Source organism: Haloglomus salinum (assembly GCF_024298825.1).
GTDB lineage: Archaea > Halobacteriota > Halobacteria > Halobacteriales > Haloarculaceae > Haloglomus > Haloglomus salinum.
On sequence record NZ_CP101153.1, the window covers coordinates 1 to 115343 of the forward strand.

The window sequence follows — 115343 nt, forward strand, 5'->3', positions numbered from 1 at the left end:
TCACCGAGGCGCTGCCCAGGACGGTGTCGTGGCGGGGGTTTCCGGGTGTGCTGACCCGAAACCTCTTATGAGTACACCCCCCTACTTGCAATCAATGACCGACGCCGTGGACGATGTCGAAATGCCGTACGACGAGAACGCCTCCCAGCAGGAGAAGGTGGAGGCACTCCGTGAGCGGTTAGAGGTGCTAGAGGGGCAGAACGAGGAGATGCGGGACAAGCTCCTCGACGCCAGCGCGGAGAACAACAAGTACCAGCAGAAGTTAGAGCGGCTCACCCACGAGAACAAGAAGCTCAAGCAGTCGCCGCTGTTCGTCGCGACGGTACAGGAGCTGACGGGCGAGGGAGTCGTCATCAAGCAGCACGGGAACAACCAGGAGGCGCTCACCGAGGTCACCGACGAGCTGCGGGACCGCCTCGAGCCCGACGACCGCGTGGCGGTGAACAACTCCCTCTCCATCGTGAAGGTACTGGACGACGAGACGGACGTCCGGGCCCGCGTGATGCAGGTCGAGCACAAGCCGGATGTCGGCTACGACGACATCGGCGGCATCGACGAGCAGCTGGAGGAGGTCCGTGAGACGGTCGAGCTCCCGCTCAAGAGCCCGGAGATGTTCGACGATGTCGGCATCGACCCGCCGAGCGGCGTCCTCCTGTACGGCCCGCCGGGCACCGGGAAGACGATGCTCGCCAAGGCGGTCGCCAACCAGACCGACGCGACGTTCATCAAGATGGCCGGGTCCGAACTCGTCCACAAGTTCATCGGCGAGGGTGCGAAGCTGGTCCGGGACCTGTTCGAGCTCGCCCGACAGAACCAGCCAGCCGTCATCTTCATCGACGAGATCGACGCCATCGCCGCCAAGCGGACCGAGTCGAAGACCTCGGGCGACGCCGAGGTCCAGCGGACGATGATGCAGCTGCTCTCCGAGATGGACGGCTTCGACGAGCGCGGTGACATCTCCATCATCGCCGCGACCAACCGCTTCGACATGCTCGACCGCGCCATCCTCCGGCCGGGCCGCTTCGACCGCCTCATCGAGGTCCCCAAGCCCGACGCCGAGGGCCGCGAGATCATCTTCCAGATCCACACCCGCAGCATGAACGTCGCCGACGACGTCGACTACGAGAACCTCGCCGAGGTAGCCGACGGCGCCTCCGGGGCCGACATCAAGGCGGTCTGTACGGAGGCCGGTATGTTCGCCATCCGCGACGACCGCACGGAGGTCCGGCTGAAGGACTTCGAGCAGGCCTGGGAGAAGATCCAGCAGGAGGACGAGGAGGACGAGGACGAGATCTCGAAGACGTTCGCGTAAGCTCGTTGTTTTCGCCATAATCGTCATATTCCCGATTTATCGCAGATAAATCGGCATTTCGACGTGATCTTGGACACAGCAGTGGTGCCGTCGATGCCGCCACGTCGGCGCAGGCCGACGTGACGCGGGGGCCCACGAACACGAGTCGCCCGACGCGTGACCGGACCGGTAGGAGGCGGAGCGGCGGCTCCGACGCTCAGTCCTCGTCGGGGTCCTCGCCGCGTGCCCGCTTGAACATCGCGAGCGCCTGCTCGCGGCGTTCGGCGTGGTCGACGATGGGAGCCGGGTAGTCCGGAGCCAACCGCTCGCGCTCGTCGTCGGAGCGTTCGTGCCACGAGTGGATATCGTCGGCGTTCACGCCCGCCAGTTCCGGGATGTACTGCTTGATGTACTCCGCGGCAGGGTCGTAGCGCTCGCCCTGGGTCATGGGGTTGAAGATGCGGAAGTAGGGCTGCGCGTCGGTGCCGGTGGAGGCGGCCCACTGCCAGCCGCCGTTGTCGTTGGCGGTGTCGTGGTCGACCAGCCGCTCCCGGAAGTGGGCGTAGCCGTGGCGCCAGTCCAAGAGGAGGTCCTTCGTGAGGAAGGATGCGACGATCATCCGGACGCGGTTGTGCATGTACGCCTCCTCACGGAGCTGGCGCATCCCCGCGTCCACGATGGGGTAGCCCGTCTCGCCGCGCTTCCACGCCCCGAGTTCCTCGCCGGGGTCGTTCCAGTCGATGGGCTCCTCGTACTGCTTGTAGTTCTCCGTGACGACCTCGGGGTTGAAGTTGAGGACGTGATGGTAGAACTCGCGCCACGCCAGCTGGCTCCGGAACTCGTCCACCGAGTCGCGAGCCGACTCGTCGGGTGCGTCGGTCCGCGCCGCGGCGACCGCATCCGACACCTCGCGCACGCCGATGGTTCCGTAGTGGAGATGCGCGGAGAGACGCGAGGTGCAGCGGTCCGCCGGGTAGTCCCGGCGGTCGTCGTACTCGTAGACATCGCTCGCGAGGAACTCGTCGAGTCGCTCGCGGGCGGCCTCGTAGCCGGCGGGCGGCACGTCGGCCTCCGGCGCGTCGAACCCGAGGTCCGCGAGGGTCGGGAGGTTACCGGGGTCGGCGGGTGTAGCGAGGCGGTCCGCGTCCGGGGTGGGGTACGGGTGGGCCTTCTCGCGGTCGCGCCACTTCTTCCAGAAGTAGGTGTAGACGGAGTAGGGCTCGCCGGCGTTGGTGGTGATGGACCCTGGTTCGTGGTGGAGCGCGTCGTGGTACGCCGCGACCCGGACGTCCGCGTCGTCGAGCGCCGCACGGACGGCATCATCACGCTCGCGGGCGAGACCGGAGTAGTCTCGGTTCCAGACGACACCGGTGGCGTCGAACTCGTCAGCGACCGCGGGGAGGACCGTGGTCGGGTCGCCCCGGCGGAGGAGCAGGTCGCCGCCACGGTCACGATACGCGGCGCGGAGCGAATCCAGCGCGTCGAGCAGGAACGCGACCCGAGGTGGCGATGCGTGGTCGAGCACGGCATCGTCGAAGACGAACAGGCCCAGTGCGGGCCCCTCGCCGGGCGCCGGGTCGCCCCCCTCGACGCCGGCCGCGGCCGCCAGCCCCCGGTTGTCCGTGACCCGCAGGTCCGCCCGGTGCCAGTGAAGACGCATACCCGAACGGAGGCGCGGGCGGCGCATACAGGTTCGGGTCCTCCACGGCCTCGGCCGATTCCGACCCGTCCCGGCCGGTGGCTCCCAGATGGCCGTGGCCCGGGCGATTTACGGGCCGGGGCGTCCAGCAGTTCGTATGAGCGACGAGACGGACACCGAAACGGCTGACGGCGGCGAGTCGGCGGACGACGCGACCGCGAGCGTCCTCGAGGACGACCACAAGAACGTCCTCGTACCCATCGATGGCTCGACGCAGTCCGACACCGCCCTCCAGCACGCGCTGGATTCGTTCGACGGCGCGACGCTGACCCTGCTCCACGTCATCAATCCGGCGCGGGCGGGCTACGGCGCCCAGGCCGGCATTCCGACCTCCTCGGAGGAGTGGCTCGAGGAAGCCGAAGACGAGGCGGACGCGCTGTTCGCGGGCGCCAGGGAGCGAGCGCACAGCTACGATGTCGACATCGAGACGGTGACGGAGATCGGGAACCCCTCGCGGGTCATCGTCGAGTTCACCGAGGACGAGGAGCACGATGTCGACCACGTCGTGATGGGGTCACACGGCCGGGCCGGTCTGTCGCGGGTACTGCTCGGCAGTGTCGCGGAGAACGTGGTCCGGCGCTCGACCGTCCCCGTGACGGTCGTCCGCTGACCTGCCCGGTGGCACAGCCGACCGGCGCCGCCGCCGGACTTATGAGTCGGTAGTCGAAGGGCCGAACGTGGGCGAGACGAGTTCCGACCTCGGCCGGGAGACCGTGCTCGACCTCCTGAGCGCCAGCCGGCGGCTCGCGGCCGTGGTCGCTGTCGAGGAGGCGGACGAACCGGTCTCCAGCGGCGAGCTCGCGACGATGACCGTCGCAGCCGAGCACGGCCGCTCGCCCGGACGGCTGGGCGGGCGGAGTGCCAGCGCCGTCAAGTCCGACCTGGAGAGCGACCACCTGCCACAGCTGGTCGCACACGACGTGCTACGCGACGCCGAGGGGGGATACGAGGCGGGTTCGAACCTCGATAGCCTCCTGTCGGTTGTCGACGTAACGATGGATGGGAGAGGCGGCACCCCCCCGCTCAGGACGAACGAGCGCCAACCCGGCGATACCGGCAGTCCTGCAGTCGGCGGGAGCGGGCGCGACACGGATATTTAACCCTGGGGGTCCGTAGGGGACGCATGGACCGCATCCCGTTCGGTATCCGGCGGCTGGACACGACCATCGACGGGGGCGCCCCCGCCGGGAGCGTCGTACTCCTCGCCGGAGAGGTGGGGGCCGGGGCCCGGGAGTTCATGTACACCTGCACGGTGATGAACGGGCTGATGCAATCCGACCCCGACCTGTTCGACCTCTACTACGGCGACCTCGCGAAGGGCGCCACCGCGCCCGAGGAAGTACATTACCTCTCCTTTACCTCCGGCGAGCGGAAGGTCCGCCGGGAGATGGAGCTAGCGATGGACGAGGAACTGGTCGCCTCCAGTAACCCCTCCATCACGTTCCACGACCTCTCCTCGGAGTTCTTCCAGCTCTCGCCCGTCCCCCGGGAGTGGTACTCGGACCACACGACATCGCTCTCGGACCTGAACACCTCGAACGAGCGCCAGTCCGTCCCCTCGGCGCTGGGCGACAAGCTCACCGACAACGCCGCGGGCAACGTCGTCGTCGTCGACTCGTTGACCGACCTCGTGTCGGCGGCCGGCGACGACCTCTCGTGGGACGACATCCCGGTCCTGCTGAAGGGCATCGCCCGGGCGGCGTTCGACTGGCAGGGGCTCATCCTCGTCCACGTCAACAAGGAGAGCCTCTCGGACCTGGAGCACGGGCAGTTGATGGACGCCGCCGACGGGACGCTCCTGTTCGAGTGGGAGGCCGGCGGCTCCACCCGCGCCCGGACGCTCGTCGTCAAGCAGTTCCGTGGGGTCCTCTCCCGTATCGAGGAGGAGAACATCGTCCGGTTCGAGACGGAGATCGGCGACGCCGGCTTCGACATCAGCGACGTCCGGAAGATCAGATAGCGGCGCCGGAATCCTGGATCTTCCGGCGGCAGTTCGACAGGCGCCGGACATCACCGGAGGAACGCTTTAATGAGCCCACTTGCAAAGGAGGGTATGGAAAACGAGTCAACCGAGGGCCGGACCCTGTCGCTGGAGTTGCCGGCGGCCCTCGATGAGTGGCTCACCGAACGCGCGTCGGAGCTCGACGTGGACCGTTCGGAACTCATCAGACAGCTTATCGGCGGGTATCAGGTCGCTGCGGACGCGGCGGACGAGGAGTCCGTCGAGGCACTCGAAGGAGCCATCGAGACCGGAACACTGGATGTCGAGGCGACCGTCCGGAGTACCGTCGACGACGCCGTCTCGTCGGCTGCTCCGGACGAGGCCGCCATCGCCGCCCGGGTCACCGACCAGGTCGACGACCGCATCGACGCCCTGGAGGCGGAGATGGACGAGAATCTGGACGACATCCGTCGGCGTGTCGTACAGGTCAAACAGGAGGCTGACGCGAAGGCCCCGGCCGACCACACCCACCCCGAACTGGAAGGCGTCGAGCAGGTGGCCAGCGAGGTCGAGCGGCTCCGCGAGCAGGTCGCCGAGCTGGAGGGGCAGACCGGTCGGAGCGACGAACTCGCCGCAGAACTCGAGGACGTACAGGAGAAGCTCACGCGGCTGGCCCGGGCGGTCGTCAGCATGCGCGAGGACGAGAGTGGCGGCCGGGACGAGACGCTCGACGACATCAGGCGGAAGGCAGCACGAGAGGGGTACGAACAGGCGACCTGCGGGGCCTGCGGGGAGTCCGTCCGCGTCGGCCTGCTCCCCGAGGCGGCGTGCCCGCACTGCGATAGCCCGTTCGGCGACATCGTCGACCGCTCGGGCAGCCTGTTCGGGTCGTCCCCGCGGCTGGTGGGCACCCACGACGGTGGCGAGGACGAGCGGCTGGCCGACGGCGCAGCCGGGGACGAGCCGACCGGGACGGATACCGCGTCAGGCATCACGCCGGAGACCACCCGGGGCGACGGGTCGACCTCACCCGACGAGGCGGACGAGGACTCGGAGAAGCCGACCACCGGCGACGATGGGGAGGCCGTGAGTACCGACGGAGGAAGCGATGACTGAGGACGACACCGAGGAGTTCGAGCCCTCGGCGAACGACGGTGGCGGGGACGGCGAAGGGGACAGTGACGGGACTCCGGACCCGTTCGCCGACAGCGAGGGCGGCGAGGCGCCGGACGACCCGTTCGCGGAACTCGGGGACGATGATGGTGAGTCGGATCCGTTCGCCGACATCGAGGGCGTCGAGGTCGAGGACGACCCGTTCACCGACCTCAGCGTCGGTGACGGCGACCCCTCGACCGACTTCGGACCCTCGGACAACACCCTGTTCACGGACGAGGAGGGGGCCGCCCTCGACGATGAGGCCGTCTGGGAGCAGATCGACGGCAACGCCGACGAGGCAGCGACGGTTCCCGACCTCGACGAGGACCTGGGAGAGTCGGCCGACGGAGCGGTCGAGACAGGCGAGACCGTGGTGAAGAAACGGAGCTACTGCGAGCGGTGTGAGCACTTCTCGCAGCCACCAGAGGTCTCCTGCGGGTATCCGAACTCGGAGATCGTCGAGCTCGTCGACACTGGCCGGTTCCGGGTCCGGAACTGCCCCATCGTCGAACGGCGCCAGAGCCGTGACATCAGCAGTATCGCCGACGGGGGCGGGGCGACCGACCCCGAACTGGCGGCCGGCGACGACGCCGACACCACCGGCACCACCGACACCGCCGACTCGAGCACCGACGACTGACCCGGGCGGAACCGGGACCGACTTCTCCGTCGACCCACGACACCCGCCATGGTCGAGTTCTGCGACGACTGCGGCTCGCTGATGCACGCCGACGACGACGAGATGGTCTGCTCGTCCTGTGGCGCCCGGCAGGGCCGGGACGCCGAGCGCGAGGCGGAGTTCGTCTCCACGGAGGAGCAGTCCGACGACGACGTCATCGAGACCGAGGAGGGCGCTGAGTTCGAGGGCAAGCCCACCGACGACAGCGTCCACTGTGACGAATGCGGACACGGCGTCGCCTGGTACACCATCAAACAGACCGGTTCAGCCGACGAGCCGCCGACACGTTTCTTCAAATGCAAGGAGTGTGGCCACCGCTGGCGGGATTACAGCTGAGCCGTCGACTCGCCACTCAGGGCCCTCTGGTGGGTGCTCCCGGAACCGGGAAACCGTTAACTATCTGATCGATCACCTGATTCTATGGCTCTGGTCTGTGGTAACTGCGGCGGTGACATCGCGGTACCGGTGGTGTACGAGGATGCGCAAGGCCCTCTCACCGACCCCTGTTGTGTAGATTGTGGAAAGAAGGTGAAGCTCTGGGACGAGGGGTCCCGTAGTACGATTTGAGCGGATACCACCCCGACCGATGCTCCCACCGAGTGTCAGACCCGGGGAGAGTGTTCGCGGGAAGGCGCGAGCGGGGCGAACCGCCAGCAGCCATAGATACTTCTGGCGGCATCGCGGTCAGGCGCGCAAACGCCCGCGTCAGTCGATATCGAACCGATTCGACTGGATGTTGCCCTGCGTATCGACGTAGCCGCCGGTCGCCGACTCCTTGGCGATGCCGCCGAGGACGGCCTCGCAGTCCGGACACGTCACCAGCCCGTTGAGCAACACCAGTTCGTCGTCGGTCTCGAACGTGGGCAGGAAGTCGTCACGGTTCCCGTCGTAGTCGCAGTGTGGACATCGCGGCATGTCGAGTGGGGCTAGACGGCGTGGCGCCCCTCACTCTGTCGGCGCTACTCCGCCGGTTCCGGAACCGGCTCTACTTTCCGGTGCGCCGGCAGCACGGTAGACGTCCAGCCACTGCCCGGCCACCGCGTCCTCGTCGAACGCCTCGAGGCTCTCGTCGACCGTCCACTCCGGGAACTCGCCGGCCTCGACGATGGCCCCCTCGATGTCCTCGGGCGTCGAGACGCGGAACCCCCGTGTCCGGCGCTCGACGAGCTCGTGCGCGGCGGAATCGGCCTGGTACTCCACGACGCCGACACAGCCACAGGCGAGCGCCCACAGGAGTTCGATGGCGAACACCTCGTCTCGGGCGGTCTGGCAGAAGACGTGTGCGGCCCGGTAGTGGGCAAGCCGCTCGTCGCGCGGGAGGTCGCCGGCGAACGTCACGCGGTCGTCGATGGAGAGGTCCGCGGCCTGCCGTTCGTACTGCTCGCGGGCGGGTCCGTCGCCGATGATAGTCGCCGACCAGTCCCGGTTCCGGAGTTCCGCCAGGCCGAGCAGCACGCTCTCCAGGTTCGCGTCCGCGTCGAGACGGGTAGCAGCCACCACGTCCGGCGGGTCCGCGACTGGCTCGACCGCGCGGACGCGCTCGAAATCGATGGCTTCCGGGACGACCCGGGCCCGGTTCTCGGGGACGCCACGCTCGCGGACACGGGTCCGGACGAGTTCCGAGGGCGCGACCACACGGTCCGCGACCCGGAGCGCCGGGCCGACCAGCGGGTCCCCGGGTGGGCCCTCGCCGAACCAGTCGACCACGAGCGGCGCGCGAGCGAGCGTGGCGCCGGTGCGCGCGGCCAGCACCGCCGAAGGGTCGTCGATGGCGTGGACGGCGTCGGGACGCGCGGTCGCGAGCAGGGCCGGAATCCGGGCGTGATACGAGGTCGTCGCGGGCGAGACCGTCACCGCGCGATAGGTGACGCCGTCGCGCTCGCGGGTCTCGGTGTAGTCCAGCCGGTCGCTCCACCAGCCAGTGCAGTAGACCGTCACGTCGTGGCCCCGGGCGGCCAGGCTGCGCGCCGTCCGCTCGACGCGGGCGACGGCGCGGTCGTCGGCGTCCGCCAGCGGTGTCGTCTCGGGCGCGACCACGGCGACCTGCATTACCGGAGTCACCGGCCAGTCGCGGCAAAAAGCCGACGGGTCACGCGGACCGGCAGTTCGGCGGCACAGCGCTCCCCGCCACAGCACCACGGTATCCGCGGTATCCACGGTAGTGTGGCTGCTCGGCAGATGGGTGTGATGCCACCGAACTGCTGACCGAACGGAGCCCCGCGGCCCCGACACGAAACGCTATCCGGCGCCCGGCCGTCACTCGAGGTATGCACGAGTACGACCTCGAGCGGTACCTCAACGTCAGGAGCGCGTACGGGGCCTCGCTCTCCCCGACCGGGCGCCTGGCCTTCCTGATGGACACGACGGGGACGGCCCAGGTGTGGACACTCGACGACCCCCGGGGCTGGCCCCAGCAGCGGACCTTCTACGAGGAGCCGGTGTCGTTCGCCACGTGGTCGCCCGAGCGCCCGGAACTCGTCTTCGGGATGGACGAGGGCGGCAACGAGCGGCTGCAGTTCCACCGGCTCGACGCCGAGAAGAACGTCGTGACCGACCTCACGCGCCACCCCGAGGCGAAACACCAGTGGGGTGGCTGGAGTCACGACGGCGACCGCCTCGCGTTCACCTCGAACCGGCGCGACGAGGCCGTCTTCGACGTGTACACGCAGGGTCGCGACGAGACCGGGGCCGACGCCACGCGCCACCACGAGGGCGAGGGGTGGCTCTCGGTCGGCGGCTGGTCGCCGAGCGACGACCGCCTGCTCGTCTACGAGAGCCACTCCAACTTCGACCAGGACCTCTACACGCTCGACCTCGAAACCGACGAGTTGCGCCACCTGACGCCTCACGAGGGCGACGTGCGCTACGGGAGCGCGAACTTCGGGCCAGACGGAGAGGCACTCTACCTGGTCACCGACGACGACCACGACACGCTCTACCTCGCGCGGCTGGACCTGGAGACCCTCGAGGTCGAGCGGCTGGTCGTCGACGAGGACTGGAACGTCGACGGGGTCGCGCTGGACGACGAGACGGGACGACTGGTCTACTCGCGGAACGTCGACGGCTACACGAACCTCACCGTGGCCGACCTCGTCGGGCCGACCGAACTCGAGGAACTGGCGACGCCCGACCTGCCACAGGCGGTGGCGGGGGGCGTGAGCTTCTCCGAGGACGCGGACCGGTTCGCAGTCACCGTCACGGGGACGGCCACGAACACGAACGTCCACGTCGTCGACGCCGAGTCTGGTGCCGCCGAGCGCTGGACCGACGCCAGCACGGCCGGCATCCCCCGTGAGAGCTTCCGTGACCGCGACCTGGTCCGGTTCGAGAGCTTCGATGGGCTGGAGGTCCCGGGCTATCTCACCCTGCCCGCGGACGCCGACGAGCGCGCCGGCGAGGTGCCCGTCGTCGTCGACATCCACGGCGGCCCCGAGAGCCAGCGCCGGCCCTCGTTCTACGCGCTCGGGCAGTACTTCGTCTCCCGCGGCTACGCCGTCTTCGAGCCGAACGTGCGCGGCTCGACCGGCTACGGGAAGGCCTACACCCGGGCCGACGACGTCCGCAACCGGATGGACTCCGTGAAGGACCTCCGGGCGGGCGTCGAGTGGCTCCACGACCATCCCGCGGTCGACCCGGACCGCATCGCGGCGCTCGGTGGCTCCTACGGCGGCTTCATGGTGCTGGCGGCGCTCACCGAGTATCCCGACCTGTGGGCCGCCGGCGTCGACGTGGTCGGCATCGCGAACTTCGTCACGTTCCTCGAGAACACGGGCGTGTGGCGGCGCGAACTCCGCGAGGCCGAGTACGGCTCGCTCGCCGAGGACCGGGAGTTCCTGGAGTCCATCAGCCCCATCAACAACGTCGACGCCATCCGGGCGCCGCTGTTCGTCCTGCACGGCGCGAACGACCCGCGTGTGCCGCTGGGCGAGGCCGAGCAGATCGCCGAGCAAGCCAGCGAGCACGTCCCCGTCGAGAAGCTCGTCTTCGAGGACGAGGGGCACGGCATCTCGAAGCTGGAGAACCGCATCGAGGCCTACACCCGCGTCGTCGAGTTCCTCGACGAGCACGTCTGAAGCGCGGCCGACGCCACCGTCGGCCGCTCTCGCTCACCCGGACGCGAGCCACTCCAGCGCGTCGGCCCGTGCGTCCAGCAGCGTCCCGAGGTGGTCGGCGTCGAGTACCGTCAGCTCCCCGTCAGCGGCCGTCACGAACGCCCGGACTGGCTCCAGCGGGACGTTCTCGTCGTGCCGCCCGTGCCACGCCCGGAGCGGCGCGTCGACCGCATCGGCGTCGACTATCGCCGCGTCGTCCCGGCGGAACTCGCGCGCGGTCGCCCGGGCACCCTGTCGGAGCCCCTCGTGGAAGTCCGCAGCGACCAGTTCGGCCACGCGCTCCGGGACATCGCGGTCGGTGTACTGTCCCACGACCGCCTGCGGGCCACGCAGCCGCGCGATGGCGCCCGAGACGCGGAACAGCGCCCGGAGCGCGAACGGGACCCGCGCCAGCGAGTCGAGAGGGGTCCCGGCGTCGGGGACGGCACCGGCGACGAGCGCGACGCGGGCGACCCGGTCGTCCCGGGCAGCCGCGAGCGCGGCCGTCCCGCCCCCCGAGAACGCGAAGACGGGCGCAGAATCGACCGACTCCGCGTCGAGCAGCGGCCCCAGCATCGCCCCGGACCGGTAGTCGGGCGACGGCGGGTCCGCGCCACCGAATCCGGGGCGGTCGGGGGCGAGGAGCCGGACGCCACGCTCGCGGGCCGGCTCGGCCAGCAGAGCGGCGAACAGCCTCGAACCCGGCGTCCCGTGGTGGGCGACGACCGGTGTCCCATCGGGGTCGCCGGCGACGGCGTAGGTCAGCGTCCGTCCGTCCGGACGGACACAACGATTCGTCTCGACCGCCGCGTGCGTGGTGGAGGGCACGACGCGTCGTACTTCGGGGGGTGGGGACAGGAAGCCACCGGTTCCCACCGAAGGTTGACAACCGCAGCGGCGCTACGGCACCCCGTGCGTTCGCTCGTCACCGCCGCGGCCGGGCACACCCTGCTCGCTGTGGGGTGGGCCGCGATGGCACACTCGGTCGCCCGGCGCGACGCGTTCGCTCGGGTCCCCCTCAGGCGGCCGGCCCTGGTGGCTGTAGCCGGACTCACCGCGGCGCTGTGGGCGGTCACCGCTGGCCTGACCGGGGCGCTGGAAGCGTGGCTGGCGACGCTGGGGCTGGGTCCGGACTGGCCGGAGACGCTGGCCACGGCCGCGACGTTCGTGGGCCCGGTCGCGGCCACGGCGCTCGGGGCCCACGTCGCCGGCGGCGGGCACCCGCGCCGGTTCGCGCTGGGCTACGGCGTGCTGGTGGGGCCCGCGCTCGCGCTCACCCTCCTCGCACCGCTGCTCCCGACGGGCTGGTGGCTCGTCGCCGGCGTCGCTCTGCTCGGTCTCGGGATGGCCGCGCTCCCGCCCGTTCTGGTGCCCCGGTTCGTCCCCACGCGGTCGCTTCGTCCGGACGAGCGTGCCTCGCTGGCGCCGGTCCTCGCGTCGGCCGAGGCCGGGGCCGGAACCGACCCGACGACGCCCGACGGTATCCGCGTCCGGGTACTCGCACTCGGTCCGGACGGCCCGGCGACAGCCGTTGCGGCCGGCGTCCTGCCGATTCGGGGTGGGCGCACCGTGTTCGTCACCGAGCGGGTCCTCTCGCGGCTCGGTCCGGCCGAGGCCGCGGCCGTCGTCGCACACGAACTCGGCCACCATCGCCGCCGCCACGTGCCGCTCCGTCTGGGTGCCGCGGCCGCGTTCCTGCTCCCGTGGCTCGGTGCGACGGCCGCCGAGGTTCCGGGGGCCTTCCTCGTCGGCCTGGGACTGGTGATGCCGGCCGTGCTGTCACTGCTGTGGCTCGTCCGCTGGACCGAGTTCGACGCCGACCGGCAAGCCGCGGCCGCGGTCGGAGCGGAGCCGATGGCGCGGGCACTGGAGCGACTCGGCGCGGCCGGCGCACTCGGCGATGGCGGTGGCCCGCTCTCGCTGCATCCCGCCGTTGGCGACCGGATTCGCCGTCTTCGCGGGGTGGCATCCGGAACCGGGACCACCGACCGGCTACCGGGCGCCGGTGATGACTGACCCGCGCGGACGACGGGAACCTTCCTCGCACAGCCACCTGTGTCGGACGCACGACCGCCATCTGTCGGCGGGCCGGGCCGCCGTGTTGTGGTTCGACATATATGTTGCCCGGAAGCCTTATCCCGTGGTACACGTTCTCATTCGACACAGGATGTTCGAACCGTTCTCGAGCGGCTACTACCTGGGTCGGCTGTACGTCCAGCCCCACGGCGGCGACCGCCCAGCGATGCACCGCGAGCAGCACGAACACGTCTCCGAGCAGCTGTACGGCGACGAGTCGGAGAGGAACGAGGACGTGGACCCGGCGGACGGCACCACGACACCCACCGACTCGGCCGAGCCGACCTACACGCTCGGTATCCCGGCCGAGGAGCGGCCGGGCGATGGCAGCGGCGAGGACGACGACGACGATCGACCGCTGGTGATGAAGATCGGCGGCGCCCACATTCCCGTTCACGGTGCCCCGGGCGTCCCCGAGCAGACGGTCGCGCTACCGGCGGACTGGCTGGCCGCGACCCGGGTCGAGAACCCGCCGACGCTGACCGAGGTGTTGCTGGCGAAGCGCGAGCGGGTGGACCAGCTCCTCAAGGTGGCCGAGGACACGTCGTCGGGCCGGACCTGAGTGGCGTGGCGTTCCGCCGGTGTCCCAGCATCCCCTGACGGCGCGGGATTTACGTCACGGGCGCCGTTCCTCCCGCCATGCTCGACGATCTCCTCGGGAAGACGGAACTGAAAGAACGGATCGCGAAGCTGGAGGACGAGAAGGAGCGCCTGGAGAGCCAGCTCGAGGCAGAGCAGGAGCGTCGGGCGGACGCTTCGACGGCCAAGCAGGCTGCCGAGGAGCGAATCAACCGGCTGGAGGACCGCATCGCGGACCTGGAGGGGCAACTCGAGCAGGCAGAGAGCGACGACGACCTCACGTTCCGCTACCGTGAGGACGTGGCCGGCGACCGTCGGGACGCCGTCCTCGCCCGATTGCGCTCGTTCGAGACCGACCCGGAGGGCGTCTTGACGGCGTATCTCGACGATTCGGACGACCTGCCCGACCCCGTCGAGGAGGCGCTCGGCGACCGGACGCCACTCGCTCGTCAGGCGGCGCCGTGTCTCCTCGTCGCGGACGATGCCGGCCTGCTGGCGACCGCCCTCGACCCGCCCGTCCCGCCGGGAGCGTTCTGCGAGTGGGACGACACGGTCGCCGTCGAGCCCGCGTGGTTCGTGCCGCAGGGGCGCTACGCGCTCGCGCTCGTCCGGGCGGACCTGTTCGCGGTCGGCGTCTACGAGGGAAGCGAGCGCGTGGACTTCTCGGGCTTCGAGAGCGACGTGAAATCCAAGCACTCGAAGGGCGGCTACTCGCAGGCTCGCTTCGACCGGCTCCGCGACGAGCAGGTACAGGACCACCTCGACGACTGTGCGATGGTCATCCGGACCCTCCGGAGCGACGTGGACCGGCTGTTCCTCGTCGGGGACGCGAAGGCCATCGAGGAACTGGACGAGGCGGCCGACGCCACCGCCGCCGTCGACGCCACGGGTAAACCCGAGGAGGCGCTCGGCGACGCATACCACGACTTCTGGACGACGCGCGTCTACGGGCTCTGACGGCGCCGTACGAGTCCAGCAGTCAGGGCGAGGAGCGCGGCCAGTGCGGCGGGCACGCCGAAGCCGGGGGCACCGGCGTCCGAGGTACCGTCCGAGGTACCGTCGTCACCGGCCGCCACCGTTCCGTCGGCGGCGGTCGCCGTGTCCCCGCCGGTGTCGGCTGTCGGCGTCCCGTCCGTGGCCGAGGTCGGCGTGGGCGACGATGTCGGCGACGCTGTGCCGGGACCAGGCGTCTCGAAGGGTGACGTGGGGGTTGCCGTCGTGGTGTTCACGACCCGGACGGGCGCGGGGAGTGGGCCGGTACGCAGCGTCGTGGCCAGCCGCCGGGCCGTCGACCGGTTCGCCGCGGTCACGACGAACCGCGGGTCCTCGACGAACTCGCCGTCGCGCATGATGTCCGCGAGGCCCGGCGAGAGCGACGCGGCGTAGACGACCTCGCCGTCGACGACCGTGAACAGGCAGTAGCCCGGCTCGGTCGGTGCCTCGTCGTACCGACAGCTCGAGGTGTTCGCCTCGTCGGTGAACCCGTTGTCGACGAGGGTGCTGCTGAAGTTCCGGGCCGCGGCGTCGGTCAGCGTCACCGGGACGTACGGCGCGCCGCCGGGGCGGACCTGGACGGCCCCGACGGTGGCGAGGCCGTCTGCGTCGACGAGTTCGACCCGTCGGGGGGCGTCGCTTCCCGGGAAGCCGCCGACGATGGCCACGTCACCGCGGACGGTTACGGCGGACAGAACTGTCGAGGGGGCGGTCGTCCGAATCCGGAGTCGGGAGTCGCCGGCGACCGCGACCGAGGTGTTCGCTTCCAGTCCCGCGGCGGCGATGCGGTCCCGGAGCGCCGCGGCGACGGCATCACGGGTCCCGTTCGAGACGCCGCGGCGAACCGCCACGTCCTCGGTGTCGATGTCGGCCTCACGCAGCGCGGCGAGGATGGCCGCGTCGGAGCGGTTCGCCAGCACCTCGACCGTATCGCTGGTCCGGTCGACCCTGATACGGGCCGCGCCGAGGTCGAGTTCGTTCGCGATGGTGCCGGTGACGTTCACCATCGGCTCGGCAGCGGCCCCGAACGCCGTCCGCCCGACGACGGTCACGTTCAGGACCGTCACGTTGGCCTGGGCGGTTCGGACCGACTGGGTCGGGGGCGCACGGTCGGACGCTTCGTCGGCGGCGGTGGGCGCTGCGGCGGAAGCGGTGCCGGCCGGAGCGACCGGGACGAGCACGAGCAGTATCGCTAGCAGGACGGCGCAACGGGGAGGACTCAGTGACATCGTTCGGGGAACGACACCGGCGCCGTATCAATCATGCCCCGCGCGTTTATGCGGCACGGGGTCGGAGCCGTGGCCATGACCGACACACGCGAGACGACCGCCCTCGGGTTCGACCCTGGGCGGGTCGCCCTGCTGGCACACGAGGGGTTCCCGGACCGGGCGAAGACCGCCCTCGGCGTTCTGCGCTACGCCGACTACGAGGTCGTGGCCGTCCTCGACCGGGAGATCGCGGGCGAGGGACACGGCTGGCAGACGGACTACACGGTCTCCGACTTCGTCGACGACGACCGGGTGCAGGACGCCCCCATCGTCGGCCGGGCGGACGAGGCCCCCGGGTTCGACACGCTCGTCATCGGCGTCGCCCCCATCGGCGGCGGCTTCGACGCCTCCTGGCGCGAGGACGTCGAGCGCGCGCTGAAGTCGGGCGCGGACGTGGTGGCGGGGCTCCACTACCGCCTGAACGAGGACGAGGAGTTCGTCGGCCTCGCGGAGGAACACGGCGCGCGCCTGTTCGACATCCGCGAGCCACCGGCCGACCTGAGCGTCAGCGAGGGTCACGCCCGCGACGTGGACGCCACCGTCGTCGGGACGGTGGGCACGGACTGCTCGACAGGGAAGATGACGACGACGTGCGAACTCGTGAACGCGGCGCGCGAGCGCGGCATCGACGCGGCGATGGTGCCGACGGGACAGACGGGCATCCTCGTCGCCGGGTGGGGAATCGCCGTCGACCGCGCGATCAGCGACTTCGCCGCCGGCGCCACGGAGCGGATGGTCCTCGCGGCGGCCGCGGACCACGACCTCATCGTGGTCGAGGGACAGGGCTCGCTCGTCCACCCCGCGTACTCGGGGGTCACGACGAGCATCCTCCACGGCGCGATGCCGGACGCCCTCGTCATGTGTCACGTCGCGGGCCGCGAGGCGGTCCACGGCTACGAGTCGTTCCCCATCCCGCCCGTCCGCGAGGTGGCGGACCTGTACGAGTCTCTCGGCGGGGCGGTCGCACCGACCGAGGTCGTCGCGGGCGCGCTCGACACGCACGAACTCGACGCCGACAGCGGCGAGCAGGCCGTCGCCGCGTACAGCGACGAACTGGGCGTTCCAGCTGCCGACCCCGTGCGCGACGGCGCGGAGGCCATCGTCGACGCCATCGTCGCGTCGACCGACCTCGACGCATGACGGCCGACGACGACCGCGCCGAGCCCACCCCCATCGCGGACTGGTCCGTCGAGACGGTCGCCATGGAGCTGGACACCCCCTTCGGTATCTCGCGGGGCACCACGACCACGGCCGAATCCGTCGTGGTCCGGCTCACCGACGAGCACGGGACCGAGGGCGTCGGTGCGGGCTGCCCGGACGCATACTACGGGGAGACGGTCGGGACCGTCGAATCAATCGTCCCCGACCTGCTGACCGCCGTCGACGGCGAGTTGCCGAGCGCCCACCAGCGCCGGCACGCCGCGTTCGAGCATGTCGTCCGCGAGAACCCGGCGGCGAAGGCGGCGGTCGACGTGGCGTGTTACGACCTCCACGCCCGCCAGCTGGGCGAACCGCTCCACGCCCTGCTGGGCACGGACCCGGAACGCGCGCCGGGGACCTGCTTCAGCGTCGGCCTCGCCGAACCCGACGAGATGCGCGACCGCGCGGCGGCCGCCGTCGAGGCGGGCTTCGAGCACCTGAAGGTGAAACTCGGGACCGAACGCGACCGCGAGCGGGTGGCAGCGGTTCGCGAAGGCGCGCCCGACGTGGGGCTCCGCGTGGATGCGAACGAGGCCTGGACGCCCGCCGAAGCCGTCCGGAAGAGCCACTGGCTCGCCGACCACGGCGTGGCGTTCGTCGAGCAACCGGTTCCGGCCAGCGACCGCGAGGGCCTGCGCTTCGTCTACGAACACTCCTCGTTACCCGTCGGGGTCGACGAATCGTGTGTGACGGCCAGCGACGTGCCGGACGTGGCCGACCGGGCGGACGTGGCCGTCGTGAAGCTCGACAAGAGCGGCGGCGTGTGGCCCTCCCTCCAGCAGATTCACGCCGCGCGGGCCCACGACCTGGAAGTCATGGTCGGCTGCATGGTCGAGACGAACGCCTCGCTGGCGGCCGGCGCGGCGCTCGCACCGCTGTGTGACTACGCCGACCTCGACGGCTCGCTGCTGCTCGCGGACGGAGCGGACCCGTTCGCGTTCGATGGGATTCGAGCGGACGGGACCATCGCGCTGGACGAAGTGGGCACTGGCATCGGCGTGAAGGCCGACGGTTGAGGATGGGATGCACTTATAGTCGAATAATACCGGATATCACCAGCCAAGTCCGGGGACAAAGCAAAAACCGTCGTCCAGGTCCTACTCGTCGCCGGTCCGGAACGACAGGTCCAGGCTGTTGGCCGAGTGCGTGAGCGACCCCATCGAGATGACATCCACGCCGGTCGCGGCGTAGGCCGGCACGTCGTCGACCCGGATGCCGCCCGAGGCCTCGGCCAGCACGCCCTCGGGGAGCAACTCGACCGCGTCCTCGGTCGTCTCGGGGTCCATGTTGTCCAGCAGGACGATATCGGCGCCAGCCTCGGCCGCGCGGGGCACCTGCTCGGGCTTCTCGACCTCGGCCTCGACCTTGGTCGCGAAGGAGGCCCGCTCGCGGAAGTGCTCGATGGCACCCTCCAGTCCCATCTCCGCGACGTGGTTGTCCTTCACCATCACCATGTGCGAGAGGTCGAGCCGGTGGGTGTCGCCGCCGCCGGCGACGACGGCGCGCTTCTCGACGCCGCGGAGCCCGGGCGTCGTCTTCCGCGTGCCGGCGACTCGAACGTCCTCGGTCACCTCGTGGGCCGCGTCGACCGCGCGCCGCGTCCGGGTCGCGATGCCGGAGGCGTGGCCGCTGATGTTGACGGCGACCCGTTCGGCGCGCAGCGTCGCCTTCGCGGGCCCCTCGGTGCGAAGCACCACGTCGCCGGAGTGGATGTCTGTGCCGTCGTCCAGCCGCTCGGTCACCCCGACATCGAGATGGTCGAAGACGGCTTCCGCGGCATCGAGCCCGGCGACGACGCCGGGCTCCTTGGCGACGAGTCGGCCCGTCGTCTCGCCGGGGACGTGGTTGGTCACGTCGTGGTGGCCGAGGTCCTCGCGGAGCCAGCGCCCGACCTGTTCGGGGTCGAGCATCGTCAGTCCCCGTCGGCGGTCTCGGCCCCGGCCTCGGCGGCTGTCGCGGGCGGTTCGAGGTAGTGACACCCCTTCGACTCGGGGTTCTCGCTGGCGGCACGGGAGACGAGCAGCGCGACCACCGTCGCCGAGCGGAGCTCGTAGAGCCCCCGGCTCGTCCGGGTGCGGGTATAGGCGTCGACCTCGCCCTTCAGCCGCCGGAGGACGGCCTGGGCGCGGTTGAGGTCGTCCGTGTTGCGCGAGAGCCCCACGAACTCGCCCATCACGCGGCGCAGGCGGACGAACTTGTCGCGGGCGAAGTTGTCCGCGAGCGGCGGGTCGCTGTCCAGCAGGTCCGGCGCCTCGACGACCTCCGGGTCGCCCGCTCCAGCGGCGGTCTCGCCGGCGCGCAGGCCCCAGACCAGCCCCTCCAGCAGCGACGTGGACGCGAGGCGGTTGGCGCCGTGGACGCCCGTGCGCGAGCACTCGCCGACGGCGAACAGGCGGTCGAGCGAGGCGCGGCCGCGGTCGTCGACGGCGACACCGCCACAGAGGAAGTGCTCGGCAGGCGCGACCGGGATGCCGTCGGACCAGTCGACGCCGTACTCCTCGCACTTGTGCGCGAGGTCGGGGAACTCGTCGGCGAAGTCGAGCGGCGAGACATCGAGCGTGACCTCGCCGGTCTCGTCGATCTGCTCCTGCACGGCCCGCGCGACCACGTCGCGCGGTGCGAGTTCGGCGTCCTCGTGGTAGTCGGGCATGAACCGCTCGCCCTCGGCGTTGCGCAGCAGGGCGCCCTCGCCGCGGACGGCCTCGCTGAGGAGGAAGGTGTCGCCCGATTCGTCGCCAGCGTACGCCGTCGGATGGAACTGGACGTACTCCATGTCCTCGACGTCCGCACCCGCGAGCGCGGCCATCGCGATGCCGTCGCCGGTCGCGCCCTCCGGGTTCGTGGTGCGCGGGTAGAGCGCACCGATACCGCCGGTCGCGAGGACGGTCGCGCCGGCGAAACAGGGCGCGAACTCCCCGTCTCGTTCGAGGATGGCCCCGTGGACCAGCCCTTCGTGGGTGACGAGTTCCAGCGCGGCGGTGTCCTGCTCGATGGTGACGTTGTCGAGTCCCTGCAGATGCTCCAGCAGCGGCGGCAGGATGTACCGGCCGGTGGAGGCGTTGACGTGGAGGATGCGTGGCTCGTCGTGGGCGGCCTCCTGAGCGTAGGCGAACCCGCGCTCGTCGGCGCCGGCGGCCTTCGCGGACTCGTCGGTGGTGTCGAACTCGATGCCGAGCGTCTCCAGCAGCACGTCCTCGACGGCCTCGTTGGCGTTCCCGACGAGCGTCTCCACCGCGCCGGGGTCGGCCTCGTCGTCGCTGGCCGTGATGATGTCCTCGCGGAACGCGTCGGGGTGCTCGCGGGAGACGGCAATGCCGCCCTGGGCCCACCAGGAGGAGGCGTCCTCCGGTTCGGTCGCCTTCGTCGCGAGCGTCACCTCGGCGCCGTCGCGGGCGGCGGCGAGCGCGGCGGCACAGCCGGCGATACCCGAGCCGACGACGAGTACGTCCGTCGTAGTCCGTTGCATGGTATCGGTCACGTCAGATTTCGAGCATCCGGTCGAGCGCGAGCCGTGCGAGTTCCTTCTCGCCCGGCGCGACCTCGATGACGTTGCGCTCGCGCCCCTCGACCAGTTCCTCCAGCACCCACGTCAGGTAGTTCGGGTCGATCTGGCGCATCGCGTTGCAGTCCATACAGGCGTCACCGCACAGCGGCAGCACCTCGACCTCGGGGTGCCAGCGCGAGAGGTGATTGGCGAGGTGGATCTCGGTGCCGATGGCCCACTTCTCGCCGGGGTCGGCCTCCGCGACGGTCTGGCAGATGGTCGAGGTGGAGCCGACCACGTCGGCGGCCTCGACGACCTCGCGGCGGCACTCGGGGTGGACGACCACGTTCACGTCCGGGTGCTCCTCGCGGATGTCCTCGATGTGGTGTTCACGGAAGCGCTCGTGGACCTGACAGTAGCCGTCCCAGAGGATGATGTCGGCCTCGGCGGCCTCCTCGGCGCTGGCACCCTCGGGGTCCCACGGGTCCCACTCGACGATGGAGTCCTCCATGCCGAGCCGGTGGGCCGTGTTCTCGCCGAGGTGCTTGTCCGGCAGGAACAGCACCTTGTCCCCCTGCTCGAAGCCGTACTCGAACGCCTTGTGCGCGTTCGAGGAGGTACAGACCAGCCCGCCCTGCTCGGCACAGAACGCCTTCAGGTCGGCGTAGCTGTTCATGTACGTGATGGGGATGATGTTCGAATCGGGCGCGGCCTCCGTGATTTCGGCCCACGCGGCATCGACCTGGAGGGCCTCGGCCATCCCCGCCATGGGGCAGGACGCCTCCATCGACGGGAGGATGACGGACTGGTCGTCGTCCGTGATGATGTCGGCGGACTCGGCCATGAAGGTCACCCCGCCGAAGATGACGTAGTCGGCGTCGGCGTCGGCGGCCTCCTTGCTCAGCTGGTAGGAGTCACCGATGAAGTCGGCGTGCTCGACGATCTCGCGTCGCTGGTAGTTGTGGCCGAGGATGACGACGTCGTCCCCGAGTTCGTCCAGTGCGGCCTCGATACGCTCGGTACGCTCCGCCTCGTCCAGCTCCCGATACGCGGGCGGGAGCTGTTCGAGGTTGTCGTACTTGAAGAGGCTCAGGTCCGTCTCGATATCCGCTGTTTCCATCTTCGGCACGGTGAGACACCTTGGAAGTACCTGACGTAGTGGAGCCATCTATGAAAAGATTTTCTCTACAAAGACGCTCCGTGGAGAGGAATCCGACGTTGATGCCCCTCATCGGCGGAAATCAGTCCGTCACAGCCGTGCGGGCCGTCCGGGGACGACCAGCCCCGGACGGCCCGCATACGCCCGCTCTCTGCTCATTCCGCCCGGTACGTCGGGTCGCCACCGACGAACGTCGCCGTCACGTCGATGTCGGCGATGGCGTCGGGCGCGACGGCCCACGGCGACTCGGCGAGCACGACGAGGTCCGCGCGCTTGCCCGGCTGGATGGTTCCGAACCGGTCCTCCTCGCGCAGCGCGTACGCCGCGCCGTGGGTGTACGCCCGCACCGCCTCGGTCACATCGAGCCGCTGGGCCGGAGCCGGCGCCGTCACGGCCTGCTGGACCCCGAACAGCGGACCGAGCGGCATCGTATCGCTCCCGAACGCGAGCGGGACGCCGGCGTCGGCGAGCGCCGCGTACCGGTTCGACGCACGGGTCCGCTCGTGGCCGAGTCGTGACTCGTAGAGGCCGCCCTCGCGCGCCCACTTCAGGAAGTTCGGCTGGACGGAGGCGACGGCGCCCACCTCGGCGAACCGCTCGACGAGGTCGTCGGTCAGCACCTCGGCGTGCTCGACGCGGTGGCGCGTATTGGCTGCGTCCGTGTCCGCGAAGGCGTCGAGCGTCGCCGCGATGGCCTCGTCGCCGATGGCGTGGGCACAGAACTGGAGTCCCAGCGCGTCCGCGCGCTCGACGTGCTCCCGCAACTCGTCGGGCGTCACGACCCACTGCCCGCGTGGGTCCTCGCCCTCGTCGTCGCCACCCGAGGCGTCCGCATCGGTGTACGGCTCCGAGAGCCGGGCGGTCCGGGCGCCCAGCGAGCCGTCCGTGTACGACTTGACGGCGCCGACCCGCACCAGCTCGTCGCCGTCGCCGGTCGTCAGGCCCGCCTCAGCCAGCGCGTCGAGGAAGTCCGTCCAGTAGTTCAGTCGCACTCGCAGGCCGAGGTCGCCGTCGCGCGCGAGGTCGCGGTAGGCCCGCGGGACGCGTCGGTCCCGGATCATGTCGCCGACGGCCGTGATACCGAGTTCGGCGGCCCGGTCGGTCGCCGCGTGCAGGAGGTCCCGCTCCGGGTAGTCGCCACGAGTCGCGTCGAGGACGGTCCCGGCGGCACCCTCGACGGCGACGCCGGTCGGCTCTCCCCCCGCCTGCCGCAGGTGCTCGTCGGCGATGTCGTCGGCCACCCGGTCCAGCGCCACCCCGTTAAGGGAGACACTGTGCATGTCCTCGCGGAACGCCGCGACAGGGCGCTCCTCGCTCACAGCATCGAGGTCCTCGCGCGTGAGATACCGGGCCTCGTCCCACGCCGACTCGTCGTAGCCGAAGCCGAGTATCCACTCGCCCTCGTCAGAGGGGTGTCCCCCCTCACGTAACCGGGCGACGGCGTCGTCCGGGCTCGTCGTGTCACCGAGCGCGGCGTGGCGGAGATACCGCCCGACCATGTCGAGATGCGTGTGCGTGTCGACGAAGCCGGGCAGGACGACCTGGCCCTTGCAGTCCTCGACGGTCGTCTCGACGCCTCGGAGGAAGGCGACCTCGTACGTCGAGCCGACGTGGGCGACACGCCCGTCACGGATGGCAACGGCCTCGTGGACCGTGTCACCATCGGACCGCGGGTCCGAGGGACCGAGCGTATGGACCTCGGCGTTGGTCAGGATGCGGTCGGCGGGTGCGGTCATGCCCGTGCCGTCTCGCGGATGGCGGATGAACGTTCGGACGTGCCGCTCGGGCTATCCTGCACTCGGGGGAGCCGCCGGTGGAAGACGACCTCGGTGTCCGGGTCGGCCGAACGATGCTCCGGGGGCGGCCCCGAGTGGTGTTCACTATATCTCGTATTTTCGGAATATTCTGCACACGTCCGATTTATCCGTTTTGGCCCCGTCAGCTCGGCCGATGAGTGACCACGACGACGGCTCCGGGGACAGGGGCTCGGACGACGTACGGGCGGCCGAGGAGACGGTCATCGAGGCGTTCGCGCGGTCGGCCGAGGTGTACGGTGCGAGCCGCAGCCTCGGGCGGCTCTACGGGGAACTGTTCTTCGCCGACGAGCCGCTGTCGCTGGACGACCTCGTTGAGCGCAGCGGCTACGCCAAATCCACGGTGAGCACCGCGATGAGCACGCTGGAGCGGTTCCACCTCGTCCAGCGACGGTCCCTGCCGAACGAGGGCAAGCGTGCCTTCTTCGAGGCCGAACGCGACTTCTGGTACGTCGCCCGGGAGTTCCTCCAGAGCGAGGTCCGGCGCGAGGTGACGGTGATGGCCCGGGCGCTGGACGAGGCCGCCGAGCAGCTCGACGACGCGGAAGGTGAGCGGGCCGAACGCGACCTCGAACGGGTCGAACAGCTCCGCTCCGTGTACGAACGCTCCGAGCGGTATCTGGACCTGCTCGCCAGCACGCCTGTCGACCGGCTCTTCTCGCTCCTCGATAGGGGGCTCGGCCGCAGTGATGAGGGGTCAGCTACCCACGACTGAAGTCGTGGGCTTCCGGCCTTGCATCACCTGTGAGCGGCCGGCGCGGCCCCCGGCCGGCCCCGCTCAGTCCGACGTGCCGGGGGCGGCGACCGCCGTCTGCATCGCGTCGCTGTTGTACGCCTCACCGACGCCGCCCGCGTTGTCGAGGACGATGATGCCGGCCTCGCTTCCGGTCGCGTCGGCGAGTTCCTCGACCGCGAGGTCGGCGGCATCCTGTGCGTCACGCCCCATCTCCAGATGCGCGACCGCGCGGCGGGCCATCGTCACCCGCGCGATGTCTTCGCCCGCACCCGTCGCGGACGCGCCGCCCGCCCGCGAGCAGTAGAACCCGCAGCCGACCTGCGGCACGTCGCCCACCCGCCCGGCGAGTGCGGCCCACCGACCACCCGTCGAGGTGACGGCCGCGAAGCGGTCGTGGTCGCGCGCGACGGCCCCGACGGTGTCGTGGTCGCCGTGGTGGTCGTCCACACCGCCGTCGCGACGGTCGGCGTCCGGGACTGCGGTCCCGGCCTCGCTCCGTCCGAACCGCTCGCGAACCCACGCGAGGTGGTCCTGCGCGGGCGCTTTGGCCGGGGGTGCGGCCTCGTCCATCCCGTTCCAGCGCTCGCGGGTCGCGTCGGTCCGGAGGTCCACCGACGTGTCGATGCCGAAATCGTCCGCGAGGTCGACGGCGTGGACGCCCGCGACCTGCACGTGCGGGGTCTCCTCGGCCACGAGTCGTGCGACCGCGGCGGCGTCGCGGACCCCGGGCATCGCACACGCGGCGCCGACCTCGCGGTCGTCGGTCATCAGTCCCGCATCGGTCCGGGGGATGCCGTCGGACTGGACCGCCGAGCCGACCCCCGCGTTGAACCGCTCGTCGCGTTCGAGGACGTTGACGGCGGCGACGACGGCGTCCGTGGGCGTGGCCGCCTCACTCCCGGTCGTGGCCGCCTCGTCGAGCACCTGCTGGCGGTCGTCGGGTTCGTCGGCTGGACTCCCGGCCCCGCCGTGGACGATGACCTGCATAGCGGCAGTTCTCGCGGGCCGGAGTTAGGCGTGGGGGAGTTAGCAGGGGAGTGTGAGAATGGAGAGTACATCCATTCCACAGCATGTTGGAGAACTATTCGGATAGTCTGCAAGCTATCCCCGATATTCTGTGTGAAATCCTCGAGTAATCAGAGTAAGTCCGATGTCCGCACGGCCGTCGTGTCCAGTAGCGTTCGTGCTCAGGCGGCGAGGCCCATCGCTTCTATCTGCTCCTGGTACCGATTGCGGATGGTTACCTCGGTCACCTGCGCCACGTCCGCCACCTCGCGCTGGGTCTTCTTCTCGTTGCAGAGCAGCGAGGCGGCGTAGATGGCCGCGGCAGCGTAGCCCGTCGGGGATTTCCCCGACAGTAGGCCCTGCTCGGCGGTCTCGGTGATTATCTCCTCGGCCTTGCTCTTGACCTCCTCGGAGAGCTCGAGCTCCGAACAGAAGCGCGGGACGTACTGTTTGGGGTCGACCGGCTCCATCTCGAGACCGAGTTCCTGCGAGACGTAGCGGTAGGTCCGGCCGATCTCCTTTCGCTCGACGCGGGAGACATCGCTTATCTCCTCGAGCGAGCGGGGGATACCCTCCTGCCGGCAGGCGGCGTACAGGACGGCCGTGGCGACGCCCTCGATGGAGCGCCCGCGGATGAGGTCCTCGTCGAGACAGCGCCGATAGGTGACCGAGGCGACCTCGCGGACCGAGCGCGGGACGCCCAGCGCCGAAGCCATCCGGTCGACCTCGCTCAGCGCGAACTGGAGGTTGCGCTCGCCGGCGTCCTTGGTGCGGATGCGCTCCTGCCACTTGCGCAGCCGGTTCATCTGGGAGCGCTTCTCCGAGGAGATGGAGCGCCCATAGGCGTCCTTGTTCTTCCAGTCGATCTGGGTCGTCAGCCCCTTGTCGTGCATCGTCTGGGTCGTCGGGGCTCCGACGCGGGATTTCTGCTGGCGCTCGGAGTGGTTGAACGCGCGCCACTCCGGGCCGGGGTCGATCTGGTCCTCCTCGATGACCAGCCCGCAGTCCTCACAGATGAGTTCCCCCCGGTCGGCGCTCTTGACGACGCTCTCGGACGAACACTCCGGACAGGTCCGCGTACCCTCGGTCTGCTCCTCGGTCTGCTCCTCCGCCTCCCCCTCGTCGGCGCGGCTGCGCTCGCGCTGCCGTGTGGGCCGTGACATCGCGGTTAATCTTTGGCGCAGGGATACCACATAAATCCCGCGGCTATTCCCGGTTCTCGTAACTGAAATCGCTAGCCGTCGGGGACGCTACGGTCGCCTCACCGGAACCGATAAGTACGACGTTCGGGCACCTCCCGGCATGCCCGTTGTCGAGTGCGACCCGGCGGAGGCCCGCGAACGTCTCGAAGCTGCCGGTGTCGCCGTCGCGTCCGGGAACACCGACCACGAACTGTGGCGGGCCGAACACGGTGGCGCGACCGCCGTCGCCTACGAGGGGAAGGTCGTCGTGCAGGGTGGCTCGCCGGAGCGACTGGTCGGCCTCCTGCGGGGGGGTGGTGGCCGCGCCCACGTCTACTTCGACGGCGCCTGTCGCGGGAACCCCGGCCCCGCGGCCGCGGGCTACGCCATCGTGACCGGCAACGGCATCGCGGCCGAGGGCGGCGAGACCATCGGCCGGGCGACGAACAACCAGGCCGAGTACCACGCACTCATCACGGCACTGGAGGTCGCGGCCGATTTCGGCTTCGACGAGGTCCACGTCCGCGGAGATTCGGAACTCATCGTGAAGCAGGTGAAGGGCGCGTGGGACACGAACGACCCCGAACTGCGCGAGCTTCGGGTGCGAGCCCGGGAACTGCTCGACCGGTTCGACGAGTGGACCCTGGAACACGTTCCGCGGGAGATAAACGAGCGTGCCGACAAGTTGGCGAACGAAGCACTCGATGACGCCTGAGGACATCCACCCCGGCGAGACGGAGCACGAGGAGGACGCCGACGAGGGCACCGATGCCGACACGGCCGACACGGCCGACAGGGCGCCGGAGACCCTGCCGCGCGAGGTCGCCGACGAGGCCGAGCGTTTGACCCGGCTCGCCCGCGACGCCATCGACGAGAACGAGGCGGCCGCGTACCGCGAGCGCCGTGCCGACCTCCTGGCCGACCACGAGTACACGTCGCGTATCCGCGGCGAGAACACCGAGGAGACGCTCGTCCTGCACCCGTCGGAGTGGGTCGTGGACGGGAGTGTCCACCCCGACCGTATCGAGGATATCGACCGGGGTATCGAGGTTCCGCTGGAGGGCGCGGGGGACACCGAGGACTGGGACGCCGTCGACGAGCACAACGCGGCGGTGGCCCAGCAGGTGGCCGACGAGCACGGCGAGGTCCACGGCGCGAACGCGCGGGCGTTCGCGACCTTCATGAGCAACCACTACGCGCGCCCGGTCGAGGAGGCGACCGAGCGGATGCGCGAGGAGTTCCTGTCCGAGTACTTTCCCCGGAACGCGTGGCCCTCGGCGGACCAGCAGGCGGTCGTCGAGGCATCGCTGGAACTGGTCACCGAGGCGGCCGTGGAGTGAGAGCCGCAGTGCAGGTCGTTCCCGGCGCCGTGGAATCGGGTGCCGGCACCGAAAACAGAAACACCTTATGACACCGCTCCGGAAGCCGGCGCATGGCGAACCTCTGGGAAGACCTGGAAACCGGCCCGAATCCGCCGGAGGAGATATACGCAGTCGTGGAGTGCCTGAAGGGCGAGCGTAACAAGTACGAGTACGACAAGGACATCCCCGGCGTCGTTCTCGACCGTGTCCTCCACTCCAACGTCCACTACCCCTCCGACTACGGCTTCATCCCGCAGTCGTACTACGACGACGAGGACCCCTTCGACGTGCTCGTCCTCGTCGAGGACCAGACGTTCCCGGGCTGTGTCATCGAGGCCCGCCCGGTCGCGCTCATGAAGATGGACGACGACGGCGAACAGGACGACAAGGTCATCGCCGTCCCCTCCGAGGACCCGCGCTACGACCACATCGAGGACCTCGAGGACATCACCCAACAGCAACTCGACGAGATCGACGAGTTCTTCGCGACCTACAAGAACCTCGAGGAGGGCAAGGAGGTCGAGACGCTGGGCTGGGAGGACCGGCAGGCCGCCTACGACGCCATCGAGCACGCCCAGGACCTCTACGACGAGAAGTTCGACTGAGCGACGCGGAGCTATTGCGATATCTCGACGAGCGACTCCCCAGCAGCGTCGCGTCCGCCCTCAGCGGATTACCCTCGGCGGGGGCCGAGTCGCTCGATACCCGAGCCGCCGGATGCGGGCCGAGTTCCGGGGGAATCCACTCTCCGATATCTACACTCGCCACTCACACCAGCGGGAGCCAACCCAGGGAGCGGCAACGGTTGCCGCCAGTACAACTGGCAGTAATCTGCCGCCAGGACGTAATAACTTATACCCATGGGTAATTATTTGCGTGTCGAGACCGGAGTGTCGGATATGGCCACTCGAGAATCAGGCGGCGTCGGGATCGACCATCTCACCGTCGTTCCCGAGGGCACGACGCCCGAGCCGGCGGCCGACGAGGAGCCGGATGAGCCGAACGACGTAGCGACCGGGGACGACTCCGCAGCCAACTGACCGCCGGTCGGCGTCGTCGACCCGGGGAGCGTTGCCGCTACCCTGGAGACGGCCCGTTCGGCGGCGAAACGAAGCTTCTTGTAGCCCGACCCCGGTCGTGCGGGTATGGGTCTGTTCGACCGGCTGCGCGGAGGCGACGGGCCGCGCGTGGCCTTCTTCGGTATCGATGGGGTGCCATACAGCCTCATCGCGGACAACCCCGACACCTTCCCCAACCTGACGGAACTCGCGTCGGAGGGGAGTGCCGGGGCCATCGACAGTATCGTTCCGCCGGAATCCAGTGCCTGCTGGCCCGCCCTCACGACGGGCGTCAACCCGGGCGAGACCGGCGTGTACGGGTTCCAGGACCGAGAGAACGGGTCGTACGACACGTACGTCCCGATGGGTCGTGACGTGCGTGCGACGCGCATCTGGGACCGCGTCGAGAACGCCGACCGGCGAGCCTCCGTGATGAACGTGCCCGTCACGTTCCCGCCCCAGCGCGACGTCCAGCGGATGGTGAGCGGCTTCCTCTCGCCCGGCGTCGAGAAGGCCGCCTACCCGGACGACCTCCGGGAGCACCTGGAGAACAACGACTACCGCATCGACGTGAACGCCAAACTCGGCCACAGGGACGACAAGGCCGACTTCATGGAGGACGCCCACCGGACCATCGACGCCCGGTTCGAGAACTTCAAACACTACATCCAGGAGGACGACTGGGACCTGTTCTTCGGCGTCTTCATGACGACCGACCGGGTCAACCACTTCCTCTTCGGCGACTACGAGACCGGCGAGGAGGCCTCCCCCGAGGACTACGAGTACTTCATGGAGTTCTACGAGAAGGTCGACCGCTACCTCGGCGAGCTCCGTGGGATGCTCGACGACGACACGACCATGATGGTCGCCTCCGACCACGGGTTCACGACGCTTGACTACGAGGTCCACTGCAACGCCTGGCTCGAACGGGAGGGCTGGCTCGAGTACGACACCGACGACCACGACGAACTCGGCGATATCTCCGAGGAGGCCCGTGCCTACTCGCTCATCCCGGGTCGCTTCTATCTCAATCTGGAGGGCCGCGAGCCCAACGGCGGCGTCCCGCAGGACGAGTACGAGGAGACCCGCGCCGAACTGAAGGAGGCCCTCGAGAATCTGACGGGGCCCAACGGCGACCCGGTCGCCGACCGCGTCGTCACGAGGGAGGAGGCGTACCGCGGTGCCCACGACGACATCGCGCCCGACCTGACGGTCGTCCCGAACCACGGCTTCGACCTCAAGTCCGGCTTCAAGGGCCACGAGGACGTGTTCGACACCGGGCCACGCAACGGGATGCACTCGTTCGACAACGCCTGCCTGTTCGTCGACGACCCGGACTGTCCCGTCGAGGACGCCGACCTGTTCGATATCGGCCCGACGGTGCTGGACCTGATGGATATCGACTACGACCGGCCGGAGTTCGACGGCGGCAGCCTCGTCAAGCAGTAGCGACCCGCGGCGTCGAGCAACAACGACCGCGGCGTCGAGCAACAACGACCGCGGCGTCGAGCAACAACGACCGCGGCGTCACGTTCTCCTGCCCGCGGGCTACCTGTGGGCGAAATTCAAGTACCATCCCGGGAGCAACGGCCCTATGCCGAACCCGGACACCGAGACGCTGGCCGCCCGTCTCCGTGCGGTCGAGCGTGCGCTGACCGACGAGGACATCGTTCCCGACCCACCAATGACTCCCTCCGCCGACACGCCGGCCGGGACCGGGGACGCCTCGCCCCGCGGCGAGCACCGGGACGAACCAGCCCCGGCTGTCGACCGCCGACTCTGCCGGCTCGAGGCCGCCGTCCAGGCGCTCCGGGCCGCGCTCGACGACGAACCGGACGCGACGCCGTCCGATGCGCCGGCGACCGGGGAACCGCCGTTCGGGGTGCCGAGAGACGAGGAACTGCCATCCGAGGTGCCGAGAGGCGAGGAACCGAGGGCCGAGACGGCCGGGTCACGAGACACGGCACGAGAGGACTCCGGAACGGCCGAGCGCCTGGACCCCCCTCGGCGCGTCCCGGACAGCGGCCACTGGCCGGACGACCTCGCCACCGAATGAGCGGTCCGCTCCGGACCACTCTGGCGGTCCTGCTCGCGGGGGCACTCCTGACCGCCGGGCTCGCGGCTGCCGACCAGGCTCGCGAGACACGAACAGCGACGCGTCTCGACGAAACCGCGACACAGTTGCTCGACGCGGCCGACCGGCTCGCGGCGCGGAGCGACCCGACCCGTTCGGGCGTCGCCCGGCGGACCGTGACCGTCCACGTCCCGGCGGGCGGCACCCTCAGCATCGAACGCGGCGTCATCCGGTGGCGAGTCGACCGCGGACCATGGCACCGCCGGCAGCCATCGATGGCGCTCGAGACGGGAGCGACGACCCTCGACCTCGCAGCTGGACGCCACCGGCTCCGCCTCGCGCTCCGGCTTCGGGCCGGGTCGCCCGTCGTCAGCGTGTCCCGCATCCCGGAAGTTGAAACCGGAAGCCGGGACCAGCGACCCCATGTTCGACGGACTTGACACGCTGCTGGGGACCGAGGAGAAACGCGAGCAAGCGGCGTGTGCGTGCGACCCAGGCCCCGCCGAGGCCGGCGAGACCTTCCACGTCGACGCGTCGGACTGCCCCGGCGCCGGCCGCATCGCTTCCGAGCCGGCCTGTCGCGAGACCACCGTAGCGGCGGTCGGCGGGCAGGACGTTCGAGCCATCCGAACGGAGCACGGGGGCGTCGAACGGTGGTACGAGGGGCTGGCGGTCGCGCTGCTGGTCGCGGCCGGTCGCTTCGCCGACACGGCTCGTGTCCACGACCCGGCACTTGCACGGCGGGCACGGCGCGAACCGCTGGTCGCGGCGGCCCGGGCGGCAGGGCGGTCGGATGCCGTGTCTCACGCGGCCGCCGAGAGCGGGCTGCTAGCCGTCGCCGAAGCTGCGGCCGACGAAGCGGCCGCCGCCGAGGACAACTGTCTCGCGCCACTCGTCGGGCCCGCACTCACCCACTCGCTGGTCGAACGGGCACCCCCGCCAGACGGGGTCCTCGCCGACCGATACGAGCTCGACACCGGAGCGGTGGTTCGGCTCTACGACCGGCCCGACGCGGAGGCGCCGCGCCGGTACCACATCGAGCCGCCGGTCGTCCGGTTCTCCGCCGCCGCGCTCGCGACGCTCGCGGCCGCCCGCCGGGCGCTCGCCGACGGCGCCGACGATCCGACCGCAGCGGTCGAGGCTGCACTGGCCGAACCCGGCGATACCGAGGCCGTCGAACCCGACGTGGTCGCACTCGCTGCCGCCCTCGCGAAACACACCCGCGGTGCAGGGGTTCTCTCGGACCTGTTCGCCGACGACGCGGTCTCGGACGTCTTCGCCACCGCGCCGGTCGCCGAGACGCCGCTCCGGGTCCGCCGCGACGACGAGTCGATGACCACGAACGTCCGGCTGGCTCGCGAGGGAGCCTCGGTACTGGCTGGACGGTTCCGCCGAGCCTCGGGACGGGCGTTCGCTCGCTCCTCGCCCACACTGGCCGCGACGACGGAGGTCGCGGGGCGCCGCGTCCGTGTCTCGGGGGTCACGGGGCCGGTCAGCGACGGACACGCCTTCGCGCTCCGGGCCCACGACCGGGAGGCATGGCGCCTCTGTGACCTCGTCGCGAACGGGACCCTCACTCCCGAGGTCGCTGGACTGCTGTCGCTGGCGGTCGAGCGCGGCGTGGCCTGTCTCGTGACGGGCGAGCGCGGGGCCGGGAAGACGACGCTGCTCGGCGCGCTCCTCTGGGAACTCCCGGCCGGGAGCCGGACCGTCCTCGTCGAGGACACGCCGGAGCTGCCGGCGGCAGCGCTCCGGGAGGCCGGTCGCGACGTGCAGGCGCTCCGGGTCGGAACCGGCGACGGTGCCGAGCTGTCCCCGGCCGAGGCGCTCCGGACGGCGCTCCGCCTCGGGGAGAGCGCGCTCGTCGTCGGTGAGGTCCGCGGCGAGGAGGCGGCGGTCCTCTACGAGGCGATGCGTGTCGGCGCCGGCGGCTCGGCCGTCCTCGGCACCGTCCACGGGGACGGGGCCGCGACCGTCCGCGAACGGATGGTGACGGACCTCGGCGTTCCGGAGTCGTCGTTCGCCGACACGGACCTGCTGGTGACCGTCGGTGCCCGGGAGACGACCCGGGGCCGGGAGCGACGGGTCCGCCGCGTGGAGGAGGTTGTCAGGACCGACGACGGAGGTGCGGCGTTCGCCCCACTCTACGAGGCCGAGGACGGCTCGCTCGTCGCGGCGGAACGGCTCGGCGGCGGCGCGAGCGCGGTTGTCGCCGACCTGTGCGAGCCGGGGGAGTCGTACGCCGAGACACTCGCCGCCGCGAAAGCGCGTGGCGAGACGCTGACGACAGAGGCGGGGGCGGACGCGTGACCGACGGACCGCCGTGGAACCGGCTCGTGCAGTGGTTCGCCCACCGCTCCGGAGTGGCAGCCCAGCTCCGGTCGGCTCGAGCCGTCGGGGCCGTCCCCCGGCTGGTCGGGCGGATGGCGCTCCGGGTACACATCGAGCCGACACCCGAGGCGGCCGCGGCTGCCGGGTGTGATGGCGACGACCCGCTGGCCGACCGGCTCGCCGCACACGTCCAGCGGGCGCGTGGGCGCGACAGCGCCGGTCTGGAGGCGTTCGCTGCCGCCAGCGCGGCCGACCACCCCGAACTCGCACGGGCAGTGCGACAGGTCGTGGCGGCCACAATGGCCCCGGCTGACGAGCGCGAGCGACGACTCGACCGTGCGACCGAGGCCGCAGCCGAGAGCGTCCGCGAGCGGGCCACGTCCGCGGCGGCGTCGCTCCACGGCCCGGTGACCGCGGTGTACGCGTTCGGCGTGTTGCTGCCGCTCGCGCTCGTCGGCATCCTCCCGGGCGTGGTCGCAGCCGGCGTTCCCGCGGAACTCCTGCTCGCCGCGGTGGTGGGCTGCTACGACCTGCTGCTTCCGGTGACACTACTGGGAGCCGCCACGTGGCTCCTCGCCCGGCGGCCGGTCGCCTTCCCCCGCGACCCCGTCCCGGAATCGCATCCGGCACGTCCCGACGAACCGTGGCTGGCGGTCGCGGTCGGACTGGGGGCCGCGACGGTGACCGGTGCGGTCGTCGCACTGCTGCCGCCGGTTCCGGGGTGGGCGGCGCCGGTCGCGGCAGTCGGGGCCGCCGGGAGTGGGCTCGCGGTGCATCATCGGCCGACGGTCGCGGTCCGCGAACGGACGGTGGCGGTGGAACGAGGGCTCCCAGACGCGCTGGTCGCGGTCGGGCACGAGGTAGCGGCCGGCGTCGCCGTCGAGCGGGCAATCGCGGACGCGACGGCATCGCTCGGGGGGCCCGTCGAGGAGGCGTTCGCGACCGCGAGCGAGCGTGGGCGTCGGCTCGGGTGCGACATCGAGACCGCGTTCCTCGGTCCGGGCGGACCGGCCGGGGACCTGCCGAGTCCACGCGTCGAGCGCGCCGTGACCGCGCTCGCTCGGGCAGGACGCGTGGGGCCGCCCGCCGGCGACCTGCTCGTCGCGACCGGCGAACATCTCGCGGAGTTGCGGCAGGTGACCCGGCGAACGCGTCGCGAGACCGCCCGGCTGACGGCCACGCTGGCGAACACGGCCACCGTGTTCGGACCACTCGTTGGGGGCACGACGGTCGCACTCGCCGCCGGGACGGCCGGCCGTGCCGACACCGTGGGGGTGGGGGTAGGGCGTGGCGCGGCCACGGACTTCGGTGCCGCCCTGCCGGTCGGTCATCTCGGCCTCGCCGTCGGGCTGTACGTGCTGGCACTGACCGCAATCCTGACCGCGCTCGCGACGGGGCTCCGGTACGGTCGGGACCGGGCCCGGGTCGGCTACCGCGTCGGAGTGGCGTTGCCGCTGGCTGCGACGGTGTTCTGTCTCGCACTCGTCGTGGGCAGGGCGGTGGTCTGAGGCCCGTTTAGGCCTGGCCTATCCACAAGCGCCTTACACGGTGGCGCCGGACCCGGATTCATGATAGGCATCGTCGGTGGCGGTATCGCCGGACTCGCCGCCGCCCACCGGCTGCAGAAGCGCGGCCACGACGTGACTGTCTTCGAGGCCAGTGACGACCTCGGCGGCCTGGCCGCCACCTACGAGACGGGGGGCGACCCCATCGAGAAGTTCTACCACCACCTCTCGAAGTCCGAGGAGACCATCGTCGAACTCGCCGAGGACCTCGGCCTCGGCGACGCAGTCGAGTGGCGTGTCGGGCAGAACGCCTACTACGTCGACGGGACCGTCCACCCGCTGGACACGCCCGGCGAGATTCTGGCGTACCCACACCTCTCGCTCTACGACAAGTTCCGGCTCGGGATGCTCACGCTGGAGGTCGACGTACGTGGCGGCATCCCCTCGTTCGACACGTACGACGACCTCGCGGACTTCGAGGACGTCCCCATCCGCGAGTTCCTGCTGGAGCACACGACCCGAGGCGTGTACGAGTTCTTCTTCGAGCCGCTGCTGGACGCGAAGTTCGGCTCCCGGAAGGAGGACGTGAGCGCGGCGTGGCTGCTCGGCCGCATCAAGTTCCGCGGCGAGCGCGACCTCCGACGCGGGGAGATACTCGGCTATCTCGACGGGGGCTTCGCCCAGTTGCTCGACGCACTCGTCGAGGACGTGGGCCACGACAACATCGAGACAGGGGCCCGCGTCACGGGCATCCAGCACAGCGACAGCGTCGAGTCCGTGACCGTCGAAACCGACGGCGGCACGACCGACCACGAGGTGGACGCGCTCGTGGTGGCGACGATGCCCCATCTCCTCGAACACTGGGTCGGCTACGAGTGCGACATCGACTTCCAGGGCTCGGTCTGTGCGGTCCTCGGGATGGACGAGCAGCTGATGGACACCTACTGGCTCAACATCGCCGACGACGCACCCTTCGGCGCGCTCATCGAACACACCAACTTCGTCCCCGAGGAGCGCTACGGCGGTGAACACCTGCTCTACGCCGCCAGCTACGTGCAGGACATGGACGAGGAACTCTGGCAGATGGACGACGCCGAGGTGCGTGAACACTGGCTCGCGGGCATCGAGGACCTGTTCCCCGACTTCGACCGCTCGACGGTCGAGTGGATGGAGGTCGGACGGAACCCGCGCACGGCGCCGGTGTACGAGCGCGGCTACCTGGAGAAGGTGGTCCCCTACGACCTCGGCGACGACGTGGCCGATGGGCTCTACTACGCGGGGATGGCCTCGCGAGCACAGTACCCCGAGCGGTCGCTGAACGGCGCGGTCGTGGCCGGCTACGAGTGCGCCGACCGCATCGACGGGCTCTGAGCGACGGCGCACCGATAGCGCTCGGACGGATAGCCGAGAGCCAGATTGTTCCTGTATTCGACATATTATCCCTTAATATTCGACATAGCAGACCTGCCTAGGCAATAAAATCCCAATCGAGTGCTTCTATCCCGTCTCAGATCTCCCGTGACTGGTCACGCTCCGTGCCGCGTCGGAGCGAGGGCGCCCCGGACTCGCCGCCGGAGGACTGGATGATGTCGAGCGCCGTCATCAGGTCCGTCCGCGAGATGATGCCGGTGAACGCCCCCTCCTCGTGCCCACTATCTTCGCGGACGACGACGAGGCGACCGACGCCGTGCTCCTGCATCCGGGAGAACGCCTCCATCGCGTCCTCACCGGGGTCGATGGTGTGGAGGTCGCGCGACATTATCTCCTCGACACGGTAGGCGTCGCGCTCGACCTCGTCGACCTTCCGGGCGTCCTCCAGCGTGACCATCCCGACGAGCCGGTCGTTCTGGACCACGGGGAAGCCGGTGTGGCGGGTGCGGAACATCCGGTCGACCAGGGCCGCGACCGATGTCTCCGCGTCGACGGTGTCGACGTCTTCGACGGGCGTCATCACGTCTCCGACGGAGACGCCCTCGAACGCCGCGCGTAGCATCGTCTGCTGGGCCTCCGAGGAGGCACCCATGTAGATGAAGAAGGCGATGGCGACGAGGTAGAGGTTGATGCCGGCCCCACCGAACAGGGCGAAGAAGCCCAGGAGGAAGGCGAAGGCCTTGCCGACCGCCGCGGCACGACGGGTCGCCACGGCGTACGGCTGGTTGCGGGCCCACAGCGCGCGGAGGACGCGTCCCCCGTCCATCGGGAAGCCGGGGAGCATGTTGAACGCCGCTAACGCGACGTTGGTGAGCGCGAGATAGCCCAGCGTGAAGGAGATGGCAGCGGCCGCGACGCCACCGGAGCCGGGGAAGACGCGGAACGCGAGGAAGAAGGCGCCCCCGAGCAGGACGCTCACGATGGGACCGGCGATGGCGATGTACAGTTCCTGCCGCCAGTCGTCCGGGAAGCGCGAGAGCTGGGCGACGCCACCGAACAGCCAGAGTTTGATGGAGGTGATCTCCACGTCGTAGCGCATCGCCACGACACTGTGCCCGAGCTCGTGGAGCAGCACGCTGGCGAACAGCGCGATGGCGGCGGCGGTGCCGATGCCGAACGCAATCGCTGGCTCGCCCGTCAGCGGCGCTACGGCGATAGCCGTGCCGAACACGTCGTTCAGGATGCCGACCCACTCTCCGACCTGCGACCCGATGACGTACGCGAACACCGGGAGGATGAGGAGGAAGGTCAGGTCCAGCTCGATCGGGATGCCGAGGATGCTCCCGATCCGATAGCTTGGCATACCGGCGCTAGGCCGCCGAGGGGCTTGAAGCCACGGCCATCGTGATGCAGGGTTGCAACCAGCTCACCCGTCGTCACTCGTGCCGGACCGGGTGTTCTCCCCGACCTGGGTGTCCGCGTCCGGCTCGACCAGTTTGACCTCGTCGCGGAGCCAGGTGGTCGCCTCGTCCAGTTTCTCGGGGTCGTCGCTCCGGAGTTTCAGCCGATTGTGACCGGCCTCCCGGTCCGGGTAACAGCCCACCTGCACGCCGAACCGGTTCCGGACGCCGTCGAGTCGCTCGATGAGGTTGGCCTCCGGTTCGGTCGTGTACAGCACCCGCGACTCCACGTCCCCCGCGAACTCCTCGGCGACGCCCTCGAACATGCGCTGCATCTCACCGGGAATGCCGGGGAGGACGTAGACGTTCTCGACGACGGCGCCCGGCGAGAGGCCGGCGTCGTTGATGAGCGGGCGTGCACCCGCCGGGATGGCGGCCTCGGCTTCGATATCCACGTTCAGGTCCGGGTACGAGTCCGTGATGGCTTTCAGTGTCCGTTCGAGGTCGGCGCGCGCGAGGTCGTTCTCCTCGAGCGGTCGGTCGAAGGCCGCGGCGACAGCGTCCATCGTCAGGTCGTCCGGTGTCCCGCCGAGCCCACCCGTCACGATGACGGCATCGTAGCGGTCGGCGTACTCCTGGACGGCGTCGGCGATGGCGGCCTCCACGTCCGGCACGGTGAGGACCCGCCGGACATCGACCCCTCGTTCGGTCAGCTCGCGGGCCAGCCACGTCGCATTCGTGTTCTCCGTATCGCCTGCGAGGAGTTCGTCGCCAACGGTGACCAGCGCTGCGTCCATACCACTGGCGAGGCGGGGCGTCGGGATAAGTCGGGCGGGACGGCTGTCGGTCTCGCCTGTACCCGCCCTCGCACCGTAGCTACTTGCCCCGGCCGTCCGTACTGTTGCTGTGGCGAATCCCGCAACGTCAGGACTGGCAAGCCAGTACGAGGAAGTGTCTGCCGACCTCGCGGTCGCGGGGACGCTCCCCGGCTGGCTGGAGGGGACCTACCTCGTCAACGGCCCCGGCACCTTCGAGGCCGGCGACACGGACCTCCGCCACTGGTTCGACCCGTTCGGGATGCTCCGACGGCTCGATATCGGCGACGGCGAGGTCCGCTACCGCAACCGGCACGTCGACAGTCGCGACCGGCGCTACGCCGACGCCGGCAAGGGGGTCCGGACCCCGTTCCCCGGGACACCGCCGGACCGCTGGCTCCCCCGACGCGTCTACCAGACGGTCGCAGGTGTGTTCCCGGACAACCCGGTCATCGGCGTCGCTCGTGTCGCCGGGACCGACCTCGCGGTCACGGAGTCGCGCTGGGCGCAGGCCGTCGACGAGGGCGGCGAGTGGCTCGGCCGAGTGGACGAGACCGCGGGCCTGGACTGCGACCTCACGCTCGGCCACCGACACTGGGTCCCGGAGCAGGACGGCGGGCCAGCGTTCCTCGAACTCGGGGTCACCTACGGTCGCAACGTCGAATACACGCTGTTCCGGCGGCCCGACGACCCGGATGCACCGACCGTGACGGGCGGCGGCGACGTTCCCATCCCGGCGCCCGAACCGCTCGCGACGCTCGCGTTCGAGAACCTCCCGTACGTCCACGCGTTCGCACTCACCGAGCGGTACGTCGTCGTTCCGGAACTCCCGTTCGGCCTCGACGCCTCGGTGCTGCTGCGGAGCGCCCTCACCCGCGAGACCTTCCTCGATGGCTTCACCAGCTTCGACCGCGACGCCCGGTTCCACGTCCTCACGCGCGAGGGCGAGCGCGTGGCGACGGTCCCGGCGGACCCGTTATTCGTCTACCACGTCGCCAACGCGTACGAGGTGGGCGGCGACACGGACGAACTCGTCATCGACCTCGTCGCCTTCGCGGACGAACGGGCCGTGACCGGTCTCACGCTCGAGAACCTGCGGAGCGACGATGTCGACCTGCCGGCCGGCGACCTCGTGCGCTATCGACTCCCGCTGGACGGCGGCGAATCGGCTCGCGCCACCCGCGCACTGCTCCTGTCGGGCCCCGTGGAGTTCCCCACCATCGACTACCGGCGGAACGGCCGCGAACACCGCTACGTCTACTGCGCCGAGACCCGGCGCGACGGCCCGCTTCCCTCGCACCTCGCGAAGGTGGATACCGAGCGGGGCCCGGGCTACGCCGACCGCTGGAGCGAACCGGGCTGCTACCCCGGCGAGCCGGTGTTCGTGCCGGCAGCCCGCGAGGGCCAGGAAAAAGACGGCGTCGTCCTCTCGCTGGTGCTGGACACCGACGCCGACCGGACGTTCCTGCTGGTGCTGGATGCCGGGTCGTTCCGCGAACTCGCGCGGGCTCGGCTCCCGCACCGACTCCCGTTCGCGTTCCACGGAGAGTTCTACGGACCGACGACTCCCGGGCGGAGTGTGCAGTAGCCCCGAGCGCAGAGACCGACCTCGAACCACCGTATCTTCATAATTTTCGTTATTAATGACGTGTATCAGATGTTGTTCTTGAACTGCCCGAAATGCTAGCGAGCTCACGGAGTCTATCACGGGCGATGTTCCCGAACTCCGCCCGCCGGTGACAGGACGGACAGAGACAGACGACGTTATCGAGTCGGTGGGCATCCTCGCGTTCACGGTCCGGTGCTTCCGCGTACGCCCGCATGGGAACGATGTGATGGACATCGGGGTTCCGTCCGAGTTCCTCCACATCCGTCCCGCAGACGACGCAGGTCCGGTCGTCGCGCTCGAGCGCCTGCCGCCTGACCTCGCGCCAGTCGCCCCGGTAGTTGGGCATCCCACCACCCAGCCAGTTGGGGTGGCCCTCGCCGGTGAACGCCTCGGAGAGCCAGTCGTACTGGCAGTCGCGAGAGCAGAAGACGTGTTCGCCCTTGATATCGCCCGGCTTCCGCTCGGTCGTGCTGCCACAGGTATCACACTCGAGCTCCCGGACGCCGCCGGTCCAGCGACCGTGGTTCGAGCCGGACGTATCCGGCCTGTATCGCCAGTCCTCGGATTCTACGCAGTCCGGACAGTAGCTCCCCGGTTTCTCGGAGGGGTAATAGGAGAACGCGTCACCGCAGATATCACAGGTCGTCTCCGCCTTTCCGCCCTTCCAGTTGGGATTGTTCTCCCCCTCGAACGAGACTGCCCCGTCCCTGCAACTCTCGGAGCAGTACTTCCGCTCGTGTTCGCTGTGGAAGGCAGCTCCGCAGGCTGCACACGTCCGATTCGGTAGCAGCTCGTCGTGGACGGCGCTATGATGCACCCCCAGCCCCCGCGTCGACTCGAAGGTCTCGCCACAGGTCGGACACCGCTCGGTCATAGCAGGTCGTGCTTCGTCACGCCTGAAAAGGTTCGAGCGACGGGATGGAAGCCTCCATGGGAACGTAATTCAGATGGTGAATTTATAAATCACCAAAGCTGTCACTAATTGGTTAGTTCTCCAGATAGAATATCAGTCCGGGCGCGGAAATCGAATCCGCTTCCCAAGCACCACAAGCTTGGAGGATACCAATACCCCAGCCCGGACACGCACTTGTAGCAAGGATTGCACGGTCAATATACGTTACGCCTTCCCCGCCTCCCCGCCACACTCACACACACCGGACACCGCGTCGCTTTAGCCGCTCGGCACACAAGGGCGCCCAAGCGTGGCCATCACGGACAAGATATACGTCAAGAACCACCGACAGCTGGCCTCGCAGCTGGAGACGAGCTTCCCGAAGGGGGCGTTCTCCGGCGCGACACTGGACATCCTGTTCCAGGGGGAGGGGCTGTCGAATCTGGACGAGGCGACCCAGGAGCGCGTGCTCGACTTCGCCGAGGACTTCCTCGACTGTGACTGTCAGTCCAACCCCTACTGTGGCCACCCCGAGGAGAAGTTCATCGGTTACCTGCTGGACCTCCGGGCGCAGGGCATGGGCCCGGAGGCCATCGTGGACGTGATGAGCGACGACTACCTCGTCTACGCGTACCCGGGTGACATCCTGAGCTTCCTCGACGACGGCATCCGAACGCTGGAGGCGGCCGAACAGCTGGCGGACGTGGACGGACAGCCCGAGCAGGCCGACCGAATCCGGCACCGGCGGAAGGACCTGAGCGGGTAGCGAGCGCGCAGAAGGCGTCTCTCCGGGACGCCGTCGGAGTGACCCCGTGTTCAGACGTAGGTGAACCAGTCGTCGTAGTCGTCGGTCCGGCGCTCGACGATATCGAAGAAGCGCTGCTGGATCTCCTCGGTCACGGGGCCACGCGTCCCGGCACCGATCTCGTTGTCGTCGACGGTGCGGATTGGCGTGACCTCCGCCGCCGTCCCCGTGAAGAACAGCTCGTCGGCGGTGTAGAGCTGTCCGCGGGCGATTTTCGCTTCCTCGTGGACCTCGTAGCCCAGGTCCGTCGCGATGTCGATGACGGTCTGTCGGGTGATACCGTCGAGGATGGACTCGGCGAGCCCGGGCGTGTAGATCTCCCCGTCGTTGACCATGAAGATGTTCTCGCCGGGGCCCTCGGCCACGTCGCCCTCCTTGTTGAGGACGATGGCCTCGACGTAGCCGTTGCCGCGGGCCTCCTCGCCCGCCAGCATCGAGTTGATGTAGGCGCCGGTGGCCTTCACGTTGGTCGGAATCTGCGAGGAGTGGTGCTTGCGCCACGAGGAGACCATCACGTCGACCCCCTCCTCGAGGGCCTCCTCGCCGAGGTAGGCACCCCAGGGCCAGCAGGCGATCATCGTGTCGGTCGGGCACTCGCTGGGGCTCACACCGAGGGAGTTGTAGCCGTAGTAGACCAGCGGCCGGATGTAGCACGACTCCAGGTCCTGCCGGCGGATGAGCTCCAGCGTGGCCTCGGTCAGTTCCTCGCGCGTGTGCTCGATGTCGTGGTCGAGCGCGGCGGCCGACTCGTAGAGCCGGTCCAGGTGCTCGTCCCAGCGGAAGATAGCGGGCCCTTCCTCCGTGTCGTAGCAGCGGACGCCCTCGAAGACGGCCGTTCCGTAGTGGAGGCTATGCGTCAGCACGTGAACCTGGGCGTCCTCCCAATCGGTGAACTCACCGTCCATCCAGATGGTGTCGACGTCCATCTCCTCGAATCCCATACCCCGACGGTCGTATCGGGGGCTAATGAGTGTTGACGGTCCGTGCGGGTGGCTGGCGCGGCCCGGTGGCCCGCTGGTGTGGCACGCTCCATCACCCGGCGACCCGCGCGATGTCAACGGCCTCCCGGTAGTTCGATACCGCGAGCAGCAGGTAGCTCGCGGCCAGGAGCGCCCACTCTCGGCGGGTCAGCGACCAGTCCCGTGGCGAGCCCACACGTTCGAACTCCTCGCGCCAGCGTGGTCCGGACTTCTGGTGCCACAGTATCACCCCACGCGTGGCGACCACGACCGCGACGGCCGCCGTGACCTCCATCGGACCGCTCCGGTCGACCAGTACCGCGAGCGAGGGGGATATTCGTGCGCCGGTTCCGACCCCCAGCGACCCGGTCCCCCACACGGCACCGTACTGGATGGTCTGCACCACGAGAACGAGGTAGCCCAGCGGGGTGTTCACCGAGCGGAACGTGTTCGCACCGATGGCGACCAGCGAGACGCCGACGTTCCACGCGAACAGTGTCAGGAACTCCCGGGGCACGCTCCCCGCGTAGTCGGCGGTCGCCGCCGGGTTGGCGCCCCGGAGTAGCCCCTGTGGAAGCAGGTGGTAGCTCCCGACCCATGAGGCAGTGAACACGGCCGCGACCACGAGCCAGAACGCTCCGAAGCGGACGAGTACGTCGTCGTGGTTGACGTACCGACCGACGGTCCGAGCGACCCGCTGGCCGCCACCGCTGTCGGCTTCCATTGTCGAGTAGTGCCACGCGACCCGGTATAACGATACCCTAGCAGACTACCGCAACGCGCCCAGCAGGTCCGCCCCCTCGACGTAGACGAGGTCGTGACGGGCGGCGTAGCGGCGGGCATCGACGGGCGAGCGGGCGCCGCCGGTCTCGTCGTCGAGCATCTCGCAGACGACGACCGCAGGCTCGGTGCCGGCCGCGTCGGCCAGCGCGATGCCCAGTTCCGTGTGGCCCTCGCGGTCGTGGAGCAGGTCCGGGGCCGCGCGGAGGAGGTGGACGTGGCCGGGCGCGCGGAAGTCATCGGCGAACGCCGCGGGGTCCGGGTCGGTCGCGTGCCGGCCGAGTTCGCGGATGGTGAGCGCGCGGTCCTCGTCGGTGATGCCGGTGAACGTCTCGCGGTGGTTGACCGTCAACGAGAACGAGGAGCGCTCGTCGTACGCGAGTTCATGGTCGGCGGCGAGCGGGTGGTCGATGGACTCCTGCAGGAAGGGCAGGTCCAGCAGTTCGGCCACGTCGTGCGAGACGGCCGTACAGACCAGCCCGCCAGCGTCGTTACGCATCCGGGAGACGGCGGCTGGGTCGACCGCAGCAGCGGGGTAGACGAGGTCCGTCTCACCCTCGCGGTCGGCCGCGTCGTGGACGAGAACCGGCTCGCCGAGTTCGAACGCCTCGATGGCGGCCTCGACCGGTTCGGACTCGGTCACGGCGCTGGCGGCGTCCGTGTCGGTGTCGGCTCGGGTCATCGCTCTTCACCCGTGACGCGGACGGTTATCTCCTCGCCGTCCTCGAGACCGAGCTCGTCGCGGAGTCGGTCCGGCGCGATGACCTCCAGCTGGTCGTCGCCGTGGTGGGTCCGCTCGGGGGCGATGACGTGGGCCGGGTCGTACGTTCCGCCATCGGTTTCGATAGTGGCGGGCCAGCAGAACGCCGGGCCGTAGGTCCGCTCGTCGTCCTCCCAGCCGTCGATACGGACGGGGTCGAGCGCGTCCATCCGGCCGCGCTCACGGACGCTCTCCTCGTCGAGGTCGACGTTGAGCGTCCCGGCGAACGGCTCGTACCCCAGTCGGTCGACGAACTGCTCCATGTAGCCCGGGAGCGAGATGTAGTGGCGCCCCTCACCCATCCCGGCCGTGACGGTGCCGTGCAGCGTGACATCGGCGTCGGCGCCCTCGAACACCCGGCGGTAATCGGCGTGCTCGCGTCGGAGTCGCGCCTCGCCGTCCGGCGTCAACTGGACGCGCTGCCCGTCGTTGAGCACTTCCCGGTCGATGAATCCGGTCTCGTCGAGCCGCTGGAGCCGGCGCGACGCGGTCTGGTTCGAGGCGTCGAGCCGCTCGGCCAGCCCCGCACACGTGACCGTCGTTCCGGCGAGGGCCCCCTCCAGCGCGAGTTCCTTGAGGGTGGCCACCTCCGCGGGTCCGACCGCGGCGCGTGTCTCTGCCATACACTCGACTAGAGTAACGACTCCGATAAGTGTATCGTTCCCGTGATGCGTAACAGAAACGTGATGGTCGAGAGGGACCGCGAACCGCGGATGGACTCGCCGGTGTATGCGTGGTAGGGCCAGGTCCATGCAAAAGAGTGGCGGTCGTGGCCGTTCGTGCCGGGAGGCCGGCGCTCCCGAGCGCGGCGGTACACCGGTCGGGTCCGCGTCCGCTTCCTGCTGGATAAATACCCCATCTATCCCGGCAGCAGGGTAATCGTTCGGTCAACACACTCGTATGCTGATGGCAGACGATTCGACGTTCACACGACGAAACGTACTCAAATCCGGTGCAGCTGCTGCGACCGGGCTGGCCGGAGTCGGAACCGCCTCGGCAGAGGAAGGTCCGCTCGAGGACGCCAGGCAGATTCCGTGCCTCGACATGACGGACCGGATGGACGCGTTCGAGTCGGTCGACGCGGCATCGGTCGCGCCGGAGCGCTCCTCGGGTATCGGGCCGGGCTCGTTCGTCCTGATCTCACGTGGCGGGACGACGGCCGGCTGCACCGCCAACTTCGTCTGGGAGGGTGGAGACGGGAGCCTCTACCTGGGCGCGGCGGGCCACTGCTTCCTGCCGGGGAGCGCCGATGCCGAGACGAACGCGGGCGGCAGCTTCGACGCCAGCGACGTGCAGGTCCAGGTCTGTATCGATTGCGCGACCGGCGGCGCGACCGGCCTGAACGGCGTGCAGGTCGGGCGCCTGGTCGACCTCGGCGATGTCGTCTACGCGCGCCAGGCGCTGGACGGTGTCCAGATCGGCGAGGACTTCGGGCTGGTGGAGATCCCGTCGGCCGCAGAGGGCCTGATCGACAGGTCCATGCCCAAGTTCGATGGCCCCTCGACCGTCGGCACGCTGGAGGGAGGGGAGACGACCTGTCACTACGGGAACGCCGTGGCCTTCGGCGAGACGTTCCTCACGAAGGGTCGCACCGGCGCCGGCCTGGGGACCGACCCGGAGGCCGGCGTCTGGCGCGCGGCCACGGCCTCCGCGCAGGGAGACTCCGGCGCCGCCGTCCAGACCTGCCAGCCGACCGTGACCGGGTTCGATGGGAGCGAGGCCATCGGCGCCCTGACCCACCTGAGCACGAACGGCCCCGTCGCTGGAACGACCATCGAGAAGGCGAAGACGATGGTGAGCCGTGACGCCGGGCTGGACATCGACCCCCAGCTGTCGTAGAAGCGCCCGGGGGAATCGACCACAGGAATCGTCCGCGTCGCTCAGTCCGCGCTGGCGTCGTACGGATCGTCGTTCCAGAACTCGCTGCCACCCTTCAGTTTCGGTACCCAGGTGTCCTCGTCGCGCGCGAGCAGCGCGACTCGTGACTCGGGCACGTCGCGCAGGATGGGATGGGTCGGCAGGTACTCCTGGACCGCCTCGGTGAAGTCGATGACCTCCTCGTGGGCGGGCATCGCCGACCGGTCCAGTCGGCCGCGCGAGTGCCCGACGTGCATGTACGCCTTCAGCTCCACGAAGTCGGCGTCCGCGCGGTCGTACATCCCCGCGTACCACTCGGGATGGTGATCGTTGAATCCCTTGAGGACCGTCGTCCGGAGGACGGTGCGGGTCTCGTCCTTGGCGGCGAGCACGTCCAGCGTCTCGACGAGCTGGTCCCACGCGTCGTCCTCCATCGCGCCGACCACGTCGTCGAAGGTCTGCCGGTCGGCGGCGTCGACGCTGACGTACAGCTGGGTCGGGTCGCACTCCGCGATGACCTCCGGCCGGGTCCCGTTCGAGACGAGGAACGTCGTGATGCCGTGGTCGTGGAACGCCTCGATGAGTTCCGGGAGATACGGATAGAGGGTCGGCTCGCCGTCCAGCGAGATAGCGACGTGCCGGGGCTCCATCGCCTCCTCGAAGGCCTCGTCGGGTACCTGGTCGTTGCCGCCGAAGCCCGACAGCAGCTTGCGCTGGAGTTCGATGCTCGCCTCCACGACGGCCTCGGGGTCGTCCCACTCGACCCCGTCCAGTTCGTAGGAGTGACCCTGGTGGTCCCGCCAGCAGAAGACACACCGCTCGTTGCACTTCACGACGGGCGTCATCTGGATGCAGCGGTGGCTCTGGATGCCGTAGAAGGTGTTCTTGTAGCAGCGACCCTCGCCACGGAGCGCGTTGGCCGTCCACCCGCAGGTCTGGGCCGCGGTGTGGTTCCGGCTGTGGTAGTCCGGGTCGTCCACCTGTTTCGGCCCCGAATCGCTCATGTCCGTGTGGGCGGCGTGCGGCCACATATGGGTTGTGTGTCCAGGGACGGGTGGGCACCGCCGCAGGAGAATTTCCGTCCATATTGCGTATTCTGTCACATATGCGCGATTTTCAAGATTTATAACCAGTATATCTGAATAGTTGTGGGCACTCATCACTCGGACCGGTATCACGACCGACGACCAGAGGGGAGATGTACCCGCTACTATCCACACGATGAAGTGCTGGATATACCCGCTGTCGGCAGATACGGCCGCCTCACATCTCCTGTTGTTTTCTTGTCATAAATTCTTTGCTACAACGTTCTCATGTATCACACCACGGGGTGCAAACATGACGGCAACATTAAAGCTGAGAGGCACGGGGGGACTGGTCGTCCTGGGCATCATCGGCATCGTCGTCGGGGCGTTCATCTACAGTTCACCGGAGATGGTCCAGCCATGGATCGACGCTGTGCTGGAACGCCCGCTGGTTTCTGCAGGGTTCGGGATACTGCTCGTAGTTCTCGTCCTCTTCGGCGATGGCGCTCCCGGAGACGACGGCACAGCCTGATGGCTTCAGAGACAGACAGCTCGTACGCTACGACGTCTCGCTCGCTGCCCTCGCGAGAACCGCCGCGGCTCGCTGGGCTCCGCTCCGGTCGCTTCGCTCCCGCCGCTGTCGTTCGCTAGAGCGCGAGGACCTGCCGGCACTCGATGTACGACCGACGAACCGCAAGCCAATTCCCCAGTGGTCCCACATCAACGGCCATGAGCAACTACTACGTCCGGATGGAGGCCGCGTGGCTCGTGCGCGACGTCGAGGATTCGAACGACGCCATCGGCGTCGCCATCAGCGAGGCCGGGAAGCGACTCAACGAGGCCGACCTGGAGTACGTCGACATGAACGTCGGCGCGACCACCTGCCCGGCCTGCCGGGAGACGCTCGACTCCGTGTTCGTCGCGGCCGACACCGCGCTGGTGGGGCTGGCGATGGAGATGGAGATCTTCGACGCCGAGTCAGAGGAGCACGCCAGCCGCATCGCCACCAGCGAGGTCGGCGGTGCGCTCCGCAACGTCCCGCTGAAGGTCATCGAGGTCGTCGAGACCGACGACGAGGAGGACGAGGAGCCCGTCTGAGCCGGTCGGGTACCCGGGCGAGGATGGACGGGAGATTGACAACGGTGGGGAGCCCACTGTATCGAAGTGTCGAATCAGAACGACCAGTCCGTGGTGGCGGACGCCCTCCGGGCCCTCGTCGAGGACCACGACGCGGCCGTACTCGTCGTCGACGACGACGGCGTGGTCCGCTACGCCAACCAGCGAGCAGCCGACCTGGTCGGCGACGCGGAGGGCGGCGGCGCGAAGGACGGCGACGCGGACACCGACATCGCCGGGCGACCGGTCGATGCCCTCCTCGGCCCCGCGCCGGGGACCGACGCGGACGACGTGGTGTCGCTCGTCCACGACCGGTCGGCGGACCCCGTCGCGCTCGTCACGACGGCTGCCACCGGGGAGCGGACACGTCTGGATGGCTCCACCATCACCTGTCCGGGCGGGGTGGCACTCACCCTCCGAACGTCGCCCAGCGCGACTGGCGGACCGAGTATCGGTGAGCGGGTCGACGGGACCGGGGGCGGAGCCGACACGTACGTTCCCGATGCCGGCTGGCAGCGGGTCCTGGAGACGGCCAGGGCCGGAATCGCCATCCTCGATGAGGACGGCCGCTACCGCTACGTCAACCCCGCCCACGCCGACGTGTACGGCTACGACTCGCCGGAGGACCTCGTGGGGCGGAACTGGCGGTCGCTGTACGACGAGGCCGAGGTCGAACGGCTCGAGACGGAGGCCATGGTGGCCCTCGAGCGTGACGGGGGCTGGAGCGGGACCCCGACCGGGCGCCGGCGCGACGGCGAGCCGTTCCCCCAGGCGCTGACGCTCTCGCAGCTCCCGGGTGGCGGTCTCGTCTGCGTGGTCCGGGACCGGACCGAGCAGGTCGAATCCCGGGCGACGCTGGAGGCGCTCCACGAGGCGACCCGGGACCTGCTCGCCGCCGATAGCCGGGAGGCGGTCGCCGAGGTGGCCGTCGAGGCGGCGGCCCGCGCGCTCGACCTCCCGCTGTCGTCGGTTCATCTCCACGACGAGGAACGGGACGCCCTCGACCCGGTCGCGTGGAGCGACGCCGTCGCGGAGACGTTCGACAGTGTCCCCACGTTCACCGCCGGCGATGGGAGCGCCGCGTGGGCGGCGTTCCAGTCCGGCGAGCCCCGACGATTCGACGACCCCGACGAGGCCGACCGACTGTACAGCCAGGGAACCCCGGTCGGTGGAGAGCTCATACTCCCGCTGGGCGACCACGGGGTGCTGCTCACCGGCTACGTCCAGGGCGACGGATTCGCCCAGGAAGGGGTCCGGCTGGCCCGCACCCTCGCGGCCTCGGTCACGACCGCGCTCGACGGGGTGACCGCGGCGGAGGCGCTCCGTGAACGCCACGAACAGCTGGAGCGGTTCTCGGCCATGCTCAGCCACGACCTCCGTGACCCGCTCAACACCGCCATGGCCACGACCACGCTCGCGCGACAGACCGCTGAGGGGGAGACCGTCGAGTACCTGGACACGCTCGACGAGCTCCACACCCGGATGGAGTCGCTCATCGCCGATGTCCTGGCGCTGTCGCGCGACCCCGCGGAGCTGGAGCGGACCCCGACCGACCTCGGGCCGCTGGTCCGCGAGGCCTGGGAGACCGCCCGAACGGCCACCGGCGCGACCGACGCGACGTTGACCGTCGACGGGTCGGGAACCGTCGACGCCGACACCACGCATCTCCGGCGACTGATGGAGAACCTGCTCGGAAACGCCACCCGACACGGTGGGGAGGGGGTGAGTATCCACGTGGGACTCGCCGACGATGGGTTCTACGTGGCCGACGATGGGCCCGGTATCGCGCCGGACCGACGCGAGCAGGTGTTCGAGCGTGGCCACAGCGACAGCGGGACGGGACTCGGCCTCGACATCGTCCAGCAGGTCGCACAGACGCACGGTTGGTCGGTCTCGGTCGGGGAGAGCGCGGCGGGCGGTGCACGGTTCGACATCGAGACGGACGCCCACGTCCGGTAGACGCGAGGAGAGCGGCGTTCGGTCGCTCGGCTACTCGTCGACGAGGTCGCGGACGGCCGCGGCGAAGGCGTCGTGGCTCAGCTCGCCCGCGTGGTCGCCGGTCTCGTCGTCGATGCGCTCCAGCTCGGTCAGCAGCTCCTGGTACTCCTCGCTTTCGGCCAGTTCGCTCTCGGTCATCTCGATCTCGAGCACCGCCCGCTTCTCCGCGAGCGCGAACTGTTCACGGACGCCGGCCGCGTACTCGTCGAGGGAGACGAGCTGGTCGACCGTCTCGACGAGGTCGGATTTCGTGACGGGCTTGGTCAGGTAGGCGTCGAACTCCATGTCCACGATATCGAAGTCCGGGTCGACGGCGGTCACCATCGCGACACGCGGGTCGAACCCGCGGTCGTGGAGTGCCTCCAGCACCTCGTCGCCGGAGAGGGTCGGCATCCGGCGGTCCAGCAGCACGACATCCACCGTGTCATCGACGGCTTCGAGGGCCTCCTCACCGCCCGTCGCGGTCACGATGTCGAACTCGTTCTTGAGCCAGAGCGCGTAGGCCTCGACGACGTTCGGCTCGTCGTCGACGATGAGGACCCGGGTCATCGACACCCATTCCTCCGCCACAGGTCGCTCGCAGCGATGTCACACATTGCTTCGAGATTGGGCTAGCAGCGGCATTAAACCTTCTACCAGCTTCCGGTTCCGTTCCGCCGCACCGACCGCCTGGTGGCGATTGTGGTCCACGTGCGCGGACTCCGACAGGTGTAAGCGGCTCGCCACGCGAGACCACTCCATGACTGACGGGGCCGTCGAAGCGGACGATACCCGCGACGCCGAGCACGCTGGGAGCGTCCGCGTCGTCGGGACCGCCCACGTCTCACAGGAGAGCGTCGACGAGGTCGAACACACCATCGAGGAGGAACGCCCGGACGTGGTCGCGGTCGAGCTGGACGAGGGGCGCTTCCGGCAGATGAAAGGCGAGACGCCCGACGACCTCGACGCCGCGGACCTGCTTCAGGGGAACACCGTCTTCCAGTTCCTCGCCTACTGGATGCTCTCGTACGTGCAGACCCGGCTGGGCGACCGCTTCGACGTCCGCCCGGGCGCGGAGATGCTCGCGGCCGTCGAGACCAGCGAGCAACTCGGCATCGATGTCGCGCTGGTGGACCGGGATATCCAGGTGACCATCCAGCGCTTCTGGGCACGGCTGTCGGGCCTGGAGAAGCTCAGACTGCTCGGCGGCCTCGCCTTCGGCGTCGCCAGCCCGTTCGCCGTCGGACTGGGCGTCGGCCTGACCGTCGGACTGTTCGCCGCGCTGGTCGCCGGCGCGGTCGGCGGCGCGCCGCTGGTCCCGCCGGGCACGCCCCTCGCCGGCGTCGTCGACGCGGCACTGGTCGGGGCGCTGGTCGGGCTCGGTGTCGCCGCCCTGCTCGGTATCGCCCTCCGGCTCACTGCGCCCGAGGAGACGGAGGACATCGACGAGTTCGACCCCGCCGAGCTGACCGACACGGACGTCGTCTCGGCGATGATGGAGGAGTTCCGCCGGTTCTCACCGGGCGGCGCCGAGGCGCTCATCGACGAGCGCGACGCCTACATCGCCCACGAGCTCGTTCGTCTCCGCGACGCCGGCAACCACGTCGTCGCCGTCGTCGGCGCGGGCCACCAGGAGGGAATCGAGCGCTACCTCGCCAACCCCGAGACGCTCCCGCGGATGGAGGACCTGGTGGGACGCCAGGAGTCCTCGCGGTTCTCGCCGTACAAGCTCTTCGGCTACCTGTTCACACTGGGCTTTCTCGTCTTCTTCGCCCTGCTCGCGGTCGCCGCCTACACCGGCGTCCCGGGCGCGTCGAGCGGCCTGCTCGTCCGGTTGTTCGCCGCGTGGTTCCTCGTCAACGGTCTCCTGTCGTTCGGCCTCGCGAAGCTCGCGGGCGCACACTGGCCCAGCGCGACCGTCGGCGGAGCGGTCGCCTGGCTCACCTCCGTCAACCCGCTGCTCGCGCCGGGCTGGTTCGCCGGCTACGTCGAACTCCGCTACCTCACGGTCAACGTCGCCGATATCGCCGAGCTGAACGAGCTGCTCGACGACACGGAGACGCCCATCCCCCAGCTCATCGGCAACATGCTGGACGTGCCGCTGTTCCGGCTCATCGTCATCGTCGCCGCGACGAACATCGGCTCGTTCGTCGGGAGCATCCTGTTCGCGACGGTGCTCATCCCGTACCTCTTCGCCGAAATCGGCGGCACCGACGAGATCGTCCGGCTGATGCTCGCCGGAGCGCGCAACAGCGTCGACCTGCTCGTGGGGGGGATACTATGAGCGGGCGCGGGGTTCGTGCCGGCGGGCGGGGCGGTGGTATCTCGTTCAGCGCCCGCGAGACGCGCGACCTCGTCGTCGCGTGGCTGGCGCTGGGCGTGGCGTTCACCCTCTTCCTGCTGGTCACGTCCGGCCGTGGCGTCGGGCCGGCGGGCCTGCTCGGCCTTCTCGGCACGGGCCTGTTCGTCGAGCTACTGGTCCTGTCGTTGCTGACCGCCGGGGTCGGCTTCCTGCTCCACGAGCTCGCACACAAGGTCGTCGCCATCCGATTCGGACAGGTCGCGGAGTTCCGCGCGGACTACACCATGCTGGGGCTCGCACTGGCGGCAGCGCTCGTCGGCTTCCTGTTCGCCGCGCCCGGCGCGGTCTACCACAGCGGCCGTATCACGCATCGCGAGAGCGCGGGTATCGCGCTCGCGGGGCCGCTCACGAACGTGGTCCTCGCCGGCCTGTTCCTTCCGGTGTTCCTGCTCGCTGAGGGCGGGTTCCTGCTCCGGGCCGGGCAGCTCGGTGTAACGCTGAACGCCGTCCTCGCCGGCTTCAACATGATTCCGTTCGGTCCGCTCGACGGCCGGAAGGTGCTCCGATGGAACTACGTCGGCTTCGGGGCGAGCTTCCTGCTCTGTGCCGGGGTCGCCGTGGTGAGCGTCCTCTACGTCGGGTTCCCCATCTGAGACCGGAGCCCCGACAGCTGGGCGGTAGACCGAAGTACCAGCGCTTCTCACGAGGAACAACGTCGAATGAGGAACAACATCGAATGAGTGTGGGCCGTATCCGTGAAGCGGTAGAGCGAGGGGGCGGGTCGTGGTTCGTCAGCGGAATCGGCGTGGTGCTGGCGGGCCTCTCGCTGTGGTACGTCATCGTGTTCCGTGCCCTCTCGATCACCTCGTCGGCCGTCGGGTCGCCGGGGTTCGTCCTGGCGGTGCTGGAGGTGATTCTCCTGGGTGGGTTCTCGGTGGTGCTGGTCTACGCGGGCTACTGGCTCGCGACCAGCCAGTTCGACTCCCAGCAGCTCTGGTGGGCCGGCCTCTGGACGGTGGTCGGCCTGGCCGGTATCGTCGCCATCGTGGCGCTCCTGCAGAGTTCGCAGCTCTCCGAGGGGCAGGCACTCTCGGAAGTGACCATCGTCGAGGAGCTGTTGCTGGCCGCCGGCGGCGGCGGCATCGCCGGCCTCCTCATCGGTATCTCGACGGTCCAGTCGATGTGGAGCCAGGAGCAGGTCGAGCGCCAGCGCGACACGCTGGAGTTCGTCAACGAACTGCTGCGACACAACGTCCTCAACGGGATGCAGGTCGTGCTCGCGAGTGCCGAACTCGTCGAGGAGGAACTGGACAGCGAGGACCCGGACCACGAGACGGTCGAGAGCGCCCTCTCCCACATCGACGACCGGGGCGAGGACATCGTCGAACTCGTCGAGAACGTGCGCGTGCTCGCACAGTCCGTCTCCGGAGATGTCGCCTGCGGTCCGGTCGTCGTCTCCTCGCTTCTCACACAGAAGGCCGGGACCGCCCGCGGGACGTATCCCGAGGCGACCATCCGGACCGACATCGAACCGGACGTGACCGTCTCGGCCGACGACCTGCTGCCGGCCGTCTTCGAGAACCTGCTGGCCAACGCCGTCGACCACAACGACCGGGAGCACCCCACCGTCGAGGTCGCCCTCGAGACTGACCCGGACGAGGGGGTGGCCGTCGTCACTGTCGCCGACGACGGCCCCGGTATTCCGGACGAGTACAAGGAGGCCTACTTCGGCCCCGGAGAACAGGACGAGGGGAGCGTCGGACAGGGTCTCGGCCTGTATCTGGTCGACACGCTGGTCGACCGCTACGGGGGAGCGGTCACTGCCACCGACAACGAGCCACGTGGTGCCCGGTTCGAGGTCGAACTCCCGCTCCACGAGGACTGACCAGCATCGCACCACCGCGATTCCCGCGTTTCGCCCCGTGAGCCGCCGCGCACGTCGCCGGACGCTACAGGGAATATCCGCATAAGTTATGGAAACGCGGCAGGTCACCGAAGGGAGTGATTCGGCCGCTTCCGCAGAGGCGCACAGTCGGGCGGTAAGGACCGTGATAGACCATCGAAACCGCATGACTGCGGCGGGATAACTGCCAGCGGACCGGGGAGAAGGCTTATATACACCCGAGCATCCCCCCAGAGTACGAAGATGATAGATACGGCGTACCGCGCAACGCTGCTCGCCCTCTACCAGTTCAGCATCATGCTCGGCATCCTGCTGCTCCCCGTCGCGCTGGCGGTCCAGCGTGCCGGGCTCCAGATGCCGATGGACCGGGTCATCGAACGGCTCGGCTCCGCCTACGAGAACGCCGCCTGAGAACTGGCCCCACCTGCCACTCCGAGGACTCGTTTCTCGACCGACCAGCCCGGGGAGCGGTGCCGCCGTCGACCGCCGACCAGGGGATGGGGACCGGCCACCTCGTTCGGTGCCCGAAGGGGTGCCTTTATGCACGCGACGAGTGTATGCCGGCCCAATGCGTCAGAACGAATTCTCTGCCCCGAGCGTGGGGGACGGCATGGAGTCCGCGGTGTACGAGCCGGAGCTCGGCCAGCTCCCCGACGTGTCCGAGAAGGACGCCGAGAAGGTCAACACCACCGGGACGACGACCATCGGCATCACCACCGACGAGGGCGTCGTCATCGCGACGGACATGCGCGCCTCGCTGGGTGGCCGCTTCGTCTCCAACAAGAACGTCCAGAAGGTCGAACAGATCCACCCGAGCGGTGCGCTCACGCTCGTCGGCTCGGTCGGTGGCGCCCAGTCGTTCATCCGCTCGCTCCGCGCGGAGGTCAACCTCTACGAGGCTCGCCGTGGCGAAGACATGAACATCGAGGCCCTCGCGACGCTTGCGGGTAACTTCGCCCGTGGCGGTCCGTTCTTCGCCATCAATCCCATCCTGGGCGGCGTCGACGACGACGGCCACCACGTCTACTCCATCGACCCCGCGGGCGGTGTCATGGAGGACGACTACACCGTCACCGGCTCCGGGCTCACCGTCGCCTACGGGACGCTCGAGCGCGAGTACAGCGACGACCTCACCATCGACGAGGCCAAGCAGGTCGCCGCCAGCGGTGTCAAGGCCGCCGTCGAGCGCGACACCGGCTCCGGTAACGGCGTCTTCCTCGCGGAGGTCACCGAGGAGGGTGTCGACATCAACGGTCACAAGGACTTCGACGAAGTCCTGTAGCGCGGGCCGACCCCTGCTTCGGGTCGACGCGTTGGTTCTCTGACCGTCAGCGAACTAGACACCCGACATTCTCCATAACTAAACTATACAGCGGACGCTCCCGGAAGAGCCCAATAGCGTCGGTTCAACTTGAAGAAGCTGCTCGCAGTCAGTCCGCCAGCTGGTCCTCGATAGCGGCCAGGCGCTCCTCGATGTCGTCCATACGGTCGACGATGGCCTCGACGCGCACGTCCTCGGCTTTCGCGTCGTCGACGCGCTGGATACGGCGGGCGAGCTCGTCGTGAGTCTCGCGGGCGGCATGCTGGAGTTCGTCGACGCGCTCCTCGACCGTACTCTCGGTCGTCCCGATGGTGGGCACGTCCGGAGAGCGGTAGGAGCGCTTCGTCTCCACCTGCTTCACGTGGCGCTGGAGTTCGTCGTCGCTGACCATGGGTGCTCGTGGCGGCGGTGCCGCCGGTGTCTCTACTCCTGGTTCCACCCACGGCATCATAAGGACCCGAGCGCGTTTTCCGACCCTGAGAACGGCCGCCCGCGCGGGAGTCCGTCACCGACCGGCGGCAGAACGTTCAGGGGGGCGCCGCCGCTACCGCGAGCATGGTCCACCACGACGGTATCCGGGCCGACTGGCTCGGCTACGCCACGCTCCGACTGGAGACGCCCGCCCCCGATGCGGCGCCGGGGAGCGAGAACGGCGGCTCCAGCACGGTCGTCTACTGCGACCCCGGCCGCTACGGCGTGCTCTCGGGGGAGTGGCCGCCCGAGAGGGCCGGCGGTGCGGCGGACCATCACCCGCAGGGGCCGGCGGTCGAACCACGGGACGGCGACCTCGTCTGCGTGACCCACGACCACCACTACGACCCCGCGGCCATCCGCCGGGTGGCGAGCGAGGACGCGACGGTCGTCGTCTTCGAGGGCGTCAACACCCACCGCATCGACCGGGATGTCGAGCGACCGGTCGACCTCCCCCACGAGCTACGCCGCGTCGACGACGAGGCCGACATCGCGGTCGGCGAGGTCATCGTCCGGACGACAGCGGCGTTCAATCACGCCGATGGTCCGCACGTCGATGCGTCGGGCGACCCTATCCATCCGGAGGGGTTCGGCTGCGGGTTCCACTTCACCCTCCCCTCGCCCACGAGGGACGAGGACATCCGGGTCTTCTGGCCCGGCGATACGGACGTACTGGAGGGCCACGCCGAGCTGGACGTGAGCCTGTTCTGCCCGCCCATCGGCGGCGCGTTCACCATGGACCGGCACGCGGCCGCCGACCTGGCCGCCGCGATGGAACCGGAGCTGGTACTGCCGGTCCACTACAACACGTTCGAGGCCCTGACGACTGATTCGCGTGCGTTCGCCGCCGACGTGGCCGAGACCGGGATTCCGGTCGTCCTCTCGGAGACGTGGGCGAGCCCAGTTAGCTGACCCCACTTGTACCCCCGGCTGGAGACTGAACAATCATTAAACCGGGGCGGGTCCCCGCCGTGATACGGTGATTCGAACGGTGCGCTTCGCAGTCGTTCTGGTCGTACTACTGGTCGGACTGACAGCAGCGACGGCGCCGGCCGCGGCGACCGGCGAGGATGGTCTGGTCGGCGGGGACGGTGACGGCCCGGTCATCGGACCCAACGAGAGCGGCCTCCAGGTCGGCAGTGAGGTGGTCTCCGCTGGCCCCGGTGGTGCCGAGGGTCTCGGCCAGGAAGCCGGCCCGGAGACAGTCGATATCACGGAGAACCCGTCGACACCCCTCGGGAACACGACGGTCGGCGTCGGTGCCGGCGGGGAGGGACTCGCCATCGCTTCCGACCCCCCCGGTGTCGACCGCGAGGAGCCGGTCGGCAACGGTATCGACGGTGACGCCGACCGGGGTGTGACTGACACCGGTGACGACGGGTCGACGGTGGTTCTCGATGCGGGTCCGGGTGGCGGGGACGCACAGGTCCAGTGTCTCGAGAACGATGCGGGCAGCTACTGCGAGAAGAGCGGCAACGTCTCACTCGCCGTGGTCGGGGTCGACTACGAGGGGTACAACCAGTACGACTCGACGGACCGGAGCGGGAGCTTCGGCGACACCGTCGCGGTCCGGGTTGGCGGCGAGCGCGTCGGGACGGCCAGCGTCAACAGCAGCGACAGTCCCGCGTCCGCCCTGGTGGGCAGGCTCGGTGGCGTCGGGTTCGGACTCTTCGGCTGAGGCCACCCGCTACCCCAGTACGAGGCCGACGAGGAGCACGACCGCGACCAGGACCGTCAGTACGGTGATCGCGAGGAACGCGACCCGCACGAACCGGCTGTCGGCGATGAGACTCCGGTCGGACGACATCGGCTCCAGCAGCCGCCCGCGGGCGCGCTCGAGCCGCCCCTCCAGCCCGCCGAATCGGGCGTCGTAGTCCTCGCGTGGAATGACGACCTCGTTCCGACAGATGGCACACTCCTCCGGCGGCTCGTGGTAGGGGCGCTCGCAGTTGGTGCAGATCCACTCCTCCGACACGCCTCGGTAGAGGTGTGGAGAGGCGAAAAGGGTTGGCGTGGTGGGGCGGTCAGAACACGCCCATCTCGGTCAGGCGCTCGGGCAGGTAGGTGTCGGTCACGAAGTCGAGGCCGCGCGAGGCGAGCGCCTGCTGCTCTGCTTTCTTCCCGATATCGAGCTGCAGCTCGATCTGCTCGCGCCAGAACTCGCTCTGGAAGCGTGGGTCGTCCAGTTCGGACTCGAGCGCGTTGATGTCCGAGTCCGCCAGCGGGTCCGTCGGCAGGTCGTAGTCGACGATGTCCTGTGGGCGGATGCCGACGAACTGCGCCGCCGGCGTGGCGAGGTACTCCGAGAGGTGTGCGGACTTGATGGAGCCGTACGCCACCGAACCGTAGATGCGGTACGACCACGGGTCGCCGTCGGTGAAGACCACGACCGGGAGGTCGAGCTCGTCGTGGAGGCGCTTGGTGATGCGCCGTGTCGCGCGGGCCGGCTGGCCCTTCAGGTGGACGACGATGCAGCCGTACTCCTCGTCGAAGCCGTTCTCGACCAGCCGGTCGCGCATCCCACCGGTCTCGACACAGAGGATGAACTCCGCGTCGTTGTCGAGGAACTCGATGGTGTCGGGGTTGTTGGGAATCTGGTAGCCGCCCTCGCCGACGTCCTCCTGGCAGTGGATCTCCCGCTCGCCGCGGCGGGTCTGCTCGCGCAGGAGGAGCGGGCCCATCAGGGTCGCACCGGATTCCTCCGGGCGCATGTGGAAGTCCTCGCGAGTGACGCCCGAGACCACCTCCAGGTCCTCGACGAGGCCGTTGGAGTCGTCCTGGTCGTTGAACTGGGCGAACTCGTTGTCCCAGGACTCGCTGAGATAGTAGAGTTCACGCAGGGTCGAGGAGCGGTCCTCCTCGAGTTGCTGGGCCAGGAACTCGATGGTGTAGATGGCCTTCAGGAGCTTCTGGGCCCCGGCCTTGGTCTTCGCCGTCCGGGTCGTCTGCCGGTCGCCCAGCACCCAGACGCCCTTCTCCTCGGAGTACTCGATGTTGCTCTTCGTCCGGGTCGGGATACGCATCCGCGGGACATCCCCCTCGGCGAACTGGTCGTAGAACTCGCTGGCGAGCTCGATGAGCTCCTGGCGCGCTCGTTCGCTGTTCGGCTCGGTGTCGGTGTCTGCGTTCTCGGTACTCATATCAGGCGTTGGTGGTCAGCTTCTCCTCCTCGATGCCCTCGACCGCGACGTCGAACTCGGCGTCCTCGCCGACATCGTAGACCAGTTCGGCAGTCTCACCGCCCGCCACGGAGGGTTGCCAGCGGACGAACCACTCCCCGTCCATCTCGACGACGCTAGCGTCCTCCACCTCCCCGGGGTCCACCGAGCAGATGTCGGTGATCTCGGGCTCGATAGTCGTGTCGTCGTTGTTCTCGACGGCGAGCGTGACGTGGCCGTTCTCCTGGCGCCGCTCGACGAGGACGTTGTTCATGATGCGGGCGAGCGAGTCCTCGATGTGAAGCGGTTCGCGGCCGGTGACCTCGGTCAGTTTGTCGGCCATCTCGGGCAGTATCTCGGCCAGCGTGTCGCGCTTCTGCCGGCGCTCGCGCAGCGACTGCTGCTTGTTGAGGTAGGTCTTCAGTTCGCGGGCGGCCTCCCGGAGAGCGAGTTCGATCTCGTCCTCTATCTCGGGGACGTTCGCGACGGCGTCCTTCGATTCGCTCGTGAACGGAACGTTCGTCGAGGCGACGTGGACCATCAGCACGGCCGGCCCGTTCGGGATGCCGCTGCCCCCCGGCTGGTCGAGGTTGTAGTTCCGCCAGTTGATACGCTTGATGACGTCGACCGTCGCGCAGGCGCCGCGCTGGTAGACCAGCGGGACGCGGTTGGCGAACCGGAGGATGTCCACGGCCCCCTCCGATTCGAGGTCGCCGCCGTAGGCGATGCCGGCCTCGACGATGAACGGGTCGCCGCCGTGGACCTCGGCGTCACGGGTGCAGGTCGCGAAGAAATCCGCGTCGTACTCCTTTCGCAGCCCCGCATCCACGAGCTCCTCCGTGATGGGCGCCAGGCAGTCCGTCGGCGGCGAAAGGATGTCCGTCTCGCGCATCGCCTCCAGCAGCCGGGCCACGGAATCCCGATCGTCGACGAGCGCCGCCACGTTCGGCGGCTCCGTCTCGACGGTCCGGGCACGGGCCCAGAGCGCGTCGACGACGTTCTCGCGGGCGGTCTCGCCGAAGGTCTCGTCGTCACGCTCGGCCGTCCGCTCGGCGGCCCAGTCGACCCAGCCGGCCAGCGTGTCCCGGGTCACGCGGTCGCGAACCCCGTCGCCGACGCCGGGCTCGTGCATCTCGGCGTCGGCGAAGCGGTCGGCGATACGCCGGGCGAGGCCGTCGACGGCCGCGTCGTCCTTCCGGGTGGTGGTCGCCTCGTCGACGAGCCGGTAACAGTCCGGCTCGCGGCGGGTCGTCACCTCACCCCAGGCCGCCGCGACGGCGTTCTCGCGGACGGTACTCCCGAGACGGACGTCGTGCTCGTCCTCCACCTCGTCGGCTGCCGCCTCGACCGCGTTCTCGACATCGCCGTAGCCGACGTGGTCGTGCTCGTCGAGGGCGGCGTAGACCTCCTCGGCGAAGGCCTCGGTCGCCGTGGCGCCCTTGTTCGCCGTCGCGTCGACGACAGCGCCGACCACGTCGGCCTCGTCGGTCGTTCCGGGGACGCGCCAGGTCATCCCGCGGCCGAGCTGCCGGTCGCGGAAGGCGTCGACGACGTTGGTCGCGGTCGTGCCGCCGACGCGGGTGAACTCCCCCTGGAGGAAGCCACTGATGGAGTACGAATCCGTCGCCTCCAGCATCTTCTTCAGCGTCCCGAGCTCGACACCGTGCGGGTGGGGCTTGATCTCCTCCGTCTCGGCGGGAAGCTGGTCGGTCGCGCGCTCGAACTTGAGCGGCTCGTCCAGCCCCGGCTCGCGCAGTTCGATGCGGGCGTGCGGGTTGACGACCGCCGTGTGCTCGATGTAGTCGTGGAGCTGCTGGCGGGCCCGCATGTTGCCCTCCATCTCCAGCTCGATGCGGGTGCCGTGTGGGCGTTCCCACGTGGTCGCCTCGTCGGTGTCGATCTCGGGCTCGTTGGCGTCCGTGTCGATGATGAGTTCGAAGAACCGCGCGTCCCCACCGCGTGGTTTGGAGGTGATCTTCGCGGGCTTGCCGGAGGTGAGCTGCGAGTGCATGACCGCGGCGGAGATACCGATACCCTGCTGCCCGCGGTTCTGCTCCCGCTTGCCGAATCGGGAGCCGTACAGCAGTTTGCCGAATATCTTCGGCACCTGCTCTTTCGTGATACCCGGACCGTTGTCCTCGACGACGAGCCGGTAGTAGTCACCGGCCTCCTCGATCTCGACGTAGATGTCGGGCAGGATACCGGCCTCCTCGGTCGCGTCGAGGGCGTTGTCGACCGCCTCTTTGACGGCCGTGACGAGCCCCCGGGCACCCGAGTCGAAGCCGAGCATGTGCTTGTTCTTCTCGAAGAACTCGGCGATGGAGATGGCCCGCTGCTCCCGGGCGAGTTCCTCGGCGATGCCGTCGCCATCGCCGCCACCGCCGTTGCCGTCACCATCGCCGTCGCCACCCCCGTCACCGCCGAGTTCCGACTGGAACGAAGTCATTCGTGTGGGACCCCTATCCCCCGGGAAGGTAAAACCTGCCCGCTACCGTGGTGAAAGTGGAACGCGACCGACCGACATCCGGTTGCTGTCCGTCGGTCGCGTCCGGGAGGGTCGGGACTGACGGCACTCCAGCAGTACGTAGCTGACTTTCGCGCGCGCGTGCGAGGTTTTAAACCCGAACGCATACTAGCCGTGGTAGATAGATGTCCCAGGGATACAGCGAGGACAACATCCAGACCCTCGAGGGGCTGGAGGCGGTCCGGAAACGGCCCGCCATGTACATCGGCTCGACCGACGCGCGCGGCCTCCACCATCTCGTCTACGAGGTCGTCGACAACTCCATCGACGAGGCCCTCGCGGGCTACTGTGACACCATCGAGGTGACAATCCACGAGGACCAGTCGGTGAGCGTCAGCGACGACGGCCGCGGCATCCCAGTCGGTGAACACGAGTCCGGCAAGAGTGCCGTCGAGGTCGTGATGACGGTGCTCCACGCCGGGGGGAAGTTCGACAAGGACTCCTACCAGGTGTCGGGTGGGCTCCACGGCGTCGGCGTCTCCGTGGTCAACGCGCTCTCGCGCTGGCTGGAGGTCGAGGTCAAGCGCGACGGCGGCGTGTACCGGCACCGCTTCGACCACGGTGACCCCGACCAGGAACTCGAGCGCGTCCGGGACATGGAGCCCGACGAGGAGACGGGGACGACCATCCAGTTCTGGCCCGACCCTGAGATCTTCGAGACGCTCGATTTCACCTACTCCACGCTCGCCTCCCGCCTGCGCGAGCTCGCCTTCCTCAACCCCGGCGTCGCCATCGCCATCGAGGACGAGCGTGACGGCGGGCGCGAGACCTTCGAGTACGAGGGCGGCATCAAGGAGTTCGTCGAGTACCTCAACGAGACCCGCGACGTGCTCCACGAGGACGTGCTCTTCATCGACGGGAGTGGCGAGAGCGAGGACGGCGAGGTGCAGGTCGAAATCGCCATCCAGGCCACGGCGGGCGTCCAGGGATCCATCCACGCGTTCGCGAACAACATCAACACCCGCGAGGGCGGCACCCACATGACCGGGTTCAAGACCGCCCTGACCCGGGTGGTCAACGACTACGCCACCTCCCAGGGGCTCCTGAAGGATATCGACGGGACCCTGAAGGGCGAGGACATCCGCGAGGGCCTCACGGCGGTCCTCTCCATCAAGCACCCCGACCCGCAGTTCGAGGGGCAGACGAAGACGAAACTGGGCAACGGGGAAGTGAGGGGCATCGTCGAGGGCATCGTCCACGAGAAGCTCTCGGCGTATCTGGAGGAGCACCCCGACACCGCCGAGGCCCTCGTCTCCAAAGCGGTGGAGGCCGCGAAGGCGCGGATGGCCGCGAAGAAGGCCGAGGAGCTCACGCGCCGCAAGTCCGCGCTCGACTCGACCTCGCTGCCGGGCAAGCTGGCCGACTGTCAGAGCCGGGACCCGACCGAGGCCGAACTGTTCGTCGTCGAGGGGGACAGTGCCGGCGGCAGCGCGAAGCAGGGCCGCGCCCCCGAGTTCCAGGCGGTCCTGCCGCTGCGCGGGAAGATTCTCAACGTCGAGAAGCACCGCCTCGACCGCATCCTCGAGAACGACCAGATACGGAACCTCATCACCGCCGTCGGCACCGGCATCGGCGACGAGTTCGACATCGAGGACTGTCGCTACCACAAGATCATCATCATGACAGACGCCGACGTGGACGGGGCCCACATCCGGACGCTGATGCTGACCTTCCTCTACCGGCACATGCCGGAACTCCTCGAGCGGGGCTACGTCTACGCCGCCCAGCCGCCCCTCTACCGGGTCCGCAATCGCGGCGAGACGTACGACGCGATGACCGAGGCCGAGCGTGACCGCATCGTCGAGGAGGTCTGTGACGGCTCGCCCGACCAGGTCCAGCGGTTCAAGGGGCTGGGCGAGATGAACCCCGAACAGCTCTGGGACACGACGATGAACCCGGAGAACCGCATCCTCAAGCAGATCAACATCGAGGATGCGGCGACCGCCGACCGGATGTTCTCGGTCCTGATGGGCGACGCGGTCGAACCGCGCAAGCAGTTCATCAAGGACCACGCAGAAGACGCAGAGTGGGTAGATATCTGAGTTATTCCAGCAATCGAAAATGAAAATGGAAACTAATAGAGTCACGTTGGAGTTCGACGCCGAATCGACGACGGAGGGCGAACGATGAGTTCGGACGTCCCGGACGTCCCCGACGAGGTCGCGGAACGGGTCGAGAGCGTCCGCGTCGAGGACGAGATGGAGCAGTCGTACATCGACTACGCGATGAGCGTCATCGTCGGGCGTGCGCTGCCCGACGCGCGTGACGGCCTCAAACCCGTCCAGCGGCGCATCCTCTACGCGCTGCACGAGATGGGGGTCACGTCGAACTCGGGGCACCGCAAGTCCTCGAACGTGGTCGGGGAGACGATGGGTAACTACCACCCCCACGGCGACAGCGCCATCTACGACGCGCTGGCGCGGATGGCCCAGGACTTCTCCCTGCGCTACCCGCTCGTCGACGGACAGGGGAACTTCGGGAGCATCGACGGTGACCCGCCCGCGGCGATGCGGTACACGGAGGCGCGGATGGCGCCGCTGGCCGAGGAGATGCTGGACGACATCGAGAAGGACACCGTCGACTTCGAGGCCAACTACGACGACCGGCTCCAGGAGCCAGCGGTCCTGCCGGCTGCCCTCCCGAACCTGCTGCTGAACGGTGCCTCCGGTATCGCCGTCGGGATGAGTACGAACATCCCGCCGCACAACCTGGGCGAGGTCATCGACGCCTGCATCCACGTCATCGAGAACCCCGAGTGCCCCATCTCGGACCTCATCGCGACGAAGGAGTCCGGCGGTCCCATCAAGGGCCCCGACTTCCCGACCGGCGCGCGTATCGTCGGCAAGGAGGGCGTCTACGACGCCTACACGACCGGCAAGGGCCGGGTCCGGGTCCGCGCGGAGTACGACGTCGAGCACAACGAGGGCGGGAAGGACCGCATCATCATCACCGCGTTCCCGTACCAGGAGAACAAGGCGCGCCGCATCGAGCGCATCGCGGACGACGTCAACGAGGGGAAGATAGAGGGCATCACGGACATCCGCGACGAGTCCGACCGGGACGGGGTCCGTGTCGTCATCGAGCTGAAGCGCGGCGCGAACACGGAGGTCGTCGAGAACCAGCTCGTCGAGCGCCACCTCGAGGGGACCTTCGGCGTCAACTGCGTCGCGCTCGTCGACGGCCAGCCCCAGCGGCTCGACCTCAAGCGGATGCTGGAGGTGTACGTCGACCACCGCCGCGAGGTGGTGCGCCGGCGCTCCGAGTTCGAACTCGCGGAGGCCGAGGACCGCGCGCACATCCTCGAGGGCCGGCTGCAGGCGTTGCAGAACGTCGACGAGGTCGTCGAACTCATCCGGAACAGTGAGGACCGGAACGCAGCCATCGAAGCCCTCCAGACCGACGAGGACGCGCTCGGCTTCACGCTCAGCGAGGCGCAGGCCGAGCACATCGTCCGGATGCAGCTCGGGTCGCTGACCTCGATGGAGGCCGCCGACGTCGAGACGGAGTACGAGGAGGTCACGGCCGAGATCGAGCGCCTCGAGACCATCCTCGGCTCGCAGGCGGAACTCGACCGCGTCGTCACGGAGGAGCTGGAGGAGATGAAGGAGAAGTACGACGACGAGCGCCGGACGAGCTTCATGGAGGACGTGGGCTCGGTCACGCGCGAGGACCTCATCCCCGAGGAGGACGTGGTCGTCGTCGTCACGGAGGAGGACTACGTCAAGCGGATGCCCCTCGACGACTTCGACCCGCAGCACCGCGGCGGGAAGGGTATCATCGGCGTCCGCCCGAAGGACGGGGACCGCGTCGCAACCGTCTTCGAGGCCAACACCCACGACTACCTGCTCTGCTTCACCAGCAAGGGGCAGGTCTACCGGTTGAAGACCTACGAGATTCCCGAGATGGGCCGGACCGCACGCGGCACGTCGGCCCAGCAGGTGCTGGACCTCGACGGTGACGAGGAGATCAACGCCGTCGTCGACCTCGAGGACCTCGACGAGGAGGACTTCCTCGCGATGGTCACGCGGAACGGCTACGTCAAGCGGACGGAGGTCGGCGCCTTCGAGAACGTCCACTCGGGCGGCATTCGCGCTATCAAGCTGGAGGACGGCGACAGCCTCGCCGACGTCGAGGTGACGGACGGCGAGATGGACCTCGTCATCGCCAGCCGGCAGGGGATGACCATCCGCTTCGACGAGGACGAAGCCCGCTCGATGGGTCGGACGGCCCGCGGCGTGAACGGCATCAAGCTCCAGGACGGTGACGAGGTGGCCGGGCTCGTCGCCACCCACGACGAGGACGAGCGCGCGCTGTTGACCGTCACCCGGCAGGGGTACGGCAAGCGCACGCGGCTCGCGGAGTACCGCCGGCAGTCCCGCTACGGGAAGGGACTCATCGACATCAAGACGACCGAGCGTAACGGCCAGGTCGTCTCCGTCAACGCCGTCACGGACGACGACGGGCTGGTCATCATGAGCGAGAGCGGCCAGATAATGCGGACCCACGTCGACGAGGTGTCGATGCAGGGCCGCAACACGATGGGCGTCGTCGTGATGCGCCTCGACGATGACGACTGGGTCGCGAGCGTCGACACCATCCCCGCGGCCGACAACGACCCCGACGCCGAGGACGACCCGACGGCCGACGCCGACGAGTAACCCCGCCGTCCACGGGTTCCGGTCGTGGCAGCCGCCCCGACCGCCTACTCTTCGCCGTCGTTGTAGAACCGTTCGTCGAGCGCCCGCTGTGCCTCGTCGTCGTCCTCGTACCGCTCGTCGAGGGCCGCCTGGCTCGGGGCCGTCTCCGCCTCGCCAGCGACGCGGTCGACGCGCAGCTGGGTCCGTTCCTCGCTGAGGCCGAGGCTCTCGGCCATCCGGCGCTCGACCTCCTCGGGGTCGTCGGCCTGCGAGCCGACCTTCCGGGCGATGAGGAACAGCCCGAATCCGACCGCGGCGAACAGGACTGACAGGGCACCGATAGCGACGAGCGCCCCGGTCTCGCCCCCGACCAGCAGTGCGCCGACCAGCGCCACGAGCACGACGACGAGCACCGCGCCGGCAGCGACGAGCGCCGCGCTCGCCCGGTCGGCGGCGGCCGCACCGTTCGTTCCTGCGTCTCCGGTCACAGCCGGACACAGGGACTGCCACCTCAAAACGCTGGCCCCCGCGGTCCCGCGACCCGCGACCGGCAGACCCTTGCTCGACGCGAGCGCCCGGGCGACCGTGACGGACATCCAGTCCCAGTCGCACGCGGACCGCGTGTACGACTGGTGGAGCCAGCACCCGGGGCTGTTCGACCTGTTCGCGGGCGCCGCGTTCTTCGGACACTACCGCGACCTCCGCGAGACGGCCGTCGCCCGCCTCGACATCGCGCCGGACGACCGCGTGCTGGACCTCGCCTGCGGGACGGGCCCGAACGTCCCGTTGCTCGTCGACCGGGCGGGCGAGGAGGGCATGGTCCTCGGCTTCGACCACTCGCGCGGGATGGTCGCGGCCGCCCGCGACCGGGGCCGCGAGGGCAAGTACGCAGCCGTCCGCGTCGCTCGGGCGGACGCGGGCAACCTGCCGCTCCCCGACGACGCGATGGACGCGGCGCTCTGCACCCTCTCGCTGTCGGCCATCCCCGACCACCTCGCGGCCATCCAGGAGCTCCGGCGGGTCGTCCGGCCCGGCGGCCGCGTCGTCGTTCTCGACGCCCAGCCGTACCAGTCGGGGCCGATGCGCCTGTTCAACCCACTCGTCAACTACGTCTCCGCGGTCGCGACGAACTGGTACCCCGACCGCCACCTCCCGACGGACCTCCGTGCGGCGTTCGGGGCCGACCGGGTGGACGTGGACCTGTACAACGGTGGGACGGCGTTCGTGGCGACGGCCGAAATATAGCTATAGGCCGATATATTTCAAATATGGCTAAATTACACCCCATATATCGCACCCATATTTGATATTGGAGAACTCGGTTGGGTAGTGCATACCGCGCGAGCAGGGCGGGACTCCGTCCCGCTTGCAGTCGGACGTAGTCCGACGACGAAGCGAGCGCGGTTTCACCGGCGGCGAACGAAGTGAGCCGCCGGCCTTTTTCTGAACGTTTTTGCTGCGAGTGGTTCGGCGGCTTCGCCGCCGAACCCGAGCAGGAAAAAGCTCTATATGATACGCTTCCCGAGCGCGCTCGCGACCAGTTCGACCCCGAGTTCTGCGGTCCGGTTGAGTTCGTCGAGGATGGGGTTGACCTCGACGAGTTCCATCGAGACGAGCAGGTCGCGATGCTCGGCGATCTCCTCCATCGCGGCGTGGGCTTCGCGGTAGGTGGCGCCGCCCCGGACCGGCGTCCCGACGCCGGGTGCCTCGTCCGGGTCGAGGAAGTCCATGTCCAGCGAGGCGTGGAAGCCGTCGGTCCCCCCGGTCGCCACGTCGACGGCCTCGTCAGCGATGGCCGGGAGCCCCCGGTGGTCGATGTCGCTCATCGTGTAGACGGTCAGGTCGGACTGGGCGAGGGCATCGCGCTCGGCGTCGTCGAGGTCCCGGATGCCGACGAGGACGACGTTCTCGGGGTCGATACCGGCACGGGCCCAGTCGTGGTCGGCGAACTCGCCGACACCGAGTGCGGCCGCGAGGCTCATCCCGTGGACGTTGCCGGAGGGCGTCGTCGAGGGGGTGTTGTAGTCGCCGTGTGCATCGAACCAGACGACGCCGAGGTCACGGTCGCGCGCGGCGCCGCCCATCGAGCCGATGGCGATGGAGTGGTCGCCACCGAGGACGAGCGGAAGCCGGCCGTCGTCGACCGCGTCGGCCACCTCGTCCGCGAGCACGGTACAGACCTCCCGCGTCTCGTCGAGGAACTTCGCGCTGTCGCCGTACTCCCCGCCGGTCCCGTCGTGGGTCTCGGGGCGAGGGACCGGCAGGTCACCGCGGTCCGCACAGGGGTGGCCTGCAGCCTCGATGTCGTCGGCGAGCCCGGCGTACCGGATGGCCGACGGCCCCATGTCCACGCCACGCCGGTCGGCGCCGAGGTCCATGGGAACGCCGATGAGTCGAACGTTCATGCTCGGCGGTCGAGTCCCTCCGGCATAGGGTTGTGGTCATGCGCGCCGCGAGAACGCCGCGGCCCTGCTACTGGTACTGTGAACAGACGCGTTCGAGGCCCTCGTCGAAGGAAATCTCGGGTTCCCAGCCCGTCGCCGCCTGCATCTTCGAGGGGTCGGCCATCGTGTCGTGGACGTAGACGTCCTCGGGGATCTGGTTCTCGGCGTACACCGGCTCGACATCCGCCCCGAGTTCGTCGTTGAGGCGGTCGACCAGCTCGTTCAGCGAGTAGGACTCGCCAGTCCCGAGGTTGTAGATACCCTGGAGGTCGTGGTCCGCGGCGAGTTCGATGCCGCGGACGATGTCGTCGACGTGGGTGAAATCGCGGGTCTGCGTGCCGTCGCCCCAGATTTCGGGCCGCTCGCCGTTCGCGATGGCGTCGGCGAACTGCGCGATGAGGTTGGCGTACTCGCCCTTGTGTTCCTCGGCGCCGCCGAAGCCCTGGTAGACCGAGAAGAAGCGCAGCCCGCACGTGGTAAGCCCGTAGTGGTGGTTGAAGTACTCGGCGTACCGCTCGCGGGCGAGTTTCGAGGCCTCGTAGCCCGTTCGTGCGGTCACCTCCATGTCCTCCGGCGACGGTTCGGTCCGGTCGCCGTAGATAGACGAGGTCGTGGCGTAGACGACGTGGTCACAGCCGTCCTGCCGGGCCTGGTCGACGGTGTTGACGAAGCCCTCGATGTTGACGCGGGCGCCGCGGGCAGGGTCCTCCTCGTGCATGAAGTACGAGGAGAGTGCCGCGAGGTGGAACACGACGTCGACGTCGGTCGGAAGGTCGTCGTCGAGCACCGAGCCCTCGACGAACTCGACACCGTCGTCGAGGTTCTCCGGCGTGCCGAGATAGCCGTCGTCGAGCGCGATGACCTCGTTGTCCGTGGCGAGCCGGTTCGCCAGGTTCGACCCGATGAACCCCGCACCACCAGTCACCAGCACACGGTTCCCGTGCATACCGGAGGGGCCGCGTCCGCGCGCAAAGACGTGTCGGTCCCGTGCCGGCTGTCCGTCTGTCCGCCGCTGGCCACCTCACCACCGGATTTATGCGAAACGATGGTGAACTGTCCGTTACATGTCGTCCATCGAGCTCACCCCCAGTCAGAAGGCGATTCTCCAGGAACTCGTCAATCTCTACCGGGAGTCCGAAACCGCCGTCAAGGGGGAGGACATCGCGGACCGGGTCGACCGCAACCCGGGCACCATCCGCAACCAGATGCAGTCGCTGAAAGCCCTCCAGCTCGTAGAGGGGGTACCAGGCCCCAAAGGGGGGTACAAGCCGACCGCCGGAGCGTACGAGGCACTCCAGATCGAGGATATGGAGCAGGCCGCCGACGTGCCGTTCTTCCACGACGACGAACCCGTCGAGGGCGCCAACGTCCAGGAGATCGACCTCACCAGCGTCCACCACCCGGAGCTGTGTCGCGCGGAGATCCGCATGCAGGGCTCCATCTCCGAGTTCCACGAGGGCGACCCCATCCAGGTCGGCCCGACACCGCTCTCGAAGCTCGTCATCGAGGGGACCCTCGAGGGGAAGGACGACACCAACAACACGCTCATCATCACCATCGACGATATGCGGGCCCCTGCCGAGGAGCCCGCGCACTGACGGTCTCGGCACCGCTCGAGAGGGGGTTCATCCCTCACCACGGCCCGTTCCTCCGCCACGCGCCAGGCCCCGAGAGGGTCATTCGGCGCCCGTCAATCGACGGGCGTCGTTTCAGCCACGTATCAACGACCCAGTCTATCGAGGCCGATTCGGCCGCGTTACCTCGTCACACCCCCACACGAGGGCGAATCAACACCTTTGTATCCGGGCGACGCCGACCCACGAACATGACAGAGGACGTCGTCGTGCTCGGCTCCGGTTACGCCGGCACGGGCGCGGTAATGAGTCTCGAAGACGAACTGAACGGCGAGGCCGACGTGACGTGGATCTCCGACGTCCCGCACCACCTTGTGCTCCACGAGTCCCACCGCTGCATCCGGGACCCGTCGGTCCAGGACAAGATCACCTTCGACTGCGAGGACATCGCCGGTTCGGCCACCCGCTTCGTCCAGGGCACGGTCGAGAACGTCGAGCCCGACGAGCGGACCATCGACCTGGCCGACGGCTCCACGGTCGACTACGACTACCTCGTCGTCGGCTTCGGCTCCCGGACCGCGTTCTTCGGCATCGACGGCCTCAAAGAGCACTCGCTCACGCTCAAGAGCCTCGACGACGCCCTCGAGGTCCACGAGGAGGTCAAGGAGGCCGCCCGGCAGGCCTCGCGCAACGACCCCGCGCAGGTCGTCGTCGGCGGCGCCGGCCTCTCGGGTATCCAGTCGGCCGGCGAGATCGCGGAGTTCCGCGACCGCCACCGCGCCCCGATAGATATCCACCTCGTCGAGGGGCTGGACAACGTCTTCCCCAACAACGACCCCGTCGTGCAGGCCAAGCTCCACAACCTGCTCGAAGACGCCGACGTCAACATCATGACCGGCGAGTTCATCGGCGAGGTCGACGAGGAGACCGTCTACGTCGGTGACGATACGGAACTGGACTACGACGTCCTGCTCTGGACCGGCGGCATCACGGGCCGCGAGCCGGCCGCGAACACCGACCTTGACCAGGACGAGCGCTCGCACCGCATCCACGCTGCCTCGGACTTCCAGACCGACGACGAGCGCGTCTTCGCGCTCGGCGACGCCGCCCTGGTCGACCAGGGCGAGAACCCCGCTCCCCCGACCGCGCAGGCCGCGTGGCAGGCCGCCGAGGTCGTCGGCGAGAACGTCGCCCGCACCATCCGCGGCCAGCCCCTCGAGGAGTGGCGCTACAAGGACAAGGGTACCCTCATCTCCGTCGGCGACGACGCCGTCGCGCACAACGTGATGGGTGTCAAGGCCGTCTCGCGGACGTTCGGCGGCCCGCTCGCCGAGACCCTGAAGAAAGGCGTCGCCGCCCGCTGGATCAACGACGTGGCCGGGCCTATCGCGGCAGCGAAGGCCTGGCCCGACATGTAGAGCTTTTTTCCGACTCGGGTGGCCTTGCCCTCGCCTGCGGCGAGCGCTGCGGCCACCACTCGTCGCAAAAAACGTTCAGAAAAAGGCCGCCCTCCGGCCCTTCGGGCCTCCGGGCGGTGAAACGCGCGCCTCCGGCGCGCGTACGTACTTCTCGATTGCTGCTGTCGGCGCCTCTTTCACTCCGGCACTCGCAGAGCGCCCATGCCACCTCGTCTCTCCACCGACGCCTCGCTCATCCGCGACCCGGGTGTCGAATCCGTCTACCGCGACATCGACGGCCTCGAACTCCACGCCGTCGTCGCTGGCGACCCGGACGACCCGCTCGTCGTCCTGCACCACGGCTTCCCCGAGTTCTGGTGGGGCTGGGCCGACTACATCCGGCCGCTCGCCGACGCGGGCTATCGTGTCCTCGTGCCGGACGGTCGGGGCTACAACCTGAGCGAGACGCCCGACGACGTGGCCGACTACAGCGCGGACCGGCTCTCGGCCGACCTGCAGGGCTGGGTCGAGAGCGAGGGCCGGGCGTCGGCCCACGTCGTCGGGCACGACTGGGGAGCCGCTGTCGCGTGGGACGCCGCCCTCCGGCATCCCGATGTGGTCGACCGGCTCGTGACCATCAACGTCCCGCACCCGGCGGCGTTCGCGGGCGCCCTGATGCCGAGTCGCGAGCGCTGGAAGCTCAACCTCCGGCAGTGGCGCCGGAGCTGGTACATCCTCTTCTTCCAGCTCCCGAGGGTCCCGGAGTGGCTCAACCGCCGCGACGACTACGAGGGGATGGCCCGCTTCCTCCGGCAGGCCTCGCCCGGAACGTTCTCCGACGCCGACATGGACCGCTACCGGGCGGCGTGGAGCCGGCCCGGAGCCCTGAAAGCGATGCTGGACTGGTACCGCGCGGCCGTCCAGCACCGGCCCGACCTGCCCGGCATCACCGTCGAACAGCCGACACTCGTCGTCTGGGGCGAGCAGGACGACGCGCTCCTGCCCGAGTTGGCCGAGCAGAGCGTCGGCTTCTGCGCGGACGGTCGGCTGGAGACGTTCCCCGAGGCGAGCCACTGGGTGACCCACGAGCGACCGGAGGCGGTGACGGAGCTGATTCTGGAGCACCTGGAAGAGTAGCGGATTATTCTCCTGCGAGATATTTTTCTGTAGAATTCTGGATTTAATGCACATATAGGCTTCTTTCGAAGGATATATTCGGAGTCCGCGGTGACGAGCCCAGCAGCTCCTGTCCACGGAGCGTCGAAAGAAACGGAGTGTCGGTCAGCAGACGGTTCGAGGCGCGGTCGGTGGGAGGGGTGCTGTGGCGGTGGCCGACTTCACATCATGCCGCCCATGCCGCCGCCCATGCCGCCCATGCCGCCGCCCATGCCGCCGGGGGCGCCGCCCGGGCCGCCGGGTCCGCCGGCGTCCTCGTCGTCGTCGCCGGTCTGGCCGCCCTTCAGGTCGCCAGCGGCGATGACGTCGTCGATGCGCAGGATCATCACGGCCGCCTCGGTGGCGGACTCGATGGCCTGGGTCTTCACGCGGAGCGGCTCGACGACGCCCTCCTCTTCCATGTCGACGATGTCGCCGGTGTAGGCGTCGAGGCCGGCGGCGGTGTTGCCGTCGTCGTGCTCGGAGCGCAGGTCCACGAGCGAGTCGATCGGGTCGTGGCCGGCGTTCTCGGCGAGCGTACGCGGGATGACGTCGATGGCGTCGGCGAACGCCTCGACGGCGAGCTGCTCGCGGCCCTCGACGGAGTCCGCGAAGTCACGGAGCCCCATCGAGAGCTCGATCTCGGGGGCGCCCCCACCGGGGAGGACCTTGCCGTCCTCCAGGGTGACGCGGACGACGCCCATCGAGTCCTCGATGGCGCGCTCGACCTCGTCGACGACGTGCTCGGTCCCACCGCGGAGGACGAGCGTGACCGAGCGAGCCTGGTCGACGTCCTCGACGAAGATGCGGGTGTCGCCGCCGATGTCCTTCTCGGCGACGGAGCCGGCGAAGCCGAGGTCGTCCTCGGTGATGTCGTCGATGTTGGAGACGACCTTCGCGCCCGTGGCGCGCGAGAGCGCCTTGATATCGGACTTCTTCGCGCGGCGGACGGCGAGGATGCCCTCCTTCGCGAGGTAGTGCTGGGCCATGTCGTCGATGCCCTTCTGGGCGAAGACGACGTCCGCGCCGGCGTCCTTGAGCTGGTCGACCATCTCGCGGAGCTGCTCCTCCTCCTGGTCGAGGAACTGCTGGAGCTGGTCCGGCGAGTCGACGTTGACCTCGGCGTCGATCTCGGTCTCCTTGACCTCGATGGCCGTGTCGAGGAGGGCGACGTTGGCGTCCTCGGCCATGTACGGCATGTTGTCGTGGACGCGCTCCTTGTCGACGATGACGCCCTCGACGAGCTCGGAGTTCTCGACGGCGCCGCCGACGACCTTCTCGAGCTTGACGTTGTCGGTGTCGATACCGTCGTCGTCGGCGACGGCCTGGACGGCCGAGACGACGAGCGAGGAGAGGGTGTCGCGTGCGTTCTCGGCGCCCTTGCCAGTCATCGCCGTCGCGGCGATCTCCTCGAGATACTCCGTATCGTCCGAGGAGACCTCGATGGCGTTCTCCTTGAGGATCTCCTTCGCGCGCTGGGCGGCCTGGCGGTACCCCTGCGCGAGGATGGTCGCGTGGATGTCCTGCTCGAGGAGGTCCTCGGCCTTCGCGAGGAGCTCGCCGGCGATGACGACGGAGGTGGTGGTCCCGTCACCGACCTCGTCCTCCTGGGTCTCGGCGACCTCGACGATCATGTTGGCCGCGGGGTGCTCGATGTCCATCTCCTTGAGGATGGTGACGCCGTCGTTCGTGACGACGACGTTGCCCGTCGAGTCGACGAGCATCTTGTCCATCCCCTTCGGGCCGAGTGTCGTCCGAACGGACTCGGCGACGGCCTTCCCGGCCGTGATGTTCATCGACTGGGCGTCTCGCCCGGAGGTCCGCTGGCTGTCCTCGCTGAGTACGATAAGGGGCTGGTTCCCCATCTGCTGCTGAGCCATAATCAGTAGAATCTGTGTTTGTGGTTCTACATAAAGGTTTCTGTACCGCTGTGCCGAACCGCCGGACGTGGGGGGTTACGGGGCCTGTGAGTGGGTCGCAAGGACGCCACTTTTATCAGTCTGGCGTAGCGGGCGATAGCGAGCGGCGAGCGGCCCCTCACAGCCGGCGCTCGCCGTCGAGCCCCGTTTAGGCCCTGTATAGTAAGGGAGTGGTGTCCACCCGCTCAGGTATGCGGCGGCGTGACCTCCTCGCGACGACCCTCGGCTTCGTCACCCTGACCGGTTGCATCCAGGGCGAATCCACCACCGACCAGGGACCGACCCCGGTTCCGGTCCGCCACACGAGCACAGCCGGCCCGCCCGAGGTCGAGTGGCAACGCGACTACGGCGCGAAGGGCAAGCCGTCGACACACACCCCGAACGGCTCGCCGGCCCTGTACGCCAACGCCGTCGAGCGCGCCGGTGGCGGTGGGTTCGTCGTCGCTGGCGAGAACTTCGGCCGCGGCATCGACGCCTACGCCCAGTGGCTCGACGCCGACGGCCGCACGACCCGCATCCACACGTTCGGCCGCGAACACGTCAACACGAGGAACGTCTACCAGGGAGACGGTATCAACCGCGCGAACGGTGTGGCCCGAACCAGCCAGGGTGGGGTGGTCGTCGCCGGCACGCAGGCCCGCTCGCAGCCGACCGACAGCCACGACGAGGTCGTCGGTCCGATGGGATGGGCAGCGGAACTCACCGCCGAGGGCCAGGTGCCCTGGTCCTTTGCTCCGGACGGGCAACCCCGCGGGAGTTTCGAGTCCGCCGCGTCGACCGGGGACGGGCGAACCGCGCTCGCGGGGCGTCGCTCTACCGACCAGGGACTCGCGGGTTGGCTGGTGGTTCTCGACGACGGTGGGAGTGTGACCACCGAGACCACGCTCCAGTCGGGAGTCCCCGAGCGTGGCCAGGTCGCCGAGGGGTTCCGCTCCGTCACCCGGACCGGCGACGACGGCTTCCTCCTCACTGGCAAGCACGCGAGCGGCGGCTGGCTGGTGAAGACCGACGACTCCGGAACGACGCAGTGGGAACACCGGTTCGACGGCCACTCGGTCATCCTCATGGACGCCGTCGAGACCCCGGACGGGGCGTACCTCGTAACGGGACGGCGGACGAACCCGGACCAGCAGGCGACCTACTCCATCACGAAGTCCGGGACCCACCCCTCGGACCTCGTGGTCCGGCAGGTGAGCGCCGACGGCGACCTCGGGTGGACCCGGACGGTCGACGCCGGTGGGAACGAAATCGGCACTGCCATCACGGCGACGGCAGACGGCGGCGTCCTCGCGGCCGGCACGCACCACCTGAACGACCGGGAGGGAGTGGTCGCCGCCAAGCTGGACGCTAGCGGTCGGCCACAGTGGACAGAGACCTACCTCGTGGACGCGTCCATCTCCGGGACCGACGTCGTGCAGGCGCCCGACGGCGGCTTCGTCGTCACCGCCAGGGAACTGACCGTGAAGCTCGCCGGAACCGGCACCGCCAGCACGGACACCGGCCGAGAAACCGGGTCAGAGACGGACTCGGCCGCTGAATCCACGCCAGCCACCGGGTCGACGACGGCCACTGGGTCGGAACCAGCTACCGAGTCGACACGGGCTACCGGGTCAACAACCTCGAACCGAACCGGGACAGAAGAGGCAGACCCCTACGCCTGAGCGGCAGTCGGGGCAGTCAGTCGCCGCCCTCGGCCTCGCCGGGGTCACCCGTCGCCTCGGCACCGCCGGCCTCGCCGCCCGGGAACTCGTGGTACTCGATACCCTTGGTCTCCATCTCGTTGTGCTTGCGCTCGAGGAAGGAGTAGACCGCGCCGTGCGGGGCGCCGTCGAGAATCATCTCCACGGCCGACCGGACGACCTCGACCTCCTCGGGTTCGCCGATGATGCCGACGGTCTTCCCGTAGATGACGACCTCGGCGCCGGAGAGTTCGGCCATCAACTGGCGGGTCCGACCGTCCTCGCCGATGAGACGACCCTTCTGTCGCCGGAGGTCGTTCTCGTTGCGGGTAGCGGCGCGGAGGTCGACGAGGTCGAGCATCCGCATGTCGCCGCCGAGCAGCGAGAGCGCGGCCTCGGGCGAGAAGCCCCGACCGATGGCCTTCACGATGTCCGGTCCCTTCAGGCCCTTCACCGGGTCGCCGACCGTCTCCACCCGCACCGAGCCGGTCTCGCTGTCGATATCGAGGCGGACCTCGGCACGGGACTCGATCTCCCGCATCGTCTCCCCGCCCTCGCCGATGAGGGCGCCGACGCGGTCCTGCGGAATCGTCACGTGCTGCATGCGAGTGCGTTCGTGACGACCCCGTTTAAGACTTCGCTGTGGCCGCGAGTGCCACACGTGGGGCCTCCTCTCCCGGTTCTCGCGACCCACCCACATGCACTCGGCGGCACCCGGTCCGCAGTCGACACCGCGCCCGACCGCCGACCCGACGGACAGCGTGGCGACCGGGACGGGACGGCGCTTGAGACGCGAACTTCGGTTTACGTTTCCGAAAGAGGTTTTTCGACGGCCGCAAACGGTATGATATGAGCGCAGAGTCCACGGAGGACCGTATCCTGTCCGTCCTGGAGGAGGACGCACAGGCCTCCTACGCCGAAATCGCGGACCGGGCCGGTGTCTCGAAGCCGACCGTCCGGAAGTACATCGACCGGCTGGAAGAGGAGGGCGTCATCGTCGGCTACTCGGCCGACGTCGACCCGAAGAAGCTCTCGGGGCAGTCTATCGCCCTGGTCGGCCTCGAGGTGGCCAGCGAGTCGTACGTCGAGGCGACGCGCGCCCTGAAGGCACTCGACGCCGTCGAAGCACTGTACTCCTCCAGTGGCGACCACACGCTGATGGCCGAGGTGCGCGCTGCCGACGGGGACGCACTCGGCGAGGTCATCGCCGACGACATCCTCGCCGTCGATGGAATCGAGGAGGCCCATCCCTCCTTCCTGCAGGAGCGCTTGAAATAGAGCGGTTTTCACGCCTCGGGTACCACTCGGCGTCGTGGAATCGTGGAGCGATTCCACGGGCAATCAGAGCGCGAAGCGTTCTGATGCCAGCAAAAAACGTTCAGAAAAATGCCGGGCTACGCTCACTTCGTTCGCACCGGCCGGAGAAACGCGCTCACTTCGCTCGCGCATATGTATCAGCAGAGATTACCTTCTGACAGGAACCCAGTGCAAGACTCAGAGCGAGAGTGCAGCACGAGCCCGAGGTCAAACATCACGGCGCGGTGATCCCGTTTCACACCGGAGATTGGAACGCGTCGTCGGACGATTCGCTAGATTTCGTCACCGCCGCCGCTCCCCTCCGAGGGCATCGTGGCTTCAGGGTCATAGATGCCGTAGAGACCGGTGAACAGGAAGATACCGCCGACGAAGAGCATAATGGGGCCATCGGGTACCTCTCCCGTGTACGTTATCCAGGGAATGTCTCCCGTGTACACAGTCCAGAAAACAGCAGCACCGAACACTGCCATACCGACCGAAATGATACGCTGAGTCCTTGTACTCCGGTAGACTCTCCCCATAACAGAACACGTTGTCAATTTCGTTAATAAATTTGGGGCGTGGAACTACTTGCGACTTCGTGACGCGATTGGCGAGACCGTTTCCATCAGCTGACGAGAGCGTTCTCCACGAGGACTACCACTCTCGTCATAGCGGCTCGAGCGGCAGCCTGCGACTTCAACCGTGAGTCGATGACGGTTCCGCTCAGGTCCATGCCCAGAAGGCCGATGCCGCGTCTCGGACCCGAGCCTTCCAGAGGTGGCGGTGTCCGCGTTCGAAGAGGTTGCGGGAGATGCCGAATCAGTCGAATCGGTCTCTCAGCGATACCTTGTCGACCTTCCGCGTCTCGGTTTTGGGCAACTCGTCGACGAACCGCACGACCCGAGGCCGCTTGTAGTTCGCCAGTTCATCAGACTCGCGACAGTGGTCGATGACATCGTCCTCGGTCAGTTCGTCTCCGGCTGGGACGACGATGGCGGTGACTGCTTCACCGAGGCGTTCGTGCTCGGTCCCGATGACGGCGACGTCGCGAACGTCCGGGTGTTGCGAGACGATGTCCTCCACCTCCGCGGGGTAGACGTTCTCTGCCCCGGTGATGATCATGTCGTCGATGCGGTCCTCGATACGGTAGAACCCGTCTTCGCCCACCCAGCCGATGTCACCGGTGTAGAGCCAGTCGCCATCGAACGCCTCCGCGTTCACTTCCGGGAGTTCGTGATAGCCGGGCGTCACCGTCTCGCCACGGACCGTTATCTCTCCCACTTCGCCCGGTGGCAGCTCCTCCCGGGTTGCCGGGTCGGTGATCTTCACGTCGACCAGCCGCTCGTAGGCCCGGCCGATGGTCCCGTCTTTCTTGTCCTTCGGGTGGTTCAGGATGGCCAGCGGCGTCGTCTCGGTCATGCCGTACCCCTCGGTGATGGTGACGCCGAACCGTTCCTGGAACTCCTCGATGGCGTGTTTCGGCACCGGCGCCGAACCGACAATCATCGCCGACATGTGACTCAGGTCGTAGTCGTCGGCCGAGTCGAGGTGGAGCAGGTCGGTCATCATCGTCGGGACGATGAACGAGTAGTGGGCGTCGACCGATTCCAGCATCTCCAGATACGCCTCCGGGTCCCACTCCGGGAGCAGGCCTGCCGTGCCGCCAGCGACCAGTGTCGGGGTGAGGGTGATATTCAGCCCGGCGACGTGGAAACACGGAGCGACCGTGACGGTGTTGGTGGTGGCGCCGAGTTCGTACATCTCGACGAAGCCCATCGCGTTGCCGATGTAGTTCCGGTGGGTGTGCTTGACGCCCTTCGGCTTCCCGGTCGTTCCCGAGGTGTACATGACACCGGCCACCTCGTCGCTCTTTGCGGGGTAGTTTCGGCCGCCGGCGTCGCCCGCTTCGATGAGGGCCTGGAGGGAGAGCCCCTCGTCGTATCCCTCCGGGACGATCGCTGTCTCCAGTCCATCGACCTTGTCCTGAAGCGAGAGCGCTGCGTCCGCGAAGGTGTCGGTCGCAAGAATACCCGACGCCCCCGCATCTTCGAGCACGTAGACGAGTTCCTCCGTCTCGAAGCGCAGGTTCAGTGGCAGGTGGTGGACGCCGCTTTTCAGGCAGGCCAGGACGGCGACAGCGAGCTGGGGGCTGTTCGGCGCGTAGAGGGCGAGCTTGTCGCCCGGTTCGAACCCCTCGGTTCGCAGCGAGTCCGCGAGACGGTCTGCTTGGTCCTGCAACTCCCGGTAGGTCAGTTCGGCGCCAGGGAAGGCGATAGCTGTCTGCTCTGCGTTGTCCCGAGCTGCGCGATCGATGTAGTCGGCGAAATTCATACGGTACCGCCTTCACCCACTGAGGACATAATAGTTACCAGCGTTACCATATAGCGAAATTTGTCACAACATCGTTAGGAGTGGTGTGGGTCTGGCCAGAGTCGTGAGGTGGATAGAGGCTAATCGTTCGGCCCGGGTTTCGGTATCTCTGCCTCGGAATCTGCCAATAAACCAAGCTGAGGACGCTGGCGAGGACGACTTGGAGGCCGCCGCCGACCAACCAGTGTTCCGGGTGACGGTCCAGCAGCAAAAACAGGCGAAGATGGAGTCCAAACATCCCGATGGCATCGTCTATGACTTCTCGCACCCACCCCTCGCCCAAGAGGAGAAGTTTCGCGCTCGGGTGGTCGGATTGGAGCACATCAGGTCCAGGTGGAATTTGACACCCAAGACGGGCGGGCGAAGCGGACCCGCGAGGTCGTCATCAAACGGCGGCAGTGCACGCGGGCGGAACGCATCCCCAAGCGGACAGATCCGCGCGAGCGCCTCTCCCGGATGGAGCTGGCGAAGGTAACTCGAGAAGCAGACCGATGGCACAGCGGCTTCGGACCGACCACAGTCGGGCAGCCGTCTCCCTGATGCTCGCGAGGCGGGTCGCACGGGAAGATGCGAAGGAGGCTCCCAACAGGTCCAGCGCCAAATGGACCGGTCGCGGCGTTGAATCCATGCTGAGACAGGGGTGCGGTCGGTTTATATGAAGAATATATCGGGCTCGGGCGCGGTTATATCGGCATAAGTGTGGAAAATCAATTAAATCCTTGATACAGTTTGAATTCGCCAGTTCTCGATTTTATATCAATATTCAGAACTTATCCTTGATGTGTTGCAGACCGAGACGAGCTACAAGATGTGCTGGCCCCCGTTTCGGGAGGTCACAGGCAGTACGCAGATGGCTCGGTGGATCACTACCGTCGAAATCCATCTCCCAGCCAAGATCGTCGCCGAACCGTTTTACAGCGGTTTCTGCACGTTTACAAATAGGACCAGGATCCAGCGATCGGACCTCGTTATCGTGCATGAGTAGCTCGCCATCGACAATCGTTGACTCGACATCGCCGGCCGTCGCCGTGTTCACTACTAGTGCTGGGATGTTCGTCTTCGGTGCGAACTTGGGATCCGTCAAATCCAGCACTATAAGATCCGCGCGCTTTCCGGGTTCGATACTGCCGATTTCGTCCCCAACGCCAAGCGCCCTCGCTCCGTCGATGGTAAGCATCCGAATCAGCTCCATCGAGTGAAACTGATTTGTCCCGAAGGAGAGGTTAGCCGCCAACCGTGTCTGTCTGGCTTCGCCCAGCAGGTCGCTCGAGTCGTGCCAGTAGTGATCGTCGAGACCGAGTCCAACTGTTGTACCGGCCTCTCGTAGCGACGGCACGGGTGTCCATTCGGTTTCCCCATCCGGTTCCCAGTAACAGAAGATGGACGGGCAGTGGGCGACGGATGCGTCGTTTGCTGCCATCCGCTCGGTATCGTCATCGTCGGCGACGCGAAAGTGGGCAGCGACGAGACGCTCGTTCAACAATCCGACCTCTTCCAGCAGCGCAAGTGAGTCCTCAGCGTCGTTCGCCCGGGCCATCGTGTTGCTTGCGTCCAACTCGAGGAGGTGCGTGTGGACAGGTAGGTCGGGATACTCGGTTGCAAGATTAGCAGTACGTTCCCAGACGTCCCGAGAGCACGACCAGTCGTCGTGAGGACAAACCGTCGCCTGAATCCTCCCATCGTAGCTGCCGTGATACTCCTCGATGAACGAGCGAGCGCGCTCGAACTGCTCGTCTTCGGGAATATCCCAGAACAGGTCACTGATCCAGGGGCCGAAAAAGCCCCGTAGTCCGGCTTTACCGAACGCTTCAGCCCCACGGCTCGGAAGCGCGTCCATCGCATTGGTCGTCGTGATACCACTCCGGATGAAATTTAGTGCGGCGAGATCACAGCCCGCTTCGACGAGATACTCGTATCGGCCTCGACCGAGCTGTTCACAGAGGGCGGTCATGTCGGCGAACAGCTCGCCGAGGCCCATTTCACTGAACGCACCGGTGAGTGCCGTCAGTTCGAGGTGGGCGTGGGCGTTGACCAGCCCCGGCATGACGAGCCGGTCGCGTCCGTCAATGACGGTGTCGGCGGCCGCGTCGGCGTCATTCGGTTCGGATGGTCGAACCTCCCGAATCGCCCCGTTGTCGACGACGACTGTCCCGTTCCGATACAGATGGTTCTCTGCATCGACGGTCAGCACTATCGCGTCGTGAATCAGGATATCTGCCGTCATGCTTGATTCCCTCCGGGACACTGTGTCTGCCCATCAGGAAATAGTAGGGTTGCTTCGCGCCATATAGCATGAGCTACTGAATCGGAGACCCGAGCATCCGTGAGATCGAACGGGGCGGAACACATCTCTTCCAGTATCGCTACCCTGTTCATCCCAGCCGAAGGGTGGATGATCCTGAAACGTTTCAACATTTCTCGAGTTCTATCTCGATCGGTTCAGCGGGCTTGAGGTTCGTACTGGCAATCAACTCCGGGCTCGGGTCGGAGACGAGGTCGAACGAATACTCGTTGAGAATCGTTGCGAGCACCGTCTTCATCTCCATACGAGCGAACCGCATCCCGATGCAGTGACGAGGTCCGCCGCCGAACGGGAAGTAGGCGTACTCCGGGCGGTCGTCGTCGTCGTCCGCGAACCGCTCCGGGCGGAACGTTTCTGGGTCGTCCCACCACGCCGAATCGCGATGGACGGCCCACTGCGGCAGCACCAAGGTAGTTCCCTCAGGAATAGTATACCCCTGTAACTCCACGTCCTGCGAGGTTTCCCGGAAGAACATATACACGGGCGGATAGAGGCGTAACGCCTCGTCGATCACGTTTTCTGTCTGTTCGAGCTTGGGGAGATCCTTGGCGGTCAGGTTCTCGTCACAGGCGGCGTCGATTTCTGCCCGGAGCGCAGCCTGCTCGTCAGGGTGCTGCGCGAGACAGAGTAACGTGTAGGTCAATCCGAGCGCAGTCGTCTCGTGCCCTGCGAAGAGGAACGTGACCATGTTGTCTCGGAACTCTTCTCGTGTCAGGTCACTCGCTTCGACGACCTCCACGAGGATCGACAACAGGTCATCGCCACGGTGCTCTGGGTTCTGTTCCCGCCGCTGTCGGGCCAGATCGTCGACGAACTGCTGGAGTTCGTCGGTTTTCTGCCTGTAGCGCCGATTCGTCGGCGTTGGGAGACGGTCCGGAAGGAACGACCAGAACCTGCTCGTATCGAAGCGCGCAAGGATTGCGTCCGAGGCCTCCGAGACGACCGGGTTCTCCGTCACATCCACGCCGAACAATGTCCGTCCGAGTACGTCTATCGTCATCTCGGTCATCCGGTCGTTCACGTCAACGACCATCCCGTCACGCCACTGTTCGACCGTCTCTTCCGCAGTGGTACGCATCTCGGGAACGTACGTGTTTATCCGATTCCGATAGAATGCTGGTTGGACCTGTGTCCGTTGGTTCTGCCACTGACCTCCTCCCGTGACGAATAACCCCTCACCCATTGCGTCGGCGAGATTCCGGGTCAACACCTCGCCCTTCTCGAAGGCCTCGTGACTGTCGAGGAGTACTTGCTGTATCGCGTCGGGATGGGCAATCATGCACGCCTCTGTCCCGAATACTTCGTAACTCGCGATGCGACCGTACTCGTCGCGTAACTCCTCGAAGAACCCGAAGATATCGTAGCTCAGATCAACTGTATTACCGACGACTGGTAATCCGCGTGGACCGGGTGGATATCTCACTTCCGTGTTCATATCTTGTTTTCGATACTTGGGCTCCGATAGTGCTCGAATGCGATACGGGTGCCATCTGCTGACGTGACTGTTCGCATCGTGTGGATTTCTTCGTTGATGCGCGAAGAGTGAACCCCTGTCTCTCAGTCATTCGACTCTTTTTGTGGGGGTCCTTCTGCCAGTGGTCTCGTTAGGCTCTCCTGAGAGAATCGTTCAGAGAAACAGTTGACTCAGCGAGTCTACGAAAACGAGCAGAAGGGACCGTTACTGAACTTCAGCCCTGGAGGCCCGCTTGAGAAGGCGAATCGCGATACCACCTAGTACGACGTTGAACCCGAGAAGAACCACAGTTGCAGGGACGACCGTGTTCCAGAGTCCCCCGAGCGATGTTATCTCGATGACCGACATTACGTCCTGTCCGAGCATCAGCGCCCGGATCGCATCGACACCGTACGTGATGGGATTGGCGACTGCGACTGCCTGAATCCAGCCAGGGAGGACCTCTAATGGAAGAAACGCACTAGAGATGAAGAGAAGAGGGAACGTCAGGAGGTTCGCGATCATCACGGTGGCCTCTCGGTCACGTGTAACGAGCGCGACGATATTCGAGTACGCCATGAAGACCCCACCGAAGATGACGGTCACAGTGAATATACCGAGTACGCCGAACACTCCTGTTTGGAGATACTGCTCTGCGGTTGTACCCGATTTGAGAAGCAACAGGAGATATCCGAGCCCAAGGATGATACCTGTTTGAGCAGCGATTCGGACTACCTCCGACAGTGCTTTGCCGACAAACATGGCGCCTCGATTCATCGGGGAAATCAGCGTCTTGTCGAACATGCCGGTCTCCATATCGTCTACCAGTCCGATGCCGGAGACAGCAGCGGCTGCTAACGCTGACTGAATAATTATCGCGGGCGTGAGATACGTCACGTACGTAACGTCACTCTGTACCGACTGGGTCACGGCTCCGCCAGCGATTGCGCCGAGGACTTCGGCCATTAGGACGAAGAAGATGATCGGCTGGATCAGTGACGTGAAGGTCACGTAGGGATTGCGGGAGGTCTTGACCAGCCACCGCTTGAAGCTGATCCGCGTGTCAGTCGCGGAACTGTTCCCCGATGCCCTCTTTGCCGGGTCCTCATCGATGGTGCCAGGCTCGTCGGTAACTCCGCTCATCGAGCCACCTCCTGGGCACGCGTGGTCCCAGTACTGCTTCCGCTCTCACCAACATCCTCTCCCCCAGCCAGTGTGAGGAAGACGTCATCAAGCGTGGGGGAATGGATGTCGAAATCAGTGATTGTGATGTCTGCCGCGGCAAGTTCGGTGAAGAGCTTGCTCGTGGCCGAACGGGCGTTATCAGCTTCGATGGTCAGGCCATCGGGAGTCCGCTCGATAGCCACCGCGTCGATGGCATTGAGTTGGCGGACGGTGTTCCTCGCACAGCGCCGGGTCTCTTCTGACGGATCTTCCAGTGCGAGTGTGACGGTCTCCGTCCCAACAGCTGACTTGAGGGCATCCGGTGCTCCTGTGTGGGTGATCTGCCCATCCTGGAGGATGGCCAGGCGGTCACACAGTTCGTTTGCTTCTTCGAGATACTGCGTCGTCAGAAACACCGTCGTTCCCTGTTCATTGATCTTCTCGAAGTAGTTCCAGACCCGGAGTCGCGCCTCGGGGTCGAGCCCAGTCGTCGGCTCGTCGAGGAACACGACGGGTGGCCGATGGACGAGGACGGTAGCGGTATCGAGACGCTTCTGCATTCCTCCAGAGAACGTCTCTGCCCGCTTGTCCGCAACATCTCGCAAGTCGACGAGATCGAGCAGTTCCTCGATGCGATCCGCTCGCTCTGCTCTCGGAACGCCATACGTCCGGCACGCGACACGTAGGTTCTCACGAGGTGTGAGCTCGAAGTCGATACTCGTTTCCTGGGCCATGTAGCCAATAGATTCGCGCACGGCCTGGGGGTCGTTCTTCGTATCGTAGCCGTTGATCCGGACCGACCCCTGTGTCGGATGTAGTAGTGTAACGAGGGTCTTGATAGTGGTCGTCTTCCCGGCCCCGTTCGGACCGAGGAACCCGAAGAACTCGCCCGAGTCGACGTCGAGAGAGACGCCCCGGACGGCTTCGGTCCCATCTTGGTACGTTACACGGACATCCTCTGCGACGATTGCTGATTGATGTGCCGAGGAATCTGTGTCGGACACAGATTGGTGCTGTGCCTGTTGTACTACCATAGGCAATTAGCATATCACGACGAATCTAGGTAGGCGCTCCTCGAATTCATGCGGCTGTTTAAATCCCCAACGAACAGCGAGTCGATCTGGATTAGTTCGGAAGTGCCGGCCACATCGTAGCCAGGGTTTCTTCTATGAGTTGGGTTTGTGCTCGGCGAAGTCGTTCGGAGACAGAAGACGGAGATAGGTTCAGCTCCTCCGCAATATCTTCCAAGGATGCCTGCCGGGGGATTTCGAAATAACCCAGTTCATATGCGATCCGGAGCGCTTCGTGTTGGCGGTCAGTAAGTCCGTCGCCCGGTGGTTCGGATTCGCCGTCCTGTGTGAGGCGATGTAACCGGAAGTCAGCGTTCCGCTGCCAGAACGAGGAGAACTTATTGAATGCATCCCGATCTGCAAACCAACCGGTCTGTCGCCAGCCGTCCGGTCTCACGTCGATCCGCTGGATGATAGCGTCGGCCGTTGCGAGGGCCTCTAGCCCCTCGAGATCGTCAAGATACTCACCGAGTTGCTCCTCCAGACTGAGCGCTGGGAGTACCTGATATCGACGAGTTTCGCCAGCCTGTCCAACGAGCGTCCACTCTCCGACATCGTATGCCTCGGTTAATGCGTGCTCGATCTTCGACTGGAATCCGTCTTGTACGGTAACGAGAAACAGCGGCCGGTTTCCGTGATTGAACTGCATATCGAGTGTCAATGTCGCTTCGCGAACGGTTGCCGCCACTCCAGTCAGTGGCAGCCCCGGACAGTCGATACCGAATTCAGCGACGAGTCCCATGTGCTGCCGTTTCGACCGTCCATATTGAGTGTTGATGCAATAGTTCACGGACGACAGGATATCTAACGATTACAGCGCGGGTTCCACGAGTGGCCGACCCGTAGTCATCTACTCGATGTTATTCTGCCCCGGCCGCTATGACCCTCAACGGTCCTCTCTCCCAACTGACGCTGAACGGTACGTCTCACCTGCTTAAATAAGACCGAAATATTTCGATGAACAGTCTCCAGCTATCAGCCCCGATATTGCGGCATGGTTGAACTCCAGACGGATTATTATGCGCATGCACCAGAAGCCATCGACGGACTCGACCGAATTGCCGAGTACCTTGAGGAATCTGACATAGAGCCAGACCTACTCGAATTGATCAAGTTGCGTGCCTCGCAAATCAACGGCTGTGGCCACTGTACAGAGCTTCATTTCGAGCGGCTCGAAGAACTTGGAGAAGATTCGCAGCGACTATCGGTTCTCACAGCGTGGGATGAGGTTCCATACTTTTCATCTCGCGAGGAGGCAGCATTAGCTTGGACGGAGGAAGTCACACAAATTTCGCAGGAAATCTCTGAGAGCAGTTACGAGAAGGTACATGATGAGTTTTCAGATGAAGAACTGGTTATGATTACGGTCGCGATCAATTTCATCAACTTCTACAACCGACTCGCACTCTGCTTTCGCAGGCCATCAGACGAGGAGCCGTAAAAAGGGCCCCATGACTGAGAGAACGGCTTAGCCTCGTTGCCCTCGAACTCAGCGTTGCATGACGACGACAGAGACCGTAGACGGGACAGAGATAGCGTACGAACGATACGGTGACGGCCAACCACTGATCCTTCTCCACGGGGGGATGGCCTCTCGACAGTACTGGAATCCGGTCTTGCCGCATTTCGAAGAGTATGCCGCTGTGGTTCCGCAGCGACCGGGCTTCGGAACGTGCCTCGACGATCAAGAGGAGACAAGCGCGGAAGAAGTACTTCACCGCGAGACGCAGTACGTTCGCACACTCGTCAACGCGATCGACGGCGAGCCGATCCTCTCCGGCCACTCCTACGGTGCATTGACCGCAGTAGAGTCCGCGACAGATACAGTGGTCGATGCGGTCGTCGCATACGAACCGGCGGCACTCCCCGAGGAGTATCGCACGGAAGCCAATCTCGCCGAGCGGATGAGTGACTTGCTTGAGGAAGGTGACCGCCGGGAAGCCGTGAAACGCTACATCGAGGATGTGCTCCACCCGGATGGAATCGACGATCTCGACGCGTGGTTGGCAGAATGGCCCGTCTGGCCGGGATGCGTGGAACTCGCCGAAGAGGTCGTGAGGATGAACCGAGCCGTCGAGCGGTACGAGCTACCTGAAGCTCTCGACGTTAGAGTGCCCGTACTCGTGATGACCGGAACCGAAGGACCAGCATTCCTCCGAGAGAGTGCCCGTAGTTTTCATAACGCCCTCCCCCACAGTCGCCTCGTCGAGTTCGACGGCGTCAGTCACAGCGGTCCGAGTGAGGCGCCGAAACGAATTGCAGCTGAGATCGACTCGTTCCTTGTGAGCAGTCGTAATGAGTAGAGATACAGCTCAACGGCCGACCGCCGATAGGGCCAGCAGCATAGTATCCAGACGCAAGGTCCTCACGGGTCTCGGAGCGACTGCTGCGGCTGGTCTTGCCGGCTGCAGCGGCACCGAATCGGGCGGAACGGAAACCGTGGACTGTCACAGCTCTGCACTCGAGCACGGCGAGGGGGATGTCCTCGACGGGGGGGTGATGGCGACTGTGGAGGACAGGGATGTCCGCCTGGTGGTTCCCCTATCCGTCGAAACGGTACGCAGCCAGAACGTCGATCGACTCGAACTGGTCGATGCCTCAGGGGTGGTAGCACACGTGATTCCTGTGTCCCCGGAGGACCAGAACGTGATGGCCAACAAGATGGGAGTCGGTGAGGGACAACTCCAGTACGAACAGTATCTCGCCCAGCGGCCCTTCCACGGTCAGTACAGAGTCATCGCCCTTGATCGAAGCGGGACCGAACTTGACTCGATTACCATCGAGTTCAACTGTTTCCCTGAACTCGAGGACTGAGACTAGTCCTGAATATCTCTGTTATTTAAGTAATGGTCTGGCCAGAGTATACTAATTTGTTGATGTCGAATTCTGTCGAATGCTGTCCCAATCTGTAACATCTGTGACTGTTCCGTTCGTCAAGTCGATACTGACCGAATATTTCAGACTATCCCGTCCATCATCTCTAGGTTGTCTGATACGAACGACTGCTTGGTCCTCTACGTAACGCGGTTCTCGCTTGACCGTTACCGACCCATCCTCTCGATTGTCCGTGCCAGTGTCTGTAATCGTAAACTCACCGCTGGTCTGGTTGCTGTCAATCCTCACATCGTAAGACCGTTGACTGGAGGCGGACAGATTCAACCCCCTGACCGGCTCGACTGTGAGCTCGTACTCGCCCATCGAAGCCAGTGCTTGCTCCACGGTGTGATTGTTCATCGCAACCATCCGTGCCCGCTCGCGTTCAGCCTCCGTCAGCGGTCGGTTTGTACTCGTCTTCACAGTGAACTGGCCGGTACTCGTTTGTTCGACCGTTATCTCGCTCACGTTGGTGAGGTCGGTTACTACGGTTTCCGAACCCCCTGTTCCAACGAACGTGACGTTCTCGTTGGACACGACGAACTCACCCGCTGTGCCGGAATTCGAGACCGGCGCGGTCACGCCGAAGGCAGTTCCCATGCCCGCTACCGCTACCCCGATCACGGTGAGCCCGGCGAGGACGAACAGCCGCGTACGAATGACCTCGGTCATACTGTCATAATTCGGTGGAAAACCTGATTAATACTGGGATGAAACGACTTTGAAACCAGTTTCAAACGCGTTTCACGCGTGTTTCACGCACTCTGTAGCCGATATGAATCGATGGCTATATTTTTCTGTAATATGATGGTTTCCATATGAGTTCGCGGGCCCTCCAACACACGCACCTGGTAGCGGCGGTTTTCTTTCTCGCTGCCGTTCTCGTTCTGGCTGTCCAGTTGATCACCCCGTCCCCGGTTGTGGTTTCGCTTGGGGAGAACGGGACACAGACATCAAGCATTGGCGAGTACTTCACGTACCGCGAGGTGGCTGTTGCTGTGATTGCGGCCGTCGTTTGTGGAGCCAGCGGAATGTATCTCATTCTTCACGACCAGGCGTATGTGGCCGCCGAACAGAATCGTTCGAAGTCGCAGGGACAGCCACCTCTTGAGACAACCGGTGGTCGCGCCACGCAGCCGAAACGGTCTGACCCCTCGACAACAGGTTCACTTCCGGACGAAGAACAGTGGGAAGAGACACTCGAGACACTCGCGAGCCATCAAGAGACCATCTACGAACTGCTGATCGAGGCCGATGGGGAGCTGCCACAGCAGCAACTCGTCGACGAGACCGATCTCTCGAAGGCGACCGTCAGTCGAACGCTTGACAAACTAGAAAACCGGGGACTCGTGGAGCGAAAGCGGAGTGGGATGGGCAATACCATACTCATCGAGTAAGTAGCCGACCCGAACCGAAACAGGTCTAAAACCGGTTTCAAACGCCTCTCGAACCGCTTTCGCTCCCGTTGTCAATCAAAGGCTATGAGGTCTTTCAGACAACGTGAGACCGCGGCGAACCTGGGCGACGTGGCCCTGATTCCCTGAGGTCCAGAACGCAGGTATCAGCCCTCCCGCTCCGGTTCGCCGACAACAAAGACTAGCTATGCGATACAACGCACTCACGCTTGTGGTCGTGGCACTGCTCGCCGTCGGGGCGAGCGGTGGCGTCGCCGCAAGTACGAATCCCTCCACAGCTGGCACCACGCCGGCTGATGTACCGGCAGCTAACCATACCGTCGATATCGTCAATCCCGATGAGATAAGTGACGAAGAGGTCGACCGGGCCATCGAGACAGCGTGGGCCAACGACGAAGTTCAGAGCTACTTCGATGACGATGCCGCGGTCCACTTCGATATCTGGGCATCAGAGTTAGACGAAAGAGTCGTCCACGTCAACATCGCCCCGGCCGATGCACCCGATTCGACACGGGTTATTGCCGATGTCGATATCGAACGGGGAACTGTCACGTCGATCGACGAGCCGGTGCGGCTCAACGCCTCGAACGCGATGACAATCAATACCAGCGGCGATACCTCCGTGTCGATCGACGGTGCGGAGTACGAACTACACGGAAACGACACGACTAGTGACGGAGACGCCACGCGATATCCTGCCCATCAAGCCACTCACTTCCAGCTCAACGAGAGTTCGATCGAGCGCGGTGGAGACGGAGCATTCACATTCGAGCTCGAGGATGACGATGGAACAGTCACCGATGTCTCCATCGGAGATATCTTCCGAATCGACTTCCCGTCGGCTGAGGAGTGAACGCAGGTAATAGCGACGCCCGCTAATCCTACTCGTCGCTGCTCCTCTCCGATTTTCCATTTATTTCTGTGAATCGAGCGGGGGTACTACCGCGATGGCCGACTCGCCATAGACGGACGATTCGGCATCGAGGCATCATCGGACGTGTCCTTCGCTGGTTGTCGTGTGCAGGTGACTGTTGTCTGCGGGCTCGGTGCTCAGTCGTCGATCAGTTCGATAGGCTGGAGTGGATTGCTCTGCAGGAGATATGAAGGGTCGTATTCGCCAGGGACAGATTCAGCACGCTACAAACCGGTCGATCACGGACATCAACTCGAGCTACTGTCATATCCAACGGCGCTTCTCACTTTGCTCTCCGAGCGAGCGGCAGAAGGCTCGTGACGTTTCTCTGACACTCTGGTAGATGGTCGCGTTCTCGTGGTTCTCCTGCCGTGTGGCTCCCTCAGGTATCCTCCACCTGAATCAGTCCGAGCCGGGATATCCTCGTTCCATGATAACCTCGACGGCCGTTTGCTCGGCTAGCCGGACATGTTTGTTGAACGTCGGCTGAGTGACCCCCAGCATGTCGGCAACATCCTGGCCGCTTGATTCCCGGGGCCAGGCGAAGTATCCGGCCGAATAGGCCGTCTCGAAGGCCTCCCACTGCCGGTCGGTGAGTTCCTCTCGGACGAGGTCCTGAAGTTCGAACAGTGATGGAATCGTTCGCTCGCGCTGTCGCTGGGCCACGAGTTCGGTATCGGGGTATCGGCTCTGGAACCCTTTTAGCAGCGACCTGACATCTGCCTCCCTGGGCGTCTCGACGACCAGTGTTCCCGTGCCGCCGTCGGCAGTTGCCTCCCGGACCACAGCACCGTAATCGGTGAACACTGAACCGAACCAATTCGATCTGCACACCTCAATCAGTCCGGTTTCATCGTCCTCGTCGACGCTGACGACTTGAGCGGTCTCGACGCTCTGCGCAGCCTCGGCTATATCGATCAACTCGCTCGGATCGGCTCTCTCGACAACGTAGAACGTCGAGAAGGAGCCGCCAGTCCGCCGGATGGTTCGCTCAAGTCTGACCTGGCAGTTCGTCTCGTCACTGGCCCGAATCATGAACAGGCCCTCGTCACGAGCCGCGAGTTCGAGTTCTGTCGTCCCCTCCGACTCCAGGGCGCGCTCCCTCTCGGCGACGGTGATGGCGTAGCCGATCGACCGGCCGAGTTCGGCGAGTACGTCCTGAGTCGAGTTATCAAATGCTCCCGGCTCTGTCGAAGCCACTGTGAGCACGCCGTGATTCCGGTTCTCGTAGCTGACCGGGACGGCTACCACCGACTGGATGCCGTGTCGAAGAGCGGTTTTTCGCCAGTCGCCAGTCACGTCGGTGGCGACGCTCCCGACGGCCTGGGTCTCGTCGTTCCGGAAGGCCCTGACCGAGGGGTGATTCCCCGCACCAGCGTCGAGAGTCATGCTCATGGCATCGAGATAGGTCTCTTTGCTCCCGGCACTGGTACCGACGACGAGCCCGTCCTCGTGAGCCGTCGGTTCGGCAACCCAAACTAGGTCGTGGAGGTCAACATCGATTAGGCGGTCGCAGACGGCTTTCTCGATACCGGCCCGGGAAGATTCTTCGACCGTGGCTCGTTCGATATCCCTGATGAAGGCGTTGAGCTGCTCTAGACGTTCGGCACGTCGCTGGTGGTGACGGAGTTCTTGCTCGCGTTCCTCGAGTGCGCGCTCGCCAGCGACGTGGTTTAGCGCGGCTTCGAGCGTCGCAGCGAGCGCCTGCGCGAGGTCGACCTCCTCGGCGTCGAACGAACTGTCCGGTACCCTGACGAGCATCACGCCGTGGTTCCCGAGCGAAAGCACCAGATCAGGACTATGGTGTCCCATCTCGGATAGTTCTGTCACAGGATCGGTGCTAGTGGCCGACTCACCCTCGACGAACACCTGCCAGGGCAGGGAGTCACCGGGAGCAAACGAGGGCAGGTTCGCCGCCTCCGCCTGGGGACTCGACGCCGCCACCGGCACGAGTTCTCCTTGACCCTCGTCGTAGAGATGGGCCGAGACGACGGGAAATCCGAGTACGTTATCCGCCGCCTCGACGGCCAGTTGGCAGGCCACTTCCCGAGAATCCACTGCAGTGAGTTCGCGCGTCGCCTCGTGGAACGACGCAATCCGCTGTTCACGCTCCCTTCGCTCGGTCACGTCCCGACTGACAACGACCATCCGAGACGCTCCAGGCCCCCAGTCTGTCGGGTAGAAGTCCGATCTGACCCATCGTACTGACCCAGCAGGTCGCTGGATACGGAATTCCTGAGAGTATCGGTCGTCTGCCGTCCCAGCCGCGACATCTGCCTCTATCCCCTCAACGAACGTAGCGAATCTATCTCGGTCTTCAGGGTGAACGGTGGCAAGAATTCCTTCGTCGTTGTTCTCGAAGATGTCTTCGAGCGACTGTCCCCAGATCTCCTCGTAGCCCGCGCTCAGGTCGTCAGATTGGATGGACGGGTTCGTAATTTCGTCGGCCGGCCCAAGATAGATTGCTTCGTCGATTCGATCGACGACCGCGGAAAGGCGGCGCTCCGTCCGGCGTTTTTCGGTGACATCGCGCATAATCGCAAGGTAGCGTGGTTCGCCGTTGATTGTCGCGGGCGTGGCGTTGACCTCTACCAGAAGCCGGTCCCCCTGAGCGGTTTCGAACAACCAGTCGACCTCACGGGAATCTCCGGATTCAATGACATCGTCGACGACTTCCTTGAGATACTCCTTATCGTATCCCTCCTCGCCGACGCTGAGTACGAGGTCGTCACCCAGAATTGCTTCACGATCGTAGCCGGTGAGTTCCGGGAGGCGGTCGTTAACCCTGATAAGTTCGTAAGTCTCTGGATCAAAGACTCCGATGGCGTCGGTGACGCTGTTGAACATCTGTTCGAACTCGCGGACCCGACGCTTCCGTTCGGTGACATCCCGATGACTTGCGATAGTCACTTCCTCGCCCCCGATTACTGCCGGAGTGATTCGAACCTCCAACCACAGGTCTTCACCCTCTTTCGTTCGCCCCTTCCAGTCTACCGTCTCTGGCTCACCGGTCTCCGCGACGCGCTGGTGGATTTCGCGGGCACGTTCGACTGTGAACCCCTCCTCAGTCGCCATATACTCGGCCACCCCACGCTCACGAACGGCTCTGAGGTCGTCTTCGATGAGGTCGTCGAGAAACGCCTCGTTGGCGTCGAGAACATCCAACGTCTCGGGATCGTATACTGCGATCGGATCGATGACACCGTTGAATATTTCTTCGAACTCCCGGGCACGCCGCTCACGCTCGGTGATATCTCGCGAGACGATCAGCGTTCGACGTTCCCCACCGATACGCGCTGGAGCGATGTTCGCCTCCACCCATCGGCGGTCGCCATCCGCGGTCTCCAGCAGCCACTTGTGGGTCTCTGCTTCGTCGTTCTCCAGAACTCGGCGCATAATCTGGTAGGCCCGGGCCGCCGTGTACCCTTCATCGGTGGCGCTGATGGCTGAAACTCCGCCGTCGAGTATCGAATCACGATCCGTCCCGATGAGGTCAACCATCGCCTCGTTGATTTCTTCAATCTCTTCGTCGTGGGGATCATGGACGGTAATAGCGTCGGTTACAGTATCGAATATCTCCCGCGACTCACCGCGGATTGGACTCCTGTGGTCCAGTTCCCCCGAGATTCGATCGAGAATGACATCGTACTGTGGGGCCGCCGTGATTCGGGAATAGTAATCGGAAGCGCCTGCCTCAAGAGCCGCTGCAATCGTCGTACGGTCATCCTGAGCGTCGGTCAGGAGGAGAACGGGGACGGACGCGGTAGCCAGTGCTTCGACGGTGTCTAACAGGGAGTCCAGTTGATCACCGACGAGAACGGCGTCTACGTCGGAGGAACCGCTGGCGACACTGCGTTTTACCGCAACCTTTCCCGACGTGACTGCGTCCGCCGACACCGATTCCCCGACATCAACGAGAGTGTCAACCACGTCTTGGGCAAATCCTTCGTCGCCATCGGCGACCAACAGCCGAAGTCCGTCGGAGCCCGGAGTTGCCATGACTGATGATATCGACGAAGCCGGAAGTATTCACTCACTGGGCTAGCCCTGCGATTGCCGTTCACCGTCGTCAGAGCCTCAGGTGCCGTGCCAGTTCGTAGAACCCCTCCCCACTCTTCGAAGCGTCCCCCACGTGGAACCATCAGTCAGCGTTCTTCCCCGCGAGCGACACGGCTGTCTCGATCCCCTCCTCGTTGATTACCAATTTAACCTCGTCGAGAGTCAGTCGGTAGTAGTTCCGATGATTGCCATCAGAATCGTGTCGATTCGTGGCAGCCACGAATCCGAGGCTCTGCAGTCGGTTGAGCCGGCGATACACCGTTGGGCGCGAAATATCACACTCGGTGGCGAGGTCGACTGCCGCCATTGGCCCGTCGTCGAGTGTGGCCACAATCCGACAGGCGTACTCGTCGCTCAGTATGTCGATCGTCGCCTCGGGGGCGGAGGACTCGTCGGAACGATTGTGCCCAGGCGCTTGCGTCATAATCTCGGATACCGACCCGGCGTCCCCAAACGTGGCTGCTAGGTCTACTACCCAATCGTCGGAAGGGGGCTATCAATATAGATTCGACCTCCTCCGAGTAATCGTCGACGGGCGCGATTTTGGTAGTCACACCTAGCAGTGGATCGGGGTGTTTCTGACCGTCGAACCGGGGCCGCTCGTTCATTCTGTCTCTGCCCCTTGACCGAACCGAGTCCGAGTTCGTCATCTCTGGACCGGACCCCCTACCGATGGACGCAGGAACAACTGATACCAAAGTGTTGTCCGATACACCATCATGGAACGACTCGAACCAGGGCGGCAACGGCGATGCTCGCCCCGGAATGTGTCGGTCAGATGGGGGCAGGAACGAACGGCAGGTTCTGGTGGTCGGCCATGGTCTGGGTGCCCTCGCAACCGTCGGCTTCCTCGAGCACGCTGGCCTTTCGCCGGTGCTCGCCCCCGGGGACATCGACCGCCCGGACCACCGGGCAGTCATCATCTGGAGAACAGGGCTGGAACTCCTCGAACGGATCGGGCTCCGCCGACCCGTAGAAGCTGAATCAACACCACTCAACGACCTTCGCTGCCTCGACCCCCCGCATACCTGGAGCGTCGACCCCTCTCCCCGGCCTTCACTGGTGGCGATTCGGCGTGACCGACTCGCCGACTGCTTCGAGCGCCAGCTCGAGAGCCGTATCCGAACGGTAGACCACGCCGTCAGATCGACCACCTCTACGGGACGACGCATCCGGGTATCGTTCGAGAACGGCGTGACCGAGGGGTTCGACACCGTCGTGACGGGCGATCGAGCAGTGTATCCGGAAACTGGGGGCGAAACGTCGGTGTCGGTGATCCACCAGTGGGCGTTTGACTGGCCATCGGGAGTCCCTGCTCCGAACGTGCCCACCGAAGCCTGGGGAAGTCGAGCCGTCGCGTTCGCGGTGCCGGTTGGCGACACTGTGCGTGCTGGCCTCTCCGCCGCTGATGGGATATCACCGACGGCTCCGACGGTGATCGATCGTCTCCATGAGCGATTCACGTCCTTCGCCGGGGCATTCGGCGAGGCGATCTCGGCCCTGGACGAGGGCGCTATCGGGTACAGACGAATCCCCTATCAGATTCCGGTTTCTCTGTCACGCGACGGAATCGTACTGGTTGGGCCGGCGGCCGCCGCCTCCCTTCCCGGAGATAGTCTCGGTCCAGCGCTATCGATCGAGGATGGCTGGGTCCTCGCAGACGCACTGAGGTACGGCCCGACCTCACTCGAAGCTGCGCTTTCTGAGTACGAACGTCGGAGACGGTGGCGGCTAGCCACTATCGAGTCGTCCATGGACGACGAAGCAGTCGTCGCCCGTGTGGGCGATACCCCGTCTGGGATGACCTACCAGTTTGCTGTCCGCCGCACAGCCGCGTTCAGCCATGTTCTCAACATAGATTCCGACCAGTTCACTCCCGAGGTTCCCGACGGGCTGTGATTACTGATTTCGAAGGCTCGTTAGCCGTCGACAACCACTGGTAGATTTCGACACGGTAGATCTTTCACACTCATCTCTTCAGGCTATCCGCCAACATCTCTATTAACCAATGATAATATTGGAATATAATTGACATGTATATATGGATAACCCGGATTCCTATCTTGAAGCCGCGATAGAAAACAGATATGACGGGATACGAACCTGTTCCCTCACCGGATGCGACCACGGTGTTTCCGTATCACGAGCTCACGCCACCGGAAACGGCCGATGTGTACCAGGCACGGCCAGCGGTCAGTCGACATCTTCCCCGCACCCCACTCGTTCGAAGCGAACCCCTTTCCAGAGAGTTCAACGCCGATGTCTACCTGAAGCGCGAGGACACGCTTCCGACAGGTGCATTCAAAGTCCGTGGCGGTATCGCGCTGGTCTCCGACCTCGACCGAGAATTCCATGACCCGGGTCTGATCGCTGCCAGCACCGGCAATCATGGTCAGTCGGTGGCGTATGCGGGCCGTACCTTCGACATTCCCGTGACGATTGTCGTCCCTAATGAGGCCAATCCATCGAAGGTGACCGCAATGGAACAGTTGGGTGCCGATGTGCTGTTCCACGGAGATGACTTCGACGAAGCGCGCGAACATGCGGAAGCACTGGCCGCCGAGGCGGGGTACCGGTACGTCCATTCAGCAAACGAACCGACACTGATTGCGGGAGTGGGATCCGCAGGACTCGAGGTCGTCGAGGACTGCCCCGACATCGATTATCTGTTCTGCCCGGTTGGTGGCGGCTCGAGTGCTGCTGGATACTGTCTCACAGTTGGAGCGCTCACTGACACGACGGTCGTCGGCGCCCAATCCGAGGCTGCCCCAGCGATGTATCGGGCGTGGGCAGAGGGCGATTTAGAGCCGCACGACAGAATGGAGACGTTCGCGGAAGGTGTGGCGACACGAGTTCCCTTCGCGCTTACGACGGAGCTACTGCGCAACCGACTTGACGACTTCCGACTCGTCAGCGAGGCGAGTCTCAGGCAAGGCATTCGCGACATGTACACGGCCGAGAGAATCCCGATGGAAGGAGCATGTGCTGCGAGCCTGGCTGCCATGCGGCAGTTCGCCGATGAGCTCGAAGGGGAGACGGTCGTGTTCCCTATCTCTGGACGGAATATCGCGCCCGACAAACTCGAGGCCATTCTTGACGAGGACGCCTGACATCATTACAGAGATCGACGGCCGATTAGCTGCGATGGCGGCATCTCATCGCGAAGCACCGCCGTTCCGCCGGATGCTCCCGGACGAAGTGTGTCTCACGTCACGCCTTGGCCCGGTCTCGAAACACTGCTTCTGTAGCTCAATCGCAGTTGCATTCACGTGTACCCGCACTCTTTCTATCGGACACTAAGAATTCGGACATATCTTGGCCGCGGCCGTTGGTTGAGGGCGGCTGCAGGGTGTTGTTTCCACATCTCGAACACTCGATTAGAGATTTTGGTTCGTTCGACGCTCGTTCCACTCATGACCATTCGCGATAGCTGGCCCGCTGGCCGAGACGAAAGCGTGATATGCATCGCATGTGGGACCGAGATGAGGCTATCTGAGGCATGCGAGTACGACAAGTATGGAGGACAATATCACCGCGAGGATGACTGCTTCCAGTACCTCTGTGAGTCCTGTTTTGGGGTCTCTCATCACCTCTCACGCTCGGGGCTGGAGGAGACGCTCATCGAGGCTGGTGCGGGGAGAGTCAGTGACCGGATATTCCTCCGGAGGTACTTCGACCTCGCCGGGGGCGAGTCAACGAGGGGATAGTCACTGAGGGAGCGGGACCGTTGAGGAGTCGAATCAATACTGATAGCCGCGGGTACCACAACTCGCTGTCAGTTATGACAGCAACAAGAGGGGCCTAGACGCCACCGTACATCACGGATGGCACTGCCCCCGACCTCCTCGACCGAGGCACCGGATGTCGGAGCGAGCACCCCCGGCTGTCCCGCCCCCGATGACGAGGGACCCATCGTCTCGCATATCAGCGACGGCGCCCCGCCACAGCTCACGGTGCTGAGTGATGCGTACGCCATCGCCATCGTCGAGGCTCTCGCTGACGGGCCGAAGCGTGGGCGTGAACTAATCGATGACTGCGGCGGCGCACGGTCGACCGTGTACCGGCACCTCGATAGACTGATCCGGAGCGGTCTCGTGGCTGCCGAGACAACGCTCGATCCCGATGGCCACCATCACAAGACCTACCATCTGGTCAGGGACACCATCGCCGTGCGCGTCGAACGGAACGGGCTCACGGTGACGCTTCGAGGGGAGTAACTCCGGCCCCCGGGCGTTCACGGCTGTTTCCGATCTTCGAACACGGTTGCCACCACTATTCGTAACCGACACCACGGGGCGTCCGTGGCGACCTCCGGTCCCGTGCCATTCGAGCCCTCCCCCCCTCGTGGCCCGGTGGGCCGGAGCCGCCGAACTCATCCACTCAACCCATGACTCAGGACTCCAATGCGAGCGTGTACATCAACGGTAGTCTCGTCGGTCGTCACCAAAATCCGCAGCAGCTGGCAACGCGAATCCGCGAGGCGAGACGCCACGGGGAACTGTCCGACATGGTCAACGTCTCCGTCGACGAGAGTACCAACGAGGTCATCGTCAACGCGGACGCCGGCCGGGCCCGGCGCCCGCTGCTGGTCATCGAGGACGGCGAGCCCCTCGCCACCCAGGAGGAGGTCGAGGCGCTGAAGCAGGGCGAACTCGAGTTCGAGGACCTCGTCGACCGGGGCTACGTCGAGTTCATCGACGCCGAGGAGGAAGAAGACATCTACGTCGCCGTCGACGAGACGGACCTCACCGAGAAACACACCCACCTCGAAATCGACCCGCAGCTCATCTTCGGCATCGGCGCCGGGATGATTCCCTACCCGGAGCACAACGCCTCGCCCCGCATCACGATGGGCTCGGGGATGATCAAGCAGTCGCTCGGCCTGCCGAGCGCGAACTACCGCATCCGGCCGGACACGCGCCAGCACCTCCTGCACTACCCGCAGCTCTCGCTGGTCAAGACCCAGACGACCGAGCAAATCGGCTACGACGAGCGCCCGGCCGCACAGAACTTCGTCGTCGCGGTCATGTCCTACGAGGGGTTCAACATCGAGGACGCGCTCGTCCTGAACAAGGGCAGCGTCGACCGCGCACTCGCGCGCTCGCACTTCTTCCGGACCTACGAGGGCGAGGAGCGACGCTACCCCGGCGGCCAGGAGGACCGCTTCGAGATTCCCGACGACGAGGTGCGCGGCGCTCGCGGTGAGGACGCCTACACCCACCTCGACGAGGACGGCCTCGTCAACCCCGAGACCGACGTCGGCGAGAACGACGTCCTCCTGGGCAAGACCTCCCCGCCGCGGTTCCTCGAAGAGCCCGACGACATGGGCGGACTCAGCCCGCAGAAACGCCGCGAGACCTCCGTCACCATGCGCTCGGGCGAGAGCGGCGTCGTCGACACGGTCACGCTGATCCAAGGTGAAGATGGGTCAAAGCTGTCGAAGGTCTCCGTGCGCGACGAGCGCATCCCAGAAGTGGGCGATAAGTTCGCCTCGCGACACGGCCAGAAGGGCGTCGTCGGCCACATCGCGCCGCAGGAGGACATGCCATTCACCCAGGACGGCATGACGCCGGACCTCATCATCAACCCGCACGCGCTGCCCTCCCGGATGACGGTCGGACACATCCTCGAAATGCTGGGCGGCAAGGTCGGCTCGCTTGAGGGCCGGCGTGTCGACGGCACCGCCTTCACGGGCGAGGACGAGGACGAACTCCGAGAGGCACTGGCCGAACAGGGCTTCAAGGACTCCGGAAAGGAGGTCATGTACTCCGGCGTGACCGGCGAGAAGATCGAGGCGGAGATCTTCGTCGGGACCATCCTCTATCAGAAGCTCTACCACATGGTCTCGAACAAGATCCACGCCCGCTCTCGCGGCCCGGTGCAGGTGCTCACTCGCCAGCCAACGGAAGGAAGAGCCCGTGAAGGCGGATTACGGATCGGGACGATGGAACGGGACGCGTTCGTCGGCCACGGTGCCGCGATGGCGCTGAAGGACCGGTTGCTCGACGAATCGGACGAGGAATCGATTCCTATCTGCGGCGAGTGTGGAATGACTGCCATCGAAGACATCACTCAGAACCGTGTCTACTGTCCCTCCTGTGGCGAGGAGACGAACGTTCATCAAGTCGAGACGAGCTACGCCTTCAAACTATTGCTCGACGAGATGAAGGCGCTGGGAATCGCACCGCGGTTGGAGATCAGCGATGTGATTTGATATGATCTGCCCCACCGGTGCACGGCGAATGGGCCAGTAATGAGCCAGCTCACGAGGTACGATGACAATCCTGAACCACCCCCATGAGGGGATGAGAACGCCCGTATGACGCTTACTGATCGGGAGTCACCGTACGCGATCGCCATGTGGGATTTTTCCTGGCTGGAGCGGCATCGCGAGGGTGACGCATACGCCGACTGGGACCAGGTCCTCGATGAACTCACGGCACGAGGCTACGACGCCGTCCGAATCGATGCCTACCCCCATCTCGTGTCGATGGATCCATTCGGGGGATGGACCATTCCGCCGGCATTTGAGACTGCAGCCTGGGGAGCGCCGACCACATGTCAGGTCACTGTTATCCCGGCTCTCCTCGAGTTCATCGAGAAGTGTGCAGAGCGAAATGTCGCTGTTGCCCTCTCATCTTGGTTCAGAGCGGACACCACAAACGCACGCATGGATATCCAACAACCGGCGGATCTCGCGTCAGTCTGGATCGATACACTGGATCGAATCGCAGACGCCGGGCTCCTTGAGACGATTGCCTGGGTTGATCTCTGCAACGAGTTCCCACTCCCCGACTGGGCACCGTTCTTCAACCGTCCTGGTGACCCGCACGTCACACATCGTCGCTCCTCGGCTGCTCGACGATGGATTGACAAGTCAATCGCGGCCGTCCGAGAACTGTATCCGAATCAGATTTACTGTGTCTCTGAAACAGCTGGGCCAGGAAAACCCTGGGGGCGCGCCCCCGAGTCAGAGATGGACCTCGTCGACACCCACCTCTGGCTGATGAACACCAGTGACTTCTTCGATTGGTCACACGACATCGATTCCGCGGAACATTACGACTGGCTTGCCGACGATGGCCAGGAACGTTACGTCGAGTACGCTGAGCGCTGGCAGGCACGACTCCGCTCCGAGATTGAGTCGGCAGCGATGTGGTCCCGGAACGCCGGGGTACCGCTTGCGACTACCGAATCGTGGGCAGTCATCCACTACGATGATCGCGCCGAGCTAGAGTGGGACTGGATCAAAGAGCTGTGTGCGATCGGCACCAAACACGCGGCGAAGACAGGCCGCTGGGTTGCACTCTCGACGAGCAACTTCTGTGGACCCCAGTTCCGAGGAATGTGGGACGACGTTCGCTGGCACCGCGAACTGACCAGTGTGATTCGGAATGCCCCGGTGGATACCTAAAGCACACTGTGCCCCCGGCCGGGTTGAACGCGATTCGGCCTGTTTCCGATTCTCGAACAGGGACCGGACAACTACCGGGACTAACACCATCTCGTAAGACGGTGTCTCGGTCCCCTCTCGAGAGGCGGTCTCGAAACACACAGAGCTAATCCATGACAGATAACTTCCGGTCCAGTGGCGCAGGTGATTCCCCCGGCCTCGGGACGCAACAGCACAAGTCTGTTGGAGATATCGCCGGGGTGTACGCAGACGAGGCCGAGGCCCTCGATCGATGGCGTTGGCTGGACAGACTGTTCGCAGGGCGATACCGTAAGCGGCAGTTCGGAGACGCCGAGGGGCAGGTCCTCGACGTTGCCTGCGGAATCGGGGCCAACTTCCGGTATCTCCCACAGCCGGTCGACCTCGTTGGAATCGACATCAGTCCCGAGATGCTGACGAGAGCAGAGGCTGAATTGGCCCGACTCGACATCAACGGCGCGCTGTATTCGATGGACGCCGAAACACTGGCGTTCTCCGACAACAGTTTCGATACGGTCATCTCGTCGTTTTCTACCTGTACATTTCCCGATCCCGTCAAGGCCCTGCGAGAGATGCGGCGCGTCTGTAGGGGTGATGGAAGAATACTCCTCCTCGAGCATGGGCAAAGCGATATCGGACCGGTTGCACGCCTACTGGACTGGCGTGCCGACGCACATTACGAAAAGTCCGGGTGTCGGCTCACCCAACGGCCACTGCAGGTCGTTAGTAGCGTCGGGGTGACCGTCGTCGATGTGCGAACAGAGTTCCTCGACATCATCACGTGCGTCGAAGCAGTCCCAGAGTGACCCCCTATTGCCGTCGTATTACCGCCCGAAGCGACTGTTTCGTTGGGTGTTTCTGAGTTTCGAACACGGCTTCAGTCTATTCGGTACCTCCGAGCAACCGGCCCATTGCGATGTCTGCAACCATGGTCCGATTCCCACCGAGAGGTAGCGACCCGATTGAGTACCGACCGGAGCTCCGGTACCGATGCGAGCCCACGAAGACTGCACCCACTTCGTTGAAACAGACGAGCGTGGAGGGAAAGGATGCCTAAGGCGGTCAGTGGAGCTATCCAGTGGTTCGTATACGGACGACAGACGGACCGAATCCGTGCCTCGTGGCGTATCTTCTTCCCCTTGCTTATCGCTACCGTCGCGCTATTCGGTTTCGGGGGGCTCGCGACCGCGCTTGAGGTGAACCGGGGAACGATGATGCTCATCTCGTTCAGTGGCACGACAGTCGTTACCACTGGGCTGCTCTTGATCTGGGCGCGATATGTCGACAAGCGCCCGGTCACGGAGTACGGCTACCATGTCTCGAGGGACTGGTGGTATGATCTACTCGGCGGCTTGGGGCTCGGAGTGGTGTTGATAGCCATCAATTTCGGAATCGCCCGTATGAGTGACTCACTACAGGTAACAGAGATGGCCAGTGTCGATGGCCCATCCTTGGTATGGTTACTTCTCTTTCTCCTCGGATTCACCTGTGTCGGCTTCTATGAAGAGTTCCTGTACCGGGGGCTGTTCATAACGAACGCCATCGAAGGCTTGTCTGAACGCGGAAGTTCGCCATCGATGGCAGCCGGTATTGCCCTTCTTGCGAGTACGGTAACGTTCGCCCTCGTGCACCTTCCCAGTGCTGTCGCACAGGGAGGCGACGTCACAGTCGTGGCAGCAAAGACCGGCCTGCTCGGTGGACTGCTCGGAGTCGCGTATCTCCTCACTGACGAACTGGCCCTTCCGATGGGACTCCATCTCGGCGTCAATTACGCGCAGATGAACCTCTTCGGAATCGGCGCAGCCGGTGTCGCGGGTATTCCGACCGTAATTACCGTTGAGCAAACCGCGTCCGGATTCTGGGATCCCGCCCATGGCGCGCCACTCCTGGGAGCAGCCTTGATTGGATACGGCCTCGTCGCACTGTGGGTAAACTGGCGCCAGTACGCATCCGGAATCTTCCGGCCAACCCGCAAAACTCGCACCGACCCAGACCAATGAAGTCGTCGATTCTACGTGCAGAAACCGACAATTCTGGTGGTATGACGAGACGGACACTTCTCGGCGGACTCGCTGCGCTCGGAACTAGCGCTGTCGGGACAGTATCCGGTCGAACGCGAACAGCCACTGGAGGCACTGACCTGAAGGAGGCACAGAACGGCGATACCTTCCCCACCCCGGAAGAGTTGGAGCGGTTCGTCGACGATCTCGTGGCCGAACACCTCGGAGATCTAACGCCCGGGGCAGCCGTGGCAATCGTCGAGGGGGACACCACCCGTCTCGCCAAGGGATACGGTAAAGCGAACGTGGAGACCAACAGGCCTGTTCGAGCCGATGAAACGGTGTTCCGAGTGGGTTCCGTTGGCAAGCTCGTAACCTGGACCGCAGTGATGCAGAGCATCGAGGAGGGGGTACTCGCTCTTGACGAGGATGTCAACACCTATCTTGAGAACTCGGAGGTTGAGATTCCAGACACCTACGACGAGCCTGTGACCCTCGGCCACCTCGGTACCCACACTGCGGGATTCGAATCGGCCCTCGATCCGGAGGTCGTCTCCGATGCGGACGCGCTCGCTCCGCTGGAGACAGTGCTGGCCGAACAACAGCCGGCCCGCATCCGGCCGCCCGGGTCCGCAGTGGGATACTCGAACTACGGAGCTGCGCTCGCCGGACACATCGTCGCGGAGGTCCACGACACAACCTTCGAAGACTACGTCGAGTCGGAGATATTCCGGCCGCTCGGGATGAATCATAGTACGTTTGCCCAACCAGTCCCCGATGGTCATCCCGGAACCCTCGCGGCAGGGCACACCCGTGATGGGGAAGCGTTCACTGTCCTGGACAAGGTCTTCATCAACATGCGACCGGCCGGGTCGCTGAGTGCGACACCCTCGGATATGGCGCAGTTCATGAGTGTCCACCTCGGCGATGGCGCTATCGGCGAGACCCGTATTCTCGACAGGTCCACTGCAAGACGAATGCACAGTGTCCACCACGTCCGTCATCCAGCAGTCAACAACTGGCGCTACGGGTTCTACGAGTACGGTGCTCCAGAGGCGAACTTGCTTGCACACTCGGGTTCGACAATCTACTTTATGAGCCTGCTCGTTCTCGCCCCCGACCACGATGTCGGCATCTTCCTGAACTACAACAGTGACACGGCCCAGCCGGCCCGGCTGGAACAGATTATCGACCGGATTCTCGATCGGTATCAGTTACAACCGTCGCCAGTACAGCCAGACCCGACGGACAAATCCGGAACGCAGAGGCGGGCTGATGCGCTCTCTGGTGAGTACAGTCTCACGATGCTCCCCGAGCGCGGGCCACTCCACCTGGTTGATGTCCTCGCTCATCTCTCGGTCGAAACGACGGACGACGGACGGCTGATCACCGGGAATCGGGAGTGGATCGAGTCCAAGCCGTACGTGTTCCACGAGGTCGACGGCGACGATGTCCTCGCATTCGAGATGGACGGCGACGAGGTTGACGTGCTGAACATGAGTAGTGCTCAGCAGGGGGTCCACGAGCCCGTACCGTTTCACGAACGACAGCTGGTGACTGGTGGTGTGGTTGCCGGGTCGTTGTCCGGCTTTGCGCTTTCGCTCCTCGGCTGGGGCGGACTCGGAGCATGGCGACGATGGAATCAGTATCGCACGGAAGATGGCGATGGAGGTGATTCAGGTGAGTGAACAGTTCGAGGAACCGAAGACGGGATCCAGATTACCGGGATCCGATCGTTCTGAGGTGGTTACTCGCGCATTCAAGCAACGATTCAGTAGCCCTGCCTGGCTCGCGCGAGCAGCTGGCTCGGGACTCTGTATCGTGTCGTTAGGATTCATCGTGGCCCTCGCCGTTCCAGTCGCGAACCAAGGTGCGATAACGCTCATCACGAAACCGTTCTTGGTCCAAGTTGCACTTTTCCTGCCATATCTCGTTTTGTTGTTCACTGTGGGGACAGTCGTCGGTACCGTGGTGGCGTGGTGGGGGCGCTACTGGTCGCTAGCAGCCCGTATCCATCAGACGATTCTGGCCCTTCTCGGTCTCGCATTGGTTTGGCAATTCACCATACTGGGATTTTTGGCCTAATACCGTGGATAAATCTGTTACCTTTGCATTAATCAGGAGTATTGAGGGCTTTAACTCGGCATTTCGTCTGAATAGATAATTATAGCGCTGATAGGGACTCGCCCTCACGAGCGCAACTGCGGCCGAGTACGACGACGGCAAAGAGTTCGATGTCGACGCGTGGGCTGCGGCAGCTGAAGACCAGAGTGCTGGTGGCGATTCTCAATGAGTCGGTTCACTGATAGAGTCGCGAAGCAGGCTGCAACCTACATTGATACGGGCTAATTGTCATCGATCTCGCTCGTGAGCCGCTCAGGAATCAACTCCTCGGGCGTTCAGCATGCGCCAGCAGAGCTCCGCGACTGACGAACTCCCTATCGACACTGCCGACAAACGCTCTACCCTGCACCTTCCGATATAGTCCGGTGAAACACCGAAAGGTGAGAGTAACCGACCGTCTTCGACTGGCCATTGCACCAATTACCCCGGAAATTGTTTTCGTCCCCAACGGAACCGATTCGGTATGGCGGCCGAGGAAGACGAGACGACGGTCAACGAGAGCTACGGCGTCACGATTCCCGCATCGGTCCGAGAGGACCTCGAGCCCGGAGACCGCCTTCGCTGGGCTGTCGACGAAGATGGGCGACTGGTCGCGGAGATCGTCCGCGAGCGCCATGGGGCGTTCAGCGACCTCGAGCCGATAGATATCGGCGAGGAGACGGATGCCGTCGAGGCGACCGAGAGTTACGAGTGGTCCTGATGCAGGAGGCTATCGTCGATTCGAAGTCATCTTCGGAGCCCGAATGAAGTGCGACCAGTTTGACCGCCTCCCGCGCCTAAAGACGCGGGTATGCGCTCGCATTCTGTATCACCGACACCATCACAGTCGCATACATGCAACGGCAGGGACTCGAGTACATCTATAGTTTCGACGACGACTTCGACGGCATCATCCGCCTGAACTCCGACGAGAATCCGTTCGGCTGAACGGACGAGTCCGGTCCCGAGCCCTCGGCGTGTCTCGGATTACAGAATACACCTGGTTGTGCTCTCGCTGATTCGCAGCCCCACTCCGGTATCTTCTGAGATTCCGACCCAGGTTCACCGTCCATAGCCGCACGAATAGAGCATCGTAGAGTAGTGGATACTTGTCTCTGAAGGAGTATAATACTCAGATTCGCTCTGCCCCCCGGCCAATCAAACATTTAAACACCTGGTTATGCGAAGGAAGTGTTGTTAGCGGCGGCGCCTCGGAGTCGTCCCCATGTCGTCAGACTGGACGGACCACGGGGAAGAGACCACGAATCCTGGCGAGACTGGACCGGATGCCGAAGTCGCCAGCCCAACCGTAGAGTGTTGTATCGATAATCTGGACCCCGATAGCCGCCAGGCAATCGAGGCCAGTGAGGCGTCAGTCGACATCCGGTACTGTCTCCAGCGGTGTGGACGCTGCTACAAGGAACCGTTCTTCGTCGTCGACGGTGAGGCGCTCACCGGAGCCGACCACGCAACGCTTCTCGAGACGCTGGAGTCCGGGGTGACCCACGATGCGTGACCTGAACGTCCTCTTCATCTCGGTCGATAGCCTCCGGCGCGACATGCTCGGGGCCTACGATTCCCCGTTCGACTGGGTCACCGAGATAGGGGTCGAGACTCCCAACCTCGACCGGTTTGCTGAGAAGGCCATTACGTTCGACAACCACTACGCCGGGAGCCTCCCGTGTATGCCGGCCCGCCGGGAGTGGGACACCGGCATACAGGAGTTCCTCTGGCGGGGGTGGGGGCCGATCGAGGCGTACGATACGACGCTCGCTGAGAAGGCCCGAAACAACGGCGTGCTGACGAAACTGCTCACCGATCACTTCCATCTCTTCCAGCACGGCTCGAGTGGGTACTACGAGGACTACCACGGGTTCGAGTTCGTTCGTGGGCACGAGGACGACCTCTGGAGGACACAGCCGTACGAGGCCGACGAAGACCTCTTGCAACAGGTCGGCTACGACCTCGATAGCGACCGGAATGAAACGACTGCGGAGGTGACGGATGCCGCAGCGAACCCCAACCACGTTCTCGACCCATACGACCTGGGACACTATCGGCCGCGGTGGAAATACGCCCGCAACGTCGCGGAGTTCGACGATGAGGACGAGACGGACTTCTTCGCCGCGAAGGTGCTCTCCAGGGCGGCCGACTGGCTCCGGACCACCACTGGGTGGGACCAGTGGTTGCTTCGGATCGACGAGTTCGATGTTCACGAACCGTTCCACTGTCCGGAGCCGTACGCCTCGATGTACACGGACGAGGACCCGCGTGACCCGGAGCTACCAGTCTGGCCATACTATGGCCGGACGGACAGAGGACAGGCGTCACTCACCGACCGCGAGCTGTCGTTCATCCGCTCGCAGTTCGCCGGAAAGGTGACCATGGTCGACAGCTGGCTTGGCCATGTCTTCGACGCGCTCGACGAGCAGGACCTCTGGGACGAGACGGCCGTCGTCATCACGTCCGATCACGGGTTCCTTCTGGGCGAACACGGCTGGATCGGGAAGATGAGTCCGGACTTCGACCTCGTCGCGCAGACGCCACTGTTCGTCTGGCACCCGGATAGCCCCGAATCGGGAACGACCGTCGATGCACTGACCTCGGCCGTCGATCTGCACGCGACGGTTCTCGACCTTCTGGGTGCCGAGAGCGACACCGGGACACACAGCGAGAGCCTGCTCCCGACCATCCAGGGAGAAGCCACTGAACACCGAGACTGGGCGCTCTACGGCTGGTGGCACTCGGATATCAACGTCACCGATGGGAAACACACCTACATGGCGCCGATACAGGAGGATGTCCCGCTGTACAACTACTCGACGATGCAGATGAGTGCACAGAGCCCATTCACTCCGACGAGCGGCTACGAGGGTGCGGAGTCGGGGGTGTTCCTTCCATACACCGACGTGCCGGTCTGGCGACAGCAGTATCCCTCGGCATCCCTGGTTCGGCAGCCCAGACTGTACGATACCGACGCTGACCCGAGCCAGTCCGACAACATCGTGACCGAATCACCGTCGGTGAAGACGAAGATGGAGGAACTACTGCAGGACGCGCTCGAGACCATGGAGGCTCCCGAGGAAGTCTTCGAGCAGTACGGAATCGATCAGTGAGATGCCCGGGCGAATCACTCATGCCCGATTGCTTGTCTCCCCGAGCGTTCATGGGTCTCGGAGATAATCGGGTATCATGCGATTTGCCACGTTCACGTTCCGGCATCCCGATGGGGGGCTGCAATCGCTCGGCAGGGCCTTCGCCAGTGCCGATGACGTGGCCCGGGTCGCGGTCCACTCCCAGCGGTTACTCGACGATGGGCAGGCGATCTACCTGTACGAACTTGTCGGGGATGCTGGAACTGTCCGGGATATCCTCGACGAGACCGATATCGCCACCAGCTACCAGGTGGTCCAGGGAACGGAGTCCGTGTTCGCGTATATCCACTTCGAGCCGACGCCGACCGTCGAGCAGCTCCTCCGGGCACCGGCGGAGTATGGTCTCCTCATCGATGGGCCGGTGACTGTCCGAGACGACGGAACGCTGGAAATCACGCTCGTCGGCGAGGAGGAAGACATCAGGAAGGCGTTCTCCTCGCCCCCTGACGATCTCACGGTATCAGTCAAGCGCGTCGGTGACTACCACCCCGGTGCAGAGCAGCTGTTCACGAATCTGAGCGAGCGCCAGCGTGAGGTGCTCCGGACGGCCCACGAACTCGGATACTACCAGGACCCGCGTCAGGTCACACATCAGGATATCGCCAGCGAACTGGACTGTACGCCGTCGAACGTCGGTGACATCCTCCGCCGTATCGAGAACAACATCATCGGCGAGATAATGACTGCTCAGTTCGGGACCGCTTCCGACAGCCCCGCCTGATTCCGCTGTAGTATCATTCCCATAATGAATGGCTTGGCATGCGGAGGAACGAGAGTTAGTCACAGACACCCACACACTGCCCCATGCCACGACCCGGCATCAGCCCATTCGAGATCGACATGTTCGTCGACCATCTCGATGGTCCCGTCGAGGTAACCGACGACGTCTACTACTACGCTGAGTTCAGCGGTGTGACCGCCTTCGAGACCAAAGAGGGCCTCGTCCTCGTCGACACCGGTCTCGAAGATAACGCCCCGGCCCTCGCCGAGACGATTCGTACGGAAACCGACCTGCCGGTCCACACCGTCGTCTACACGCACGGCCATCTCGACCATGCCTTCGGATTGGAGGCGTTCCTGCTCGAGGACCAGTCGGACCCGAAGGTCATCGCTCACGAGAACATGCCGGCTCGGTTCGACCGCTACGAGCGGACTTCCGGCCACAACGAGGCGATAAACGCCCGCCAGTTCGGTGGCACCGCGACCGAACAATCAGCTGGTGACGGTGAGAGCCAGTTCCAGTGGCCAGACCACCCGCCGACCACCTGCTACCGTGACGAACTGACGCTCACCGTCGGTGGCCTCACCTTCGAGATCCGCCATTCCAGAGGCGAAACGGACGACCATTCATGGGTGTACTGTCCCGAGAAAGATGTCCTCTGCACGGGTGACTTCCACATCAATGTCGCACCGAATCCGGGCAACCCACAGAAGGTCCAGCGCTACCCGGAGGAGTGGGCCGAAGCGCTCCGTGAGATGGCAACGTTGGCCCCGCGCCACCTCTGTCCGGGTCACGGAGAGCCACTGGTTGACGCACCCGAGAAGATTCAGGATTGCCTCGGTGATTCGGCCGATTACCTCGAATCGATTGTCGAGCAGACGATCGAGGCACTGAATGACGGCTCGCCGCCGCACGTCGACATCGTCCACGAGGTCGAGGTGCCTGATTGCGACGTTCCGTGGCTCGCGGAAACGTACGATGAGAGCGAGTTCATCGCACGGAACGTGATTCGGCGCTACGGTGGCTGGTGGTCGGGACGTCCATCGGAACTCAAACCCGCACCGCGCGAACGCCTCGCGTCGGAACTTGCCTCGCTTGCGGGGGGTGCTGACGTGCTGGCCGACAGAGCACTCGCGCTTGCCGACGAGGACGTGCGTCTGTCCTGTCACCTAGCCGATTTCGCCCTCGAAGCGGCGCCAGGGAACGAATCTGTACAAGCAGCCGTCGCGGATATCTACACACATCGCGCCAGCGAGGAACGCAACCTCATGTCGGGGAATCTCTATGCGGCGGCGGCCGCGTACGCAAGTGAGGGGCGACCGTTCAGATGATTCTGCCGTGTACCTGTGGAGGGAATCATGCCTAGGGATTTCGACCTGCTTTCCGGACGCATCGGCGTGGTAGAGGCAACGGCGCTACTCGTCGGAAACGTCATCGGAATCAGTATCTTCACGCTACCGGGACCGCTCGCAGCCGACGCCGGGCCGCTCGTTGCAATCGGTATTCTGGTGGCGGCCATCCCGCTTGGGTTCGGGATTCTGATCAGCTTCCAACTCGGGAGCGCTATCCCTGTCGCCGGTGGGAACTACGTCTACGCGAGTCGGTTGGTTCACCCATTCGCGGGGTTCCTGATTCCGTGGCTGATTCTCCCTGGTGTGTGGGCCGGCCTCCTGTTCATCGGCGACGGGTTCGCGGAGTACGTCGGCGTCTTCCTATCGGTCCCCGACCTCGCTCTGGTCTATGCCCTGCTCGTGCCGTTCCTGGTGTTGAACATCGTCGGTATTCGACCCCTGGCCCGTGTCCAGCTCACACTCGTTGTCGTGCTGTTCGCGAGCATGCTGGTGTTCATCGTTCCTGGAGCGTTCTCCATCACCACATCGAACTATACGCCCGCGCTGCCGAACGGCGTGGCTCCCTTCGCTATCGCCGTGGTCTCGCTGTACTTCCCGCTCCGGGGATTCGGGCTGATAACCGCCCTGGGTGAAGAGCTCACCGAGCCCGCTCGGAACATCCCCCGGGTGCTCGGTTACAGTGCGGCCATCTCGCTGACGATGTTCGTCTCGCTGGTGGCCGTCCTCGTCGGCGTGGTCAATTGGCAGTCGCTGGCTGGTGTCGATGCTGCCGTGCTCGTCGCTGCTAGAACGTTCCTCCCCGACCCGGTGATCGTGGCTGTAGCGGTCGGCCCCGTCGTCGGCGGACTTACATCGCTCAGCACCACCTACACCGGATTCTCACGGTCACTGATGCGAGCGGCTCGAGACGAGCTGCTCCCTCGGCGGATTGCGGACATCCACCCCGAGTTCGGAACGCCGCATGTGGCCCTATTGGTGCTCGGAATCCCACCGTTGGTGGTTGCGCCTGTTCGCCCCTCGCCAGTTATCCTCTCGATCTGGATCGCACTCGCAGTGCTGACTGCGGGGACGCTCAAGGCCGTCGCACTCTGGCGGCTCCCATCGGTGTATCCGGACCGTTACGCGGAGGCGCCGGTGACACTTCCCAGAGGGATGCTCAAGGCGGTTGCAGTCCTCGGTGCGCTGACGTCGCTGGTGCTGGTGTCGGTCGTCGCCACGCAGCTACCCCAGCTACTCGGTGTCTTCATCGGCCACATCTTCCTGGGATACCTGGCATACCGACTGCGGGTACGACAGTTGGCTGGCCGCGGGACGGATCTCCGATCGGTCCTTCGTCAACTGGCATCCCACGAGTGAGGCTCCCGAGTCGTGGGGGACTTCGAGCTACAGTGGCGGGAGGCGCCGGCCAGATTTTATCGGGGATACCGCGACGACTAGCCCTCGATGGGCTCGGAAAACGAAAACCATCAACAGACTGCGCTCACCGAGGATTTCGATAGTAGCTCCGGCGCTCAGAAGTCCCGCTCGGCTCAAGATAGTGACCTACGAGCGCTCGCCGACCGATATCTAACCTCCCAGCGAACTACGCGAAGTCAGGCCTATGCGAGTACGGCGGCTTCGGTCCTCAACCGCTGGGCGGCCTGGATGCGGCAAGAGTCACACGAACTGGACGAGCTGAACGATTCCCAAACCGGGCCCCGAGTGCTGAACGAATACGCCCTCCAGTTAGCCGAGCGTGTGGCAGACGACGAGTTGGTGGCAGCCACAGCAGAGCGATACTTCGCAATCGTCTCGGCGTGTCTCTCGCTCGGTGTCCGACAGAGGGGACTCGATCGCAATCCTGCACTCGCCGAGGCAGCCTCGGAGTCACTCCCACAGCAGCAGCGCTCGGACCGCACGGACCAGCAGTTCTGGACGCCGGCCCAGCTGGCAAGCTATCGTGAAGTTCGTCGATGAACGAGCAGCGGCTGCTCCCGATGCTGCACTGATCGAGACTCGAAACCGTGCGCCGGTTCGCGTCCCCGCATATTCAGGGGGCCGTGGCGCCGAGGTTCTCTCCCATACGAAAGACGACCGGGAGGGTCGCAACGGGTTCCGGTGGGAGAACGTGGATTTCGATGCTGGCACCATGCTGATTTTCGGAAAGAACCAGACCTGGGAGCGAACGTCGCTTCCGTCGAAGTGTCTGCCTGCTGTCCGCGATTTCCACGGAGCCCTAGACCCCGACGATGGACAGTGGCCGGTGTTCCCCTCAGGCCATTCCCCTTCGCTCTACGACAAAGCACGAGCGGAGCTGGGCGACCGATTCGACCAACTCCTCGCTGACGAGCAAGGAGACATCTGGCAATTGTTCCGGACGCAGAACATCTCGCCGCCACCGCTGACGACGGCGGGAGCCCGTTCGGTGATGAAGCGCCTCACGGACGGGGCGGATCTCGAAGTCGATGGTGAGTACCTCAAACTCCACGGCGGTCGGCGTGGCCTGGGTGATCTCCTCTACCGGATTGACCGAGGCGTCCGGTCGCAGTACTCCCTGTACTCCGCGCCGTACTGTTGGTGGAGCCACGGTTCCTCGGCGAACGGCATCGAGACGAACCAAACTGCCACCGCTGCACCAACCAGCACCACGGAAGGCGAGGCACTCGCCACCACAATCCCGCTAGTGATGCACAACAGGAAGACGGTCTGGGGGTTGCGAGTGCACCGGTAGAAACCCTCTGTTCGCAGTTTTCCCTCCATCCCGCTACTCTCCTCGACACCCAGATCGAAGGTGGCCGCGAGAAACCCGACGGCACCAGCGATGGCAAGGAGCCCGCCAGCGACGAAGGCCTCGGGCCGTGGCAGGAGTGACACGTTCCAACTAAGATAGCTGACACCGAGGAGTGAGACGGTCGCGACACCACTGAGTCCGATGTACGTCCACCACCGCCAGTCTCGTTCACCGGGAGGCCAGAATCGGTATCCTGTGAACCGACTGGCGACCATTCCGGTGGCTAGTGCGAGACCCGCAACGATGCCAGTCACGGTCAAGATACCCCTCATCTATCAGTGGGAGTGGTCGTTGAGGTGCGTACTGCGGTCGTCGTAGGCAGGACACAACTCCACCGTGGCGTGATCGACGCCGTGATGG

At 66.0% G+C, this 115343-nt stretch carries 107 protein-coding genes (1 of these 107 running past the window's edge); 66 read left to right on the top strand and 41 right to left on the bottom strand.

Annotated elements, in window-relative coordinates; genetic code table 11:
* Positions 1–94: 94 nt before the first annotated feature.
* Positions 95–1312, top strand: coding sequence for a proteasome-activating nucleotidase Pan1 (gene pan1 / locus NL115_RS00005; protein ID WP_254831182.1), 1218 nt, complete (start codon positions 95–97; stop codon positions 1310–1312).
* A 196-nt stretch (positions 1313–1508) separates the two neighbouring features.
* Here pan1 and NL115_RS00010 read toward each other — a convergent pair whose 3' ends face one another.
* Positions 1509–2951: a cryptochrome/photolyase family protein gene (locus NL115_RS00010; protein ID WP_254831183.1), complete on the bottom strand. Its 1443-nt coding sequence runs from the start codon at positions 2949–2951 to the stop codon at positions 1509–1511.
* A 136-nt stretch (positions 2952–3087) separates the two neighbouring features.
* Between NL115_RS00010 and NL115_RS00015 the strand changes: the two genes are divergently transcribed.
* From NL115_RS00015 to NL115_RS00040, 6 genes are all read left to right on the top strand, one after another.
* Positions 3088–3600 carry a universal stress protein gene (locus tag NL115_RS00015; RefSeq protein ID WP_254831184.1) on the top strand — a complete coding sequence of 171 codons (513 nt, stop codon included), beginning with the start codon at positions 3088–3090 and terminating at the stop codon, positions 3598–3600.
* A 67-nt stretch (positions 3601–3667) separates the two neighbouring features.
* Complete coding sequence (locus NL115_RS00020; protein ID WP_254831185.1) at positions 3668–4090, top strand: DUF7344 domain-containing protein; 423 nt, start codon at positions 3668–3670, stop codon at positions 4088–4090.
* Positions 4091–4113: 23 nt separating this feature from the next.
* The gene (locus NL115_RS00025; RefSeq protein ID WP_254831186.1) at positions 4114–4950 is read left to right on the top strand and encodes an RAD55 family ATPase; all 837 of its coding nucleotides are present in this window, start codon (positions 4114–4116) and stop codon (positions 4948–4950) included.
* Between the two features lie 93 nt (positions 4951–5043).
* Positions 5044–6048, top strand: a complete 1005-nt coding sequence (locus NL115_RS00030) for a hypothetical protein (RefSeq protein ID WP_254831187.1) — start codon at positions 5044–5046, stop codon at positions 6046–6048.
* The gene (locus tag NL115_RS00035; protein ID WP_254831188.1) at positions 6041–6727 is read left to right on the top strand and encodes a DUF8135 domain-containing protein; all 687 of its coding nucleotides are present in this window, start codon (positions 6041–6043) and stop codon (positions 6725–6727) included. The genes NL115_RS00030 and NL115_RS00035 overlap by 8 nt, the downstream gene beginning before the upstream one ends.
* A 48-nt stretch (positions 6728–6775) precedes the next feature.
* Positions 6776–7102 (top strand): transcription factor S, encoded by a 327-nt coding sequence (locus tag NL115_RS00040; protein ID WP_254831189.1) that lies wholly within the window; start codon positions 6776–6778, stop codon positions 7100–7102.
* Positions 7103–7471: 369 nt separating this feature from the next.
* On the opposite strand, the gene NL115_RS00045 is transcribed toward NL115_RS00040, so the two are convergent.
* Together NL115_RS00045 and NL115_RS00050 are read right to left on the bottom strand one after the other, a co-directional pair.
* Entirely contained in the window at positions 7472–7681 is a 210-nt protein-coding gene (locus tag NL115_RS00045; protein ID WP_254831190.1) for a hypothetical protein, read from the bottom strand.
* A 30-nt stretch (positions 7682–7711) separates the two neighbouring features.
* Positions 7712–8815, bottom strand: coding sequence for a glycosyltransferase (locus NL115_RS00050; protein ID WP_254831191.1), 1104 nt, complete (start codon positions 8813–8815; stop codon positions 7712–7714).
* A gap of 218 nt (positions 8816–9033) precedes the next feature.
* Here NL115_RS00050 and NL115_RS00055 point away from each other — a divergent pair, with 218 nt between their 5' ends.
* Positions 9034–10839 (top strand): S9 family peptidase, encoded by a 1806-nt coding sequence (locus NL115_RS00055; protein WP_254831192.1) that lies wholly within the window; start codon positions 9034–9036, stop codon positions 10837–10839.
* Between the two features lie 33 nt (positions 10840–10872).
* Here NL115_RS00055 and NL115_RS00060 read toward each other — a convergent pair whose 3' ends face one another.
* Positions 10873–11685, bottom strand: a complete 813-nt coding sequence (locus NL115_RS00060) for an alpha/beta fold hydrolase (protein ID WP_254831193.1) — start codon at positions 11683–11685, stop codon at positions 10873–10875.
* An 84-nt stretch (positions 11686–11769) separates the two neighbouring features.
* Between NL115_RS00060 and NL115_RS00065 the strand changes: the two genes are divergently transcribed.
* From NL115_RS00065 to NL115_RS00075, 3 genes are all read left to right on the top strand, one after another.
* Positions 11770–12873, top strand: coding sequence for a M48 family metalloprotease (locus NL115_RS00065; RefSeq protein WP_254831194.1), 1104 nt, complete (start codon positions 11770–11772; stop codon positions 12871–12873).
* 151 nt (positions 12874–13024) lie between these two features.
* On the top strand, positions 13025–13495 hold the full coding sequence (locus NL115_RS00070) for a DUF5802 family protein (RefSeq protein WP_254831195.1): 471 nt from the start codon (positions 13025–13027) through the stop codon (positions 13493–13495).
* A gap of 77 nt (positions 13496–13572) precedes the next feature.
* Positions 13573–14469 carry a Vms1/Ankzf1 family peptidyl-tRNA hydrolase gene (locus NL115_RS00075; protein WP_254831196.1) on the top strand — a complete coding sequence of 299 codons (897 nt, stop codon included), beginning with the start codon at positions 13573–13575 and terminating at the stop codon, positions 14467–14469.
* Here the strand turns inward: NL115_RS00075 and NL115_RS00080 are convergent.
* Positions 14457–15734 carry a PGF-CTERM sorting domain-containing protein gene (locus tag NL115_RS00080; RefSeq protein ID WP_254831197.1) on the bottom strand — a complete coding sequence of 426 codons (1278 nt, stop codon included), beginning with the start codon at positions 15732–15734 and terminating at the stop codon, positions 14457–14459. The two genes, NL115_RS00075 and NL115_RS00080, sit on opposite strands and share 13 nt — an antisense overlap.
* A 75-nt stretch (positions 15735–15809) precedes the next feature.
* Between NL115_RS00080 and NL115_RS00085 the strand changes: the two genes are divergently transcribed.
* A complete protein-coding gene (locus NL115_RS00085) occupies positions 15810–16913 on the top strand; it encodes an N-acetyltransferase DgcN family protein (RefSeq protein ID WP_254831198.1) in 1104 nt (367 codons plus the stop codon).
* Positions 16910–17989 carry a dipeptide epimerase gene (locus NL115_RS00090; RefSeq protein ID WP_254831199.1) on the top strand — a complete coding sequence of 360 codons (1080 nt, stop codon included), beginning with the start codon at positions 16910–16912 and terminating at the stop codon, positions 17987–17989. Before NL115_RS00085 ends, NL115_RS00090 begins: the two co-directional genes overlap by 4 nt.
* An 81-nt stretch (positions 17990–18070) precedes the next feature.
* On the opposite strand, the gene nadC is transcribed toward NL115_RS00090, so the two are convergent.
* From nadC to NL115_RS00110, 4 genes are all read right to left on the bottom strand, one after another.
* Positions 18071–18883, bottom strand: a complete 813-nt coding sequence (nadC, locus tag NL115_RS00095; protein ID WP_254831200.1) for a carboxylating nicotinate-nucleotide diphosphorylase — start codon at positions 18881–18883, stop codon at positions 18071–18073.
* Positions 18884–18885: 2 nt separating this feature from the next.
* Positions 18886–20439: an L-aspartate oxidase gene (locus tag NL115_RS00100; protein ID WP_254831201.1), complete on the bottom strand. Its 1554-nt coding sequence runs from the start codon at positions 20437–20439 to the stop codon at positions 18886–18888.
* 13 nt (positions 20440–20452) lie between these two features.
* A complete protein-coding gene (nadA, locus tag NL115_RS00105; RefSeq protein ID WP_350355266.1) occupies positions 20453–21586 on the bottom strand; it encodes a quinolinate synthase NadA in 1134 nt (377 codons plus the stop codon).
* Between the two features lie 185 nt (positions 21587–21771).
* Positions 21772–23352 carry an amidohydrolase gene (locus NL115_RS00110; RefSeq protein ID WP_254831203.1) on the bottom strand — a complete coding sequence of 527 codons (1581 nt, stop codon included), beginning with the start codon at positions 23350–23352 and terminating at the stop codon, positions 21772–21774.
* A gap of 214 nt (positions 23353–23566) precedes the next feature.
* Here NL115_RS00110 and NL115_RS00115 point away from each other — a divergent pair, with 214 nt between their 5' ends.
* Positions 23567–24145 (top strand): GbsR/MarR family transcriptional regulator, encoded by a 579-nt coding sequence (locus NL115_RS00115; protein ID WP_254831204.1) that lies wholly within the window; start codon positions 23567–23569, stop codon positions 24143–24145.
* Positions 24146–24208: 63 nt separating this feature from the next.
* Here NL115_RS00115 and NL115_RS00120 read toward each other — a convergent pair whose 3' ends face one another.
* Together NL115_RS00120 and NL115_RS00125 are read right to left on the bottom strand one after the other, a co-directional pair.
* A complete protein-coding gene (locus tag NL115_RS00120) occupies positions 24209–25153 on the bottom strand; it encodes an isoaspartyl peptidase/L-asparaginase (RefSeq protein WP_254831205.1) in 945 nt (314 codons plus the stop codon).
* A 200-nt stretch (positions 25154–25353) separates the two neighbouring features.
* Positions 25354–26334 carry a transcription initiation factor IIB gene (locus NL115_RS00125; protein ID WP_254831206.1) on the bottom strand — a complete coding sequence of 327 codons (981 nt, stop codon included), beginning with the start codon at positions 26332–26334 and terminating at the stop codon, positions 25354–25356.
* Between the two features lie 139 nt (positions 26335–26473).
* Here NL115_RS00125 and rnhA point away from each other — a divergent pair, with 139 nt between their 5' ends.
* The 10 genes from rnhA (at position 26474) to NL115_RS00175 (ending at position 36052) form a co-directional block, all read left to right on the top strand.
* Positions 26474–27067: a ribonuclease HI gene (gene rnhA, locus NL115_RS00130; protein ID WP_254831207.1), complete on the top strand. Its 594-nt coding sequence runs from the start codon at positions 26474–26476 to the stop codon at positions 27065–27067.
* Complete coding sequence (locus tag NL115_RS00135; protein ID WP_254831208.1) at positions 27057–27692, top strand: DUF7108 family protein; 636 nt, start codon at positions 27057–27059, stop codon at positions 27690–27692. Before rnhA ends, NL115_RS00135 begins: the two co-directional genes overlap by 11 nt.
* A 92-nt stretch (positions 27693–27784) precedes the next feature.
* On the top strand, positions 27785–28318 hold the full coding sequence (locus NL115_RS00140; protein ID WP_254831209.1) for an inorganic diphosphatase: 534 nt from the start codon (positions 27785–27787) through the stop codon (positions 28316–28318).
* 294 nt (positions 28319–28612) lie between these two features.
* Positions 28613–28753, top strand: coding sequence for a hypothetical protein (locus tag NL115_RS00145; RefSeq protein WP_254831210.1), 141 nt, complete (start codon positions 28613–28615; stop codon positions 28751–28753).
* Between the two features lie 105 nt (positions 28754–28858).
* Entirely contained in the window at positions 28859–30220 is a 1362-nt protein-coding gene (locus tag NL115_RS00150; RefSeq protein ID WP_254831211.1) for an alkaline phosphatase family protein, read from the top strand.
* Positions 30221–30365: 145 nt separating this feature from the next.
* Positions 30366–30827: a hypothetical protein gene (locus NL115_RS00155; RefSeq protein ID WP_254831212.1), complete on the top strand. Its 462-nt coding sequence runs from the start codon at positions 30366–30368 to the stop codon at positions 30825–30827.
* The gene (locus NL115_RS00160) at positions 30824–31285 is read left to right on the top strand and encodes a DUF7311 family protein (RefSeq protein WP_254831213.1); all 462 of its coding nucleotides are present in this window, start codon (positions 30824–30826) and stop codon (positions 31283–31285) included. Before NL115_RS00155 ends, NL115_RS00160 begins: the two co-directional genes overlap by 4 nt.
* Positions 31269–33155 carry an ATPase, T2SS/T4P/T4SS family gene (locus NL115_RS00165; protein WP_254831214.1) on the top strand — a complete coding sequence of 629 codons (1887 nt, stop codon included), beginning with the start codon at positions 31269–31271 and terminating at the stop codon, positions 33153–33155. The genes NL115_RS00160 and NL115_RS00165 overlap by 17 nt, the downstream gene beginning before the upstream one ends.
* Complete coding sequence (locus NL115_RS00170; protein ID WP_254831215.1) at positions 33152–34684, top strand: hypothetical protein; 1533 nt, start codon at positions 33152–33154, stop codon at positions 34682–34684. The genes NL115_RS00165 and NL115_RS00170 overlap by 4 nt, the downstream gene beginning before the upstream one ends.
* 60 nt (positions 34685–34744) lie before the next feature.
* On the top strand, positions 34745–36052 hold the full coding sequence (locus NL115_RS00175) for an NAD(P)/FAD-dependent oxidoreductase (RefSeq protein ID WP_254831216.1): 1308 nt from the start codon (positions 34745–34747) through the stop codon (positions 36050–36052).
* Positions 36053–36188: 136 nt separating this feature from the next.
* Here the strand turns inward: NL115_RS00175 and NL115_RS00180 are convergent, their stop codons facing one another.
* Both NL115_RS00180 and NL115_RS00185 read right to left on the bottom strand, forming a co-directional pair.
* Positions 36189–37415 carry a CBS domain-containing protein gene (locus NL115_RS00180; protein ID WP_254831217.1) on the bottom strand — a complete coding sequence of 409 codons (1227 nt, stop codon included), beginning with the start codon at positions 37413–37415 and terminating at the stop codon, positions 36189–36191.
* Between the two features lie 63 nt (positions 37416–37478).
* Positions 37479–38249: a competence/damage-inducible protein A gene (locus NL115_RS00185; protein ID WP_254831218.1), complete on the bottom strand. Its 771-nt coding sequence runs from the start codon at positions 38247–38249 to the stop codon at positions 37479–37481.
* A 109-nt stretch (positions 38250–38358) separates the two neighbouring features.
* Here NL115_RS00185 and NL115_RS00190 point away from each other — a divergent pair, with 109 nt between their 5' ends.
* Positions 38359–39855, top strand: a complete 1497-nt coding sequence (locus NL115_RS00190; protein ID WP_254831219.1) for a carotenoid oxygenase family protein — start codon at positions 38359–38361, stop codon at positions 39853–39855.
* 52 nt (positions 39856–39907) lie between these two features.
* On the opposite strand, the gene NL115_RS00195 is transcribed toward NL115_RS00190, so the two are convergent.
* The gene (locus NL115_RS00195; protein WP_254831220.1) at positions 39908–40750 is read right to left on the bottom strand and encodes an HNH endonuclease; all 843 of its coding nucleotides are present in this window, start codon (positions 40748–40750) and stop codon (positions 39908–39910) included.
* Between the two features lie 328 nt (positions 40751–41078).
* On the opposite strand from NL115_RS00195, the gene NL115_RS00200 reads away from it, so the two are divergent.
* Positions 41079–41534 (top strand): DUF5814 domain-containing protein, encoded by a 456-nt coding sequence (locus tag NL115_RS00200; protein WP_254831221.1) that lies wholly within the window; start codon positions 41079–41081, stop codon positions 41532–41534.
* Positions 41535–41584: 50 nt separating this feature from the next.
* On the opposite strand, the gene NL115_RS00205 is transcribed toward NL115_RS00200, so the two are convergent.
* The 4 genes from NL115_RS00205 to NL115_RS00220 all read right to left on the bottom strand — a co-directional run bounded on the left by NL115_RS00205 (position 41585) and on the right by NL115_RS00220 (position 44695).
* The gene (locus NL115_RS00205) at positions 41585–42514 is read right to left on the bottom strand and encodes a branched-chain amino acid transaminase (RefSeq protein WP_254831222.1); all 930 of its coding nucleotides are present in this window, start codon (positions 42512–42514) and stop codon (positions 41585–41587) included.
* A 91-nt stretch (positions 42515–42605) separates the two neighbouring features.
* The gene (locus NL115_RS00210; protein ID WP_254831223.1) at positions 42606–43256 is read right to left on the bottom strand and encodes a hypothetical protein; all 651 of its coding nucleotides are present in this window, start codon (positions 43254–43256) and stop codon (positions 42606–42608) included.
* A 45-nt stretch (positions 43257–43301) separates the two neighbouring features.
* On the bottom strand, positions 43302–43994 hold the full coding sequence (gene ribB / locus NL115_RS00215; RefSeq protein WP_254831224.1) for a 3,4-dihydroxy-2-butanone-4-phosphate synthase: 693 nt from the start codon (positions 43992–43994) through the stop codon (positions 43302–43304).
* Entirely contained in the window at positions 43991–44695 is a 705-nt protein-coding gene (locus NL115_RS00220) for a CTP-dependent riboflavin kinase (protein ID WP_254831225.1), read from the bottom strand. Before NL115_RS00220 ends, ribB begins: the two co-directional genes overlap by 4 nt.
* A 283-nt stretch (positions 44696–44978) precedes the next feature.
* Between NL115_RS00220 and NL115_RS00225 the strand changes: the two genes are divergently transcribed.
* On the top strand, positions 44979–45911 hold the full coding sequence (locus NL115_RS00225; RefSeq protein ID WP_254831226.1) for a hypothetical protein: 933 nt from the start codon (positions 44979–44981) through the stop codon (positions 45909–45911).
* Positions 45912–45952: 41 nt separating this feature from the next.
* On the opposite strand, the gene twy1 is transcribed toward NL115_RS00225, so the two are convergent.
* Positions 45953–46933 (bottom strand): 4-demethylwyosine synthase TYW1, encoded by a 981-nt coding sequence (gene twy1, locus NL115_RS00230; protein ID WP_254831227.1) that lies wholly within the window; start codon positions 46931–46933, stop codon positions 45953–45955.
* A gap of 334 nt (positions 46934–47267) precedes the next feature.
* Here twy1 and NL115_RS00235 point away from each other — a divergent pair, with 334 nt between their 5' ends.
* The 3 genes from NL115_RS00235 (at position 47268) to NL115_RS00245 (ending at position 50029) form a co-directional block, all read left to right on the top strand.
* On the top strand, positions 47268–47486 hold the full coding sequence (locus NL115_RS00235) for a hypothetical protein (RefSeq protein WP_254831228.1): 219 nt from the start codon (positions 47268–47270) through the stop codon (positions 47484–47486).
* Positions 47487–47683: 197 nt separating this feature from the next.
* On the top strand, positions 47684–48052 hold the full coding sequence (locus NL115_RS00240) for a DUF555 domain-containing protein (protein ID WP_254831229.1): 369 nt from the start codon (positions 47684–47686) through the stop codon (positions 48050–48052).
* A 66-nt stretch (positions 48053–48118) separates the two neighbouring features.
* The gene (locus tag NL115_RS00245; RefSeq protein ID WP_254831230.1) at positions 48119–50029 is read left to right on the top strand and encodes a PAS domain-containing sensor histidine kinase; all 1911 of its coding nucleotides are present in this window, start codon (positions 48119–48121) and stop codon (positions 50027–50029) included.
* A 30-nt stretch (positions 50030–50059) separates the two neighbouring features.
* On the opposite strand, the gene NL115_RS00250 is transcribed toward NL115_RS00245, so the two are convergent.
* Positions 50060–50617: a response regulator gene (locus NL115_RS00250; RefSeq protein ID WP_254831231.1), complete on the bottom strand. Its 558-nt coding sequence runs from the start codon at positions 50615–50617 to the stop codon at positions 50060–50062.
* 190 nt (positions 50618–50807) lie between these two features.
* Between NL115_RS00250 and NL115_RS00255 the strand changes: the two genes are divergently transcribed.
* The 5 genes from NL115_RS00255 to psmB all read left to right on the top strand — a co-directional run bounded on the left by NL115_RS00255 (position 50808) and on the right by psmB (position 55534).
* Positions 50808–52331 (top strand): TraB/GumN family protein, encoded by a 1524-nt coding sequence (locus NL115_RS00255; protein ID WP_254831232.1) that lies wholly within the window; start codon positions 50808–50810, stop codon positions 52329–52331.
* Entirely contained in the window at positions 52328–53002 is a 675-nt protein-coding gene (locus NL115_RS00260; RefSeq protein ID WP_254831233.1) for a zinc metalloprotease, read from the top strand. The genes NL115_RS00255 and NL115_RS00260 overlap by 4 nt, the downstream gene beginning before the upstream one ends.
* An 83-nt stretch (positions 53003–53085) precedes the next feature.
* Positions 53086–54234, top strand: coding sequence for a sensor histidine kinase (locus NL115_RS00265; protein ID WP_254831234.1), 1149 nt, complete (start codon positions 53086–53088; stop codon positions 54232–54234).
* A gap of 261 nt (positions 54235–54495) precedes the next feature.
* Positions 54496–54663 (top strand): hypothetical protein, encoded by a 168-nt coding sequence (locus NL115_RS00270; RefSeq protein ID WP_254831235.1) that lies wholly within the window; start codon positions 54496–54498, stop codon positions 54661–54663.
* A 157-nt stretch (positions 54664–54820) separates the two neighbouring features.
* Positions 54821–55534 (top strand): archaeal proteasome endopeptidase complex subunit beta, encoded by a 714-nt coding sequence (psmB, locus tag NL115_RS00275; RefSeq protein WP_254831236.1) that lies wholly within the window; start codon positions 54821–54823, stop codon positions 55532–55534.
* 148 nt (positions 55535–55682) lie between these two features.
* Here psmB and NL115_RS00280 read toward each other — a convergent pair whose 3' ends face one another.
* Positions 55683–55964: a hypothetical protein gene (locus NL115_RS00280; protein ID WP_254831237.1), complete on the bottom strand. Its 282-nt coding sequence runs from the start codon at positions 55962–55964 to the stop codon at positions 55683–55685.
* Between the two features lie 164 nt (positions 55965–56128).
* Between NL115_RS00280 and NL115_RS00285 the strand changes: the two genes are divergently transcribed.
* Positions 56129–56956, top strand: coding sequence for an MBL fold metallo-hydrolase (locus NL115_RS00285; RefSeq protein ID WP_254831238.1), 828 nt, complete (start codon positions 56129–56131; stop codon positions 56954–56956).
* A 79-nt stretch (positions 56957–57035) separates the two neighbouring features.
* The gene (locus tag NL115_RS00290; RefSeq protein ID WP_254831239.1) at positions 57036–57722 is read left to right on the top strand and encodes a hypothetical protein; all 687 of its coding nucleotides are present in this window, start codon (positions 57036–57038) and stop codon (positions 57720–57722) included.
* A gap of 9 nt (positions 57723–57731) precedes the next feature.
* Here the strand turns inward: NL115_RS00290 and NL115_RS00295 are convergent, their stop codons facing one another.
* The 3 genes from NL115_RS00295 to NL115_RS00305 are packed head-to-tail and all read right to left on the bottom strand — an operon-like array spanning position 57732 to position 61648.
* The gene (locus NL115_RS00295; RefSeq protein WP_254831240.1) at positions 57732–58019 is read right to left on the bottom strand and encodes a hypothetical protein; all 288 of its coding nucleotides are present in this window, start codon (positions 58017–58019) and stop codon (positions 57732–57734) included.
* A gap of 49 nt (positions 58020–58068) precedes the next feature.
* Positions 58069–59184 carry a DNA topoisomerase IV subunit A gene (locus NL115_RS00300; protein ID WP_254822815.1) on the bottom strand — a complete coding sequence of 372 codons (1116 nt, stop codon included), beginning with the start codon at positions 59182–59184 and terminating at the stop codon, positions 58069–58071.
* A gap of 1 nt (position 59185) precedes the next feature.
* Positions 59186–61648, bottom strand: coding sequence for a DNA topoisomerase VI subunit B (locus NL115_RS00305; protein ID WP_254831241.1), 2463 nt, complete (start codon positions 61646–61648; stop codon positions 59186–59188).
* Between the two features lie 203 nt (positions 61649–61851).
* Here NL115_RS00305 and gyrB point away from each other — a divergent pair, with 203 nt between their 5' ends.
* Positions 61852–63768, top strand: coding sequence for a DNA topoisomerase (ATP-hydrolyzing) subunit B (gene gyrB / locus NL115_RS00310; RefSeq protein WP_254831242.1), 1917 nt, complete (start codon positions 61852–61854; stop codon positions 63766–63768).
* An 84-nt stretch (positions 63769–63852) separates the two neighbouring features.
* On the top strand, positions 63853–66384 hold the full coding sequence (gyrA, locus tag NL115_RS00315) for a DNA gyrase subunit A (protein WP_254831243.1): 2532 nt from the start codon (positions 63853–63855) through the stop codon (positions 66382–66384).
* A gap of 44 nt (positions 66385–66428) precedes the next feature.
* On the opposite strand, the gene NL115_RS00320 is transcribed toward gyrA, so the two are convergent.
* Positions 66429–66851 (bottom strand): hypothetical protein, encoded by a 423-nt coding sequence (locus NL115_RS00320; RefSeq protein WP_254831244.1) that lies wholly within the window; start codon positions 66849–66851, stop codon positions 66429–66431.
* Positions 66852–66948: 97 nt separating this feature from the next.
* Between NL115_RS00320 and NL115_RS00325 the strand changes: the two genes are divergently transcribed.
* On the top strand, positions 66949–67608 hold the full coding sequence (locus NL115_RS00325; RefSeq protein ID WP_254831245.1) for a class I SAM-dependent methyltransferase: 660 nt from the start codon (positions 66949–66951) through the stop codon (positions 67606–67608).
* A 260-nt stretch (positions 67609–67868) separates the two neighbouring features.
* On the opposite strand, the gene rocF is transcribed toward NL115_RS00325, so the two are convergent.
* Positions 67869–68768: an arginase gene (gene rocF / locus NL115_RS00330; protein WP_254831246.1), complete on the bottom strand. Its 900-nt coding sequence runs from the start codon at positions 68766–68768 to the stop codon at positions 67869–67871.
* A 67-nt stretch (positions 68769–68835) separates the two neighbouring features.
* Positions 68836–69753 (bottom strand): NAD-dependent epimerase/dehydratase family protein, encoded by a 918-nt coding sequence (locus tag NL115_RS00335; RefSeq protein ID WP_254831247.1) that lies wholly within the window; start codon positions 69751–69753, stop codon positions 68836–68838.
* Between the two features lie 118 nt (positions 69754–69871).
* On the opposite strand from NL115_RS00335, the gene NL115_RS00340 reads away from it, so the two are divergent.
* From NL115_RS00340 to NL115_RS00350, 3 genes are all read left to right on the top strand, one after another.
* Positions 69872–70405 carry an HTH domain-containing protein gene (locus NL115_RS00340; RefSeq protein ID WP_254822823.1) on the top strand — a complete coding sequence of 178 codons (534 nt, stop codon included), beginning with the start codon at positions 69872–69874 and terminating at the stop codon, positions 70403–70405.
* Positions 70406–70632: 227 nt separating this feature from the next.
* Entirely contained in the window at positions 70633–71799 is a 1167-nt protein-coding gene (locus tag NL115_RS00345; RefSeq protein WP_254831248.1) for an NAD(P)/FAD-dependent oxidoreductase, read from the top strand.
* Positions 71800–72000: 201 nt separating this feature from the next.
* A complete protein-coding gene (locus tag NL115_RS00350; RefSeq protein ID WP_254831249.1) occupies positions 72001–72915 on the top strand; it encodes an alpha/beta fold hydrolase in 915 nt (304 codons plus the stop codon).
* A 200-nt stretch (positions 72916–73115) separates the two neighbouring features.
* Here NL115_RS00350 and thsA read toward each other — a convergent pair whose 3' ends face one another.
* A complete protein-coding gene (thsA, locus tag NL115_RS00355; RefSeq protein ID WP_254833125.1) occupies positions 73116–74798 on the bottom strand; it encodes a thermosome subunit alpha in 1683 nt (560 codons plus the stop codon).
* A gap of 245 nt (positions 74799–75043) precedes the next feature.
* On the opposite strand from thsA, the gene NL115_RS00360 reads away from it, so the two are divergent.
* Positions 75044–76513 (top strand): hypothetical protein, encoded by a 1470-nt coding sequence (locus NL115_RS00360; RefSeq protein WP_254831250.1) that lies wholly within the window; start codon positions 75044–75046, stop codon positions 76511–76513.
* A gap of 16 nt (positions 76514–76529) precedes the next feature.
* Here NL115_RS00360 and NL115_RS00365 read toward each other — a convergent pair whose 3' ends face one another.
* Entirely contained in the window at positions 76530–77135 is a 606-nt protein-coding gene (locus NL115_RS00365; protein WP_254831251.1) for a KH domain-containing protein, read from the bottom strand.
* A 245-nt stretch (positions 77136–77380) separates the two neighbouring features.
* On the opposite strand from NL115_RS00365, the gene lrpA1 reads away from it, so the two are divergent.
* On the top strand, positions 77381–77809 hold the full coding sequence (lrpA1, locus tag NL115_RS00370; protein ID WP_254831252.1) for an HTH-type transcriptional regulator LrpA1: 429 nt from the start codon (positions 77381–77383) through the stop codon (positions 77807–77809).
* 311 nt (positions 77810–78120) lie between these two features.
* On the opposite strand, the gene NL115_RS00375 is transcribed toward lrpA1, so the two are convergent.
* The 7 genes from NL115_RS00375 to NL115_RS00405 all read right to left on the bottom strand — a co-directional run bounded on the left by NL115_RS00375 (position 78121) and on the right by NL115_RS00405 (position 86931).
* Entirely contained in the window at positions 78121–78318 is a 198-nt protein-coding gene (locus NL115_RS00375) for a hypothetical protein (protein ID WP_254831253.1), read from the bottom strand.
* Between the two features lie 331 nt (positions 78319–78649).
* Positions 78650–80161, bottom strand: coding sequence for a class I adenylate-forming enzyme family protein (locus tag NL115_RS00380; protein ID WP_254831254.1), 1512 nt, complete (start codon positions 80159–80161; stop codon positions 78650–78652).
* 802 nt (positions 80162–80963) lie between these two features.
* Positions 80964–82424: an amidohydrolase family protein gene (locus NL115_RS00385; protein WP_254831255.1), complete on the bottom strand. Its 1461-nt coding sequence runs from the start codon at positions 82422–82424 to the stop codon at positions 80964–80966.
* Positions 82425–82608: 184 nt separating this feature from the next.
* The gene (locus NL115_RS00390; RefSeq protein ID WP_254831256.1) at positions 82609–83937 is read right to left on the bottom strand and encodes a cytochrome P450; all 1329 of its coding nucleotides are present in this window, start codon (positions 83935–83937) and stop codon (positions 82609–82611) included.
* A gap of 243 nt (positions 83938–84180) precedes the next feature.
* Positions 84181–85098 (bottom strand): ABC transporter permease, encoded by a 918-nt coding sequence (locus NL115_RS00395; protein WP_254831257.1) that lies wholly within the window; start codon positions 85096–85098, stop codon positions 84181–84183.
* Positions 85095–86153 (bottom strand): ABC transporter ATP-binding protein, encoded by a 1059-nt coding sequence (locus NL115_RS00400; RefSeq protein ID WP_350355267.1) that lies wholly within the window; start codon positions 86151–86153, stop codon positions 85095–85097. Before NL115_RS00400 ends, NL115_RS00395 begins: the two co-directional genes overlap by 4 nt.
* Before the next feature lie 91 nt (positions 86154–86244).
* The gene (locus NL115_RS00405) at positions 86245–86931 is read right to left on the bottom strand and encodes a helix-turn-helix domain-containing protein (RefSeq protein ID WP_254831259.1); all 687 of its coding nucleotides are present in this window, start codon (positions 86929–86931) and stop codon (positions 86245–86247) included.
* A 252-nt stretch (positions 86932–87183) separates the two neighbouring features.
* Here NL115_RS00405 and NL115_RS00410 point away from each other — a divergent pair, with 252 nt between their 5' ends.
* Genes NL115_RS00410 through NL115_RS00420 form a run of 3 tightly spaced genes read left to right on the top strand, consistent with a single transcriptional unit; the run spans position 87184 to position 89003 of the window.
* A complete protein-coding gene (locus NL115_RS00410) occupies positions 87184–87630 on the top strand; it encodes a carboxymuconolactone decarboxylase family protein (RefSeq protein WP_254831260.1) in 447 nt (148 codons plus the stop codon).
* A 58-nt stretch (positions 87631–87688) separates the two neighbouring features.
* Positions 87689–88492 carry an alpha/beta fold hydrolase gene (locus tag NL115_RS00415; protein WP_254831261.1) on the top strand — a complete coding sequence of 268 codons (804 nt, stop codon included), beginning with the start codon at positions 87689–87691 and terminating at the stop codon, positions 88490–88492.
* Positions 88485–89003, top strand: a complete 519-nt coding sequence (locus NL115_RS00420; RefSeq protein ID WP_254831262.1) for a hypothetical protein — start codon at positions 88485–88487, stop codon at positions 89001–89003. The genes NL115_RS00415 and NL115_RS00420 overlap by 8 nt, the downstream gene beginning before the upstream one ends.
* Positions 89004–89054: 51 nt before the next feature.
* Here the strand turns inward: NL115_RS00420 and NL115_RS00425 are convergent, their stop codons facing one another.
* The gene (locus NL115_RS00425; protein ID WP_254831263.1) at positions 89055–89735 is read right to left on the bottom strand and encodes a hypothetical protein; all 681 of its coding nucleotides are present in this window, start codon (positions 89733–89735) and stop codon (positions 89055–89057) included.
* Positions 89736–89881: 146 nt separating this feature from the next.
* Between NL115_RS00425 and NL115_RS00430 the strand changes: the two genes are divergently transcribed.
* Positions 89882–90460 (top strand): helix-turn-helix transcriptional regulator, encoded by a 579-nt coding sequence (locus NL115_RS00430; protein ID WP_254831264.1) that lies wholly within the window; start codon positions 89882–89884, stop codon positions 90458–90460.
* 205 nt (positions 90461–90665) lie between these two features.
* Positions 90666–91331: a hypothetical protein gene (locus tag NL115_RS00435; protein WP_254831265.1), complete on the top strand. Its 666-nt coding sequence runs from the start codon at positions 90666–90668 to the stop codon at positions 91329–91331.
* 462 nt (positions 91332–91793) lie between these two features.
* On the opposite strand, the gene NL115_RS00440 is transcribed toward NL115_RS00435, so the two are convergent.
* A complete protein-coding gene (locus NL115_RS00440) occupies positions 91794–95390 on the bottom strand; it encodes a PAS domain S-box protein (RefSeq protein WP_254831266.1) in 3597 nt (1198 codons plus the stop codon).
* Between the two features lie 142 nt (positions 95391–95532).
* The gene (locus NL115_RS00445; protein WP_254831267.1) at positions 95533–95874 is read right to left on the bottom strand and encodes a winged helix-turn-helix domain-containing protein; all 342 of its coding nucleotides are present in this window, start codon (positions 95872–95874) and stop codon (positions 95533–95535) included.
* 248 nt (positions 95875–96122) lie between these two features.
* On the opposite strand from NL115_RS00445, the gene NL115_RS00450 reads away from it, so the two are divergent.
* The 16 genes from NL115_RS00450 (at position 96123) to NL115_RS00530 (ending at position 114169) form a co-directional block, all read left to right on the top strand.
* On the top strand, positions 96123–97349 hold the full coding sequence (locus NL115_RS00450) for an FAD-dependent oxidoreductase (protein WP_254831268.1): 1227 nt from the start codon (positions 96123–96125) through the stop codon (positions 97347–97349).
* A 188-nt stretch (positions 97350–97537) separates the two neighbouring features.
* Positions 97538–98560 (top strand): threonine ammonia-lyase, encoded by a 1023-nt coding sequence (locus NL115_RS00455; RefSeq protein WP_254831269.1) that lies wholly within the window; start codon positions 97538–97540, stop codon positions 98558–98560.
* Positions 98561–98863: 303 nt separating this feature from the next.
* A complete protein-coding gene (locus NL115_RS00460; protein ID WP_254831270.1) occupies positions 98864–99157 on the top strand; it encodes a DUF7562 family protein in 294 nt (97 codons plus the stop codon).
* 117 nt (positions 99158–99274) lie between these two features.
* Entirely contained in the window at positions 99275–99667 is a 393-nt protein-coding gene (locus NL115_RS00465) for an ArsR/SmtB family transcription factor (protein WP_254831271.1), read from the top strand.
* Positions 99668–99837: 170 nt separating this feature from the next.
* The gene (gene rpoB, locus NL115_RS00470; protein ID WP_254831272.1) at positions 99838–101664 is read left to right on the top strand and encodes a DNA-directed RNA polymerase subunit B; all 1827 of its coding nucleotides are present in this window, start codon (positions 99838–99840) and stop codon (positions 101662–101664) included.
* 105 nt (positions 101665–101769) lie between these two features.
* A complete protein-coding gene (locus tag NL115_RS00475; RefSeq protein ID WP_254831273.1) occupies positions 101770–102864 on the top strand; it encodes a cellulase-like family protein in 1095 nt (364 codons plus the stop codon).
* A gap of 152 nt (positions 102865–103016) precedes the next feature.
* Complete coding sequence (locus NL115_RS00480) at positions 103017–103688, top strand: class I SAM-dependent methyltransferase (protein ID WP_254831274.1); 672 nt, start codon at positions 103017–103019, stop codon at positions 103686–103688.
* A 243-nt stretch (positions 103689–103931) separates the two neighbouring features.
* Positions 103932–104882 carry a CPBP family intramembrane glutamic endopeptidase gene (locus NL115_RS00485; protein ID WP_254831275.1) on the top strand — a complete coding sequence of 317 codons (951 nt, stop codon included), beginning with the start codon at positions 103932–103934 and terminating at the stop codon, positions 104880–104882.
* 41 nt (positions 104883–104923) lie between these two features.
* Positions 104924–106570 (top strand): serine hydrolase domain-containing protein, encoded by a 1647-nt coding sequence (locus NL115_RS00490; RefSeq protein WP_254831276.1) that lies wholly within the window; start codon positions 104924–104926, stop codon positions 106568–106570.
* Positions 106571–107469: 899 nt separating this feature from the next.
* The gene (locus NL115_RS00495) at positions 107470–107706 is read left to right on the top strand and encodes an AbrB/MazE/SpoVT family DNA-binding domain-containing protein (protein WP_254831277.1); all 237 of its coding nucleotides are present in this window, start codon (positions 107470–107472) and stop codon (positions 107704–107706) included.
* A gap of 504 nt (positions 107707–108210) precedes the next feature.
* A complete protein-coding gene (locus NL115_RS00505) occupies positions 108211–108501 on the top strand; it encodes a DUF1450 domain-containing protein (protein WP_254831278.1) in 291 nt (96 codons plus the stop codon).
* Positions 108494–110101, top strand: a complete 1608-nt coding sequence (locus tag NL115_RS00510) for a sulfatase (RefSeq protein WP_254831279.1) — start codon at positions 108494–108496, stop codon at positions 110099–110101. The genes NL115_RS00505 and NL115_RS00510 overlap by 8 nt, the downstream gene beginning before the upstream one ends.
* Positions 110102–110177: 76 nt before the next feature.
* The gene (locus NL115_RS00515; protein WP_254831280.1) at positions 110178–110861 is read left to right on the top strand and encodes a helix-turn-helix domain-containing protein; all 684 of its coding nucleotides are present in this window, start codon (positions 110178–110180) and stop codon (positions 110859–110861) included.
* 119 nt (positions 110862–110980) lie between these two features.
* Complete coding sequence (locus NL115_RS00520) at positions 110981–112192, top strand: alkyl sulfatase dimerization domain-containing protein (RefSeq protein ID WP_254831281.1); 1212 nt, start codon at positions 110981–110983, stop codon at positions 112190–112192.
* A gap of 27 nt (positions 112193–112219) precedes the next feature.
* Positions 112220–113569: an APC family permease gene (locus NL115_RS00525; RefSeq protein WP_254831282.1), complete on the top strand. Its 1350-nt coding sequence runs from the start codon at positions 112220–112222 to the stop codon at positions 113567–113569.
* 381 nt (positions 113570–113950) lie between these two features.
* Positions 113951–114169: a hypothetical protein gene (locus NL115_RS00530; RefSeq protein WP_254831283.1), complete on the top strand. Its 219-nt coding sequence runs from the start codon at positions 113951–113953 to the stop codon at positions 114167–114169.
* 540 nt (positions 114170–114709) lie between these two features.
* On the opposite strand, the gene NL115_RS20665 is transcribed toward NL115_RS00530, so the two are convergent.
* Both NL115_RS20665 and NL115_RS00540 read right to left on the bottom strand, forming a co-directional pair.
* The gene (locus NL115_RS20665; protein ID WP_350355268.1) at positions 114710–115255 is read right to left on the bottom strand and encodes a methyltransferase family protein; all 546 of its coding nucleotides are present in this window, start codon (positions 115253–115255) and stop codon (positions 114710–114712) included.
* 3 nt (positions 115256–115258) lie between these two features.
* A protein-coding gene (locus NL115_RS00540) for a cation diffusion facilitator family transporter (protein WP_254831285.1) crosses the window boundary here: on the bottom strand, positions 115259–115343 show its 3' end. 857 nt of this gene lie beyond the right edge of the window; 85 of the gene's 942 nt are visible here — the last part of the coding sequence; its start codon lies off the right edge, out of view — the gene reads right to left on this strand; the stop codon is at positions 115259–115261.

Coding starts and splice junctions, on each gene's coding strand:
- nadC (WP_254831200.1), bottom strand. CDS start 18,883: ATGCTCGACCCCGAACAGGTCGGGCGCTGGCTCCGCGAGGACCTCGGC.
- NL115_RS00205 (WP_254831222.1), bottom strand. CDS start 42,514: ATGGGATTCGAGGAGATGGACGTCGACACCATCTGGATGGACGGTGAG.
- NL115_RS00185 (WP_254831218.1), bottom strand. CDS start 38,249: ATGGACGCAGCGCTGGTCACCGTTGGCGACGAACTCCTCGCAGGCGAT.
- NL115_RS00145 (WP_254831210.1), top strand. CDS start 28,613: ATGGCCACTCGAGAATCAGGCGGCGTCGGGATCGACCATCTCACCGTC.
- NL115_RS00305 (WP_254831241.1), bottom strand. CDS start 61,648: ATGACTTCGTTCCAGTCGGAACTCGGCGGTGACGGGGGTGGCGACGGC.
- NL115_RS00015 (WP_254831184.1), top strand. CDS start 3,088: ATGAGCGACGAGACGGACACCGAAACGGCTGACGGCGGCGAGTCGGCG.
- NL115_RS00055 (WP_254831192.1), top strand. CDS start 9,034: ATGCACGAGTACGACCTCGAGCGGTACCTCAACGTCAGGAGCGCGTAC.
- NL115_RS00010 (WP_254831183.1), bottom strand. CDS start 2,951: ATGCGTCTTCACTGGCACCGGGCGGACCTGCGGGTCACGGACAACCGG.
- NL115_RS00250 (WP_254831231.1), bottom strand. CDS start 50,617: ATGACCCGGGTCCTCATCGTCGACGACGAGCCGAACGTCGTCGAGGCC.
- NL115_RS00475 (WP_254831273.1), top strand. CDS start 101,770: ATGACGCTTACTGATCGGGAGTCACCGTACGCGATCGCCATGTGGGAT.
- NL115_RS00520 (WP_254831281.1), top strand. CDS start 110,981: ATGTTCGTCGACCATCTCGATGGTCCCGTCGAGGTAACCGACGACGTC.
- NL115_RS00045 (WP_254831190.1), bottom strand. CDS start 7,681: ATGCCGCGATGTCCACACTGCGACTACGACGGGAACCGTGACGACTTC.
- NL115_RS00280 (WP_254831237.1), bottom strand. CDS start 55,964: ATGGTCAGCGACGACGAACTCCAGCGCCACGTGAAGCAGGTGGAGACG.
- NL115_RS00210 (WP_254831223.1), bottom strand. CDS start 43,256: ATGGAAGCCGACAGCGGTGGCGGCCAGCGGGTCGCTCGGACCGTCGGT.
- NL115_RS00265 (WP_254831234.1), top strand. CDS start 53,086: ATGAGTGTGGGCCGTATCCGTGAAGCGGTAGAGCGAGGGGGCGGGTCG.
- NL115_RS00225 (WP_254831226.1), top strand. CDS start 44,979: ATGGCAGACGATTCGACGTTCACACGACGAAACGTACTCAAATCCGGT.
- gyrA (WP_254831243.1), top strand. CDS start 63,853: ATGAGTTCGGACGTCCCGGACGTCCCCGACGAGGTCGCGGAACGGGTC.
- NL115_RS00260 (WP_254831233.1), top strand. CDS start 52,328: ATGAGCGGGCGCGGGGTTCGTGCCGGCGGGCGGGGCGGTGGTATCTCG.
- rnhA (WP_254831207.1), top strand. CDS start 26,474: ATGCCCGTTGTCGAGTGCGACCCGGCGGAGGCCCGCGAACGTCTCGAA.
- NL115_RS00255 (WP_254831232.1), top strand. CDS start 50,808: ATGACTGACGGGGCCGTCGAAGCGGACGATACCCGCGACGCCGAGCAC.
- NL115_RS00365 (WP_254831251.1), bottom strand. CDS start 77,135: ATGCAGCACGTGACGATTCCGCAGGACCGCGTCGGCGCCCTCATCGGC.
- NL115_RS00155 (WP_254831212.1), top strand. CDS start 30,366: ATGCCGAACCCGGACACCGAGACGCTGGCCGCCCGTCTCCGTGCGGTC.
- NL115_RS00195 (WP_254831220.1), bottom strand. CDS start 40,750: ATGACCGAGCGGTGTCCGACCTGTGGCGAGACCTTCGAGTCGACGCGG.
- NL115_RS00460 (WP_254831270.1), top strand. CDS start 98,864: ATGACCATTCGCGATAGCTGGCCCGCTGGCCGAGACGAAAGCGTGATA.
- NL115_RS00160 (WP_254831213.1), top strand. CDS start 30,824: ATGAGCGGTCCGCTCCGGACCACTCTGGCGGTCCTGCTCGCGGGGGCA.
- NL115_RS00465 (WP_254831271.1), top strand. CDS start 99,275: ATGGCACTGCCCCCGACCTCCTCGACCGAGGCACCGGATGTCGGAGCG.
- NL115_RS00035 (WP_254831188.1), top strand. CDS start 6,041: ATGACTGAGGACGACACCGAGGAGTTCGAGCCCTCGGCGAACGACGGT.
- NL115_RS00125 (WP_254831206.1), bottom strand. CDS start 26,334: ATGTCACGGCCCACACGGCAGCGCGAGCGCAGCCGCGCCGACGAGGGG.
- NL115_RS00140 (WP_254831209.1), top strand. CDS start 27,785: ATGGCGAACCTCTGGGAAGACCTGGAAACCGGCCCGAATCCGCCGGAG.
- NL115_RS00400 (WP_350355267.1), bottom strand. CDS start 86,153: ATGGTAGTACAACAGGCACAGCACCAATCTGTGTCCGACACAGATTCC.
- rpoB (WP_254831272.1), top strand. CDS start 99,838: ATGACTCAGGACTCCAATGCGAGCGTGTACATCAACGGTAGTCTCGTC.
- NL115_RS00350 (WP_254831249.1), top strand. CDS start 72,001: ATGCCACCTCGTCTCTCCACCGACGCCTCGCTCATCCGCGACCCGGGT.
- NL115_RS00515 (WP_254831280.1), top strand. CDS start 110,178: ATGCGATTTGCCACGTTCACGTTCCGGCATCCCGATGGGGGGCTGCAA.
- NL115_RS00455 (WP_254831269.1), top strand. CDS start 97,538: ATGACGGGATACGAACCTGTTCCCTCACCGGATGCGACCACGGTGTTT.
- NL115_RS00405 (WP_254831259.1), bottom strand. CDS start 86,931: ATGGGACTCGTCGCTGAATTCGGTATCGACTGTCCGGGGCTGCCACTG.
- NL115_RS20665 (WP_350355268.1), bottom strand. CDS start 115,255: ATGAGGGGTATCTTGACCGTGACTGGCATCGTTGCGGGTCTCGCACTA.
- gyrB (WP_254831242.1), top strand. CDS start 61,852: ATGTCCCAGGGATACAGCGAGGACAACATCCAGACCCTCGAGGGGCTG.
- NL115_RS00510 (WP_254831279.1), top strand. CDS start 108,494: ATGCGTGACCTGAACGTCCTCTTCATCTCGGTCGATAGCCTCCGGCGC.
- NL115_RS00175 (WP_254831216.1), top strand. CDS start 34,745: ATGATAGGCATCGTCGGTGGCGGTATCGCCGGACTCGCCGCCGCCCAC.
- NL115_RS00100 (WP_254831201.1), bottom strand. CDS start 20,439: ATGCAACGGACTACGACGGACGTACTCGTCGTCGGCTCGGGTATCGCC.
- rocF (WP_254831246.1), bottom strand. CDS start 68,768: ATGAACGTTCGACTCATCGGCGTTCCCATGGACCTCGGCGCCGACCGG.
- NL115_RS00090 (WP_254831199.1), top strand. CDS start 16,910: ATGACGGCCGACGACGACCGCGCCGAGCCCACCCCCATCGCGGACTGG.
- NL115_RS00085 (WP_254831198.1), top strand. CDS start 15,810: ATGACCGACACACGCGAGACGACCGCCCTCGGGTTCGACCCTGGGCGG.
- NL115_RS00235 (WP_254831228.1), top strand. CDS start 47,268: ATGACGGCAACATTAAAGCTGAGAGGCACGGGGGGACTGGTCGTCCTG.
- NL115_RS00240 (WP_254831229.1), top strand. CDS start 47,684: ATGAGCAACTACTACGTCCGGATGGAGGCCGCGTGGCTCGTGCGCGAC.
- NL115_RS00445 (WP_254831267.1), bottom strand. CDS start 95,874: ATGACGCAAGCGCCTGGGCACAATCGTTCCGACGAGTCCTCCGCCCCC.
- NL115_RS00385 (WP_254831255.1), bottom strand. CDS start 82,424: ATGACGGCAGATATCCTGATTCACGACGCGATAGTGCTGACCGTCGAT.
- NL115_RS00345 (WP_254831248.1), top strand. CDS start 70,633: ATGACAGAGGACGTCGTCGTGCTCGGCTCCGGTTACGCCGGCACGGGC.
- NL115_RS00380 (WP_254831254.1), bottom strand. CDS start 80,161: ATGAATTTCGCCGACTACATCGATCGCGCAGCTCGGGACAACGCAGAG.
- NL115_RS00025 (WP_254831186.1), top strand. CDS start 4,114: ATGGACCGCATCCCGTTCGGTATCCGGCGGCTGGACACGACCATCGAC.
- pan1 (WP_254831182.1), top strand. CDS start 95: ATGACCGACGCCGTGGACGATGTCGAAATGCCGTACGACGAGAACGCC.
- NL115_RS00360 (WP_254831250.1), top strand. CDS start 75,044: ATGCGGCGGCGTGACCTCCTCGCGACGACCCTCGGCTTCGTCACCCTG.
- NL115_RS00435 (WP_254831265.1), top strand. CDS start 90,666: ATGCGATACAACGCACTCACGCTTGTGGTCGTGGCACTGCTCGCCGTC.
- twy1 (WP_254831227.1), bottom strand. CDS start 46,933: ATGAGCGATTCGGGGCCGAAACAGGTGGACGACCCGGACTACCACAGC.
- NL115_RS00115 (WP_254831204.1), top strand. CDS start 23,567: ATGAGTGACCACGACGACGGCTCCGGGGACAGGGGCTCGGACGACGTA.
- NL115_RS00150 (WP_254831211.1), top strand. CDS start 28,859: ATGGGTCTGTTCGACCGGCTGCGCGGAGGCGACGGGCCGCGCGTGGCC.
- NL115_RS00300 (WP_254822815.1), bottom strand. CDS start 59,184: ATGAGTACCGAGAACGCAGACACCGACACCGAGCCGAACAGCGAACGA.
- NL115_RS00440 (WP_254831266.1), bottom strand. CDS start 95,390: ATGGCAACTCCGGGCTCCGACGGACTTCGGCTGTTGGTCGCCGATGGC.
- NL115_RS00490 (WP_254831276.1), top strand. CDS start 104,924: ATGACGAGACGGACACTTCTCGGCGGACTCGCTGCGCTCGGAACTAGC.
- NL115_RS00390 (WP_254831256.1), bottom strand. CDS start 83,937: ATGAACACGGAAGTGAGATATCCACCCGGTCCACGCGGATTACCAGTC.
- NL115_RS00135 (WP_254831208.1), top strand. CDS start 27,057: ATGACGCCTGAGGACATCCACCCCGGCGAGACGGAGCACGAGGAGGAC.
- NL115_RS00070 (WP_254831195.1), top strand. CDS start 13,025: ATGTTCGAACCGTTCTCGAGCGGCTACTACCTGGGTCGGCTGTACGTC.
- NL115_RS00285 (WP_254831238.1), top strand. CDS start 56,129: ATGGTCCACCACGACGGTATCCGGGCCGACTGGCTCGGCTACGCCACG.
- NL115_RS00505 (WP_254831278.1), top strand. CDS start 108,211: ATGTCGTCAGACTGGACGGACCACGGGGAAGAGACCACGAATCCTGGC.
- NL115_RS00480 (WP_254831274.1), top strand. CDS start 103,017: ATGACAGATAACTTCCGGTCCAGTGGCGCAGGTGATTCCCCCGGCCTC.
- NL115_RS00420 (WP_254831262.1), top strand. CDS start 88,485: ATGAGTAGAGATACAGCTCAACGGCCGACCGCCGATAGGGCCAGCAGC.
- NL115_RS00180 (WP_254831217.1), bottom strand. CDS start 37,415: ATGCCAAGCTATCGGATCGGGAGCATCCTCGGCATCCCGATCGAGCTG.
- NL115_RS00415 (WP_254831261.1), top strand. CDS start 87,689: ATGACGACGACAGAGACCGTAGACGGGACAGAGATAGCGTACGAACGA.
- psmB (WP_254831236.1), top strand. CDS start 54,821: ATGCGTCAGAACGAATTCTCTGCCCCGAGCGTGGGGGACGGCATGGAG.
- NL115_RS00375 (WP_254831253.1), bottom strand. CDS start 78,318: ATGGCAGTGTTCGGTGCTGCTGTTTTCTGGACTGTGTACACGGGAGAC.
- thsA (WP_254833125.1), bottom strand. CDS start 74,798: ATGGGGAACCAGCCCCTTATCGTACTCAGCGAGGACAGCCAGCGGACC.
- NL115_RS00430 (WP_254831264.1), top strand. CDS start 89,882: ATGAGTTCGCGGGCCCTCCAACACACGCACCTGGTAGCGGCGGTTTTC.
- NL115_RS00525 (WP_254831282.1), top strand. CDS start 112,220: ATGCCTAGGGATTTCGACCTGCTTTCCGGACGCATCGGCGTGGTAGAG.
- NL115_RS00270 (WP_254831235.1), top strand. CDS start 54,496: ATGATAGATACGGCGTACCGCGCAACGCTGCTCGCCCTCTACCAGTTC.
- NL115_RS00030 (WP_254831187.1), top strand. CDS start 5,044: ATGGAAAACGAGTCAACCGAGGGCCGGACCCTGTCGCTGGAGTTGCCG.
- NL115_RS00485 (WP_254831275.1), top strand. CDS start 103,932: ATGCCTAAGGCGGTCAGTGGAGCTATCCAGTGGTTCGTATACGGACGA.
- NL115_RS00335 (WP_254831247.1), bottom strand. CDS start 69,753: ATGCACGGGAACCGTGTGCTGGTGACTGGTGGTGCGGGGTTCATCGGG.
- NL115_RS00410 (WP_254831260.1), top strand. CDS start 87,184: ATGGTTGAACTCCAGACGGATTATTATGCGCATGCACCAGAAGCCATC.
- ribB (WP_254831224.1), bottom strand. CDS start 43,994: ATGACCCGAGCCGACACCGACACGGACGCCGCCAGCGCCGTGACCGAG.
- NL115_RS00340 (WP_254822823.1), top strand. CDS start 69,872: ATGTCGTCCATCGAGCTCACCCCCAGTCAGAAGGCGATTCTCCAGGAA.
- NL115_RS00075 (WP_254831196.1), top strand. CDS start 13,573: ATGCTCGACGATCTCCTCGGGAAGACGGAACTGAAAGAACGGATCGCG.
- NL115_RS00425 (WP_254831263.1), bottom strand. CDS start 89,735: ATGACCGAGGTCATTCGTACGCGGCTGTTCGTCCTCGCCGGGCTCACC.
- NL115_RS00495 (WP_254831277.1), top strand. CDS start 107,470: ATGGCGGCCGAGGAAGACGAGACGACGGTCAACGAGAGCTACGGCGTC.
- NL115_RS00220 (WP_254831225.1), bottom strand. CDS start 44,695: ATGGCAGAGACACGCGCCGCGGTCGGACCCGCGGAGGTGGCCACCCTC.
- NL115_RS00040 (WP_254831189.1), top strand. CDS start 6,776: ATGGTCGAGTTCTGCGACGACTGCGGCTCGCTGATGCACGCCGACGAC.
- NL115_RS00050 (WP_254831191.1), bottom strand. CDS start 8,815: ATGCAGGTCGCCGTGGTCGCGCCCGAGACGACACCGCTGGCGGACGCC.
- NL115_RS00080 (WP_254831197.1), bottom strand. CDS start 15,734: ATGTCACTGAGTCCTCCCCGTTGCGCCGTCCTGCTAGCGATACTGCTC.
- NL115_RS00110 (WP_254831203.1), bottom strand. CDS start 23,352: ATGACCGCACCCGCCGACCGCATCCTGACCAACGCCGAGGTCCATACG.
- NL115_RS00120 (WP_254831205.1), bottom strand. CDS start 25,153: ATGCAGGTCATCGTCCACGGCGGGGCCGGGAGTCCAGCCGACGAACCC.
- lrpA1 (WP_254831252.1), top strand. CDS start 77,381: ATGAGCGCAGAGTCCACGGAGGACCGTATCCTGTCCGTCCTGGAGGAG.
- NL115_RS00395 (WP_254831257.1), bottom strand. CDS start 85,098: ATGAGCGGAGTTACCGACGAGCCTGGCACCATCGATGAGGACCCGGCA.
- NL115_RS00450 (WP_254831268.1), top strand. CDS start 96,123: ATGGACGCAGGAACAACTGATACCAAAGTGTTGTCCGATACACCATCA.
- NL115_RS00165 (WP_254831214.1), top strand. CDS start 31,269: ATGTTCGACGGACTTGACACGCTGCTGGGGACCGAGGAGAAACGCGAG.